The 85,662-nt window shown below is 50.7% G+C and carries 76 protein-coding genes, 6 tRNA genes and 2 rRNA genes (1 of these 84 cut by a window edge); 30 read left to right on the plus strand and 54 right to left on the minus strand.

Translation table 11 applies throughout. The annotated features are described in order from the left end of the window. A protein-coding gene (gene tamA, locus BZG80_RS00235; RefSeq protein WP_077678520.1) for an autotransporter assembly complex protein TamA crosses the window boundary here: on the minus strand, window positions 1–687 show its start. The gene continues 1,017 nt to the left of window position 1, outside the view; only the first 687 of its 1,704 coding nucleotides appear in the window; its start codon is at window positions 685–687; its stop codon lies off the left edge, out of view. 163 nt (window positions 688–850) lie between these two features. Between tamA and msrA the strand changes: the two genes are divergently transcribed. Beyond that, entirely contained in the window at window positions 851–1,483 is a 633-nt protein-coding gene (msrA, locus tag BZG80_RS00240) for a peptide-methionine (S)-S-oxide reductase MsrA (RefSeq protein WP_241824026.1), read from the plus strand. Window positions 1,484–1,554: 71 nt separating this feature from the next. On the opposite strand, the gene BZG80_RS00245 is transcribed toward msrA, so the two are convergent. Continuing rightward, entirely contained in the window at window positions 1,555–1,761 is a 207-nt protein-coding gene (locus tag BZG80_RS00245) for a DUF1107 domain-containing protein (protein ID WP_077459979.1), read from the minus strand. A gap of 371 nt (window positions 1,762–2,132) precedes the next feature. Here BZG80_RS00245 and BZG80_RS00250 point away from each other — a divergent pair, with 371 nt between their 5' ends. The 7 genes from BZG80_RS00250 to BZG80_RS00280 all read left to right on the plus strand — a co-directional run bounded on the left by BZG80_RS00250 (window position 2,133) and on the right by BZG80_RS00280 (window position 7,401). After that, window positions 2,133–2,687 (plus strand): YtfJ family protein, encoded by a 555-nt coding sequence (locus BZG80_RS00250; protein WP_077660528.1) that lies wholly within the window; start codon window positions 2,133–2,135, stop codon window positions 2,685–2,687. A 99-nt stretch (window positions 2,688–2,786) separates the two neighbouring features. Further along, window positions 2,787–3,074: a DUF2607 family protein gene (locus BZG80_RS00255; protein ID WP_077459981.1), complete on the plus strand. Its 288-nt coding sequence runs from the start codon at window positions 2,787–2,789 to the stop codon at window positions 3,072–3,074. 26 nt (window positions 3,075–3,100) lie between these two features. After that, complete coding sequence (gene zrgA, locus BZG80_RS00260; RefSeq protein ID WP_077678521.1) at window positions 3,101–3,766, plus strand: zinc uptake protein ZrgA; 666 nt, start codon at window positions 3,101–3,103, stop codon at window positions 3,764–3,766. A gap of 41 nt (window positions 3,767–3,807) precedes the next feature. Next, window positions 3,808–4,503 (plus strand): ABC transporter ATP-binding protein, encoded by a 696-nt coding sequence (locus tag BZG80_RS00265; protein WP_077669261.1) that lies wholly within the window; start codon window positions 3,808–3,810, stop codon window positions 4,501–4,503. Next, entirely contained in the window at window positions 4,500–5,759 is a 1,260-nt protein-coding gene (locus tag BZG80_RS00270; RefSeq protein ID WP_077676653.1) for an ABC transporter permease, read from the plus strand. The genes BZG80_RS00265 and BZG80_RS00270 overlap by 4 nt, the downstream gene beginning before the upstream one ends. 3 nt (window positions 5,760–5,762) lie before the next feature. Further along, the gene (locus BZG80_RS00275) at window positions 5,763–6,260 is read left to right on the plus strand and encodes a DUF3299 domain-containing protein (protein WP_021023528.1); all 498 of its coding nucleotides are present in this window, start codon (window positions 5,763–5,765) and stop codon (window positions 6,258–6,260) included. 238 nt (window positions 6,261–6,498) lie between these two features. Then, on the plus strand, window positions 6,499–7,401 hold the full coding sequence (locus BZG80_RS00280; RefSeq protein ID WP_077459986.1) for a TIGR03899 family protein: 903 nt from the start codon (window positions 6,499–6,501) through the stop codon (window positions 7,399–7,401). 5 nt (window positions 7,402–7,406) lie between these two features. On the opposite strand, the gene cysC is transcribed toward BZG80_RS00280, so the two are convergent. From cysC to cysG, 4 genes are all read right to left on the minus strand, one after another. Beyond that, window positions 7,407–8,027: an adenylyl-sulfate kinase gene (cysC, locus tag BZG80_RS00285; protein ID WP_077676652.1), complete on the minus strand. Its 621-nt coding sequence runs from the start codon at window positions 8,025–8,027 to the stop codon at window positions 7,407–7,409. 145 nt (window positions 8,028–8,172) lie between these two features. Further along, window positions 8,173–9,597 carry a sulfate adenylyltransferase subunit CysN gene (gene cysN / locus BZG80_RS00290; protein ID WP_077678522.1) on the minus strand — a complete coding sequence of 475 codons (1,425 nt, stop codon included), beginning with the start codon at window positions 9,595–9,597 and terminating at the stop codon, window positions 8,173–8,175. A gap of 9 nt (window positions 9,598–9,606) precedes the next feature. Continuing rightward, window positions 9,607–10,515, minus strand: coding sequence for a sulfate adenylyltransferase subunit CysD (gene cysD, locus BZG80_RS00295; protein ID WP_077459989.1), 909 nt, complete (start codon window positions 10,513–10,515; stop codon window positions 9,607–9,609). Window positions 10,516–10,527: 12 nt separating this feature from the next. Beyond that, the gene (gene cysG, locus BZG80_RS00300) at window positions 10,528–11,955 is read right to left on the minus strand and encodes a siroheme synthase CysG (RefSeq protein WP_077576875.1); all 1,428 of its coding nucleotides are present in this window, start codon (window positions 11,953–11,955) and stop codon (window positions 10,528–10,530) included. 288 nt (window positions 11,956–12,243) lie between these two features. Between cysG and cpdB the strand changes: the two genes are divergently transcribed. After that, a complete protein-coding gene (gene cpdB / locus BZG80_RS00305; RefSeq protein ID WP_077459991.1) occupies window positions 12,244–14,208 on the plus strand; it encodes a 2',3'-cyclic-nucleotide 2'-phosphodiesterase in 1,965 nt (654 codons plus the stop codon). Window positions 14,209–14,292: 84 nt separating this feature from the next. Further along, window positions 14,293–14,760: a GNAT family N-acetyltransferase gene (locus BZG80_RS00310; RefSeq protein WP_077678523.1), complete on the plus strand. Its 468-nt coding sequence runs from the start codon at window positions 14,293–14,295 to the stop codon at window positions 14,758–14,760. Between the two features lie 56 nt (window positions 14,761–14,816). Here the strand turns inward: BZG80_RS00310 and BZG80_RS00315 are convergent, their stop codons facing one another. Continuing rightward, window positions 14,817–16,448: a methyl-accepting chemotaxis protein gene (locus BZG80_RS00315; protein WP_077459993.1), complete on the minus strand. Its 1,632-nt coding sequence runs from the start codon at window positions 16,446–16,448 to the stop codon at window positions 14,817–14,819. Window positions 16,449–16,854: 406 nt separating this feature from the next. Next, the gene (locus BZG80_RS00320; RefSeq protein WP_198532906.1) at window positions 16,855–17,511 is read right to left on the minus strand and encodes a LysM-like peptidoglycan-binding domain-containing protein; all 657 of its coding nucleotides are present in this window, start codon (window positions 17,509–17,511) and stop codon (window positions 16,855–16,857) included. A gap of 125 nt (window positions 17,512–17,636) precedes the next feature. Here BZG80_RS00320 and BZG80_RS00325 point away from each other — a divergent pair, with 125 nt between their 5' ends. Continuing rightward, window positions 17,637–18,257, plus strand: coding sequence for an FKBP-type peptidyl-prolyl cis-trans isomerase (locus BZG80_RS00325; protein ID WP_077678525.1), 621 nt, complete (start codon window positions 17,637–17,639; stop codon window positions 18,255–18,257). A 63-nt stretch (window positions 18,258–18,320) separates the two neighbouring features. On the opposite strand, the gene alr (BZG80_RS00330) is transcribed toward BZG80_RS00325, so the two are convergent. The 11 genes from alr (BZG80_RS00330) to azu form a co-directional block, all read right to left on the minus strand. After that, a complete protein-coding gene (alr, locus tag BZG80_RS00330) occupies window positions 18,321–19,556 on the minus strand; it encodes an alanine racemase (protein ID WP_077678526.1) in 1,236 nt (411 codons plus the stop codon). A gap of 265 nt (window positions 19,557–19,821) precedes the next feature. Beyond that, complete coding sequence (locus BZG80_RS00335) at window positions 19,822–20,601, minus strand: phosphoadenylyl-sulfate reductase (protein WP_077645990.1); 780 nt, start codon at window positions 20,599–20,601, stop codon at window positions 19,822–19,824. Beyond that, entirely contained in the window at window positions 20,594–22,309 is a 1,716-nt protein-coding gene (gene cysI / locus BZG80_RS00340) for an assimilatory sulfite reductase (NADPH) hemoprotein subunit (RefSeq protein ID WP_077678527.1), read from the minus strand. The genes BZG80_RS00335 and cysI overlap by 8 nt, the downstream gene beginning before the upstream one ends. Further along, window positions 22,309–24,117 (minus strand): assimilatory sulfite reductase (NADPH) flavoprotein subunit, encoded by a 1,809-nt coding sequence (locus BZG80_RS00345; RefSeq protein ID WP_077678528.1) that lies wholly within the window; start codon window positions 24,115–24,117, stop codon window positions 22,309–22,311. The genes cysI and BZG80_RS00345 overlap by 1 nt, the downstream gene beginning before the upstream one ends. A 141-nt stretch (window positions 24,118–24,258) precedes the next feature. Next, window positions 24,259–24,486 carry a hypothetical protein gene (locus tag BZG80_RS00350; protein WP_021023512.1) on the minus strand — a complete coding sequence of 76 codons (228 nt, stop codon included), beginning with the start codon at window positions 24,484–24,486 and terminating at the stop codon, window positions 24,259–24,261. Between the two features lie 136 nt (window positions 24,487–24,622). After that, a complete protein-coding gene (gene exaC / locus BZG80_RS00355) occupies window positions 24,623–26,131 on the minus strand; it encodes an acetaldehyde dehydrogenase ExaC (RefSeq protein ID WP_077676642.1) in 1,509 nt (502 codons plus the stop codon). Between the two features lie 213 nt (window positions 26,132–26,344). After that, window positions 26,345–26,995 (minus strand): TIGR04219 family outer membrane beta-barrel protein, encoded by a 651-nt coding sequence (locus BZG80_RS00360; RefSeq protein ID WP_077678529.1) that lies wholly within the window; start codon window positions 26,993–26,995, stop codon window positions 26,345–26,347. A gap of 161 nt (window positions 26,996–27,156) precedes the next feature. Further along, window positions 27,157–27,420: an envelope stress response protein PspG gene (gene pspG, locus BZG80_RS00365; protein WP_077669275.1), complete on the minus strand. Its 264-nt coding sequence runs from the start codon at window positions 27,418–27,420 to the stop codon at window positions 27,157–27,159. A 158-nt stretch (window positions 27,421–27,578) separates the two neighbouring features. Further along, entirely contained in the window at window positions 27,579–28,607 is a 1,029-nt protein-coding gene (dusA, locus tag BZG80_RS00370) for a tRNA dihydrouridine(20/20a) synthase DusA (RefSeq protein WP_077678530.1), read from the minus strand. Between the two features lie 187 nt (window positions 28,608–28,794). Further along, window positions 28,795–29,730, minus strand: coding sequence for a glycosyl transferase family 90 (locus tag BZG80_RS00375; RefSeq protein WP_077678547.1), 936 nt, complete (start codon window positions 29,728–29,730; stop codon window positions 28,795–28,797). A 97-nt stretch (window positions 29,731–29,827) separates the two neighbouring features. Then, entirely contained in the window at window positions 29,828–30,274 is a 447-nt protein-coding gene (gene azu, locus BZG80_RS00380) for an azurin (protein ID WP_077678531.1), read from the minus strand. Between the two features lie 282 nt (window positions 30,275–30,556). On the opposite strand from azu, the gene zur reads away from it, so the two are divergent. Both zur and BZG80_RS00390 read left to right on the plus strand, forming a co-directional pair. Continuing rightward, a complete protein-coding gene (gene zur / locus BZG80_RS00385; RefSeq protein WP_021023501.1) occupies window positions 30,557–31,000 on the plus strand; it encodes a zinc uptake transcriptional repressor Zur in 444 nt (147 codons plus the stop codon). Between the two features lie 29 nt (window positions 31,001–31,029). Next, window positions 31,030–31,494, plus strand: coding sequence for a chemotaxis protein CheX (locus BZG80_RS00390; protein ID WP_021023500.1), 465 nt, complete (start codon window positions 31,030–31,032; stop codon window positions 31,492–31,494). A 100-nt stretch (window positions 31,495–31,594) separates the two neighbouring features. On the opposite strand, the gene pgi is transcribed toward BZG80_RS00390, so the two are convergent. Further along, window positions 31,595–33,250 carry a glucose-6-phosphate isomerase gene (gene pgi, locus BZG80_RS00395; protein WP_077678532.1) on the minus strand — a complete coding sequence of 552 codons (1,656 nt, stop codon included), beginning with the start codon at window positions 33,248–33,250 and terminating at the stop codon, window positions 31,595–31,597. 229 nt (window positions 33,251–33,479) lie between these two features. Here pgi and BZG80_RS00400 point away from each other — a divergent pair, with 229 nt between their 5' ends. Beyond that, window positions 33,480–33,911 carry a secondary thiamine-phosphate synthase enzyme YjbQ gene (locus tag BZG80_RS00400; RefSeq protein WP_077678533.1) on the plus strand — a complete coding sequence of 144 codons (432 nt, stop codon included), beginning with the start codon at window positions 33,480–33,482 and terminating at the stop codon, window positions 33,909–33,911. 37 nt (window positions 33,912–33,948) lie between these two features. On the opposite strand, the gene alr (BZG80_RS00405) is transcribed toward BZG80_RS00400, so the two are convergent. Next, window positions 33,949–35,103: an alanine racemase gene (gene alr, locus BZG80_RS00405; protein WP_077676639.1), complete on the minus strand. Its 1,155-nt coding sequence runs from the start codon at window positions 35,101–35,103 to the stop codon at window positions 33,949–33,951. Then, on the minus strand, window positions 35,075–36,466 hold the full coding sequence (locus BZG80_RS00410) for a replicative DNA helicase (RefSeq protein WP_021023496.1): 1,392 nt from the start codon (window positions 36,464–36,466) through the stop codon (window positions 35,075–35,077). The genes alr (BZG80_RS00405) and BZG80_RS00410 overlap by 29 nt, the downstream gene beginning before the upstream one ends. A gap of 169 nt (window positions 36,467–36,635) precedes the next feature. On the opposite strand from BZG80_RS00410, the gene BZG80_RS00415 reads away from it, so the two are divergent. Then, a complete protein-coding gene (locus BZG80_RS00415; protein ID WP_077678534.1) occupies window positions 36,636–37,406 on the plus strand; it encodes a DUF481 domain-containing protein in 771 nt (256 codons plus the stop codon). 61 nt (window positions 37,407–37,467) lie between these two features. On the opposite strand, the gene rplI is transcribed toward BZG80_RS00415, so the two are convergent. Genes rplI through BZG80_RS15845 form a run of 5 tightly spaced genes read right to left on the minus strand, consistent with a single transcriptional unit; the run spans window position 37,468 to window position 39,092 of the window. Then, window positions 37,468–37,917: a 50S ribosomal protein L9 gene (gene rplI, locus BZG80_RS00420; RefSeq protein WP_021023494.1), complete on the minus strand. Its 450-nt coding sequence runs from the start codon at window positions 37,915–37,917 to the stop codon at window positions 37,468–37,470. A 32-nt stretch (window positions 37,918–37,949) separates the two neighbouring features. Then, a complete protein-coding gene (gene rpsR, locus BZG80_RS00425; protein WP_021023493.1) occupies window positions 37,950–38,177 on the minus strand; it encodes a 30S ribosomal protein S18 in 228 nt (75 codons plus the stop codon). Window positions 38,178–38,193: 16 nt separating this feature from the next. Continuing rightward, window positions 38,194–38,496, minus strand: coding sequence for a primosomal replication protein N (priB, locus tag BZG80_RS00430; RefSeq protein WP_021023492.1), 303 nt, complete (start codon window positions 38,494–38,496; stop codon window positions 38,194–38,196). 8 nt (window positions 38,497–38,504) lie between these two features. Next, complete coding sequence (rpsF, locus tag BZG80_RS00435) at window positions 38,505–38,933, minus strand: 30S ribosomal protein S6 (RefSeq protein ID WP_077460007.1); 429 nt, start codon at window positions 38,931–38,933, stop codon at window positions 38,505–38,507. 18 nt (window positions 38,934–38,951) lie between these two features. After that, window positions 38,952–39,092 carry a hypothetical protein gene (locus tag BZG80_RS15845; RefSeq protein ID WP_158011513.1) on the minus strand — a complete coding sequence of 47 codons (141 nt, stop codon included), beginning with the start codon at window positions 39,090–39,092 and terminating at the stop codon, window positions 38,952–38,954. Window positions 39,093–39,405: 313 nt separating this feature from the next. On the opposite strand from BZG80_RS15845, the gene BZG80_RS00440 reads away from it, so the two are divergent. From BZG80_RS00440 to BZG80_RS00450, 3 genes are read left to right on the plus strand one after another with little or no spacing between them, the layout of a single operon-like run. Next, window positions 39,406–42,231 (plus strand): glycosyl hydrolase family 18 protein, encoded by a 2,826-nt coding sequence (locus tag BZG80_RS00440; protein WP_077678535.1) that lies wholly within the window; start codon window positions 39,406–39,408, stop codon window positions 42,229–42,231. 52 nt (window positions 42,232–42,283) lie between these two features. Next, the gene (locus BZG80_RS00445) at window positions 42,284–43,456 is read left to right on the plus strand and encodes a lytic polysaccharide monooxygenase (RefSeq protein WP_077678536.1); all 1,173 of its coding nucleotides are present in this window, start codon (window positions 42,284–42,286) and stop codon (window positions 43,454–43,456) included. A 9-nt stretch (window positions 43,457–43,465) separates the two neighbouring features. Continuing rightward, window positions 43,466–46,096 (plus strand): glycosyl hydrolase family 18 protein, encoded by a 2,631-nt coding sequence (locus BZG80_RS00450; RefSeq protein ID WP_077678537.1) that lies wholly within the window; start codon window positions 43,466–43,468, stop codon window positions 46,094–46,096. A 77-nt stretch (window positions 46,097–46,173) separates the two neighbouring features. Here BZG80_RS00450 and rlmB read toward each other — a convergent pair whose 3' ends face one another. The 14 genes from rlmB to BZG80_RS00525 form a co-directional block, all read right to left on the minus strand. Next, a complete protein-coding gene (rlmB, locus tag BZG80_RS00455) occupies window positions 46,174–46,908 on the minus strand; it encodes a 23S rRNA (guanosine(2251)-2'-O)-methyltransferase RlmB (RefSeq protein WP_077460011.1) in 735 nt (244 codons plus the stop codon). A 3-nt stretch (window positions 46,909–46,911) separates the two neighbouring features. Next, on the minus strand, window positions 46,912–49,407 hold the full coding sequence (gene rnr, locus BZG80_RS00460) for a ribonuclease R (RefSeq protein WP_077660554.1): 2,496 nt from the start codon (window positions 49,405–49,407) through the stop codon (window positions 46,912–46,914). Between the two features lie 218 nt (window positions 49,408–49,625). Further along, entirely contained in the window at window positions 49,626–50,261 is a 636-nt protein-coding gene (motX, locus tag BZG80_RS00465) for a flagellar protein MotX (RefSeq protein ID WP_021023486.1), read from the minus strand. 204 nt (window positions 50,262–50,465) lie between these two features. Beyond that, window positions 50,466–51,764, minus strand: coding sequence for an adenylosuccinate synthase (locus tag BZG80_RS00475; RefSeq protein WP_025744518.1), 1,299 nt, complete (start codon window positions 51,762–51,764; stop codon window positions 50,466–50,468). A 125-nt stretch (window positions 51,765–51,889) separates the two neighbouring features. Next, a complete protein-coding gene (locus BZG80_RS00480; RefSeq protein ID WP_021023483.1) occupies window positions 51,890–52,075 on the minus strand; it encodes a DUF2065 domain-containing protein in 186 nt (61 codons plus the stop codon). Window positions 52,076–52,174: 99 nt separating this feature from the next. Continuing rightward, window positions 52,175–53,065: a protease modulator HflC gene (gene hflC / locus BZG80_RS00485; protein WP_021023482.1), complete on the minus strand. Its 891-nt coding sequence runs from the start codon at window positions 53,063–53,065 to the stop codon at window positions 52,175–52,177. A gap of 2 nt (window positions 53,066–53,067) precedes the next feature. After that, the gene (gene hflK, locus BZG80_RS00490; protein WP_021023481.1) at window positions 53,068–54,228 is read right to left on the minus strand and encodes an FtsH protease activity modulator HflK; all 1,161 of its coding nucleotides are present in this window, start codon (window positions 54,226–54,228) and stop codon (window positions 53,068–53,070) included. A gap of 49 nt (window positions 54,229–54,277) precedes the next feature. Further along, complete coding sequence (gene hflX / locus BZG80_RS00495) at window positions 54,278–55,570, minus strand: ribosome rescue GTPase HflX (RefSeq protein ID WP_077460015.1); 1,293 nt, start codon at window positions 55,568–55,570, stop codon at window positions 54,278–54,280. Window positions 55,571–55,597: 27 nt separating this feature from the next. Further along, window positions 55,598–55,876, minus strand: a complete 279-nt coding sequence (hfq, locus tag BZG80_RS00500; RefSeq protein ID WP_021023479.1) for an RNA chaperone Hfq — start codon at window positions 55,874–55,876, stop codon at window positions 55,598–55,600. A gap of 76 nt (window positions 55,877–55,952) precedes the next feature. Beyond that, window positions 55,953–56,894 carry a tRNA (adenosine(37)-N6)-dimethylallyltransferase MiaA gene (gene miaA, locus BZG80_RS00505; protein ID WP_077669287.1) on the minus strand — a complete coding sequence of 314 codons (942 nt, stop codon included), beginning with the start codon at window positions 56,892–56,894 and terminating at the stop codon, window positions 55,953–55,955. Then, window positions 56,887–58,818: a DNA mismatch repair endonuclease MutL gene (gene mutL / locus BZG80_RS00510; protein ID WP_077678539.1), complete on the minus strand. Its 1,932-nt coding sequence runs from the start codon at window positions 58,816–58,818 to the stop codon at window positions 56,887–56,889. Before mutL ends, miaA begins: the two co-directional genes overlap by 8 nt. 1 nt (window position 58,819) lies before the next feature. Continuing rightward, window positions 58,820–60,505: an N-acetylmuramoyl-L-alanine amidase gene (locus BZG80_RS00515; protein WP_077660556.1), complete on the minus strand. Its 1,686-nt coding sequence runs from the start codon at window positions 60,503–60,505 to the stop codon at window positions 58,820–58,822. Between the two features lies 1 nt (window position 60,506). Further along, window positions 60,507–60,977, minus strand: coding sequence for a tRNA (adenosine(37)-N6)-threonylcarbamoyltransferase complex ATPase subunit type 1 TsaE (tsaE, locus tag BZG80_RS00520; RefSeq protein ID WP_021023475.1), 471 nt, complete (start codon window positions 60,975–60,977; stop codon window positions 60,507–60,509). A gap of 68 nt (window positions 60,978–61,045) precedes the next feature. Next, entirely contained in the window at window positions 61,046–62,518 is a 1,473-nt protein-coding gene (locus BZG80_RS00525) for a bifunctional ADP-dependent NAD(P)H-hydrate dehydratase/NAD(P)H-hydrate epimerase (protein WP_028569672.1), read from the minus strand. A gap of 80 nt (window positions 62,519–62,598) precedes the next feature. Between BZG80_RS00525 and queG the strand changes: the two genes are divergently transcribed. Next, entirely contained in the window at window positions 62,599–63,726 is a 1,128-nt protein-coding gene (queG, locus tag BZG80_RS00530) for a tRNA epoxyqueuosine(34) reductase QueG (RefSeq protein WP_158011514.1), read from the plus strand. Between the two features lie 470 nt (window positions 63,727–64,196). Here queG and BZG80_RS00535 read toward each other — a convergent pair. The 5 genes from BZG80_RS00535 to orn form a co-directional block, all read right to left on the minus strand. Beyond that, window positions 64,197–64,272 (minus strand) — tRNA-Gly (locus tag BZG80_RS00535). Between the two features lie 18 nt (window positions 64,273–64,290). Continuing rightward, window positions 64,291–64,366 (minus strand) — tRNA-Gly (locus BZG80_RS00540). Between the two features lie 30 nt (window positions 64,367–64,396). Then, window positions 64,397–64,472, minus strand: a tRNA-Gly gene (locus BZG80_RS00545). 38 nt (window positions 64,473–64,510) lie between these two features. After that, window positions 64,511–64,586 (minus strand) — tRNA-Gly (locus tag BZG80_RS00550). A gap of 132 nt (window positions 64,587–64,718) precedes the next feature. Further along, window positions 64,719–65,264 carry an oligoribonuclease gene (orn, locus tag BZG80_RS00555; RefSeq protein WP_077678541.1) on the minus strand — a complete coding sequence of 182 codons (546 nt, stop codon included), beginning with the start codon at window positions 65,262–65,264 and terminating at the stop codon, window positions 64,719–64,721. Between the two features lie 79 nt (window positions 65,265–65,343). Here orn and rsgA point away from each other — a divergent pair, with 79 nt between their 5' ends. The 5 genes from rsgA to BZG80_RS00580 all read left to right on the plus strand — a co-directional run bounded on the left by rsgA (window position 65,344) and on the right by BZG80_RS00580 (window position 73,140). Next, entirely contained in the window at window positions 65,344–66,396 is a 1,053-nt protein-coding gene (rsgA, locus tag BZG80_RS00560; protein WP_077678542.1) for a small ribosomal subunit biogenesis GTPase RsgA, read from the plus strand. A 97-nt stretch (window positions 66,397–66,493) separates the two neighbouring features. Next, window positions 66,494–67,357, plus strand: a complete 864-nt coding sequence (gene asd / locus BZG80_RS00565) for an archaetidylserine decarboxylase (protein WP_077660560.1) — start codon at window positions 66,494–66,496, stop codon at window positions 67,355–67,357. Window positions 67,358–67,539: 182 nt separating this feature from the next. Then, window positions 67,540–68,946 carry an SLC13 family permease gene (locus BZG80_RS00570; protein ID WP_077660561.1) on the plus strand — a complete coding sequence of 469 codons (1,407 nt, stop codon included), beginning with the start codon at window positions 67,540–67,542 and terminating at the stop codon, window positions 68,944–68,946. A gap of 227 nt (window positions 68,947–69,173) precedes the next feature. Next, entirely contained in the window at window positions 69,174–71,060 is a 1,887-nt protein-coding gene (locus BZG80_RS00575) for a methyl-accepting chemotaxis protein (protein ID WP_077678543.1), read from the plus strand. A gap of 202 nt (window positions 71,061–71,262) precedes the next feature. Beyond that, on the plus strand, window positions 71,263–73,140 hold the full coding sequence (locus BZG80_RS00580; RefSeq protein ID WP_077678544.1) for a methyl-accepting chemotaxis protein: 1,878 nt from the start codon (window positions 71,263–71,265) through the stop codon (window positions 73,138–73,140). A gap of 56 nt (window positions 73,141–73,196) precedes the next feature. On the opposite strand, the gene epmA is transcribed toward BZG80_RS00580, so the two are convergent. After that, window positions 73,197–74,174, minus strand: coding sequence for an elongation factor P--(R)-beta-lysine ligase (gene epmA / locus BZG80_RS00585; RefSeq protein ID WP_077678545.1), 978 nt, complete (start codon window positions 74,172–74,174; stop codon window positions 73,197–73,199). Window positions 74,175–74,488: 314 nt separating this feature from the next. Between epmA and frdA the strand changes: the two genes are divergently transcribed. Genes frdA through frdD form a run of 4 tightly spaced genes read left to right on the plus strand, consistent with a single transcriptional unit; the run spans window position 74,489 to window position 77,797 of the window. Further along, a complete protein-coding gene (gene frdA, locus BZG80_RS00590; RefSeq protein WP_077660568.1) occupies window positions 74,489–76,294 on the plus strand; it encodes a fumarate reductase (quinol) flavoprotein subunit in 1,806 nt (601 codons plus the stop codon). Continuing rightward, a complete protein-coding gene (locus BZG80_RS00595; RefSeq protein ID WP_021023465.1) occupies window positions 76,291–77,046 on the plus strand; it encodes a succinate dehydrogenase/fumarate reductase iron-sulfur subunit in 756 nt (251 codons plus the stop codon). Before frdA ends, BZG80_RS00595 begins: the two co-directional genes overlap by 4 nt. Then, window positions 77,043–77,426 carry a fumarate reductase subunit FrdC gene (gene frdC / locus BZG80_RS00600; protein ID WP_077460026.1) on the plus strand — a complete coding sequence of 128 codons (384 nt, stop codon included), beginning with the start codon at window positions 77,043–77,045 and terminating at the stop codon, window positions 77,424–77,426. The genes BZG80_RS00595 and frdC overlap by 4 nt, the downstream gene beginning before the upstream one ends. Before the next feature lie 8 nt (window positions 77,427–77,434). Next, on the plus strand, window positions 77,435–77,797 hold the full coding sequence (gene frdD, locus BZG80_RS00605) for a fumarate reductase subunit FrdD (RefSeq protein WP_077460027.1): 363 nt from the start codon (window positions 77,435–77,437) through the stop codon (window positions 77,795–77,797). 67 nt (window positions 77,798–77,864) lie between these two features. Here the strand turns inward: frdD and efp are convergent, their stop codons facing one another. Then, complete coding sequence (gene efp, locus BZG80_RS00610; protein ID WP_021023462.1) at window positions 77,865–78,431, minus strand: elongation factor P; 567 nt, start codon at window positions 78,429–78,431, stop codon at window positions 77,865–77,867. Between the two features lie 33 nt (window positions 78,432–78,464). Between efp and epmB the strand changes: the two genes are divergently transcribed. Both epmB and BZG80_RS00620 read left to right on the plus strand, forming a co-directional pair. After that, entirely contained in the window at window positions 78,465–79,487 is a 1,023-nt protein-coding gene (gene epmB / locus BZG80_RS00615) for an EF-P beta-lysylation protein EpmB (protein WP_077460028.1), read from the plus strand. Between the two features lie 88 nt (window positions 79,488–79,575). Beyond that, on the plus strand, window positions 79,576–80,064 hold the full coding sequence (locus BZG80_RS00620; RefSeq protein ID WP_077678546.1) for a GNAT family N-acetyltransferase: 489 nt from the start codon (window positions 79,576–79,578) through the stop codon (window positions 80,062–80,064). Here BZG80_RS00620 and BZG80_RS00625 read toward each other — a convergent pair. From BZG80_RS00625 to BZG80_RS00650, 6 genes are all read right to left on the minus strand, one after another. Continuing rightward, window positions 80,061–80,702, minus strand: a complete 642-nt coding sequence (locus tag BZG80_RS00625; protein WP_021023460.1) for a flavin reductase family protein — start codon at window positions 80,700–80,702, stop codon at window positions 80,061–80,063. The two genes, BZG80_RS00620 and BZG80_RS00625, sit on opposite strands and share 4 nt — an antisense overlap. Window positions 80,703–80,710: 8 nt before the next feature. After that, entirely contained in the window at window positions 80,711–81,091 is a 381-nt protein-coding gene (locus tag BZG80_RS00630) for a thiol-disulfide oxidoreductase DCC family protein (RefSeq protein WP_077460030.1), read from the minus strand. 533 nt (window positions 81,092–81,624) lie between these two features. After that, window positions 81,625–81,740, minus strand: a 5S ribosomal RNA gene (gene rrf / locus BZG80_RS00635). 116 nt (window positions 81,741–81,856) lie between these two features. Then, window positions 81,857–84,865, minus strand: a 23S ribosomal RNA gene (locus BZG80_RS00640). A gap of 599 nt (window positions 84,866–85,464) precedes the next feature. Continuing rightward, window positions 85,465–85,540: transfer RNA gene (locus tag BZG80_RS00645), tRNA-Val, on the minus strand. Between the two features lie 12 nt (window positions 85,541–85,552). Continuing rightward, window positions 85,553–85,628 (minus strand) — tRNA-Ala (locus BZG80_RS00650). Window positions 85,629–85,662 lie beyond the last annotated feature (34 nt).

Below are 85,662 nucleotides of genomic sequence, written 5' to 3' on the forward strand. Positions count from 1 at the left end.
GCCCGTATTTGCTAACGCTTGGTTAAACTCGCCTAAGTCAGTAACTTGATAGAGATCACCTGGTGAAAAATCTCGCAGTGTATCAAGTCGCTTATGCTGGATTTGCGAGCCTTGATAATCGATCGCACCAAAATGATAACGCTTGCCACTGGCAAAATGCAGACGAATAAAGGCTTGCTGGCGGTCAGGCGCAACTTCGAGCCGGGCTTGCGTAAAACGACCATCAAAATAGCCCTTTTTCACGGCTAAGCTCTGGATCTGACTTTTGAGTGACTCATAATCACTGTGATTGAGCCGATGACCAGGTTGCGGTCCTTTCGCTTTAAGCGAATGAAAGTCATCATCCATCGCAGCTTCACCGGAAAAGACGACATCGACTTGCGCCACGTTAACCGGGGGGCCTGGATTAACGGAGACAACCAGGGTATCGCCCTCTGGCGCGTTCAGCGTGATTTTTGGCTGATAGTAGCCTACTGCCTGGAGTGCTTGTCGGACATCGCGCTCGATACGCGCCTTAAACCGATACGAACCATCGCGTTCTTCGGGCGCGATCGCCGCCAAATAGGTTGCTACATTTTGTTGCGCTTCACCCTCGAGTCCTTGGAGCTCAACGTCGAGGCTCGCGCGTACCCAGCTAGGTAGCAGTAAAAAAGCGATCGCAATAAGGGAGAGTTTACGTATCTTCATGCAATGAGAACCATTACTAGGGTGCCGCTCAACAAAATTGATGATATCTTGCCATATTACGCGTTGAGCTGGGCTTGATGCTAGCGCCATTCACATCAGTCCACACCCAAAGCGGTTTCATACAACACATAACGCTTTTCATCACAGCAGTAAAAGGATGCCTATGTCGATGCAATCTTCGTTCAGCCAACCCGATAATGCGATAGCGGATCGTGCTGATGCCATCACGCCCACCGAGCCACATGCCGTATTTGGGCAACCTATCACAACGGCCCCAGCGAACGGTCAGAAACAGGTCATTTTAGGGATGGGCTGTTTTTGGGGAGCGGAACGCAAACTCTGGCAACAACCAGGTGTGGTCATGACCTCTGTTGGCTACTGCGGTGGGGTAACACAACACCCGCGCTATCAAGATGTCTGTACGGGTCAAACAGGCCACGCCGAAGTAGTTAATGTCATTTTTGACCCGAGTGTCACCAGTTTGGACGCTTTATTGACGATCTTTTGGGAAAACCACGATCCAACTCAAGGGTTGCGCCAAGGTAATGACGTGGGCCCACAGTACCGTTCAGCCATTTATTACTGTGATCCTGCCGATCGCGCGACGGTAGAAGCCAGCTTTGCCGCCTATCAAGCCGCTTTAAAAGCAGCGGGCAAGTCGGATGCCGTCACCACAGAGATCGCCCCCGCAGGTACTTATTTCTTAGCAGAAACAGACCATCAGCAGTATCTGCACAAAAACCCCCAAGGCTACTGCGGCTTGGGTGGCACCGGCGTTTGCTTCCCGCCACAATAGTCTGAAGGCACGCAAACTCAGAGATAAAAAAAACACGTCATTAGACGTGTTTTTTCTGCATCGCACGTTTTTTATGCGGTGATGGCCATCGATTTAATTTCTTTATTTACTTCGGTCATGACCGAGAGTGCACGTTTATCACTGTGTCCTGGAGGTAGCAAACGCCCACCATCAAACTCAAACGCGCCGACACCTTCAATATAAAGTCGGCCCTTAAAAAATCGTTTCACATATCGCGCAATCTGGGTTGGTCGATATTGACGAAAGATGCGAAGCATAGGGATCCCTTTATTTCTCAACCAAGTCTGATGAACAGACCGAAACAGTAACAACGCTCTTTCACCGTTTCTTGGTAAATTATGTGTTACCACCTTGGAGCACCGAATATTATCTGGCAATCTCCACGTATAAAGCTAAGCAAGCAAAGTGCCATCTTATTCTGATGACAAGCACAGAATTAGAGCCTACTTGGCACGAAAAGTTCCTACCTTAGATCAATACGCGCGCTTTGAAGTGACGATCACTGGATAAAACTCCGATCTCGCGCACGGATTAACCCTTGGCACTTGGCACAACGCACTGTCTGGCGTAACCATAGATAACTTGGCACCGAATGCCAAATAATGACCACAGACATGGATGATAAAGCATGAATAAAACCCTACTTGCTCTCACTTTTGCGTTATTCACAGGCACCAGTTGGGCGCACACGATCCAAAACGGTGCACCTTTACCGTCAGCCAAGGTCGCCGAGCACGGCGAACTAACCTTGAATGGCGACGATATCGTTTATCAAGCTTGGCAAACCGAACAGTTGCAGGAAAAAGTACGCGTGATCCAAGCCATTGCTGGACGCAGTAGCGCCAAAGAAATGAACGCCCCCCTCATGGCGGCAATTACCGCCGCGGATTTTGACGATGCACGCTATCAAACCACCACCATCATCAATCAAGATGATGCCATGTGGGGAACTGGCGGCTTTGTAAAATCGTCAGCCGAAGACAGTAAACGCGAATTTAGCTGGTCATCGATTGTGCTCGACGAAAATGGCAGTGTCGCAGAGGCATGGCGCTTAAAAGAAGAGAGCTCGTTGATTGCCGTACTGGATGACAAAGGCATGGTGCGTTTTGTAAAAGAAGGCAAGCTAAACGAGGATGAAGTGAATCAAGTTGTCAGCTTGGTGACAGAGCTGGTAAACCAATAATCATATCGCGGGCAAGGCCCGCGCTTTCATTTCAGACTTGGCGTTCAAGGCTACAATTGTTATGTTATCACATTACTTAATAACCTCATGGACGTCTGGATGACTCGGCGAGTGCTCGTCAACCTGCTATTTGTATTGGTGCTTAGCCAAGCCGGACTGTGGGCGCACCATCAAGTCGACACCTTAGCTCCGAGCCACCACAGTGAGCATTGTGGTGTCTGTCATCTCATCCCACCAGCAATACTGGCTTCCAGTATCGTGACACCGACGCCCACCTATGCTGCCAATACCCTCATCGTTTGGTCAAAACCTCAGCGAGCTTATCGTACCGCTATAGCCTTTTCGGCGCGCGCCCCACCGAGTGAAATAAATGCCTTCATTATCTAATTCATTTATTCACGAGGAGAAACCACATGAAAGCTCGTTTATTACCCAGCGTTATCACTATGGCCATCGCGACCACCTCTGCAGCAACATTAGCCGATGAAGCCAGCTATCAGTCGTTCGATGCCCACGTCCACGGGGAGGTAGCACTGAGCCTCGCCCAAGACGGTGAGCGCGTATTCATTGAGTTAACGGCCCCCGGCAATGATGTGGTCGGCTTTGAACACCAGCCTAAAAACGCCGCCGACCAGCAAGCGGTCGAAGATGCCTATGCGCTTCTGCGTGATGGTGGAAAACGCTTCCAACTTGCTGAAGCAGCGAATTGCCAGCTTGCCGAGACCAAAGTCACTAGCAGTTTTGACGACTACGATGAGCATCACGGCCATGACGAACACCACGGCCACGACGAACACCATGACCACAATGAACACCACGGTCATGACGAGCACCATAACCACGACGAGCACTACGGCCATGACGAACACCACGGCCATGACGAGCATGATCAGGGTAACCACAACACTTTATCCGTGAACTATCAATTCGTTTGCCAAACCCCACAAGCCTTCACCGAATTGAAAACGGATTGGTTTAGCCTGTTCCCTAACACAGAAGCCATCAAAATTCAGGCCGTTACCGATGATAAGGTCTGGGTTGACACCTTGATTCGTACTAAGTCGCACATCCAGTGGTAGTGAAAAAAGGAGGCGGGGCGCATCCAGTGCCCCTGTCAGGCATGATAGCCATCAAACAACTAGGTTTTACGTGGCCCGATCAGTCGCAACCGATCTTAGACATCGATAGCTTTACGGTCGGTGAAGGCGAGCATGTATTTTTACAAGGTCCCAGCGGCAGTGGTAAATCCACCCTGCTAAGCCTGATTGCGGGTATTCATATCCCCCAGACGGGTACGCTGACGGTCAATCATCAAGCGCTAACGGCACTGAATGATCGCGAGCGTGATCAATTCCGTGCTAACCACATTGGTTATATTTTTCAGCAATTTAATCTGCTGCCTTATTTATCGGTGATCGATAATGTCACCGTGCCGCTGCGCTTTTCTCACCTGCGTCGTCAGGCGTTGACACGATCGCCTCATCAAGAGGCCGCCACCTTGCTCGACCAATTGGGCTTACCCACAAACTGCCACCACCAGCCGGTCACCGCGCTGAGTATCGGCCAGCAACAACGGGTCGCGGCGGCGCGGGCGCTGATTGGTGCGCCGGCGTTAATTATCGCTGACGAGCCGACTTCTGCGCTCGACGCTGACACCCGCAACACCTTTATTCAGTTGCTTCAAGACCGCTGCCGAGAAGCCAACAGCAGCTTATTGTTTGTCAGCCATGACAGTCAATTAGCGCCCTTGTTTGACCGTGATGTCTCGCTTCCCGCGCTGAATCGCGCCATGCGTCGCAAGGAGGATCAGCAATGATTTCGCTATTGGGACTCGCAGGGAAAAGCCTGAAAAATCGCCGCGCCACCGCATTGCTTTCTTTGCTGACCGTCACCATCGCCGTGGTGCTGTTACTCGGCGTCGAAAAGGTGCGCACGCAAGCGAAGGCCAGCTTTGCCAACACCATTTCCAACACCGATTTAATTGTGGGCGCCCGTTCCGGCTCCATTAATTTGCTGCTCTATTCCGTGTTTCGAATTGGTAACGCCACCAACAATATCGGCTGGGAAAGTTATCAACGCCTTCGCGAGCACTCAGATGTGAGTTGGACCATCCCCATTTCACTCGGGGATTCTCACCGTGGCTTTCGCGTGCTCGGCACCAGCAATGATTACTTTTCCCATTATCAATATGGTCAAAAACAACCACTCGCCTTTCGCCAAGGCGGCCCATTTTCCGGTCTATTTGATACCGTGATTGGCGCCCAAGTGGCGAAAGATCTGGGATACAAAATGGGCGATAACCTAGTGATTGCTCATGGACTGGCCGATAAAAGCTTTAATCAACACGACAATTTGCCGTTTACTGTCACCGGTATTTTGGCGCCCACCGGCACGCCCGTCGACCGCAGTGTGCATGTGTCGCTCGAAGCCATAGAAGCGATTCATGTCGGCTGGGAAAGTGGCGCACGACTCGGCCAAGGCCTCACTCAAGCCCAAGCACAGCAGCGTGAATTACAGCCCGAGCAACTCACTGCAGTCATGGTGGGTCTGAACAGTAAAATCAAAACGTTTGCCGTCCAGCGTTGGGTCAATACTTATTCACGCGAGCCATTGACTGCCATCATGCCCGGCATTGCCTTGCATGAGCTATGGGACATGATGCGCGTGGGCGAGCAAGCGCTATTAGTGATCGCTGGATTTGTCGTCGTTGCTGGATTATTAGGCATGCTCTCCAGCCTGCTCACCAGCCTGAACGAGCGTCGACGAGAAATGGCAATTTTACGGGCAATGGGCGCACGTCCGGTACATATTATTCTGCTGTTGGTCAGTGAGGCGGTTGCCATCACCCTGGCGGGTATCATCTTAGGTGTGCTACTGCTTTATGGCGGTCTTGCGCTCACCCAGCCCTATATTATCAGTGAATTTGGCCTGTTCTTACCGCTCGACTGGCCCTCTTATTATGAATGTTTGTTAATGGTCGGCGTGTTTATCGCTGGTCTCGTGGTCGGCTTAATTCCCGCTTGGCGCGCGTACCGACAAACACTGTCCGACGGCATGACAATGAAGGTATAACCCATGAAAAAACGGATAACGCTCCATCTTATCGCCTTGCTTAGCGGCCTTTTGAGTTCGCTTGCTTGGGCAAGCAGTGAACCACTCATGCTCGATTGGATAGATTTGGTTCCTGAGCACGAACGGGCACAGTTTGATAGCCGCGGCATGCCAGACATTAGCCACGACGGTGATAACCCGCAAAGCTTGGTCGGATCGGTTCGCCCTGAACTCAATAATAGCCAAGTTAAAATCCCCGGCTTTGTGATCCCGTTAGAAGGTGACGATCAACGGGTGACCGAATTCTTGCTGGTCCCTTTTCTTGGCGCCTGCATCCATGTGCCACCCCCACCGCCCAATCAAATTATTTACGTAAAGTTTGCCGATGGCGCGCCGATTCAAGAACTATGGGATGTGGTTTATGTCGAAGGGACACTCAATACTGAGCATGTCAGTCATGACTTGGCAGAGGTGGGATATGTACTGCAAGGTACAACGCTAAGCGCCTACGACGACGGATAGATTTCTATCAATCAGTGAGCTTGATCGGCGCCGACACCATTGTCAGACAATATAATGAGACAATATCGCCAGTGCGCCGATATAAATGGCGATCAACAGTAAATTGATGGAGTTAGGTTTTTGCCTTCGCACACGCATCCCTACGCTTAATAGATAACACCATAATGTTAACAAATTTAATCATTAATTAACATATTTGCCAGCATAAAATTTTGCTGACAATCAGTGTGAGAACCGCATGGCAGAGCAAGACAAACCCGTGGTCGTCGACGCCCACCCAGAGAAACGGCAACACCAAGATCACAGCTATAAAGAAGATGCCGATCTACGCGGCAGTAAAGGGCGACTAAAAGCGATTGCGAGCGAGTATCAAGTTGATGCTCGCTTACAAGACGTGGAGCAAGAGGATCTCGCCCATCGCAGCGCAAACCGCCAACGCCAGGTGATGCAAAAGCAACAAGCCAACCTCGAAGCGATCATTGCTCATACCTATGAAAGTTGTCACAGTGAAACGGCACAAACCCCCGATCCGGATTGGCTGGTACGCTTTTTCGACTTAGCCCGCAATATTCACGGCTATGCGATGCAACAGCTTTGGGCCAAGATCCTTAAACAGGAAATATTGCGTCCGGGAAGCACCTCGATCAAAGCACTCACCCTTTTAGAAACCATGACCCAGCGCGAAGCGCAAGCACTGCAACGCGCCTGTGCATTGTCCAGCACCTTTGGCCAAGACAGCACCAAAAAGCTAGTCACCGGTTTTCGCCGCCGCCAAGGCTTGGTGCAACTGCTACGCCCAGAGCCGCCCCATAAGCTCTCTCTGGGTCACTATCAACTGTCTTACACCGACTTAATGCTGTTGATGGACTTGGGGCTGATCCTGCGCACTGAGCTCGAATCCGGCGTGATTGAAATGCATCCTGCCATGCCATTTACACTGCAAGACACCCAATACATGCTCACTCCGCTCCACAAAGGGATGCGCCTGTATTATTACCGCTTTAGTCCCACCGGCCACGAGCTGGCTAAACTGGTCGGCAAACGCGTGCATCCCGACTACCACCACGCGATTTGTGCGTTGCTCGCCGAAGGCTTTGAGATGCACAGCGATATTGGCGATACCGTCAACACCCATGCGTGATACCTTTAGGTGCGCAGCACCCCCCGATCGCGCAACACATCAAGGCAGACCGCCACATGCTCAGCAACACGCTGATCGCCAGTTAAATGAATCGCCGGTGCGTGCGGCGGTTCATAATCTGACGATATGCCGGTAAACGCAGGGATCTCGCCAGCGCGCGCTTTTTTGTACAGCCCTTTTGGATCGCGCTGCTCGCACACCGCCAGCGGCGTATCGACAAAGACTTCGATAAACTGCCCCTCTGGCAAACGCTCGCGCACCCTCTCTCGCTCCGCGCGGAATGGTGAGATAAAAGCACTGAGGACAATCAGACCAGCATCGGTCATCAACTTAGCCACCTCGCCAATTCGGCGAATGTTCTCGGCTCTGTCCTGATCGGAAAAACCCAGATCGCGACACAATCCATGGCGAATATTATCGCCATCCAGCAAATAGGTATGGTGCCCTTCTGCCACCAAGGCGGCCTCCAACGCACCAGCAATGGTCGATTTGCCCGAGCCAGACAAGCCAGTAAACCAAAGCACGACCGGCTGCTGCTGCTTTTGTTCACTGCGCGTTGCTTGATCAACACTATGTGTATGCCAGATCACGTTAGGATCGGAAGACGATATAAAAGATTGCGTCATAAATAGTCTCTCCGTCCGCCATGCCAAAATACGTGTGTTATCACGATTCACCTATTCTCTTATCATTGCCTTGATGAGACCTCGTATCGGGCTAGCGAATGATGTGGCTAGCCCGATATAGGGCTTATTAACACTCAGGTATTATCTATCCCAGCTGACCAAGATCCCGCGCTTGCCAATGCGGGAAGTGCTTGCGGATAAGCTGGTTTAATTCAAGCTCAAACGCTGAAAACGACGAGGTGGTTAGTGGCTGCGTCTCAGCGACATGACGAATCATGCCCGCGCCGACCGTCACATTGGTGAGACGGTCAATCAGGATAAAGCCTCCGGTATTCGGGCTATCGTGATAGGTATCTAGCGGCACCGCTTCGCTCAGGGTCAAGGTGCAACGACCTATGCCATTGAGCGGCAAGGTGTCTGCGTCATGAGTATTAAGCGTATTAACATCGACCCCATACGACAGTGCCTCAACCTGCGCTGAGGTTTTCTTGCTGGCCAACTGAATATCGTATTCGCGCCCCGGTGCCAGTGGGGTTTGCGTCATCCACACCACGTCGGCGTCAAATCGTTGACCCACCGCCACGTCATCATCCGCTCGCACCAAGAGATCGCCACGCGAGATATCAATTTCTTTATCCAAAGTGAGGGTGACCGCTTGACCGCTAAAGGCGAATTCACGATCACCGTCAAAGGTGACGATGCGCGCGATCTTCGCGGTAAGCCCAGAAGGGAGTACCTTAACCTCATCGCCCACATGCAACTCGCCACTGGCAAGGGTGCCTGCATAGCCACGGAAGTTCAGATCCGGTCGATTGACATACTGCACCGGAAAACGGAACGCGCCCGTCCCGCGTGATTTTTCAATGTCGATGGCTTCTAGCTGGCTGAGTAGCGGCTCGCCTTGATACCACGCCATCGCGTCACTGGCATTGACCACATTGTCGCCTTCCAGTGCCGACAAAGGCACCATAGACACTGACAAGCCGGGGTTGAGCTGATCGGCAAATGCCAGATACTGCTCTTGAATTTCATTAAACCGGGTTTGGCTATATGCCACCAAGTCCATCTTGTTTACCGCTACCACAAAATGCTGAATACCCAGCAAGTTAGCGATATACGAGTGACGACGAGTCTGATCCAAGATGCCGTGACGGGCGTCGATTAAGATCACCGCTACATCACAGGTCGACGCGCCGGTAGCCATATTACGGGTGTACTGCTCATGGCCTGGGGTATCGGCGATAATAAACTTACGCTTGGAGGTGGAGAAATACCGGTACGCCACATCAATGGTGATCCCCTGCTCGCGCTCGGCTTGCAGGCCGTCTACCAGTAGCGCCAGATCCGGTTTCTCCCCCGTGGTACCGACACGCTGGCTATCGGCATGGACAGCAGCCAGCTGATCTTCATAGATCTGTTGCGAGTCGTGCAGCAAGCGGCCAATCAAGGTCGATTTACCGTCATCGACCGAGCCACAGGTCAAAAAGCGCAATAAACTTTTGTGTTGGTGCTGTTGCAGATAACCCTCAATACCCAGATCGGCCACCTGTTGTTGAATTGCTGGATTCATGACTGCTCCTTAGAAATAACCCTGACGCTTTTTGCGCTCCATGGATCCGGACTGATCGTGGTCGATCGCCCGCCCTTGGCGTTCACTTGAGGTAGCGACCAACATCTCTTCGATGATCTCTGGCAAGGTGGTCGCGGTGGATTCAATCGCCCCGGTAAGCGGGTAGCAGCCCAGCGTGCGGAAACGTACCGATTTATGCATCACGGTTTCCTCGGGTCCAATCGGCATCCGCGCATCATCGACCATGTACAAGGTGCCCTCACGCTCCACCACCGGGTGTTCAGCCGCCAAGTAAAGCGGGACAATATCGATATTTTCCAGATAGATGTATTGCCAGATATCGAGCTCGGTCCAGTTAGAGAGCGGAAACACACGAATGCTCTCGCCCGGGTTCACTTGGCCGTTGTAGTTGCGCCACAGCTCTGGCCGTTGATTTTTCGGATCCCAGCGGTGGTTCTTATCGCGAAACGAATAGACGCGCTCTTTGGCGCGGGATTTTTCTTCATCTCGACGCGCGCCGCCAAACGCCGCATCAAACTTATGTTGATCCAGCGCCTGCTTCAGCGCTTGGGTTTTCATGATGTCGGTGTGCTTGTCGGAGCCGTGATCAAAAGGATTTATCCCCTGTGCTATTCCTTCTGGATTTTTGTGCACAATCAGATCTAGCCCCAGCTCTTTAGCGGTGCGATCGCGAAAGGTAATCATGTCGCGAAACTTCCAATCGGTATCGACATGCAACAGCGGAAACGGGATCTTACCGGGGTAAAAGGCTTTGCGTGCTAAATGCAGCATCACCGACGAATCTTTACCAATTGAATACAGCATCACGGGGTTATCAAACTCCGCTGCGACTTCCCGCAGTATATGAATGCTCTCGGCTTCCAACTGCTGGAGGTGAGTCAGTGTTTTTGCGTCCATCTTCATTATCCTTTAAGCGAAGTTAACCACGGCGGTTGGCGCTTGCGTGGGATCAGCATCGGTTGCCACATTATTATCACCAAACCAAGTCAGCTGACCGGCGAGGGCCGCGACTTCGCCCACTACGATTAGGGCTGGCGACGCCGCTTGCTCAGCCAGCGACGGTAAGTTGTTGAGTTGACCAGTAAAGACTTTTTGCTCTGGACGGGTGCCGTTTTCAATCACCGCCACTGGCGTCTCCGGTGAACGGCCATGAGCCAAAAGCTGGCTTTGAATGTGGGCCGACTTCATTAGCCCCATGTAGATCACCAAGGTTTGCTGCGCGCGTGCCAAGGTGGCCCATTCCAGCGTGTCTTGTTCTTTTTTCAAATGGCCGGTAATAAACAGCGCCGTTTGGGCGTGATCGCGATGGGTTAGCGGAATACCGGCATACGCCGTTGCCCCTGCAGCGGCGGTGATACCAGGCACCACTTGAAACGAGACTCCGGCGTTGGCCAGTGTTTGTAACTCCTCGCCACCACGGCCAAACATAAACGGATCGCCTCCTTTTAAGCGCACCACCCGTTTTCCCGCTTGGGCATGCTCCACCAATAGACGATTAATGTCGTCTTGGCTCACACTGTGGTAGCTCGCCCGTTTGCCCACGCAAACCAGCTCTGCATCTCGGCGACACAACTCCATAATCGGCTCAGCGACTAAATAGTCGTATAACACCACATCGGCTTGCTGCATCAATTGCAACGCGCGCAAGGTCAATAGCCCAGGATCCCCTGGCCCGGCGCCAATCAAGGCCACTTCGCCTTGGGTGGTGATTTGTCCACTAAGCTGTTCAAGCGCCTGCTCGGCTTGCTGGTGTTTGCCCGCCGCGACTAAATCAGCAAACCGGCCACTAAAAGCGGCCTCCCAGAATTTGCGCCGCCCCGTTAAAGTCGGAATGCGTGCTTTCAGTTTGTCGCGAAACGCGCCCGCCATCGCTGCCATTTTGCCGATATGTTGGGGGACCAAGGTTTCAATTTTTTCACGGAGCATCCGTGCCAATACCGGCGCTTTACCGCCCGACGAAATAGCAATGATAATGGGAGAGCGATCCACTAATGAGGGGACAATAAAGCTGCACTTGGGCGTATCATCAACCACATTGACCAAAATATTGCGGCTGTCAGCGGCAGTGGAGACCAACTCGTTGACTAAGGCATTATCGGTCGCCGCAATTGCCAGCATGTTTCCATCCAGATGATCGGGACGAAACGCCTCGCGTAACACCGTCAACTTGCCTTGCGCTTGCGCCTCTTCAATTTCACGGTCGACCTCTGGGGCCACTAAGGTGACCGCCGCCCCGACTTTGAGTAGCATGCGGGTTTTTCGCCATGCCACTTCGCCGCCGCCCACCACGAGGCAAGGACGGTGTTTGAGCTGAGCAAAAAGAGGAAGATAATCCATGATCGCGCATTTCCTTGATGACAATACCGCCACTATATCGCCCCACAACTATTACCTGAAATTCTATAAATTCATTTTTTATTCTTTTTAGTGCTTTAGGAGGGAGTGGAATGGGTAAGGCATCGGGTCAATTAAACAATGACTGCGATCGCAAAGCGCTCAATTGCCGCCTCAGAGCTTTGAAACGGTTCGATAAAGCCGATCAAGCGCACAGCTTCATGTGAATGATAAACGGCATAATTCAATTGCTTGATAACTAACGCACACTTTTCACTTGGAGATCCTGTTATGCGTTTGCTCCCTTCTGCTGTCGCCACCGCGGTGGTTGCCGGTCTGTTTGCCGCATCTGGCAGTGCCTTTGCCGATACCATCAACTTGCGTGTGATTGAAACCACCGATATTCATACTAATGTGATGGATTACGACTACTACAAAAACAAGCCGTCACAAAAAATCGGTTTGGTCCGCGCCGCGACCGTGGTCAAACAAGCTCGCGATGAAGCACAAAACGCGCTATTGGTCGATAACGGTGACCTGATCCAAGGCAGCCCAATGGGCGATTACATGGCGAGCAAAGGCATCCAACCTGGCGAAGTGCACCCAGTGTACAAAGCGATGAACTTGCTCAATTATGAAGTGGGAAACATCGGTAACCATGAATTCAACTATGGCTTGGCCTTTTTAAAAGAGTCAATCAACGACGCTAACTTCCCGTATATCAACGCCAACGTGTTTGATGCCGATAGCGGCGAGCACTACTTCGACCCGTATTTAATTAAAGAATACCAACTCAAAGATGAAGACGGTGATAGCCACACCATCAAAGTCGGTTATATCGGCTTTGTCCCGCCACAGATAATGACTTGGGATAAAGCCAACCTCGAAGGAAAGGTGATCGCCAAAGACATTAAACAAACCGCAGAAAAGTTAGTGCCGGAAATGAAAGCCAAAGGGGCCGATGTGGTCGTGGCTATTCCTCACTCAGGTATTTCACAAGCGCCTTATAAAGCGATGGCAGAAGATTCTGTGTATTACCTCACGGATGTCGACGGCATTGATGCCATTGCCTTTGGTCATTCACATGCCGTCTTCCCTGGAGAAGACTTCGCCAATATTCCCGGTGCGGATATCGATAAAGGCACGATCAATGGTGTGGCCAGTGTGATGGCCGGCCGCTGGGGCAGCCATGTCGGTGTAATAGATCTGGCGCTCGAGCAAGTCGATGGTCAATGGCAAGTTACTGACAGTCAGGCTCAGGCGCGTCCGATTTTTGATCAGGCGAATAACAAGGCCTTAGTCGAGGCCGATGAAGCTTTGCTTAAGGCTGTGGAGTCAGACCATAAAGCCACACAAGATTTCGTCAATCAGCCAATTGGTCAAGCTAATGATGTGATGTATTCCTACTTGGCCCTGCTTCAAGACGATCCGACCGTACAAATCGTTAACCTCGCACAGCAAGACTATGTCGAGCGCATGATTCAAGGGGACCCTGACTTAGCCGATCTGCCGGTGCTGTCTGCCGCCGCGCCTTTTAAAGCCGGTGGTCGCAAAAACGATCCGAGCAACTTTACCGAAGTGGAGGCGGGCCAACTGACGTTCCGTAACGCCGCCGATCTTTATCTGTACCCGAATACCTTGGTGGCACTGAAAGTCTCTGGTGCCGAGCTTACCCAATGGCTAGAGTGCAGTGCCGGCCAGTTTAACCAAATCGATCCCAACACAGAGCAGCCCCAGTCACTGGTGAACTGGGATGGATTCCGCACCTATAACTTTGATGTCATTGACGGTGTCGAGTATCAGATTGATATCACCAAGCCTGCCCGCTACGACGGAGATTGCAATGAGGTCAATCCAGACGCGTCGCGAATCATCAACCTGACCTATCAAGGTGAGCCGGTTGACCCTGAGCAAACCTTCCTGATAGCGACCAACAATTACCGTGCTTATAGTGGTAAGTTCCCAGGCACCGGCAGTGACCATATCGCCTTTGCCGCGCCGGATGAAAACCGTACCGTGGTCGCCAACTACATCAGCCGTGTGAGTCAAGAAGAAGGCCAAGTCACAGTGAGTGCGGATAACAACTGGTCCATCGCGCCTATCGAAGGCGACGCTGTGGTCAGCTTTGAAACCTCACCGAGCGAGAAAGCGGCGCAATTTATCGAGCAAAAAGGCCAATGGTCAATGCGCCGCCAAGGCACTGATGAAGTGGGATTTGGCGTTTATCATGTTGATTTAAGCCAGCCTCGTCAGTAGCTGGTTAACGACACCCAATAAATAGCTTTTGAATACCGCAGCCTGTCTGCGGTATTTTTTTACTTTCCCCTTTGGAGTTTTGGTATGGATTGGCAAATCGTGACATTTGACGCGCTTGATACGCGCACCTTATTCACACTGATGAAATTACGGGTAGATGTGTTTGTAGTGGAACAAGCCTGTGCCTACCCAGAGCTTGATGCGCTCGACACCGCGCCAGAGACGCTGCATTTAATGGGCTGGCTGAATGGCGATCTGGCGGCTTATGCCCGTGTGCTGGCACCAGGTGCAAGTTACTCAGGCGCCAGCATTGGCCGTGTGATCGTTGCGCCCGCTCACCGAAACGGTCAATGGGGGCATCAATTGGTTCGCCACGCGATTCAGGCTTGCCAGCAACATTGGCCACATGATGATATTGAGATTGGCGCACAAACACATTTACAGCGGTTTTATCAAACCCATGGCTTTTCGGCGTTTTCCGACGCCTACTTAGAAGATGGGATCCCCCATATTGATATGCGTTTATCGGTGAGTGACGCATCCGCCGTTTAAAGCAAAAAATCCCGCTGAATCAGCGGGATTTTGTTTTCATCTATTGGCGGTAAGACCTATTTGGTTAGACGGAAGCGCTGCATGGTCGTTTGCAGTGATTGCGCCAACTGGCTGAGCTCGCTACAGGCTTGTGCGGTTTGATCAGCACCGCCAGCGACTTCTTGTGACGAATCATTGATGCGCTCGATGTTACGGCTTAGCTCATCCGCTACCGAGTCTTGCTCGCCACAGGCACTGGCAATTTGCATGCCCATATCAGCGATGTTTTCAACCGAGGTTTCAATCCCACGCACCAGCTGTTGAGCCTGGTCGCCCTGCTCTACGCATTGCTCAATGCTCTCACAGCTTTGCGTGGTGGCATTGCGCGCTTGCGTGGCGTGTTGCTGCAGTTTTTCGATGATGGTGGTGATTTCGCCCGTTGAGTCTTGGGTACGGCCCGCTAAGGTACGCACTTCATCGGCCACCACCGCAAAGCCACGGCCCGATTCACCGGCACGCGCTGCTTCAATCGCCGCGTTCAACGCCAGTAAGTTGGTTTGCTCGGCAATATCACGAATAACATCCACCACCATGTTGATTTGTTTCGACTGCTGATCGAGCTCACTCACGGTATTGCCCGTTTGACGCATGTCCTCTGCTACTTTGCGAATCGATGCCACCATCCCATCAATATCTTGCGCCCCCATACGAGACTGCTCGCTCGCTTCGTTGGCTGCGGTGGATGAGCTTTCGGTATTCTGCGCCACATCCGCCACGGTGGCTTTCATTTGTGCCATCGCGGTCGCCACTTGCGACACCTCATGTTGCTGGTTTTGCATCCCAGTCGAGGTTTGGCTCGATACGGCACTGACCTCTTCGACTGCACTGCTCAATTGGGTGACCGCGGCAATCACTTCTTCAATCAGCGTGCGCAGACTGTCTTGCATCGCCATGCTCGAGTCCGCCAATTTACCCATTTCATCATTACCAATCTGGCTGCGATCCAATTGATAACTTAAATCTCCTTTGGCGATTGCAGAAGACTGCTCCATCACTAAGCGCAACGGACTGATGATCGCTCGAGTGAACACCACTGCCACCACAATCATAAAGGCGATCACTGCAAGCAGTACCCCAATAATGGTCATACTCACAGTAGAAACTTGGCTTAGCATGGAGGCGCGGTTTTTACCAATAAAGCCTTGCATCAACTCAGACATTTCCGTTAAGGACTTATCTAACTGTCCGAAGGTACCAAACGACTTAGATAAAATTTGTTGTGCTGCGGTCAGTTGCCCGTCTTCAACACGGTCAGGAAAAGCACTGAGCTCTTGATTATATTTGTCCCAATTGTTCTGGATACGACTGAAAATTGCTTTTTCATCATCGTACCAAAGGCTTTCTTGGTAGGCGTCGAGAGCACGGCTATAATCGCGCTTCATAACATCTATCTCGCCCAAGATTTCACGTCGTTCTGCCGGATCACTAAAGGTAAGAACCGCATACTGATCCTGACGAATCCGTATCATCTCTTCATTGAGTCGTTCGATCTCAAGCACCGCGGGAAGGGTATCGTCAGTAAAGTTCAGCATATTATCGCGCATGCCGCTGACTTGGGTGAAGATGTAAAACCCAAAGATCACGACAGCAATACCAATGAGGGAAAAAGCCGCGGTAAACTTTTTGCCAATAGATAGATTTTTCAACATGGAAAAGCGAGTCCTCAACAAATTAGTGATTAGCGTGTTAATGCCTAGACATCCATGTTGAGGCGGGCTTGCGTGTCTGTCCTACACAGCGGCGCAAATACTAGCACAAAAAATAACCAAAGTGTGATGAAAGACTCATTATTTTCGTAAAAAGTATGTCATACAACACTGGCTTGTTTGGCAGGCATTCACACCCTTAACCGCAATTTGTCCCTTTTCCGCCTCAATGATGCAATGTATCCAGCCGTATTGACTGATTTATAAAAAATAGCTTAAAAATCGTGCTGCAGCGACTTTAATCACAAAATTGCGCAAAAAACAGACAGAGTAAGGACTATAAAAGACAGGGAAGAGACCGAAAGCACCACCTATCAATGCCTTCGGTTAGATTGACGGTTTCAAGAAACTAACGTTGACGGGCAAAACCGCCATCAGAAAGGCGAAAATACAGTGCGGATTGACCTTTCTCCGTTTCGATCTGCAATATATCTAGCGCGCCACTGGATGTCCGTTTAAAACGAATCCATTGGCCAGGCTGAATGCGGCTGATAGGTTTGCCTTCACCTTCAATATTGGCAATCGAATACAAGTCCGTTAAGGCGAGATCGTAGCGTCGGAACAATTTGGCCAAGGTATCACCAGACTCAATTTGATGACGTGTCCAAGCGCTCTCTTCTGCGGTTGAGGACTCCTGTGACGTCGCAGAGTCAGCCACTGACGATGCGTTTTGTGACGCTGTTGACGATGGAGCTGTTGACGATGATAACGAACGGCTCGCATCTGGATTGATCGCAACCGGCTGTCGCGCCTGGCGCACAGGTTTATCCGATGACGACTCAGGCGGCGTGGGACTAGGAAGTAAGGCCAATACCACAACGACGGGAACCAGGATCATCAGCAGCCGCCGGTGGAGACGAGGCAGGTGGCGCCACGCGTGTTGTATTCGCGTTAGCATCGCACTGTGACGACTTAACGTCGCCGCTTGCTCTAAAACAGTGGTGAGTTTGTCTCCACCTTTCGCACGCAGTTTATCCCAGAGCGCTCGTATTGCTGTTAACTTCATTGCCACTCCGCGCATATATTGTTGTTTTGTCCTCATATTGGACGCCTTTTTGGCACAAAAGTTTACCCACGAAACCATCACCTGTTATCCTTTCACACTTTATTGACCCACAAAAGAGAGACGTTATGTCTGACGTACAACTGGAAACCGTCGAACAGAAGGCCAGCTATGGCATCGGCCTACAAATGGGCCAACAACTTGCGGGCAGTGGCCTTGAAAGTCTAAACGTCGATGCGATTGCCAAAGGCATCAGCACGGCCTTAGCTGGCGAAATGCCAGAGATCGAAATTGATGACATTAATAATGCATTGCGTGAGCTTCACACAAAAGCAGAAGAAGTTCGTCAAGAAGCTGCAAAAGCACAAGCCGCAGAAGGCGATACTTTCTTGGCTGATAATGCCAAACGTGATGAAGTGACGGTAACCGAATCAGGCCTACAGTACGAAGTGCTGGTACAAGGCGACGGTGACATCCCAACCAGCGATAAGCAGGTACGTGTGCACTATCATGGCCAACTGATCGATGGCAGCGTTTTTGATAGCTCAGTTACGCGTGGCGAACCGGTCGAGTTCCCAGTGACTGGCGTGATTAAAGGTTGGGTGGAAGCCCTGCAAATGATGTCGGTTGGCTCTAAGTGGAAACTGTATGTACCACAAGATCTGGCCTACGGCGAGCGTGGTGCTGGCGCAGCAATCCCGCCATTTGCTGCATTAGTATTTGAAGTAGAGTTGCTTGATATCCTGTAAAACGGATCAGCGCTTGAATAACAAGCAAAGCGATGCCAATCGGCATCGCTTTTTTTGTACTGATTACTGCACGTATTCACGTGGGTTGACCGCGCCCCACCAGCTGTATATCTCAGGGAAGATCACATCCGCACTCGATTCATATTCTTCAGCGCCAATGGTCTCCTCCCCTTGCTGACCAAAGAGCACCACTTCATCGTTTGGCATCACTTGATCCGCAATCTCGGTAATATCGACCATAATGGTGTTCATGGATGAAACACCGACCACGGGGGCTCGGTGACCTTGAATCAAGACATCAGCGTTGTTGCCCATTTTACGTGGCACACCATCCGAATACCCCACCGGCAGGTTCGCCAACACCGAATCACGCTTTAGCGTATAGGTACTGTCATAGCCCACGGTGCTGCCTTCAGGCAAGTGATGCACAGAGGCCACTTTAGTTTTAAAGCTCATGATCGGTGGCAGTTCACGGTTAGTGGGCTGATCGCCATACAAGGCGCCTCCCGGACGAACCATATCAAGATGGCCTTCAGGAACATTCAGGGTCACAAAAGAGTTCGCCGCGTGCAGCAATACGTCTTCACGTTGAAGCCCAGCTTCCTCTATTAGCCATTCGCTGTTCGCAGTAAACTGTCCTAACTTGCTACGAACATACTCCGCTTCATAGTTAGGAAAGTGAGTCATGATACCGACGACGTTAAAGCGTGGGTCGGTAGCGATATCCACCGCAACTTGTTTGCCAGATTCCTCGTTCATCTCAATACCATTACGCCCCATACCTCCGGCATTAAAGGCCATATGGACCGGAATGGTAATATCATGCTTGTCGGCTAACTCACGCATTTGCTCGGCTTGCTCTGCCGAGCCAATGAGCTCTTGCATGTTCAATGCTAATGCACTTTCCATTTCCTGCAAGGTCGCGGTCCGTACACGCATGATCTCGCCGGTAAAGCCGCCTTCGCGCAACGTCCGAGCTTCTTCATTACTGGCAATACCAACACAGTCGATACCACTTGCAATCACGGTGGGCAATAAGCCTGCAATACCATTGCCATAGGCATCCGCTTTCATTACGGCACAGATTTTCGTCCCTTCACTGACTTGCTGTTGAACACGTTGAATATTGTTAGCAAAAGTGGCCGTGTTCACTTCCAGCCAGCCGTTGCCGTGCCCCATATAACGCTGGTTAGTATCAGACGTGGAGGGAGCTGCTGATGTATAGTCAATGACAGCCGGGGCGCCAATGGCAACGACACCGGCGACGGCAAGCGCGACTAAAGATAGTTTTTTGTTCATAAGATTCACTGTTGGTCACATTAATGGCGCATCCGTGACACGTTGCGAATAAAAGTATTAGGCTCTTATTCACTGCCTCCTAGCTTTACCCGCTATTTATAGCACAAAACACGCCACGGCTGATGAGTTACTCAGTTAAAGAGTAGACAAACTCAGTGAAATTGAACAAAAAAATGCCACCACAAGGTGACACTATTTAAGGGCCGAGAGTTAGTTACATTCTTTCTCGGCGGGGCTATTCTCGACGAGGCTATTCCCGACGGGGCTATATCCCCGAACCATCATTTAAGTCGTCCTCATGCAAGCCGCACTCGCGTTTGAGACCAAAAAACCGTGTTTGCTCTTCACGCATGCCCGGTTCTAACCGCTGGGTGGTATGGACATCCCCCACCGACACATAGCCTTTTTCGCGCAATGGATGATAAGGCAAGTCGTGCTCGCGCAGATAATCATCGACCTGTTGGTTCGACCAATCAATCACAGGCAAGAACTTAAACACCCCATGCTGGACACTGAGTATCGGCAAATTGGCACGCGAGTCAGATTGACCTCGGCGGAGCCCAGAAAACCAGGTCCCGGCTTTTAGCTCTCGCAGCGCACGCTTCATCGGCTCAACTTTGTTGATTTGATTATATCGGCTGATCCCCTCCACGCCTTGCTCCCAGAGTTGGCCGTAACGCGCTTCTTGCCACGCGGGGGAAAGCTCAGCACGATAGACGCGCAAATCCAAGTTAAGCCGTGCAGTTAAGGTATCGATAAACCGGTAAGTCTCGGCAAATAAGTAGCCCGTGTCGGTTAAGATCACCGGAATGTCCGATTTAACCTGACTCACTAAATGAAGCATAAGCGCTGCCTGTACACCAAAGCTGGACGACAGAACACATTGCCCCTCGAGATGCTCAAGTGCCCAGGCCACACGCTCAGGCGCCGAAAGTGACTCCAATGTGGCATTGACCTCCGCCAATGCCAAGGCTTGCTGGCTTTTATTCATCGCGGCAATGTCAGCCAAGGCTAACGTCGCATTAGGTTGAACGGTTTCAAGCATAAAAATCCCTCTTAGATACATGCACGGGGGCAATCACCTCGCGGCGGATCAAGAAATCACCAAAGTGCTCACCCACTTCACGCTCCGTTGCCCAGCGACCAATCAACTGATCCAATTCTTCAAGGATCTGACGATCGGTGATGTTCTCTTTGTACATTTTGGGGATTCGGGTACCTTCCCAATTCCCACCTAAATGCAAGTTGTAACGACCCGGCGCTTTGCCGACCAAACCCACTTCTGCCAGCATCGCGCGGCCGCAACCATTGGGACAGCCGGTCACCCGTAAAACAATCGGATCGTTTTCTACTTGGTGTTTTTTCTGAATCGCTTCCACTTCGGTGACAAAATCGGGAAGAAAGCGCTCCGCTTCTGCCATGGCAAGTGGACAGGTTGGGAAGGAAACACACGCCATCGAATTCGTGCGCTGTACACTGTGCGCATCATCAATTAACCGATAACGACGCGCTAACGCCTCAATCTCGTCTTTTTGCTCTTCAGGGATCCCGGCAATGATCAGGTTTTGGTTGGCGGTCATTCGAAAATCGCCTTGGTGTACCTTGGCGATCTCTGCCATGCCGGTTTTGAGCGGCTTTTCTGGTGTATCACGCAAGCGGCCATTTTCGATAAATAAGGCGAGGTGGTATTTACCGTCAATCCCTTTGGTCCAGCCCAAGCGATCACCGCGACCAGTAAAGCTATAAGGCCGGCTTGGCGCAAATATTACACCAGCACGCTTTTCCACTTCCGCTTTGAATACATCCGCGCCAACACGATCAAGGGTGTACTTGGTTTTCGCATTTTTACGGTTCGAACGGTTTCCCCAATCACGTTGGGTGGTGACCACGGCCTCAGCAATCTTCAACGTATGTTCAAGCGGAATAAAACCAAAATCATCTGCGCGGCGCGGGTAGGTGTTGGTGTCACCATGGGTCATCGCCAGCCCACCCCCGACTAAGACGTTAAAGCCGATCAGCTGTCCTTGTTCGGCGATGGCGACAAAGTTAAGGTCGTTGGCGTGCACATCCACGTCGTTTTGTGGCGGGATCACCACCGTGGTTTTGAACTTACGCGGCAAGTAACGCTCACCCAAAATCGGCTCTTTATCTTGGCTGCCTTCGACTTTTTCACCATCGAGCCAAATCTCTGCGTAAGCGCGAGTTTTAGGCAGCAAGTGCTCGCTGATGCGTTTTGCCCAATCATAGGCCTGCTGATGGAGCTCGGACTCCACTGGGTTGGAGGTACACAGCACATTACGGTTCACATCCCCAGCAGTAGCAATCGAGTCAATACCATATTCATGCAAGGTCTGATGCATGAGCTTGATGTTAGGCTTTAGGACACCATGAAACTGAAAAGTTTGTCGCGTAGTCAAGCGAATGCTGCCATAGAGCGAGCTTTCGCGGGCAAACTTGTCAATCGCTAACCATTGCTCAGGGGTAATGATCCCGCCCGGCATCCGCGCGCGTAGCATCACGTTATGCAGTGGCTCCAATTTTTGTTTTTGCCGCTCCGCGCGAATATCGCGATCATCTTGCTGATACATGCCGTGAAAACGGATCAGCTGGAAATTATCATCGGTAAAACCACCCGTGATCGGATCCTGCAAGTCGTGATCAATGGTGCCACGCAAATAATCACTGTCTTTTTTTAGCCGTTCATTATCGGCCAGTGGGCCCAGTGTATCGCCCGCAAATTTCTGCTCACTCATTAGTACACATCCCTTTGATAGCGCTTATCTTTGCGCAATTCGTTAATAAAGGCTTCGGCTTGCTCACGGCTTTGCTGACCCTGTGTTTGGGCAATCTCGATTAACGCTTCATGGACATCTTTCGCCATTTGGTTGGCATCGCCACACAGATAGAGGTAGGCACCGTTTGATAGCCATTGCCATACCGCTTCAGCGCGTTCGCGTAACCGATGCTGGACATACACTTTCTCTGCCTGATCACGGCTAAAGGCCACATCCATCCGCGTGAGTAGGCCAGATTTAAGGTATTGCTGCCATTCAACCTGATAGAGAAAATCGTCAGTGAAGGTGCGATCGCCAAAAAACAGCCAATTATCGCCGCTGGCTTCTCGCTGCTCTCGCTCTTGCAAGAAGGCGCGGAAGGGCGCAATACCGGTGCCTGGGCCAATCATAATGATCGGGGTGGCATCGTTATCAGGAAGCTTAAAGTTATCGTTATGCTCAACAAATACTTTTACTGTCTCCGCTTGCGCTGCGCGGTGGGCGAGAAAGCTCGATGCGCCGCCTTGGCGTGACGCTCCACTCTCATACTGATACTCCACCAGCCCGACGGTGAGGTGCACTTCGTCTTCTACTTCTGCCTGGCTGGAAGCAATTGAGTACAAACGCGGGGTAAGCCGGCGCAATATCGATTGAAATTGCTCGACATTGAGAGTGACATCGGCCAGCGTCAATGCATCAATGAGCTGAGTGCGATTGGCAAACTCACGCAGTGCAGCTTTGTCTTTCGTCAAGGCGGTGAGTGTGTCGCTTTCCGACAACGCCGCCAGCGCAGTGATCTGCTGCGGATTAGAAGCGGTGATTTCATAGTCAGTGATCAGCGCCTCGCGCAACGAAACGGCACTGCCATCCACCGCTACCGACTCGTCACCACTCAGTCCTACTTGGGCTAAAATGGCATCGGCTAATACAGGATCGTTTTGATACCACACCCCCAAGGCATCGCCCGGTTGGTATTGAATGCCGGACTCATCCAGATCAAATTCAATGTGGTAAACAGCTTTATCTGACCCACGTCCAGTAATACGCTGACAGGTGAGTAGTTCGGCTGTGTAAGGAGACTGCTTAGTATATTTAGCGTGCGAGGTGGCTTGATGGAGTGGCACCACTTGCGCGTCCCCGCTGGCCTGAAATTGTTGCTTGACCTCGGCTAAGGTTTGCTCGCGCCAGGCACTGGCTGTGGCTTCATAATCCACATCGCAATCAAGACGGGCGACCATGGGCTGAGCGCCGAGTTTTTGTAAAAAGGCGTCAAAATCTTTACCTGTTTGGCAAAAGTACTCGTAACTCGAGTCTCCTAAGCTCAAAACGGCGTAGTGAAGATGGTCAAGCTTAGGCGCTTTTTTAGATTGTAAAAATTCATGCAGCTCAATGGCATTATCAGGCGGCTCGCCTTCACCATTGGTGGAAGCCACTATCACCAAGTGGGTTTCTTTGCCCAGCTGCTTGCCTTTATAGTTATCGGTCGCAACCAACTTGGCTGGGATCCCTGCTGCCTCGGCCTCTTGATGTAACGCCTCCGCCACGCCTTTGGCATTACCCGTTTGCGAGGCATACAGAATAGTCAGGGTGTGGTTGGGCGCGGCACTGGTTTGTGGCATGGTCTTGGGTGCCACCGCTTCACCGGCAGGTGTTTGGCTTAACCCCCAAAAATAACCACTGATCCAGGCCAGCTGCTGCGGTGACAACTCCGCCACCGCTTGTTGCAACTGGCCGATTTGCTGATCATTAAGCGGGCTGGTTAACCCGGAGAGATCCTTGAGTAACATGGTGACGACATTCCTTGCTAACATTGCGTAAATGCTAGCGTAACCTCACCAGTTAATAACAATAAAGAATAGATGTGAATGTTTTATAACTTTTTTTAAGATCCCATGTGTAGAAAGGAGTGCTTAAGCGGGGTCGCGGGATTAGTCGATAATGCGCACTTGCTGAAAACCAATCTCTAATGCATTCAAGGTCGCTTGATCGATATCGAGAAAACACTGCTCAACGCCGTCGGCATTCGTCAATGCCATCAAGCCTCCCGCAGCATGGCGGCATTCAACCACCCATCCTTCATTATCTAACGACGGCTCAACAAGCGCTTCAATCAAAAGCTGTTGGCGGTATAACGCACGGAGTTGTTCGGCTGTCATCGTCATTTGCCTATCGATAAAATCCACATCTTGAGCTTAGTATCAGATAGACGAGGGCGCCATGCATGGCCTTAACGTAAAACGGAGTTAGCGTGGTGCGGCATAGTCGCCGCACCGGATATCGAGATATGCTAGCTTAGAAAAAGCCTAAAGGATTAATGTCATAGCTCACCAATAAATTTTTTGTTTGTTGGTAATGACCCAACATCATTTTATGATTTTCACGGCCAATTCCCGATTTTTTATAGCCACCAAACGCCGCATGCGCCGGATAGAGGTGATAGCAGTTGGTCCACACACGTCCCGCCTCAATCGCGCGACCGACCCGATAGGCGCGGTTCATATCTCGCGTCCACAACCCCGCCCCTAAGCCATACTCGGTGTGGTTGGCAATCGCCAAGGCTTCGGCTTCATCTTTAAAGGTGGTCACCCCTATCACAGGACCAAAAATCTCTTCTTGGAACACACGCATGTCATTGTGCCCTTGCAGTAATGTCGGCTGCACGTAATAGCCGCCACCCAGGTCTTTATGGCTGCCCCCGATTAATACTTTGGCTCCCTCTTCCTGTCCAACTTTCAAATAATTCATGATCTTATCGAACTGCTCGTCAGACGCTTGGGCGCCCACCTGGGTCTCAGTATCGAGCGGATTTCCTTGTTTGATCATCCCGGCGCGCTCAATCACTTTTTCAATAAACGCATCGTAAATGCTCTCTTGAATCAATGCGCGTGATGGACAGGTGCAGACCTCGCCTTGGTTGAAAAAGCCTAACAACAAGCCTTCGACCGCTTTATTGATATAGGCCTCCTCTTGCTGCATCACATCTTCAAAATAGATATTGGGCGATTTACCACCAAGCTCAACGGTTGAAGGGATCAGGTTTTCTGCCGCACAGCGCAGAATATGGTGTCCCACCGGAGTGGAGCCAGTAAACGCTAACTTGGCAATCCTTGGTGACGTGGCGAGAGCTTGCCCGGCTTCAGCGCCATAACCATTGACTACGTTAACGACCCCGGCCGGTAGCAGATCACCAATCAACTCCATCAGCAGCAAGATGGTCGTCGGCGTTTGCTCCGCCGGCTTGAGCACCACACAGTTTCCCGCCGCCAGTGCTGGTGCGAGTTTCCATGACGCCATCAGCAAAGGGAAGTTCCACGGAATAATTTGCCCCACCACACCCAGTGGTTCATGAATATGATAAGCAACGGTCCCTGCATCCAGCTCCGCCGCAGTGCCTTCTTGGGCGCGAATACAACCGGCAAAGTAACGGAAGTGATCAGCACAAAGCGGAATATCAGCCGCCAAGGTCTCACGTACGGCTTTTCCGTTTTCCCATGTTTCTGCCACCGCGAGCATCTCAAGATTAGCTTCAATCCGGTCGGCAATTTTTAACAAAACATTCGCACGGTCAGTGACGGAGGTTTTTCCCCACGCATCTTTCGCGCCATGGGCAGCATCCAATGCCAGATCCACGTCTTCGGCGCTCGAGCGCGGTATCTCTGCTAGGATTTCACCGGTACAGGGCGAGGTATTAGCAAAATACTGCCCTTTCACGGGTGGAACCCATTCACCTCCAATAAAATTTTGATAGCGTGATTTAAAACTTACCACTGACCCTTCTGTTCCTGGCTTTGCGTAAATCATACTCTTTCCTTATTCCGTGTTTGAGTCGATGGCGGAGCACGTACTGCCCTCTCCTTGCCGTTATGACTCAAAAATCGTGGCAGAGTTTTTTATTGCTGGATATTAGGCGAAAGTCGCAGTGAGACATATGCAACAGAGTTGGGAAAAAACAGGAAGGCATTAAAAAACCGCGCAGACGCGCGGTTTAGGGCATAAGGCTGATAAAAAGCGAGATTAAAAGTCTAATTCTGCACCGACAAAGAAACCGGTCAGATCAAGCTCAGCTTTGTTATTAAAATAATCGAAATCGTGGTCAATCATCCGATAGCCACCACGCACATTCAGATCTGCGGCGACCAAACCTAGTTGATAAATAAGGCCCGCCTCGGCATCTAAGGTGCTGGTGCCATCAAATTCGCCTTTGCTTACGGTGGCAAACACATTTAACGGCGTGCCTACCAAACCAACGCGCGCATCGACATACAGGTTTGGCTGCCATTCGTCGAAGCTCTGCCCTTGGAACTTACCAGATTGAAAACGCTGTAAATTAACGCCAGCATCCACAGATACAAGATCGTTATCGAGAAACTCGTAATACGCCACGAAGTCGATTTGGTCAAAATCAACGTTGCCCGAGCGAGTGCCATCAACACTCACCGAGGTTTGACGGATCTTGGCATTCGGGATTAACGGAAGCGGGTGCTCGAGTGCCGCATAATAAGAACCCGCTGTGCTGGCATCATCGGCTTCTACATTGTTGACATCAGCATCCATAAACCAGGCATCGGCGCCGACTTTTCCCCCGGCAAGGGTTGCTGCTTGAGAGGGCATGGCCAGTAGCGCGGTAAACGCTGCGGCGGCAAGCGTCATTGAAGTGGTTTTCATGAAAGTCTCCACATTGTCGATAAAAAAGTGTCGTCACGCGGAGGCGGCAAAGCCATGCCTTGTCGCCGGTAACTGATAATGATAGCAAGCTTTGTGCCGAGAAGAAGCCAAAAACAACTTATGCTGTCCGTTTGCTGTGCACACGCGCAAGTTTTCACGCTCTAGCGGCGACGGAATCGTGCCCAGCGCTTTTCATTGATGATCACTTCTGACTGACCTTTACGGCTGCGACGTTGACGTTTGACTAACCAAACCACCACAGCAATGACTAAAAGCCATGGCAGTAGCTTGAGCAGCGTACCGATCATCCCGGCTAACATCATCACAGCAAAACCCGCGAGCATCGCCAATACCATGCCCATGATGCTGACTCCGGTCATGAATAACACCACCGCAAAGCCAATCAGAAAAAGTAGTTCGATCATTACGATCTCCTTGTCTTGATAGCGAGACAGACTCTGCAGGTTTTAAGCCAATTTGTCACTCTATATATTCTCATTATTTCAGTACATTAGGATTGGCTTTCCGGTCGATGTCAACGTGGTGGTTAAATGTAAACCTAAATTTAGTCATTTTCACTCAATTACGCATCAAGCCAATCGTCAGGAATGTGGCTCATCGCCGTGGTCAGTACTTCAATACTTGCTCCCGGCTTGTGCGCATTCTCGCTGATATAGCGACGCCACTGCCGCGCGCCAGGCATATTTTGGAACAGACCTAACATATGGCGACTGATATGGTTCAGTTGCGCCCCTTGAGAGAGCTGTTTTTCGATATATGGGAACATGGCTTCAACCGCTTGACGACGTGTAATGCGAGGCGTTGTCATACCAAATAAACGCTGATCGGCCTCGGCCAACATAAAAGGACTCTGATAAGCTTGGCGACCAACCATCACCCCATCAAGATGCTCAAGATGCTGCTCCGCTTCCTCAAGACTTTTCACCCCGCCATTGATAGCAAGCGTCAGGTGCGGAAAGTCTTTTTTGAGCTGATACACGCGTGGGTAATCCAGTGGCGGGATATCGCGGTTCTCTTTTGGGCTCAAACCGTTTAACCACGCTTTGCGCGCATGAATCGTGAACATATCACAGCCACCTTTTTCGCTGACTGTCTCAACAAAGTCGGTTAAAAATTCATAGCTGTCTTGCTCATCAATACCAATGCGGGTTTTCACCGTAATAGGCACATCGGTGACTTCTCGCATGGCAGCCACACACTGCGCCACCAGCTCAGGCTCCGCCATTAAACACGCACCAAAGCGACCGTTTTGCACCCGATCCGACGGGCAACCGACGTTAAGGTTAATTTCATCATAACCACGCTCAGCCGTCAGCTTAGCGCATGTTGCCAAATCGGCCGCATCCGAACCCCCCAGTTGCAACGCCACCGGATGCTCCTGCTCGTTATAGGCAAGGTAATCCGCTTTACCATGAATGATCGCCCCCGTGGTAACCATCTCGGTAAACAGCAAGGTTTGCCCAGATAATAAACGATGAAAGTAACGGCAGTGTCGGTCCGTCCAATCGAGCATGGGTGCAACAGAGAAACGCTGCATCACCGTTTTTGGCGTCATATCAGGGCTGGCGGCGGTTTGGCTAGGGGTAGTCATGGTCTCGAATCTCTGCAAATTACGTTGAACGACGGTCGTTTTCGACAGGCGGACGCGGATTATACACATTGCATCGGTAAGATTTAAGCAGAACCGGTTCACCAGCAGGCTTGGAGAAATAAATCGGTAATATAACAGTATGGAGACCGTTATGGGGATTGCTAAAAAGAAAGTTGAATGGTTAGCTTTAAGGTGACTGCTGCGATAACCGGAAATATTTTTCTGCGACAAGATAGCTAATCACACTTTCTCGTTGGTGATCAAAAAATTGACTTACCCATTGATGGGCGTTGTTAATAATCGTCTGTGCTTCGTGAGGGTGAGCAAGGTAGTGGTCCATCACCGTCTCGAGGTTAGAGAAATCCGCATTAACCTCGGCATAGTGAACACCGGGAATCAATCGGCCCTCCATAAACCAAGTTTCATACTCCATTGGTGGTGACAAACAAAGCGAGTTAGATGACATGATCCATTTTAAGTTGGTCGCGACATCTTTCCCTTCCACACTGAGGATAAACTTATGTTGAAGCTGCTCTTGATGTGTAAGCGGGGCTTTTCGATAAAACTGATCATCAGTACTCACAGGACGCGTATCCCCTACATCAATCGTGGAATGAGCGTAAAAGCGCTTAAGGAGCTGACGACGCTTATCATTAAAGCATCGTCCTCGCCACACCACACTATCCCGCTTTTGCAAAAAAGGCACAGGATCATCCATAAATTGAAAATGACGGATAGCATTGAGTTTCAGTAGGACAGCATTTTGGTTATCGCCATGAATCGGGCGACTTTTCACGAACGCAGGACATACAGGTACATTGATGACATCTCCACCTATATAGTGCAAAAATAACCCATCTGGAAAACGGCGCATGACTCGTAACATATCGAAAAAGTAGGCTGAGCCACAGTCTCGTTTCAAGTTACCTGTTTGGTGTTTAATGAGCGAAGGAACAAAGGAGAATGGTTGGGCCATGCGATTATAATACGCGACACGATCATCAATATAATCTTTGTGTTGGCGATAAAGCTCATCGAAGTCTCTGTCTACTATCTTACGATATAAAAACTTAGGGATAGTATTTATCGCAATATTATAGCCGTAGTATTGAAACTTCTTCACGTTTAATGACTTATCAGAAAGGTTACGGGTAGAATGCCAAATCACAAAGACCTTGGCAAGCGAGAGAGCCGAACGATGCGCTCTCTCGCAACAAGACTTATTTGATAGTGAATTTGCCTTTCATTACCGTCCAATGGCCGGGGAAAGAGCAGAAATAAGTTAAGTCTTTGCCTTGCAACCCATCGGTTGAGAAGGTGATGGTGGTGCTTTCGCCGCCGCCAACCAACTTGGTATGTGCCAAGATACGATCATCACCTTGTGGTAGGTAATCGTTATCGGCACCCGCACCCGCGCCTTTCATGGCGATATCTTGCAAGTTAGACGTTTCCGACAGCACCCAGTTGTGGCCCATCGAGGTCACAGGCATTGAGCCTTGATGCTCCAGCGTGAGCGTCACTTCACTACAGCTTGCTGGTACGGACAACGATGACTGGTCGTAGGCCATTTTATCGCCGGTGGTGACAGTTAACTCACACTCATTGGCAGCCGCTTGCGTAGAGACAGACGCGAACGCCAAAGCGGCGAGGGCTAACAGTTTTTTCATCGGTACATACTCCTGTTATGGATGTAAAGGTATGTTTTTTATGCCTGTGGCACACTGCCATCATACTGACATGACAGCGCAAAACAGTTAGCCGATTCAAAAATCGACTGATTATTTATTGTTTTTACTTCTATCATTACCCAAAGGTAGCTGATCGCGATCAAGTGGTCATAGACTATCTATTTACACTTGTGGCAAAGCGCATAGGATAAAGATACGCAGGGTGCGTTGGTATACAGCTATGATAAGATAACTGTCTGACTGTTAGTACTTTGAGGCGCTATGACCCAGATCACTGGTTTACTGCACCGCGCACAGCAGCTGTGTGAGCAACGTGGTGTGAGATTAACGCCGCAACGAACCCGCGTTTATGAAATTATCGCCAATAACTCACGGGCGATTACCGCGTACGAGCTGCTCGATATATTGCGTGAAACCGAGCCACAAGCGAAACCCCCAACGGTGTATCGTGCGCTAGACTTTCTATTAGCACAGGGGTTTGTGCACAAGGTAGAGTCGACCAATAGCTATATTGCCTGCTGCCACTTAGGGCATCAGGGGCACTGCTCTCAACTGCTGATTTGTGATCAATGCGGCACCGTAGAAGAGTGTCACACTGAAGAGCTATCAGAGGCATTGCGTGAGAAAGCGCGTAAAATGGGGTTTGATGTGCAACATCATGTGATTGAAACCCATGGCACTTGTGCACAATGCTTGGCTCACTAACACTGATTTGATTAGGACGGACACTCTTTATGGAAGCACAATTCGTCAACCCATTTCTTACTTCACTGATTAATGTGCTACAAACCATGGCACAGCTGGACATCCAGCCAGAGAAGCCTCATTTAAAAAAGTCAGAGATCGCAAAAGGTGACGTCTCTGGGTTGATAGGCATGGTTGGTCCACAAACCAAAGGATCATTTTCAGTCACATTTGATGAAGATATGGCACTGGAAATCATGCAACGCATGCTGGGCGAGCGTTCAGAATCCATTGATGAAGAAGTGACCGACATGGTCGGTGAGATTACTAATATGGTGACAGGCGGCGCTAAGCGGATCCTATCCGAAAAAGGCTTTGAGTTTGAAATGGCGACCCCAGTGGTTGTCTCAGGCAAAGGCCATACCATCAACCACAAAAGCGATGGCCCAGTGATTATCATGCCGTTCAAGTCCCCACATGGCACAGCGTTTATCGAGATCTGCTTCGATCATTAAACAACGATGCGCAGCTTAGTCAACCCACCTATACTAAGATAAAAACGCCGCGATAAGCATCGCGGCGTTTAGCTTTCTCAATTAATCTTAGTCGGTCAGCTTACGCTTGGCGCCACTGCTTGAATGCATTGATCAGTCCATTGGTCGAGCTATCATGGCTCTCAACCTGCTGATCATCACTCAGCTCAGGCAAAATGTTGCTTGCCAGTTGTTTACCCAGCTCAACACCCCACTGATCAAAGCTGAAAATGTTCCAAATTACACCCTGAGTGAAGATTTTATGCTCATACATCGCAATCAAAGCCCCGAGTGTATAAGGCGTGATTTTCTCAACCAAAATAGAGTTGGTTGGACGGTTACCTTCAAACACTTTAAAGGGTGCGATCACGGCCACGTCTTCGGCCGATTTGCCCGCTTTCACTAGCTCGGCTTCGACTTGCTCACGGCTCTTACCAAAGGCTAATGCTTCGGTCTGAGCAAAAAAGTTCGCCATCAGTTTAGCGTGGTGATCGCCAATCGCGTTGTGACTATGCACGGGGGCAATAAAGTCACACGGGATTAACTTAGTGCCTTGGTGGATAAGCTGATAGAAAGCATGTTGGCCGTTTGTACCAGGTTCACCCCAGATGATTGGGCCCGTTTGATAATCAACCGGATTACCGTGACGGTCGACGTATTTACCGTTTGATTCCATGTTGCCTTGCTGGAAATACGCGGCAAAGCGATGCATGTATTGATCATACGGTAAAATCGCTTCTGATTCAGCACCGTGGAAGTTGTTGTACCAGATACCAATTAACGCCAACAACACCGGCATGTTTTGCGCCATGGGTGCGGTTTTAAAGTGGTTATCCATTTGATGTGCGCCATCGAGTAAGGCGACAAAATTGTCAAAGCCGACGCCTAAGCAAATCGATAGACCAATGGCTGACCACAGTGAATAACGGCCACCAACCCAGTCCCAAAACTCGAACATGTTGGCCGTATCAATCCCAAAGTTCGCAACAGCATCGGCATTGGTTGAAAGCGCCGCAAAATGCTTCGCCACCTGGCTTTCATCTCCAGCGGCCTTCATAAACCAGTCACGCGCCGTGTGCGCATTGGTCATGGTTTCTTGGGTGGTAAAGGTTTTTGAAGCCACCAAGAACAACGTCGTTTCAGGATTCAGGGCTTTTAACGTTTCGGCCATGTGGGTGCCATCAACGTTAGAAACAAAGTGTAAATTGAGGTGGTTTTTGTAGGCTGCCAGCGCTTCAGTGACCATGTAAGGGCCAAGATCTGAGCCACCGATACCAATGTTCACCACATCGGTAATTGCTTTACCGGTATAGCCTTTCCACTCACCGCTGATCACACGCTCAGAGAATGATTGCATTTGCGCGAGTACTGCGTTGACGTGCGGCATGACATCTTCGCCATCCACCATAACAGGCTGGTTGCTACGGTTACGCAACGCAGTATGAAGCACGGCTCGGTCTTCTGTACGGTTGATTTTCTCACCATTAAACATCGACGTAATCGCGTCTGAGACGCCCGTTTCGTCTGCCAATGCCAATAACTTGGTCAGGGTTTCTTCGCTGATCAGGTTTTTGGAATAATCCAACAGAATGCTGTCTTCAAATTGCGTTGAGAAATGGGCAAATCGGTCTGGATTATCCGCAAACAGATCCGCCAGTGTATAGTCCTGTGCTTCTTCAAAGTGGGCGGTCAGTGATTGCCACGCCACGGTTTGTGTGGGGTTCGTTGTCTTTAGCATCATGTCATCCAAATCGCGTTGTGAGTGCTGCTGTGGGTATCACAGCAGGCTGGAGTCCTGTATAACGTCAGCACCACCATGCTGTACGCAGCGGTTATTGGTGTAATATTACATAATCATGGCTCGATTCTCACATGCAATCGCTGTGAGTAGGTTGCGATTAATCATAGAATAGTTGGATCGCCTTTGGGCTAACTGATTACGATAGAGATCACAACAAGGATTGCTTATGTGGTACCAAACTGAAATTCGCTTACGCCCGCGCTCTCGAGGCTTTCACCTTGTGACCGACGAGATCATCGACACACTGCCTGTGTTGCATGATATTGAGATGGGGATGATGCAGGTATTTATCAAACATACCTCAGCCAGTTTAACCCTCAATGAAAATGCGGACCCCACCGTGCGTCAAGATATGGAGTCCCATTTTAATCACTCAGTGCCCGAGCGTGCGCCCTATTACCGTCATACCTATGAGGGGGATGATGATATGCCGGCACATATTAAGGCGTCTTTACTGGGGGCCAGTGTCACTGTCCCTATCACTCAAGGACATCTCAACCTCGGTACGTGGCAAGGGATTTATCTAGGCGAACACCGTGATCAGAGCGGTTCACGTACGCTAGTCGTCACACTTCAAGGCGCGCCTACCGCGGGCTAATCAACCGAGACAAAGCAGTCCCGAGGCGTTTAGCGTATCACTGCGTTTCGCTCACCCCCCTCGGGGAGGGATTGGTTAGATATTGACGTGGGACGCGGCCTGTCACCTGGCAGACAAGTTCATAACCAATCGTATCAACCAAGCGCGCGATGCGCTCAACCGGGAGCTCGGGTCCCCACAACACCGCTTCATCACCCACCTTATCGGTCGCATCTGGACCCAGATCAACGGTGATCATATCCATTGAGACGCGCCCAGCCAGCGGAACTTCTCGACCATTGAGCCATACGGGCGTGCCGTCAGGTGCAGAACGCGGATAGCCGTCGCCATAGCCGATCGCAATCACACCAATCAAGGTATCGCGCGAACTGCGCCAACGCGCGCCATAACCTACCGGCTCGCCAGCTTTGAGACGACGCACAGCCATGACCCGCGATGTCAGGCGCATTGCCGGCTTCAAACCAAGTGCGTCGCCTGTTAATTCAATACGAGAGGAAATGCCATACAGGCAAATACCTGGGCGCACCCAATCAAAATGACTTTGCGGCCAAAATAACGTGCCGGAAGATGCAGCCAATGAGCGTTCACCGGGCAGCCCTTCCGTAACGCGCGAGAAGGTGTCAATTTGCGCTTGGGTGATCGGATTATCCATTTCGTCCGCGCAGCCAAAATGACTCAAGTAACCAATCTCAGGCGCTACATTGTCGCAAGCATGCAGGGCAAAAAGCGCACCAGGCACCTGATCCGGTTCAAAGCCGAGCCGATGCATGCCTGAGTCCACTTTTAGCCATACCGACAAAGGCGAAGATAGGGTCGCTTGTGTCAGCATTGCCACTTGCTCATCACAGTGCACCGTGGCGGTCAATTGGTGCTCAACCAATAACGGCAGCTCATCCGCTTCGTAGAAACCTTCGAGTAGCACAATGGGTAAGGTAATGCCCGCTTGACGCAGCGTCAGTGCTTCTTCTATCCGCGCCACCCCAAAGGCATCGCTATAAGGCGCCAACGTCGTCGCAACGGAGGTTAGCCCATGACCGTAACCGTCCGATTTGACCACTGTCATCACTTTGCTACCGGGGGCTTTGCGACGCATCACTTGGATGTTGTGCACCATGGCCTCGGGATCAATGAAGGCGCGAGCCGCATTGGTCATGGTAGACAGATCACTCATCATCAAACGCGGGTCCTGCATAATTATCAAAGCGTGAGTACTGGCCTTGGAAGGTCAAGCGCACACTACCAATTGGACCGTTACGCTGTTTACCAATCAGGATTTCTGCAATCCCTTTCATGGCACTTTCTGGGTTGTAGACTTCGTCACGATAAATAAACATGATCAAGTCAGCATCTTGCTCAATCGCACCCGACTCACGCAGGTCCGAGTTAACGGGGCGCTTATCAGCACGTTGCTCCAACGAACGGTTAAGCTGCGATAGCGCCACTACAGGCACATTCAGCTCTTTCGCGAGCGCTTTCAGTGAACGCGAAATTTCAGCAATTTCCAAGGTCCGGTTTTCTTGTAGCCCTGGCACGCGCATCAGTTGCAAATAGTCGACCATGATCATGCTCACGCCACCATGTTCGCGCGCCACACGGCGGGCTCGCGAGCGCACATCAGTCGGTGTTAGGCCGGAACTATCATCGATGTACATGTTCTTTTTCTGCATCAAGATCCCCATCGAGGACGAGATACGCGCCCAATCTTCATCATCTAATTGGCCGGTTCGGATCTTGGTTTGGTCAACCCGTGATAACGAGGCCAACATACGCATCATCAGCTGCTCAGCCGGCATCTCGAGCGAGAAAATCAATACAGGCTTTTCTTGATCCATGGCTGCGTTTTCACACAAGTTCATCGCAAAGGTCGTTTTACCCATCGATGGTCGTGCCGCGACGATAACGAGATCAGAAGGCTGTAAGCCTGCCGTTTTCTTATTAAGATCGGTAAAACCCGTCGATACGCCGGTAACCCCGTCTTGCGGTGACTTGAACAGCTCTTCAATGCGCTCTAGGGTGCGACTCAGTACCGAGTCAATGTGCTGTGGACCTTCGGTTTCACTAGTCCGAGACTCAGCAATCGCGAAGACTTTACTCTCCGCCATATCGAGCAAATCTTCTGAGCTTCGCCCTTGGGTATCATAGCCCGCATCGGCAATTTCATTGGCTACCCCAATCAGGTTGCGCACCATGGCGCGCTCACGCACAATGTCGGCATACGCCACAATGTTAGCGGCGCTCGGGGTGTTTTTCGCCAGCTCCGCCAAGTAAGCAAAGCCGCCCACATCGTCGAGCGTTCCCGCCTTTTCGAGATGCTCAGACAAGGTGATGAGATCAAGCGGCTTCCCCTCATCCAGTAGCGATTTGGTCGATTCATAAATCAACCGATGGGGTCGGCTATAAAAATCATGGCCGACGACTTTTTCCGCAACCGCATCCCAACGTTCATTATCCAACATTAAACCACCTAAAACCGACTGCTCGGCCTCTATCGAGTGTGGTGGCACTTTGAGGTTAGCGACTTGCTGATCTTTTGCGGGTTTACGATTGTCTGCCATAAAAACTCACCTATTGCTAATGGAGGTCATTATACCCGCTGTCCTCGTGGGACGCTGCCCCATGAGACATTTTTTTCCAAACGCTGAATGACCTCCTCGAATTCTAACCCAAATTTGACTATCACAATGCAAACAGCGCTTAGCATAGCGGCGCCTTAGATTGCGTGAGATGAAAGTAGTGAAGTCTTTTTGTCAGCCCGTGTGGTTATCAATTTGGATGGTATGCGGGGTCCCTGCCTATGCAAGTGACGATAATAAAACATCAGAATCACCTTGGTCAGCCGATATTTCGCTCGGTTATCAGCGCCTCGGTGGTAACTCAGATTCTCAAACCATCAATAATGCGCTCACAGGTCAATATCAAGTTGAGCAATACAGTTATCAAGCCAGCATTAGCCTGTTGCAAGTTGAAAAAGATGGTGAAGAGGACAAACGTAAAACAGAGCTAGAGTCGCAAGCTAATATGCTACTTGGTGACAGAAGCTATGCGCTACTCAATGCCACTTATGTCGCCGACCGTTACGGCCCTTATTATGACGATTTTATGCTGGCAACGGGTTTAGGTTATCACTGGCTTCAAAACGCTAAGGTCACATTAAGCACCGAGATAGGCCCAGGTTTTCGTTACCAACAACCGAACGTCGATGAAATTGATGATGACGATTTGATCATGCCTTACTCAGTCAGTGAATCAGTGATACGTGGACAGGCAAGAGGAGAGTGGCATATGCTCGATAATGTCAGTTTAGAAGGAAGAAGTATTATCATTTCAGGGAGCAGTAATACCAGTGTCGAAGGATCACTCACTTTGGCATCAACCATTACTGAAAAGTTATCGATAAAAATAACCAACAAACAGACTTACATGACAGATGTCCCTCCGGGACTAAAAAATCGCGACAGTATGTTCACGGTCGGTATTCGTTATCAATGGTTATAAACCGCTGAAAAAACAAAAAGCCAACCCGAAGGCTGGCTTTTTATCGAAACCTTGTTGCTAATTACATAGCAACAACGTTCACGTTGACGGTCGCGAAAACATCATAGTGCAGTTGCACGCTGATTTCGTACTCGCCAGTGTGACGCAGTGCGCCTTCTGGTAGACGAACTTCGTTTTTAGCGATTTCAACGCCCGCTGCAGTCACAGCGTCAGCGATATCACGGGTACCGATAGAACCAAACAGTTTACCTTCATCACCCGCTTTCGAAGCGATTTCAACCGCTTCTAGTGCTTCAACTTTCTCAGCACGCGCTTGAGCAGCAGCCAGTTGCTCAGCAACTTTTGCTTCTAGCTCAGCACGACGTGCTTCAAAATGTTCAATGTTGGCTTTGGTTGCCATAACAGCTTTACCCTGAGGGATAAGGAAGTTACGTGCATAACCAGATTTAACAGTTACCTGATCACCTAGGCCACCCAGGTTACCGATTTTATCAAGTAGAATAACTTGCATTCTTCAATCCTCTCTAACTTGGACAGTTCCGATTACTGATGCTTGTCAGTGTACGGCAGCAGGGCCAGGTAACGAGCGCGCTTGATAGCACGAGCCAGTTGACGCTGATACTTAGCACGAGTACCAGTGATACGGCTAGGTACGATTTTACCTGATTCGGTAATGTAATTTTTTAGAGTCGCTACATCTTTGTAATCGATCTCTGTGACGCCTTCTGCAGTGAAACGGCAGAATTTACGACGACGGAAGAAACGTGCCATGGGCTTATCTCCTGATCTAAATGTCTATAATAGTGTCGGCATGCAATACCAATTTTCCCTCGCCTTGTCGGCTGGTCTGGTAAGCAATAAAACCGCTTACCTTGATATGGCTACCTAAAGCTAAATTTTGCGTTTGTTGTGTTGACCCTTGCCCACTCACAACCACAGATAAACGACAAAAAACTTGTCGAGGGAAGTCAGCTTCAACCTGCGTGGAACGATGCTCTAACACAAAGTGACAGTGCGGAACGCCTGCAGGGCTTTGGCGACGGACCGGACCTTTACTGATAACACCAGCAAGCTCCAACCGATTGGTCATCACAGCAATTACTCAGCTGCGTTTTCGCCTTCAGCTTCAGCTTCCGCTTTTGCTTCTGGCTTCGCTTCCGCACGCTCTTCACGCTCAGGGCGATCTTCACGCTTAGCAGTACGCTCTTCTTTAGCCTTCATCATGACAGATGGCTCAGTGATAGCGTCTTTAGTACGCATGATCATGTTACGGATCACTGCGTCGTTGAAGCGGAACATGCTTTCTAGCTCGTCAATCACAGCCTGCTCGGCTTCTACGTTCATCATAACGTAGTGTGCTTTGTGCAGTTTGTTGATTGGGTAAGCCAGTTGGCGACGGCCCCAGTCTTCTAGACGGTGGATCTGACCGCCTGCATCTTTAATAGACGCAGTGTAACGCTCGATCATGCCAGCAACTTGCTCGCTCTGATCAGGGTGCACCATGAATACGATTTCGTAATGACGCATTGAGTTGCTCCTTACGGATTAATCAGCTTCCACAATTGGCTCGGTCGTCCAGCGGAAGCAAGGAACGGAAAAGAAAAGACCGAGAATCAGGCGCGAGATAGTACAGAATTGCAGCGTCATAAGCAAACGGATTTTGTCTTTATCGGTTGGTTGTTCCATGGCATCCCCGAAAAAAGCATGACCAATTTCAAAAAAAATAAGAAATCAAGCCTGCAAACTGTCAATTATGTGCGAATTACCACCAACATCACGCTATGGATGTACTTCTTTTTTGCCAATAATTAATTTCTGAATCCACACTCAAATTATGACATTCCCGCCTCCTTTTCTTGGCAGTTAATGCCCAAAATAATCTTTTTATTGCCTATGCTTGAGCGGAAAAGCCGTTTTTAGTGCAAAAAGCGTAGAGGAAGACCTCATTAATCACTGACTGTATTGATGAAATTCGTTTCAAAAATTTTTGGAGCAAAATATGAAGATAGTAACACCATCGCGTATGGTCGCACTTGGTTTGGCAGGGCTCGCATTAAGTAGCCCCAGCGTACACGCTGCAGTTGATTGCCAGCCATTATCCGATTGGCAGAATGGCAATACCTACACTAAAGGGGATCAAGTAAAAACAGATAACACCGCCTATGAAGCGAGGTGGTGGACGCAAGCCGACCCGGCCACCCAATCTGGCGAATGGAAAGCGTGGAAAATCCTCGGCCAGTGCGCGGGCAGCGTCAACCAAGCCCCTACCGCAACCTTAACCGTCTCTCCGTCTGGACCGATTGAGGTTGGTGACACACTCACCTTCACCCTCGCCGGGACAGACACTGATGGCACAGTGACCTCATTCGCGCTCTCACAAGGCGACACCCTATTGTATGAAGGTGCAGAAGCAACCGCCATTCGCTGGCAAGCCGAACAAACGGGTCGTTTTACATTTACTCTCACCGTGACCGACGACAAAGGCGCTACCGACATCCAGACATTGCAACAGGTGGTGGGTGATGACCAAACCGGCGGCGATGAGTATACCTGTCGTCCGGCTGGTTTATACACCACCCCAGATGTCGAGGTGCCGTATTGCTCTGTGTATGACGAAAACGGCCTTGAAGACATGGGCGCCGATCACCCTCGCCGTGTCATTGGCTATTTCACCAGCTGGCGAAACGGCGCCAACGGCCAGCCCGCTTATTTAGTCAGCGATATTCCTTGGGACAAGATCACCCACATTAACTACGCCTTTGCCCACATCAACGCGGACAACCAACTGTCTATCGGCGATCCCAATGCCCCCGATAACCCCGCGACCCAAATGACCTGGCCGGGCGTGGCCGGCGCAGAGATGGATCCAACCCTGCCGTACAAAGGCCACTTTAACTTACTCAACAAGTATAAAAAGCAGCACCCCGACGTGAAAACACTGATCTCCGTGGGTGGCTGGGCCGAAACCGGGGGCTACTTCGATGAAAACGGCGAGCGCGTTGATAGTGGTGGCTTCTACACCATGACCACCAATGCCGATGGCAGCGTCAACCAAGCTGGCATTAAAGCTTTCACCGACAGTGCCGTCGCCTTCTTGCGCCAGTATGGCTTTGATGGTCTAGACATTGATTATGAATACCCATCATCAATGAAAGACTCTGGCCACCCTGACGATTTCGAGTACTCCAACCTACGTCGTGCGCACTTGAATAAATCCTATCAAGTGCTGATGAAGTCACTGCGTGAAGCACTCGATAAAGCCAGTGCGCAAGATGACAAGCACTATATGCTGACCATCGCCGCACCGTCATCGGGTTACTTATTGCGCGGAATGGAAACCTTCCAAACCACCCAATACTTAGATTACGTCAACATCATGAGCTATGACCTGCACGGGGCATGGAACGATCATGTTGGCCATCAAGCGCCGCTGTACGACACCGGCGAAGACTCGGAGCTTAAACAGTGGAATGTCTACCAAACCCCTGAGTTCGAAGGGATTGGTTATTTAAATACCGACTGGGCAGCCACCTATTTTATGGGCGGTATGTCACCCGGCCGTATCAATATCGGTATCCCGTATTACACCCGCGGCTTTAAAGACGTGCAAGGTGGCGACAAAGGCCTTTGGGGACGCGCGCCATTGCCAAACCAAAGCGAGTGCCCAGCCGGCACGGGTGTCGGTGAGAAAAACAAATGCGGCAACGGTGCAGTCGGGATAGATAACCTTTGGCATGATGTGGACGAGCTAGGCAACGAAGAGCCTGCCGGCTCTAACCCTTTATGGCATGTGAAAAATTTGCTCGATGGCAAACTACCGGCCTATGCGGCAGAGTACGGGCTCGACCCTGAGCAAGATCCTAGCGACCGTCTCACCGGTAACTATCAAGCTTATTACGATGACATCGCCAAAGCGCCATGGGTTTGGAACGAAGAAAAACGCGTATTCCTGTCAATGGAAGACGAAACCTCGATGGCCGAAAAGGTCGACTACGTGGTCAATAAGGGCCTAGGCGGGGTGATGTTCTGGGAGCTGGCGGGGGATTATCGCTATGATGATCAGCGTCAAGCCTACTTTATGGGTGACACCCTGACCTCGCTGGCGTACCAAACCTTTAAGCAAGCGGGCAGCGACTACTCACTACAACGTGGCGACGCCAATTTCCAAGTGCCAAGCGAGCAAGTGGATGTCACGCTTGACGCGCTGAACTTCCCAGTGGGCGATGACAACTACCCTATTCGCCCCACGTTCCGCTTTACCAACCACTCCGATCTGGACTTATCGGGCGCCACCATCAGCTTTGATGTGCCAGTGTCTACCTCGGCCATTTTTAAATCTGACTGGAACGCCCAGAAAAAGCTGCGCATGGAAGTGGTGCGTGATAGCAGCAATGCCAGTGGTAACAACATCGGCGGGTTTGATGCCACCCATCATCGCTTTGCCATCACCTTGATTAACGAATGGGGTGGTATAGAGCAAAGCTTTAAGCCGGGTGAAACCTTGGACGCTCAGGTGATGTACTACATGCCTATCACCAACCCAACCAATATCACCATCGAAAAAGATGGCCAGCGCTATGCGGTGAAGCAGGAGTATCCAAGCCTTCCGCCTGCGCTTCCCGGTAGCACCAGCCAAAGTGGCGGAGAGTCTCAGTGTCCTGGCGTCGATATCGCCAGCCTGAGTACCTACCCCAACTGGCCTAACGGGGTCAATCATGCCAGCGGTGGCGACCAACTTATCTACCAAGAGGCGGTATGGGAAGCCAAGTGGTGGACCCAAGCGGCACCCGGAGGTCAAGCTTGGCGCCAAGTCTGCAGCCTCTAATCCATTTCTAGTCTTGAATGCGGGGGCTGCGTGCCCCCGTTAAGGAGTCGTTATGTTCAAGTCTTCGTTTACTCAACTTTCCTGCCGCACCGCCGTGGCCCTTGCGCTGGTCGCAAGCAGCACACAGGTGATGGCACATGGCTATTTAGAAAGCCCCAAAGCGCGCCAGGCGATTTGCCATGAGCAAGGAGGCTATTGGTGGCCTTCAGATGGGTCAGGTATCCCTAACGCCGCCTGTCGCGCTGCGTTCTTAGAATCGGGGCACTACCCGTTTGTGCAACACCATGAATCGGCGCAATTGGTGGCGGATTATCGCAATATGGATGCGGTGAAAGCGGCCGTTACCGATGGCAACTTATGTGGTGCCGGCGATCCTAATAAAGCCGGGATCAGTTTGCCCTCACCGGATTGGCAACGGACCGAGATCACCCCAGATGGCAATGGCCAAATTGACGTGCGCTTTCGCGCCACCACGCCTCATAACCCGAGCTTTTGGGAAATTTATCTCACCAAGCCAGATTACAACGGCGCGACCGATGCGCTGACGTGGGATGATCTCGAAAAGATCGACACCTTTGGCGATCTGCCCATTGTGATCGGCGATAACGGTAACCGGTATTATGAGATGACCGTGACCCTGCCCGCCGATCGTCAAGGTGATGCCATTATCTATAGCCGTTGGCAACGTATTGATCCGGCCGGAGAAGGCTTCTACAACTGTGCCGACATTACCATCACCCCTAGTCAGACCGCACCCGCCCAATGGCACGAGCTAGGATACTTTGTCCAACATCCACAAATGGCAGCATTGGGCGATCGCGTGCGGGCCCGCTTGCACAATCGCCAAGGCCAAGAAGTGGTGGATGTCACACTCACCCTGACGGACCAAAATGTGACGAATTGGCCACACGCGCTGGCGAGCCTTATCGAGCAACAGGCTAACGAGCCCTTACGTATCGGGGTGATGCGCCACGGCGAGATCCAGTTTAATGCCGATGACGTGGTGCAAAACCAAGTCTTTAGCCATCACGATAGCTATAGCTTCAACCTGTCGGTGATCCCGGCTACCGACGAACCCACCAGCAACCTGCCCGCATGGCGCGCATCTGAGGTCTATGTGGCCAAGGATCGCGTGCGCTACGGCGATAACATCTACCAAGCAAAATGGTGGACTAGAAACGAGCAACCCGGCGCTGCCCTTGTTTGGCAACGCGTGACACAATAAGGAGCAAACATGAAGCCAATGACCCTACTCTCTCTGGCGATTGCTGGGGCACTGGGCGCCAGCCACGCCGTGGCGGCCCCTTCAACCCCAAGTTTGGACTGGAAGCCACAAAACTATTCTTTTGTTGAAGTCGATGAATATGGCCGCGGATCGTACAAAGATCTAGTGCAGCGCGTGGATGAAGTCCAAATTGAAATTAAATGGAATGCCTGGTCCGGTGATGGCGGTGACAGCTACAAGGTGTACTTTGACGATCAGGTGGTCAATCAAGGCACTTTACCGGCAGGCACCCAATCCGGCACAGTCACTTTCCCCTATGACAAAGGCGGTCGTCACCAGCTTAAACTCGCCTTGTGTGAAGGCGGCGTGGATGGTCAGTGTGCGACCAGTGCCGCCAAACCCATCGTCATCGCAGACACCGACGGCGTCCATCTTGACCCACTGCCGATGAATGTCGACCCGAACAACAATGACTATCCCAAACAGCCTGATACCGTGGTGGGGGCATACTTTGTCGAATGGGGCATTTATGGTCGTAACTTCGATGTCAGTCAGGTGCCCGCGGGGAATCTCACCCACATCTTGTATGGCTTTATCCCCATTTGTGGCCCCAATGAGTCATTGGGCGACATCGAAAATGGCAACAGCTTGCGCGCACTTGAGCTCGCCTGCCAAGGCTCAGCAGACTATGAAGTGGCAATCCATGACCCATGGGCGGCGATTCAGAAAAAACTGCCCGGCACACCAGCTAAAGATCCGATTGGTGGCACCTACGCGCAAATGATGGCGCTCAAACAGCGTTACCCGGATCTGAAAATTCTCCCCTCCGTGGGCGGCTGGACCCTATCAGACCCCTTCTATGATTTCACCGACAAAGCCAACCGTGATGTCTTTGTTGCGTCGATGAAAGAGTTCCTACAAACCTGGAAATTCTATGATGGGGTCGACATTGACTGGGAGTACCCAGGCGGTGGCGGTGCCAACCCAGATTTGGGCAATCCAGATAAAGACAGCCAAGCCTATGCGGCCTTAATGCGTGAGCTGCGCGCGATGTTGGATGAGCTCGAGGCCGACACGGGCCGTGAGTACCAACTCACCTCGGCCGTGGGGGCCGGTTATGACAAAATCGCCAATGTCGATTACAGCGCCAGCGCGCCGTACATGGATTACATTTTTGCCATGACCTACGACTTTTTCGGCGCGTGGAATAATGTCACCGGTCACCAAACCGCCATTTACTGTGGCAGCCATATGAGCGCCGATGAATGTGATGGCACTGGCGTCGATGATAACAGCGAGCCCCGTAAAGGTCCTGCCTACACGCTCGATAATGGTGTGCAATTACTGCTCGAAAGCGGCGTGCCACCGGAAAAAATGGTGATCGGTACCGCGATGTACGGTCGTGGTTGGGAAGGCGTTTTCCCTGCCAATGCAACCGATCCTAGCAACCCGATGACCGCGCCCGGTAACGGCCCGATCAAAGGCAGCACCGCTGATGGTATTTGGGAAGCGGGCGTAATTGACTACAAAGGCGTCGTCACATCAATGCTCGGCAGCGCGGGTAACGGCATCAATGGATTTCAAACCGGTTATGATGAGCAAGCTGAAGCGGCCTACATTTGGAACCCTGACAACGGCAAGCTGGTCACTTACGACAACCCACGATCGGTCAAAGCCAAAGGCCAGTATGTTCGCAATCACAACTTCGCCGGTTTGTTTGCCTGGGAAATAGATGCCGACAATGGCGATATCCTCAATGCGATGCACGAGGGCTTAGCACAGGATGGTCAGCCGCCAGTCAACAACGCCCCAACTGTGAGTATCGCACAACAAAGCTATACGCTGGCGCCCGGATCGACGTTAACCATTGCCGCCAATGGGCGTGATCGGGATGGCGATACCCTGACCTATCGCTGGCAAGGCGATACGGCGCTGACCCTGACTAATAGCGACACGGATTCGGTCACGGTGACCGCCCCCGATGTGAGCACCAGCACCGACTATTCCCTGTCGGTGACGATATCGGATGGTCAAGCCAATGCCGAGACCAGCACTACTATTAAGGTAGTGGTACCGGGTGAAAACCAAGCCCCTACCGTGGCGCCTATCGCCCCAGTGAGCCTGAAAAGCGGTGAGCAAACCCGCGTGACGATTGAGGCGAACGATCCAGATGGCGATACACTCAGCTACACCTACCGTGCATCCGGCGATCTGGCCGTCTCTGGCAGCGGTGATCAGGTGACGCTGACCGCGCCCACCGTGACGGAGAATCGCGACTATGTGGTTACAGTAGAGGTCAGCGATGGCGACAAAACCACGCAAGCGCAATTTACAGTGACCGTGACGCCGACCAGTGGCTTGCCAATATGGGATGAAAACACCGTGTATGTCGGCGGCGATCGCGTCCTGTATCAAGGGGTTGAGTATCGCGCCAAGTGGTGGACCAAGGGGCAGCGCCCAGACCAAGGCGGGCCATGGGAGCGTGTCGGGGATAGCCAAGCCAACCAAAGCAGTGAATGGCAAGCGACCGTCGCTTATTCCGGCGGCGATGAGGTTGAATATAACAACCAACGCTACCAAGCCAAGTGGTGGACGCAAGGCGAAAAGCCGGGCAGCGCCGCGGTCTGGCAATTGCTGTAACGGTATCTCACTTCCCTAAATGACAAAACGCCCCAACAGGGGCGTTTTTCTTCAACGGTGGACAAGAGACAAGGCACTTAACGACGCTGACGCACCGCTTCATACAAACAGACGCCAGTTGCCACGGATACGTTCAAGCTCGATACGCTTCCTGACATGGGAATACGAATTAGCTCATCACAGGTTTCACGGGTCAAACGGCGCATGCCGTCTCCTTCCGCGCCCATCACTAAGGCTAGCGGCCCCACCAATTTGGTGTCGTAGACATCATGATCGGCTTCACCGGCGGTGCCCACAAACCACACGCCCTGCTCTTTGAGCGTCCGCATTGAACGCGCCAAGTTAGTAACACGCACCAAAGGCACCACTTCAGCTGCGCCACAGGCCACTTTGCGGGCCGTCGCGTTAAGCTGAGCAGATTTATCTTTCGGAACGATGACCGCACTCACTCCGGCTGCATCGGCAGTGCGCAGGCAAGCCCCCAAATTATGCGGGTCGGTGACACCGTCAAGTACCAGCAACAAAGGGTTCTCGGTATTAGCGAGGATCGCCTCCAAGTCATTCTCGTTGTACTGACGACCCGGTTTGACACGGGCAACAATCCCCTGATGCGACGCACCTTGAGTTTTGTCGTCTAACGCTTTGCGGCCCACTTGCTGAATACTCACGCCCAGCATCGCAATGTCATTGAGCACGGGGACCAAACGCTCGTCTTGACGCCCTTTTAATACCATCACTTCAATAAAGCGGGAAGGATCGGTTGCTAAAATCGCTTGGACGGCATGAATGCCGTAAATAACTTCACTACTCATGATTTACTTCTTTTTCTTACCCGCTTCGGCTTTTTGTTTTTTCGCCTTTTTCTTGCGTGCTTTTTGCGCAGGCGACTTTACTTTACTCTTTTTGCTTGGCTTATCCGCCGGCGCCTTATCGCCTTCAACACTTGGCACTGCGCCACGTTTAAGCTGTTGGCGTACCGAGGTTCGCTCACGGCGCGCTTGCGGATCTTTATTCGACTCCGCACGACCTTTTTTGCGCTTATCGCGTTCGGTTTTACCCGGGCGACGGGCTTTGCGCTCAGAGCCTACCAGTTCAAAGTCAATTTGTCGCTCATCAAGATTCACTGACAGCACTTTAACCGTTACCTGATCGCCAAGTCGGAACACGCGGCCAGAGCCTTCGCCCACCAGACGCTGACCTACCATATCAAAACGGTAATAGTCGTTATCTAGGTTGGAGATATGAACCAAACCATCGATATGCAGCTCATTGAGGCGAACAAAGAAGCCAAAACCGGTGACATTGGCAATCACGCCTTCCAGTTCATCGCCAACGTGATCTTGCATATATTCGCATTTAAGCCAATCCGACACATCACGGGTGGCATCATCGGCGCGACGCTCGGTTTTTGAACACTGCTCGCCGAGCACATCCATATCGTCAAATGAGTAGTGGTAGCCACCGGTCGGGGTCCAACGGTCTTGGTTTTTACCCGCTTGTTTGGCAATCAAGTATTTGAGTGCACGGTGCAACAGTAAATCCGGATAACGACGGATGGGCGAGGTAAAGTGGGCGTATTGTTTTAGCGCCAAACCAAAGTGACCTTGGTTATCCGCTTGATACACCGCTTGCTTCATCGAGCGGAGCAACATGGTCTGGATAAGCTCACTGTCCGCGCGACCATGGACCACGTGCATCAGTGCCGCGTAATCTTTCGGCGTCGGCTCTAGGCCGCCACTCAGGCTTAAGCCTAACTCGCCTAAGAAATCTTTAAAGCCACTAAGACGTTCTTCACCCGGTGCTTCGTGAACACGATATAATGCTGGCTCTTTGTGCTTCTCGACAAAACGCGCAGAGGCGACGTTGGCAAGAATCATACATTCTTCGATGATCTTGTGCGCATCGTTGCGCTCCACCGGCACAATACGGTCGATTTTGCGCTGTGCGTTGAAAATAAATTGGGTTTCCACCGTCTCAAACTCAATGGCGCCGCGTTGTTGGCGAGCCCCACTGAGCACCTTGTACATATCGTGCAAGGTTTCTAGATGTGGAACCAAGGTGTGATAACGCTCTCGCAAGGTCTCATCACCCTCTAAGATGTTAGACACCTTGGTGTAGGTTAAACGCGCATGTGAGTTCATCACCGCTTCATAGTGCTTGTAACCGGATAGTGCGCCTGACTCAGAAATTGTCATTTCACAGACCATACATAGACGATCAACCTGTGGATTGAGCGAGCATAGGCCGTTGGAAAGCACTTCTGGTAACATGGGCACCACTTGGTTGGGGAAGTACACCGAGTTACCGCGGTTTTGCGCTTCTTTATCCAGCGCAGAATCAGGCCGCACATAGTAACTAACATCGGCAATTGCCACCCACAAACGCCAGCCACCAGAACGTTTACGTTCACAGTAAACCGCATCATCAAAGTCACGGGCATCTTCACCGTCGATGGTCACCAGCGGCAGATCGCGTAGATCAACGCGGCCTTCTTTCGCTTTTTCCGGCACTTCCTCGTTCAAACTTTTAACTTGCTTGAGCACGGCATCCGGCCATTGATGAGGAATATCATGGGTGCGCATCGCGATTTCAATTTCCATGCCCGGCGCCATGTTTTCGCCCAGCACGTCAACAATCTTACCCATTGGGTTGGTTTGGCGAGTAGGACGTTGCATGATCTCAACCACCACTACATTGCCCATACGCGCGCCCTGAGTGTGATCTTTATCAATCACGATATCTTGGCCCAGGCGACTATCGTCTGGCACGACAAAGCCCATACCGTCTTCGACAAAATAACGCCCAACGATTTGGCCTTGACGTGCTTCCAACACTCGCACGACACGGGCTTCTTGGCGACCGCGCTTATCGGTGCCAACACCTTGCGCCAAAATGACATCGCCATGCATCACGCTACGCATTTGATGATACGGTAACGTCCAATCGTCATGATTGCCTTTCCCTTCAGGGCGCAAGAAGCCAAAACCATCACGGTGACCAATGACGGTCCCTTTAATCAGATCCAGACGCTCGGGCAAGGCATAGCACTTACGCCGAGTAAACACGAGTTGACCATCTCGCTCCATCGCACGCAGGCGTCGACGTAAACCTTCATACTGATCATCGCCGTCTAAACCGAGATGGGTAAACAGATTGTCGCGGCTCACTGGCGCCTTAAAGCTGCGGATCACTTCCAGCAAGTGCTCTCGGCTGGGAACCGGATTTTCATATTTTTCAGCTTCACGGGCCTGGTGTGGATCCGCAGCGATGTTGTTTGGCGTATTATTTGTCGAACCTGTGTCTTGCGACATAGACCTTTTCCTATTGGCGTATGTTGATTTCATTATATCTGTTAACTGTCGCGATTGCGCCGCGATGATCGCAGTTTGACGTTTTGTTTCAGCGCTTTGCTTGTAGGCAACGAGAGGAACATGGCGAACTGGCCATATCAAATCAGATTGGGAACAGATGAGTAAAGGGAGTATAGCGGATTTTGACGATAAAATCGCCTACAGTCAGAGGCTGGTAGTTACCAGTAACTGGTGCGTCTTTTAGCGCGAGCGATAATATTCTGAGGCATTCGCGCTTCAAGCGCTGAGCGTAATTCGGCAATACGATCACGCGTGCCAGAGTCTGCGGTAATGGTCTGATATAACCAGCGATAAGCATCCTCATAATCAAGCGGTGAACCGACGTCATCCACCAGCAACTCGGCCAGTTGAATTCGCGCGCGGGTATCCCCCAATGAAGCGGCTTCGCGCAGGTAAGGAATCGCGCGTCGTTGATCTTGCTGCACCAAGGTCCCATTCGCATAGTATCGCCCTAGCTGCTCCAATGCCGCAGGTAACCCTTGCTGCGCAGCCTGTTTCATGTAATACACACCGAGCTCGGCATCTTGATCAACGCATACGCCCCACGCCAACATATCGCCGTACAAGAACTCATAGGCGGGAGATCCCACACGTGTTGCCCGTACTTCGATGTCTTGTACGAGTTGGCATTCATCTTGTTCCACACGCTCAAGGTGTGAGTTGGTCTCGAATAAGGCGATCAGTTCACTTTCTTCATACAAGGGCACCGCTGGCCCCACATCCGCTCTAGCGGTTGCTGTTGCCAACGTCGTTACCGTTAGTAAAAGTGAAAAACTCAGCGTTCGAAACTTCATGCCTACTCGCTATTCAACCAAGAAACCCAACAGCAACGCGCGCGCTAACCGTGTGCTTTTTTGTATCGGCACCCTGCTTAATGACTTTAGCAAAGGCGGCAAGTTTTTTCCGCTTTCCACGCGATCTGGGTTCCAACCTCATCCAATAGCGATAAAAAAAGCCAGCGTTAAACGCTGGCTTCATGGTTTGTCTTCGCGCAAGCATTAGCTCTCGAAAGGATGAACCTTAATGATGGTTTCATTACGGTCTGGGCCAGTTGAAATCAGATCAATCGGCACGCCAGTCAAGGTTTCAATGCGCTTGATGTAATCAAGTGCAGCTTGTGGTAACTCGTCGAGTGACTTCACCCCAAAGGTGTTTTCGCTCCAACCCGGCATAGTCTCATAAACAGGCTCGATGTTTGCGTACGCATCCGCAGCCAATGGTGATACCTCTACCATGGTGCCGTCAGCCATCTTGTAACCGGTACAAATTTTGATTTCTTCCAAGCCGTCCATCACGTCCAGTTTGGTCAAACAAAAACCCGAGACCGAGTTAATCTGCACGGCACGGCGCATAGCCACCGCGTCAAACCAACCACAACGACGCTTACGACCCGTGGTTGCACCAAATTCCGCACCCTTAGTGCCTAGATGCATACCAATGTCGTCATCAAGTTCTGTTGGGAACGGACCTGCCCCTACTCGCGTGCAATAGGCTTTGGCGATACCTAGCACATAACCAAGATGACGAGGACCAAAACCAGAGCCTGCAGCCACACCGCCAGCGGTAGTGTTTGAGGAGGTGACATACGGATAAGTGCCGTGATCAATATCTAGCAAGGTGCCTTGTGCGCCTTCGAACATGATTTTGTCATCACGTTTGCGCGCATCATCGAGCTCTTGGGTGACATCAATCACCATACCGGTGAGGATGTCTGCTTGCTCCATGACCTTGGCTAAGGTGTCTTCATAGCTTACAGGTTCGACTTTATAGAAGTGCTCTAGCTGGAAGTTATGGAGTTCCATCACTTCTTTCAGCTTTTCAGCGAAGGCTTCTTTATCGAATAGGTCACCCACACGCAAACCACGGCGCGCCGCTTTGTCTTCGTACGCTGGGCCAATACCACGGCCTGTGGTGCCAATGGCTTTCTTGCCACGCGCTTTTTCACGCGCTGCATCCAACGCAATGTGATAAGGCAGGATCAAAGGACACGCTTCTGATAGGAATAGGCGCTCACGCACGGGCACGCCGCGTGCTTCCAGCTCACCCATTTCTTTCAGTAAAGCGTCTGGCGACAGCACCACACCATTACCGATAATGCATTTAACGTTGTTGCGGAGGATACCAGAAGGAATCAAGTGTAGGACGGTCTTTTCACCGTCAATGACAAGAGTATGACCTGCGTTGTGACCGCCTTGATAGCGAACCACGTATTTTGCATCTTCAGTCAAAAGATCAACGATCTTTCCCTTACCTTCGTCACCCCATTGGGTGCCGAGAACGACTACGTTATTACCCATCTTCTTCGATATGCAGCTAGTTAAAAAAGAATTCTAGCACCTTAAAAACTCGGTTGCAGTTATTTTTTAACCGTATTGTCGTTTTCTTTCCATGGGTTTGTCACGTCAAGCTGACAGCCGCGTTGTTAACCTAAGATGGAATAGGCGAATACGGCGCCAATCACCACTAAACATCCTCCGATACGTCGCAACTGATTATCCGGCTGCTGACTCAGCTCGGTCACCATTTGTCGCCATTGCTTGGGGAATAACATAGGCCCCAGCCCCTCGACAATTAATACCAGCGCGAGCGCCCCCCAGAATGTCATCATGATTCCTTCTCCTTTATTGAACTCTACTGTGCGCAATCATTACCCTATAAAAAAAAAGACAAGGCACGATGCCTTGTCTTTTCTGTCGGTGATAACGATTTATTGATCGATCACATCTGGCTGCTTCATGTATTTGAAGAAGTCACTTTTCGGATCAACAATCAACATATCGCCCTTGCTGTCAAAGCTCTCGCGATAGGCCTGTAGCGAACGTACAAAACTATAGAACTCAGGCTCTTTCTTGAACGCACGGGCAAAAAGCTGCGCCACTTCAGCGTCTGCTTCACCGCGTGTGATTCGCGCCTGACGCTCTGCTTGAGAAAGAATCGTGGCTACCTCAAGTTCTGCTTGTGCGCGAATAATTTCAGCCTGCTCACGACCTTGAGCACGATGACGACGCGCCACTGCTTCACGCTCTGCACGCATACGGGCATAGATGGATTCACTGATCTCGCTTGGAAGATTGATACGCTTGATACGCAAATCAATCAGCTCAATCCCTAAATCACGTATCCCCTCACCCGCGGCACGCTCCAACACACCTTCCATGACTTGGTCGCGCTTTTCAGACACTATCTCTTTGATGGTCTTGTTACCAATTTCGGCACGCAGACCGTCAGAAATACGACGTTGCAGCAGCGACTCAGCCGTGATCTTATTACCGCCCCCTGTGGCAAGGTAGTATTGACCAAAGTCTTTAATTCGCCACTTCAGATAAGAGTCGATAATGACATCTTTTTTCTCTGCAGTAACAAAGCGATCGGCACGGTCATCCATGGTTTGAATGCGCGCGTCGAGGGTCTTCACTCGGTCAAACAACGGCAACTTAAAGTGCAAACCTGGCTGATAGATTTTCGCGATCTCGTTATCCACTTTCAGGACACGTCCAAAGCGAATCACAATACTGCGTTCACCTTCACTCACCACGAAGATCGACATCAAAAATATCACGACCGCTAAGACTATAACCGGGATCATCATCTTACGCATGCTTAGTATCTCCCTTCACGTGATGAACCAGAACGCGGCGCCGATTCAGGCTGTTTTGGCTGAGAGCTTTGCTCCAGCTCAATGCCATACTGGCTGCTCGACGTTTCTTTACGCTGGTTAGGCCCAACGGCTGCCCCTCCCATCAACTTATCCAGCGGGAGATACAAGAGGTTGCTGTTTCCGCTTTGCGAATCCACCATCACCTTACTTGTACTGCTGTACACCTGTTCCATGGTTTGGATATACAGACGATTACGTGTCACGCGTGGCGCATCAATGTACTCTGGCAACAGCTTTTCGAATTGAGAGACTTCACCTTCTGCTTCATTGACCGTACGAGCTTTGTAACCCAATGCGGCTTTTTTCAGCGTTTCGGCTCGACCCGTTGCCTTTGGCAAGACGTCATTACGATACGCTTCTGCTTCACGAATAAAGCGCGCTTCATCCTCACGTGCTGCAATGGCGTCATCAAAGGCATCTTTTACCTGCTCTGGTGGTCGTGCGTACTGGAAGTTTACGTCGACAACAATCAAGCCCATGTTGTATTTATCAATGATCTGATTCAACTCAACTTGGGTGCGCTCACGCACTGCTTGACGACCTCGAGTGATAATATCATCCATCACAGAATCACCCACGACCGCACGAAGCGCTGAATCCGTTGCTTGACGCAAGCTGTCATCAGCATTGGTGACACTGTAGAGATACTGCTGAGCATCCATCACGCGATATTGGACATCCATTTCGACGTTGACCACGTTTTCATCTTTGGTCAGCATCAAACCTGAACTGTTTAGCGAGCGGATTGATTCCATATCAACCGTTCTCACGGTATCAACAAACGTCGGTTTCCAGTTAAGGCCAGGTTGCACGACACGATCATACTGACCGAACCGAAGCACCACACCACGCTGCGCTTCGCCAATGGTATAGAAACCGGAAATACCCCATACGATAATACCGATGAGTGCGAGGACACCTAGCCCCGCCATTCCGCCACCGAAAGAAGGTCCTTTGCCTTTCCGGCCACCAAAGCCACCCAGTTTGCGGCTTAGTTTATTAAACAATTCATCAAGATCGGGTGGTCCTTGATTACGGCCACCACGATTCCCCCAGGGGTCTTTGTCGGGACCGCCATTGTTTCCTGGCTCATTCCACGCCATTCGCGCACTCCATCAAATTGATCTGACGATAATTTTTTACTCTAGCAGCCTATTCACTGACGATAAAGTCGCCAAGCTGGTTGCCTTCTCTTTTTTCTAACCGATGCCAGTCTGTTTGCGGCAGCCTAACATCGACTAATAGATGCCCATCGTCTTGGTATTCTTCACTGACAATGCATCGCATCTGGTGAAATTTACTTTGCATCCGACCCGCTAGATTTGGCGGTAGTCGTAATCGATGCCGCACCATGGTACCGGCCAAACGCTCGGTCAGCGCGTCAAAGATGAGCGCAATACCTTGCCCCGACAAGGCTGAAACCCATACGGCTTTCGGCACGCCCTCGTCGTCTCGTTCAATACGAGGCTCAGCCTGATCCAGACTATCTATTTTATTCATGATAAGTAGACGTGGCACATCATCGGCTTCAATCTCTTCGAGCACGCTGTCAACAGCCTCAATGTTGCCACTCAATCGCTCATCACTGGCGTCAACCACATGCAACAATAAGCTCGCTTCTTGCGTTTCTTGCAATGTCGCTTTAAACGCCGCCACCAAATCATGTGGCAAATGGCGAATGAAACCGACGGTATCGGCTAAAATCGCGGTGCCGACATCTTCGACTTCAATCCGACGTAAGGTCGGATCCAAAGTAGCAAACAGTTGATCGGCTGCATAAACGCCAGCTTCGGTAATCCGATTAAACAGCGTCGACTTACCCGCATTGGTATACCCCACCAGCGATACCGTTGGTACCTCGGCACGCGCTCGCGCACGTCGTCCTTGCTCGCGCTGCTTGGCCACTTTGTCTAACCGACGCAAAATCGCTTTTACCCGATCACGCAATAAGCGACGATCCGTTTCTAACTGGGTTTCCCCTGGGCCACGTAAACCGATCCCCCCTTTCTGACGTTCAAGGTGGGTCCAGCCACGCACGAGTCGGGTAGAAAGATGCCGTAACTGCGCTAATTCAACCTGCAATTTACCCTCATGCGTACGTGCACGCTGCGCGAAAATATCGAGAATGAGGCCTGTTCGGTCCAATACTCGACATTTAAATCTCTGCTCCAGATTACGCTCTTGGGCGGCAGACAAGGTATGATTGAAGATCACCACATCGGCCCCGACATGCTGCACGGTCTCTGCAATTTCTTGGGCTTTTCCCTCGCCGACAAAATATTTCGGGTGAGGAGACTGACGGCTGCCGACAACAACTTGCAAGGCGTCGACACCCGAGGACGAAACCAGCATTTGAAACTCACTGAGATCATCCCACTCGCCATCATGGGTAAAATTAATATGAACGAGTACAGCCTGTTCACCGGCCTCGTAACGGTCAAACAAGCGAAAGACTCCTTAGCAATTGAATACTCACTCCTCAGGTTTTTCTTGCTGACGATCGCCCTGTGGACGCTCTCCAGCCCCTTGGTTATTATTGTGATGGCTCACGGCACGTGCCGGCACCACAGTAGAAATGGCATGCTTGTACACCATTTGATTCACGGTGTTTTTCAGCAAGATCACAAACTGATCAAACGATTCGATTTGCCCTTGTAACTTAATGCCATTCACAAGGTAAATGGAAACAGGAATACGCTCACGACGTAACGCATTTAGGAATGGGTCTTGTAATGATTGCCCCTTAGCCATTAGTTCTTTTCCTTATTTGTTTGTAATTGTAGTCAATGTCGCGGTTAAGCAGCGTCCTTGTCAGTGACAGTATACATCAAGTTTCCGTCCCTGCCGTCAACGCTTTTGTCACCGTTTGTAAAGACAGTGACGGCGCGTCACTGTCAAGCCACGTCACATTTTCCCAGCCTCGCAGCCAAGTTATCTGACGTTTGGCTAACTGGCGCGTCGCGCAAATCCCACGGTAAACGGCTTCATCATGGGTGCTACGTCCGGCCAAATAATCCCACATTTGGCGATATCCAACACAGCGGATCGAGGGCAGATCGGGATGCAGATCCTCTCGCTCAAACAGTGTACGTACCTCCTTTTCAAAGCCCGCTTCAACCATTTTGTCAAATCTGAGCTCAATGCGGCGATGCAACTCACCTCGTTCCTGAGGCGCTATTGCAAATTGGTGTACCTGATACGGCAAAGGTTCACCTTTTTTTTCCGTCAATGCGGTCAGGGTTTGTCCACTGATACGGTACACCTCAAGTGCCCGCATAATCCGCTGCGGATCGTTGCGATGGATCCGCGCACCAGAAACAGGATCAACATCACATAACTGTGCATGAAGCGCTTCCCAGCCATGCTGCTGCGCTTCTTTTTCTAATGCGTCACGCACACTAGGATCCGCACTGGGTAATGGCGATAACCCTTCTAATAACGCTTTAAAATACAACATGGTGCCCCCAACCAACAGAGGGATCTTGCCATTCGACACGATCTTCTTCATTTCTGTGAGGGCGTCTTCACGAAAGTCGGCTGCGGAATAAGCCTGAGCGGGATCTCGAATGTCGATGAGGCGATGCGGCGCCTGTGCTAATTCGTCAGCGGTTGGCTTGGCGGTACCAATATCCATCCCTCGATAAATTAAGGCCGAATCAACACTAATAATTTCAACCGGCATGGTATTGCGTAATGCAATGGCCAGATCCGTTTTTCCCGAGGCGGTTGGCCCCATCAAAAAAATGGCCTTAGGCAGCGGATTAGTCATGTTGTAATGCTTCTATTGCTGAGGTTAGGTCGAGGCGCGTAAACAAGCGTTGTCGCCCTTTTTCCAACGCCTCACCCTGCCAATACTGTTCAATTTCCGATACGGTCTGTACCGCTTGCGCAAGGCTGACTGGATCCGATGCAACTGTCAACTGCTTTGCCAGCCAACCCAACAGGTTCGCACGGTGATCCGGATTAGATTGGCTGGGGTCTAAGCCGCCTAAAAAGTTCAGCAGGGCTGGAACAAAGGCTTGCAGATTCTGTTGCCGCAGTGGTTGGCACACAGACATCACCATTAACTGCTGGCCTTTTACCCGAATATGAATACCAAATTGCCCCAGTAACGTTTGATAGTGGCTAATCGCATCACATTCGGATGCAGACGCGGATAAACGTTGTGGAATTAATAAAGGCTGAGTCACTAATCCCTCCGCCAAGGCTGGTTGTAACGCTCCTTGATGACGCCAGCTTTCTAACCGATGATGATCAGCTAACCATAAATCCTCACCCCACGACATCAGCACATAATGCTGATCAATCACCGCGAGTACCTTTCCCAAACCAGGTTGACCACTTACTATCTTAGCTGGTGCCATACACGTGCTTACGCTAACCGGCGAAGGCGACTGCTCACTCGATGTCGCCTCATCCTTCGCATCGTCAGTGTGAACGGCGGCTCGCGGCGTCATTAACCTTTGATAGGCTTGGGTCGCGTGCTTGGAAGGCGTACTCGAACGGTCAGCGCGCGAAGCTTGCCCTTTTGCTGGCCATGACGACTCGGTTGACTGCTTCCCCGGATAAGCGGGGAAGGCATTCACCGCTTGCTGATAGGGATGGTCGGTTGCCACGGCCGATGCTCGAGGCTGATAAGACACTGTCTCTCTGACCTCGCCGGTCTCTGGATTGACCGTCTCGTCGATGGGTAACGATGATTGTTGCAGCCCGTCATAAATCGCTTGATAAATAAAGTCATGCACCAGCCGTGCTTGATGAAAGCGGACTTCATGCTTCGCCGGATGAACGTTAACGTCTACCTGATGCGGATCCACATCGATATAAAGCACATAAGCGGCATACTGATCGGGCGCCAAGCTTTGCTCATACCCTTGGCGGATAGCATGGTTGATCAATTTATCTTTCATCATGCGCTGATTCACAAAACAATGCTGCATATCGTTTTGCTGCCGCGCGCCATCAGGGGTACATATCCAACCGCGCAGCGCCATATCATGATGGGTCAAGTCAATCCGCAGCGCATGATCAATAAATTTTTGCCCGCAGATGGCTTTTAGACGACGTAGAGGATCCCCCTTTTCAGGGATACGCCGATATTGGCGAACCTGCGTGCCGTTGTGGCGCAGGTTAATGGTAATATCAAATCGGCTCAAAGCGATACGTCGCAGCAACTCATCAATATGGCTGAACTCGGTTTTATCGGTACGCAAGAACTTACGTCGGGCTGGCGTGTTAAAAAATAAATCCACCACTTCCACGGTACAACCCACCGGATGCGCTGCCGGTTTCACGCTAACGACCATATCGCGTCCTTCAGCAAAGGCTGACCACGCTTCTTGCTGTTCCGCGGGGCGAGAGGTAATGGTAAGGCGCGAAACGGCGCTCACACTCGCTAACGCCTCTCCCCGAAAGCCCAAGCTCATGATCGCTTCTAAATCATCCAGGCTGTGGATTTTGGAGGTCGCATGGCGACTTAATGCCAGCTGTAAATCTGTTTTGCTGATCCCAACACCATTATCACGGACACGAATGAGCTTACTGCCGCCTTTTTCAATATCGACGTCAATACGGGTTGCGCCGGCATCAATACTGTTTTCCACCAGCTCTTTAACCACCGATGCTGGCCGCTCGACCACTTCGCCCGCGGCGATTTGGTTGGCGAGTCGAGCGGGTAATATCTCAATCGCCATATCAGCTTCCTGGAATAATTAAGGTTTGTCCGACCGCCAGGGTATCTGAGCCGAGTTCATTGGCACGACGTAAGCTTTCGATCGTCACCCCATAATTACTGGCAATTTTACCGAGGTATTCACCGCGTTTCACTTTGTGCTTGATGGCCGGTGATGTCGCACCAGGGACCTTCAGTTTTTGCCCGACCCAAAGGGTATCGGACTTGAGATTGTTCGCTTGGCGAAGCGTGCTCAGTGAGACTTGATACTGCTCGGCGATTTTACCGAGAAATTCGCCTCGGCTCACGGTATGAGTCAGGGTTTGTGTGGATGCCCGCTCGGCTTTACCGGCTAACTTAGCCACATCGACATTTGGAATTGATAGCACTTGTCCCACCTGCAGCGTGCTTGAGGTTAAGCCGTTCGCCGATTTTATCGCAGCTATTGAGCTTTGATACTGTTTGGCGATAACTGAGAGGGACTGTCCCGGGCTGACTTTGTGTTTTACCCCGTTTTTGCGCGCGGCAAACAAGGTGCCGTCAGGAGGAAAGCGTTCAAAATAATTACGAATACCGTGATAAATGGCATTCGCCAAACCACGTTGATGCCCTCGTTGGAACAACAAACGCTCTTCTTGCGGATTAGAAATAAATCCGGTCTCTACCAACAAAGACGGGATATCCGGCGATTTGAGCACGGCCAAACTCGCATGCTCAGGGCTCGATTTATGCAGCTTGGTCACTTTACCCAGCTCTTTAAGCACCCGAGTCGCGACGTTGTAGCCTTCTTTTTGCGAGTTACTAAACTGCAAGTCCAACACCGCACGGCTTAAATATTCGTCCTCGTTATTTTGTGCGAGCAAAGAGCCACCACCTAACAAGTTGGATTGCTCTTCATGTTTTTCAATCCAGCGACCAATTTCGCTGTTCGCTCGACGGCGTGAGAGCACCCACACCGAGGCACCACGAGGTTGTGGCTGATGAAAACCGTCGGCATGCACTGAGACGAGTAAATGGGCTTTGTGTTTGCGTGCGATTTCAGAACGCTGATTCAAATCAACAAAATAGTCACCGGTACGGGTCAAGACGGCCCGCATTCCCGGCACCGCATTGATGCGTGCAGCCGCTTGTTTAGCAATGGCAAGATTGACATCTTTTTCCTGCTTGCGACGCGGCCCAATGGCGCCGGGATCGTTACCGCCGTGCCCGGGGTCAATCGCGACGACAATGTCTTCAGTGCCAAAGGGTAAAGCCGCGACCGTCTCACGCCGCTTCTTTTCCGCTACCGAGAGTGTCGGTTTGTTCTTATCCACTTTTTGCGCGTGCGGTAAATCAACCACTAAACGGTGGCCATACTCGCCTCCCGGTGCGAGAGAAAATATCGTCGGCTTAGCGTCATTTTTTAACTCAAAAACCAGTCGATACGTGCTGGCATCAGGGGGACTGCTCTTGCGGATTTTAGTCAGAATATCGCTGCCTTTAACCTGCTTTGGCAAGCCGGTGGCGAGCTGACTTTGTTTCAAGTCGACCACAAGTCGGTCCGGACGTGTTAAAGAAAAATAACTAAAATCCGCCTTTTCAGCGAGATCAACCACCACCCGGGTTTCATTCGGTGCCGGCCACACCCGAATATTTTCGATTTTGTTGGCCCAACTTGTTGCACTCAACAAACTGGCGATCATCAAGATGCAAAGCCGCTGCCACATCATGCTAGTCTTCCCATTCTAGGCGGTCGATAATAGCCAGGCCTGCCGCGCTATTGGCATCAATAATAAGGTTGCGCTGCTCACCGTCGTAACGCAGAGTGATATCCAGATCGGCATGCGGTAACCAGCCTTCTCCCTTTTCTGGCCATTCAATTAAGCACAGCGCTTGTTGATTAAAATAATCTCGGATCCCCATAAACTCTAACTCTTCTGGATCCGCCAAACGGTAGAGATCGAAATGATACACTTGCCAAGGTGTTAGCTCATAAGGTTCAACCAAGGTATAGGTTGGACTTTTGACATTACCGGTATGCCCCATCGCCTGGATAAAACCGCGGCAAAACGTGGTCTTTCCCGCACCAAGATCGCCATGTAGATAGCAGGTTGTACTTTGCGTACAAGCACGCGCCAGTGCCGCGCCGAAAGCCACCGTGCGATCCGCATCGGTCAACTGAGTGATAAAAGTCTGGGTCATACTACTTTGGGATCTCGTCTGTTATTTATGTCATAAACGGCTCTGATTACTGAACCAGGCGCGTTTCTCTAATCCACTAACTGCTGCAAATAGGGAAACAAATCGCTGGCGAGCAATCCTCTTTCACCGGCCTGAGCGGCGTAATCACCCGCTTTACCATGAAGGTAGCAACCCAATGTTGCCGCCGAGAATAAATCAACGCCTTGCGCCAACAAACTACCGATTACCCCCGAGAGAACATCGCCCATACCCCCAGACGCCATGCCAGGATTGCCCACATTTGCAACAGCATAATCTGTGCCATCATATACGATCGTTCCTGCCCCTTTAAGCAAAACGACACCACCATACCGTGTTTGTATCGCTTTGACGGCGGCAAAACGATCGAGTTCCACCTCTTTTACTTCACAGCCCAATAAGCGAGCGGCCTCGCCTGGATGAGGCGTGAGAATCCAATCGTCGCGGTGTTGGGGTTGCCGCGCTAATTTATTTAATCCATCCGCATCAACAACCTTAGGCAACCGTGCCGAGAGGGCAATGGTCCAGAGTGCATCCGACCACGCACTCTGGCCAAGTCCAGGGCCGATAACAATATGGGTGGCCCAAGACAAGGCATCACCTAATGATTGGCCCGGCGCCCAGCTTTGCGTCATTAGCTCAGGCTGACGCGTGACGAGCATCAAGGTATGGTCTTTTTGCGTCACAACTTTGACGAGGCCGGCGCCAGTGCGTAACGCAGCTTGGGCACAAAGCGTCACGGCACCGGCCATACCATGGTCACCGCCTAAACAAAGAACGCGACCAAATTGCCCTTTATGTGCGCTGCGCGCTCGGGGCGGGAGGCATTGCGTTTTGATATCGTCACTGATCAGCTGCCCAGCCGGTTCCGCTTGACGTGCAAAGGCTGTTGCTACATTGAGACCAGCAAAAATAAGTTCACCGCGATGCGTGACCGCTTGCCCGGTTAATAAGCCTTGTTTTAATGCAATCAAGGTAACCGTTATATCCGCTGCGATTGCCACACCTTTTACACAGCCACTGTTGGCACATAAGCCAGACGGAATATCAACCGCCACCACTGGCACGTGGCAATGATTAATCACCCTGACCGCTTGGGCAAAATCGCCTTCAACCGCGCGCGATAAACCGGTGCCCAACATGGCATCGACAATAACATCAAACTGCGTGACGGTAGGCTGGGTCTTAATAACGCTTCCACCACAATCTTGCCACTCTTGCCAAGCGGTTGCCGCGTCGCCACTAAGTTTTTCTGGCGCGACCAATGACCATATGGTGACATTTAATCCCGCTGATTTCGCCAACCGAGCAATCACATAACCATCGCCGGCGTTGTTGCCCGCACCACAGACGATCAATAACCGTGCCGCGTTAGGGTAATACTGATTGATACTATCAAAGACGGCTTGGCCCGCTCTTAACATCAGCTGATACATAGGAATATCCAACGCACGCGCGACAGCCTGTTCGCCTTCACGAACTTGCTCTGCACGATAGAAACTCTGTGGTAAACTTGTCGCCATCAACTGCCTCCATTGATTGTACTGCACCACTTAAGGCCTCAGGATCTACCGCTATGTCGCAACCCACGCCCGATGCATCGATTAATTTCGACCAATTAGCCCAACGTATCAAGCAATGGGGACAAGCGCTAGGCTTCCAGCATGTCGGGATCACGGATGTTGATCTCAAGCAACATGAGGCGCAACTGCAACGTTGGCTCGACAATGGCTATCACGGTGAGATGGCGTGGATGGCGCGACATGGCATGATGCGTGCGCGCCCAGAGGAGTTGGTGCCTGGTACGGTACGCGTGATCAGTGTACGCATGAATTATTTACCACCAGAAGCGGGATTTGCCACCACATTGGCCAATCCACGTTTAGGTTATGTGAGTCGCTATTCTTTAGGGCGCGACTATCACAAACTCATCCGCAACCGATTGAAAAAGCTGGGGCAGCAAATCGAAGCCGAGGTTGGTCCCTATGGCTATCGTCCTTTTGTCGACTCGGCACCTATTTTAGAACGTCCGTTGGCAGAAAAAGCAGGGTTAGGATGGACAGGTAAACACTCATTGATCCTTAACGAAGAAACGGGATCCTGGTTTTTCCTCGGCGAGCTATTGGTTGATCTCCCTTTACCGACGGATACTCCCGTTGATAATCAGTGTGGCAAGTGCGTTGCTTGTATGACGAGCTGCCCAACCCAAGCGATTGTTGCGGAAGGCGTGGTCGATGCCCGGCGCTGTATTTCCTACCTCACCATTGAATATGATGGTGTGATCCCTATGGAGTTTCGCCACGCGATAGGTAACCGCATTTACGGTTGCGATGACTGCCAGCTCGTTTGTCCATTCAACCGCGAGGCTGAACTCACCTTAGAAGCCGACTTTCACTGTCGCCCTAGCCTTGATCAACAGCCGCTCACCACACTTTTTAATTGGGATGAGGACACTTTTTTATCCTTAACGCAAGGGTCGGCTATTCGTCGTATTGGGATTAAAAAGTGGCGACGCAATCTTGCTATCGCGATGGGCAACGCGCCTTATGATCCAGAGATCGTTGCGAGCTTACGAGCCCGACATGGAGAGGATGCATTGGTTGATGCACATATAGAGTGGGCGCTCGGTGAGCAAGAAAGCAAACGACAGCGCATTGATGTGGCCGTACTCCCCACCGGCACTCGCCGCCTGGTGCGCATCATTGAAAAAGGGTTACCGCGAGACGCTTAGCACTGTTAAATAGCAGAAAGATGACGCCATTCACATTATGTGGAAAACTAATAAGCAATGTGTGTTTATGGTGCACTTTTTGATAGTTAAACACATAGGCAGGGCATTAAGCGAGCAAGATCACGATAGTGAATAACACTGTGGAAAAGCATTAGTTAACCTGGAAAAAAATACACTATTCCCCTTTATTTTCAGCTAAATAGAGAAAAATGGTGTTTATTACAGGTGTACAACATCATCCTCGTGCTTGCTGACAAGATCACCAGCGTGGCGGGCTTTATAGAATTCATCAACCAAGTTATCCACAAAACGAATCTTGTGGATAAAGCTGTGCATTAGTAATTAAAAGCACACCAATACGCCGTTTCCAGAGGAAGTACGTAAGGTGTGAATTTGATGCTTGAGATGATGCTTCACAGCATTAAAGACGGCGCTATATGTAACGCCACACTTGCGGTTAACCAAGTGATTGGAGCGACACACGGGGTTCGAACCCGTGACCTCAACCTTGGCAAGGTTGCGCTCTACCAGCTGAGCTAGTGTCGCTTATACCGAATTGTTATTTGGAGCGACATACGAGGTTCGAACTCGTGACCTCAACCTTGGCAAGGTTGCGCTCTACCAGCTGAGCTAATGTCGCATTGCCGATGCGTAACATCGAATTTTAAATTGGAGCGACACACGAGGTTCGAACTCGTGACCTCAACCTTGGCAAGGTTGCGCTCTACCAGCTGAGCTAGTGTCGCTTAGATCGACCTGATCACTATCAGATCGATATTTAATTTGGAGCGACATACGAGGTTCGAACTCGTGACCTCAACCTTGGCAAGGTTGCGCTCTACCAGCTGAGCTAATGTCGCTTTCAACAGACGATTCACGTCGTTAGGGCTGCGAATTATACGAAGAAAAAACCGGGTTGCAAGTGCTGATAAGCAAAATTATGATTTTTTCTTTTGATCGCTCAAAAGAGCAACAGATCGACGAAAAGAAAATCAGATCGTCAGGATCCTTTCGCGATAGAACTGCAATTCTGCAATTGATTCCCGAATGTCGTCAAGGGCTAAATGGGTGCCTTTTTTAGAAAACGCATTCAGTATTTCGGGCTGCCAACGGCGCGTAAGCTCTTTCAGCGTACTGACGTCCACGGTGCGATAGTGAAAATAACGCTCCAGCTCTGGCATATGACGATAGAGAAAACGACGATCTTGGCCCACACTGTTACCACAAATCGGGGAGGCCCCCGCGGGTACCCATTGAGATAAAAATGCGATCGTTTTCTCAATAGCCGCTTGCTCACTGACTTGGCTTTGTTGCACACGCGCAACCAAACCAGACTGGGTATGCGTTTGCGTACACCAATCGTCCATTTTATCGAGTTCGCTTTGCGGCTGATGGATCGCTAATACCGGCCCTTCTGCCAGGATATTAAGCTGTGCATCGGTCACAATCGTTGCGATCTCAATGATCTTGTGGGTGTCCGGATCGAGCCCGGTCATTTCCAGATCGATCCAGATTAAATTGTTTTCACTGAACGCCATTGAACTTGCCTTTTTTATGGGTAAACCATGTATCATACTGTGCTTGATATGAAAGCCAACTTAACTGATAAGAGTCAACGTGGCAAAAAAGAAAAAGCTTACTAAAGGCCAATTGCGGCGGGTTCGATCGAACCAGCAACGTCGGATCAAACAGCATGATAACGACATCCAATGGGAAGATGCTGCCCTTGAGTCTTCTCGTGAAGGCCGAGTGATCACGCGATTTGGGCAACATGCCGACATTGAAGATCCGCAAACAGGGAAAATACACCGGTGCAATCTTCGTCGTTCCGTCGGTAGCCTGGTAACAGGTGATCGCGTCATTTGGCGCCCAGGCAAAGAAGCACTCGAGGGATTTGCCGGCGTGGTTGAAGCGGTACATGATCGCATGTCGGTTCTAACACGGCCAGATTACTATGACGGCGTTAAACCCGTTGCCGCCAATATCGATCAAGTGGTGATCGTGGCCGCGATCTTACCCGAGCTGTCGCTCAATATTATCGACCGTTACTTAATTGCGTGTGAAGTACTCAATATCGCCCCGCTCATTGTGGTCAATAAAGTCGACCTGCTGGATGATGACGGCCGAGAAATGGTCGAGACGCTGCTCGATATCTATCGAGATATTGGCTATCCCTTGGTGATGGTGAGCGCCGATTCTGGTGAGGGCATGTCGACACTGGTTGAACAATTGGATCAACATGTCAGTGTGTTCGTGGGACAATCAGGCGTGGGTAAATCAAGCTTGGTCAATACCTTGTTACCCGATGTGCATGCGCAAACGCATCAGGTATCAGAAAACTCAGGTCTGGGGCAGCACACCACGACCGCGGCACGCTTGTATCATTTCGCCCAAGGGGGCGATCTCATTGACTCGCCTGGCGTGCGCGAGTTCGGTTTATGGCACCTTGAGCCGGAACAAATCGCCCATGGGTTTGTCGAATTTCGTGAGTATTTAGGTGGGTGCAAATTCCGCGACTGCAAACATGGCGACGACCCAGGTTGCCTGCTTCGTCAGGCGGTCAAAGATGGCCATATTAGTGTCGAACGCTTTGACAGCTACCACCGCATTATTGAAAGCATGAAAGAAGCAAAAGATAACCGACAGTTCTCACGAAATAAGCAACTGTGAGCCGCTGTCACTACACGTATTGATTCGCTACACTGCGTGCCAATCCATAGCACGCATTGAGCGTAATTAACATTCAATAACTTGTCAGGACGAAACTGTGCGAGACGATTTAAAAGTCGGGCTGCAATACCTTGCGCCGAAACACGCTCTTACCCGAGTCATGGGCAAATTGGCTAGCTTAAAAGGCGGCTGGTTCACAACCTCGGTGATTAAGTGGTTTATTAAGCAGTATCACGTCGATATGGGCGAAGCAAAGGTCAGTGATCCTGGCTACTATCGTACCTTTAATGATTTTTTTGTCCGTGAACTAAAACCTGCGTTACGTCCCATCGAAGGCGATAATGATACCTTGGTTTTTCCTGCCGATGCCTGCGTCAGTCAAGCGGGACGCATCGAGCAGGGGCAATTAATCCAAGCCAAAGGCCACTACTTTTCATTAACCGAATTAATCGGCGGCGATGCAGCACTCGCCAGCCAATTTGATGAGGGAGCGTTCGCCACCTTATATCTCTCACCGCGTGATTATCACCGCGTCCATATGCCATGCGACGGGGTACTGCGCGAGATGATCTATATTCCTGGCGATCTCTTTTCAGTCAACCCGGTAACAGCAGAAAACGTTCCCAACCTGTTCGCGCGCAATGAGCGTGTTGTCTGTCTCTTTGAAACAGATTTCGGCCCCATGGCGCAAATTTTAGTGGGGGCGACCATTGTCGGTAGCATTGAAACCACGTGGGCGGGCACGGTGACACCGCCAACTGGCGGCAGCATTCGTCGTTGGCAATACCCGACCGAGGGCGAGCAAGCGATTCACTTTGTCCAAGGTGATGAGATGGGCCGATTCAAGCTGGGCTCAACCGTGATTAACCTCTTTCCAAACGGTGCCCTGCACTTCGACGACCAAGTTACCCCTGGCGCACCTACGCAAATGGGGCAGCCCTACGCGCATCGGCAGGCGTAATCGAAAAAATTGTGAGATAAGGGGCATTTATGCCCCTTTTTTGTGTCGAAATTCGGAGATTTTTCCCGTTAATCAACAGGCAAGGTCCGTATTATTGGAGGTATTCTGTTAGCAATAAAGCGCTTGCCAATCCAACTGTAAGGCATGACGCGGTCGCCCACCAATGACGAAGGAGCGTATTTGTGGTTAATGCTCGTTTTATCAAGCTACTTGTCGCACTCGGCTTCCCCTTATTATTACTGCTCATCCCCACTGATTGGTTGCCTATTGCCGATCTTACGATTATTCAGCACCGCTTATTAGCCATCTTTTTAATGGCCGCGTTATTGTGGGTGCTTGAGCCCGTTCCCGTTTTTTCTACGTCTTTGCTCATCATCACCCTGCAACTGATCATGATTTCAGACAAAGGCTTGCACTGGTTTCGTGGCATAACGCCTCATCATCCGCGTGGCGAGTTAATTCCTTACACCGATATATTAAGTGCCTTTTCATCGCCTATTATCATCCTGTTTATGGGTGGGTTTTCGTTGGCTATCGCGGCGTCTAAATATCAGCTCGACATTAACCTTGCCCGCGTGTTACTCAAACCTTTCGGCCAACACCCCAAGTTCATTATGCTGGGGCTGATGTTGATCACGGCGGTATTTTCAATGTTTATGTCCAATACCGCGACAACTGTCATGATGTTGGCCCTATTAGCGCCCATTATCAGTGTGCTACCCAAAGGCGATCCGTTAATTAAAGCGATGGTGCTTTGCATTCCGGTCGCCGCGAATACCGGAGGAATCGCTACCCCTATCGGCACACCGCCAAACGCGATCGCGCTACAGTATTTAACCGGCGAATATCAAGTCTCCTTTTTAGACTGGATGAAGATGGGGCTCCCCTTCGTGATCGTCCAACTCAGTTTTGCTTGGTGGCTGTTACAACGCCTCTTTCGCAGTCAACACACTCGAGTGGAGCTTGCGTTAGAAGGCCGTTTTTTACAAAGCTGGCAAGCCTATACCGTTTATATTACCTTTGCGCTGACCATTGTTCTGTGGCTCACCACAGGCGCTCATGGCATGAATACGTATGTCGTCGCGGTGATCCCTCTGGCTATTTTTACCCTGACAGGGATCATTGGTAAGCCAGAGCTTAAGCAAATTAACTGGGATGTGCTTTGGCTGGTCGCCGGCGGGATTGCAATGGGGATCGCACTGGATCAAACCGGTCTCGCCGCAGCCCTCGCCCATGCAGTGGATTACAGCTTGCTCACTGCCATGACCGTTTTAATTACCTTATCGGTGATTTGCTGGCTGATGGCTAATTTTATGTCCAATACAGCGACCGCAAACTTGTTAATGCCGATTGCGGCGGCGATTGCCTCTTCCATGCCAGCGTTAGCAAGCATTGGCGGCATGCAAGGCTTGCTCATTGTTGTCGCTTTTTCCGCCTCTCTCGGCATGATTTTACCGGTATCGACCCCTCCCAACTCGCTCGCTTACTCCACGGGGTTTATCAGTAGTCAAGATCTGGTCAAAGTCGGCCTTATTCTCGGGGTTAGTGGTTTGATGCTGGTTTATGGCGGGGTTGTCTTATTAACCTGACAGGCGTTTCATCGATGAGACAAAAAACCGATAAGTCGTTTCCATTTTACATAAGTGTCTATTTTTTATTGGTTAAAAATGGGATAACACGAGTGATGCAGGCGTTAGCGAGCTTGAGAGGAAAACTTTTTTTTAATTCTATCCCCTCCCAGGCTCAAGCTTTCTACAATTAAGCAGATACTCAATAAGAAAGTGTCGTCATAGTGTGGTAGTACGAGGGATCTTTAATGAAATTTACCATCAAGACCAAAATATTACTTGCGGTTGCTTTGGTCGTCGCCTTAGTCAGTGCAGTACAGGCATGGTTTTCAGTCAATCAACTTGAAGCAGAAACCGAACAAAGCGTCACCGCTCAAATGAGAGATGTGGGGCTATCAACGAGCAACTTTATCGAAGAATGGCTCGACATCCGCAGCAAAATGCTCGTCGCGAATGTGCCTTTGATTGCTAGCCAACCGAATGTTGATCGCGAATTATTACTGACCAAACGCCAGGGTGATTTTCTTACCGTCTATGCCGGCTTTGCTGATGGAACCATCGCCTATGGTGATAAAACCGAAAGCTGGCCAACCGACTATGACCCTCGTTCACGTCCTTGGTATAAGCAAGCCAATGCGGCAAACGATTTAATTATTACGCCTCCTTATGTCGATGCCAATGGCGCTGGCATGGTCATCAGCTTTGCTAAAGCATTTAATCAACAGTTCGAAGGGGTTATTGCTGCTGACTTATCTGTCGACGCCATTGTCAAAGAGGTGCTTAACGTACGCCTACCCAACGAAGGCTTCGCGTTTTTGGTTGATAGCAACAATAAGGTGGTCGCCTATCGCGATACCGCGCTGAGTGGAAAAGCTTTAACGCAGGTCGACGATGAGCTCACACCAGCCTTCATCCAAAATGCACGAAACAGCCAAGCACTGGGCACCGTGACGTTCGATGGCGATGGCCGCGAAAAACTCATTGCGGTCACAAAAGTGGAAGGCGCTAACTGGAGTCTAGGGGTGGTTCAAGACAAACAACTGGCGTTTGCCTCCGTTTCCGAGCAAATAGTCTCCACGTTGGTCACGTCGGTGATTTTGTTTGTCGTTATCGCTTTTATTGCCGGCTTCCTCATTCACCGTATGCTGGCCCCGCTGACTCAGCTGACGCACGCAGTAAGTTCCTTATCGCAAGGCAATGGCGATCTTACTCAGCGTCTTGATATTGTGCGCCACGATGAAATCGGTGAGTTAGCCGGACACGTCAATGCGTTTTTAGCGCAATTGCAAGCCATGATTGGTCGAAGCGTCACCCAAAGTGTGGGATTGTCTGAACGCGCGGACCAATGTCGAAATCTTGCGCATCAGTCGACCGGTTTGGTCGGACAACAGCAAGGTGATGTCGATCAAATCGCGACCGCCATTCACCAAATGTCAGCCACTGCCAATGAAGTGGCCAGCAATGCCGAACAAACCGCTCGTTCAGCCCAAGAAGCAGAAAGTTCATGCCGAGATGGCTTAGAGGTCGTGGAAAGTAACCGTGACGCGATCACACAGTTGGCAGAACAGGTCGAACAAGCCACCAATGTGATTCGAGAGCTAGACACAAACTCGCAAAGCATTAATCAAATCATTTCCACCATCCAAGGGATTGCCGAGCAAACGAACCTACTGGCGCTTAACGCCGCGATCGAGGCTGCGCGTGCTGGTGAGCAAGGCCGAGGGTTTGCGGTGGTCGCTGACGAGGTACGTGTACTGAGTCAACGCACGCACGACTCCACCGAAGAAATCCGCAATATGATAGAAACGCTGCAGAACACGACACAACGTGCGGTGGATGGCATGACCCAAAGTAACGAAATGGCAACCTCCAGTGTCGATCGCGCCGCCTCAGCCAGTGATAAACTCAATCAAATCACACGCGCGATTGGCGATATCTCCGAAATGGCGGCACAAATTGCCAGCGCGGCTGAAGAGCAACGTGCCGTCACTGAAGATATCAATCGCAATACCCAAGCGGTGCGCGATTTATCACTGGAGCTTCATCAAAAATCGAACGAAACGGGGGAGCAAGGCGAGCAAATGGCGCAAGACGCGCAGGCGATGCACAGTGACTTGTCTAAATTTAAAGTCTAACGCGTCAACGATATGAACACGGCGATGCAACCAGGCTGCCTATACCAGTAGGCAGCCTCTCTATTGGCAGAAAGATCACAAATTCTGCGTTCAACGATTCCTTGTCCTCACTTATCAACGCGATTTGCCTCATTGATCTAACTTTGCTGTAAGCCTTGCGTATACACTCAAAGATATTTTTTAATGAGATGGAAATGTGTCTATGCCCAAGCCGACAATTAAGCTGAAAATTATTGTGGCTATTGCCTTTATCGTCGCGCTGGTCAGTGCGGTGCTTGCCAGCATTTCTGTGCGTCAGCTCCAAACTGAAACCACCACCAGCATTACCAAACAAATGCATGATGTCGGTGATGCTACCACTCAGTTCATTGATAGCTGGTTAAGTACGCGTGCCGATATGCTTCTGGCCAATGAGACGCTGATTGCGAATAACGTCAATGTCGATCGTGAACTGCTAGTGACGAAGCGTGCGGGACACTTTTTATCCGTTTATGCTGGGTTTAGCGATGGACGCATTGCTTATGGTGATAAAAGTGAAGACTGGCCAGCGGATTACGATCCGCGCACACGGCCCTGGTACCAGAGTGCGAGTGGAGTCAATGAACTTATTATTACTGAGCCCTATCAGGATTTTGACGGTAGCCTAGTGGTCAGTTTAGCCAAGGCCTTTAATGGCCAATACCAAGGTGTGATCGCCGCCGATGTCACCGTGACTGATATCGTCGAGCAGGTGCTCAATTTGAAGCTCAGTAATGGCTTTGCCTTTTTGGTCGACGGTGAAAATCGCCTCGTCGCGTATCGTGATACGGACTTAAGTCGCCAACCGCTCACCGATCTGGATGACGAGCTGACTCGCAACTTTATGGCCAATGCCAGTGCGCAACGCCAACTCACCACCTTTGAGCTCAACGGCAAAGAAAAACTGCTTGCTGCAATAACCGTCCCCAACACCGATTGGACGCTGGGTATTGTCGAAGATAAAGCGCAAGCTTACGCCTCCGTATCAGAGCAAATTACTTTTGTGGTGATCGCCTCTGTCATTCTTTTTGTCGTGATTGCCTTTATCGCCGGGGCCCTGATTAAACAATTACTCAAGCCGTTGGGTGAATTAACCGCGGCGGTGCGGACGCTCTCTGCCGGTGAAGGTGATCTGACCCAAAGGATCAACATAGCCCGTCGCGATGAAATTGGTGAATTGGCCGAGTACGTTAACGCCTTCCTTGCACAACTTCAGCAAATGGTCGGTAAAGCGGTCAATCAAAGTATGACATTGTCGCAAAGCGCCGAGGAATGCCGAACCCATGCGTTACAATCGAGTCAATTAGTCGACAAGCAGCAAAACGATGTCGACCAAATTGCTACCGCGATCCATGAGATGTCAACCACCGCCAACGAAGTGGCCAGCCATGCCGAGGATACCGCCACTTCGGCGCAACAAGCGGAGCAATCATGCCAAGAAGGGTTAAGTGTGGTGGGTGACAACCGCGACGCCATCACCCAATTGGCTCAGCAAGTCGAGCGCGCCACCAATGTGATCCGTGAACTGGATGAAAACGCGCAGAGTATTAACCAAATTATTGCGACCATACAAGGGGTGGCGGAACAAACCAACCTGTTGGCATTGAATGCGGCGATAGAAGCGGCACGCGCGGGTGAACAAGGGCGCGGCTTTGCGGTAGTCGCCGATGAAGTACGGGTATTAAGCCAACGGACACACGACTCTACCGAAGAAATTCGCAATATGATTGAGACTCTACAGCACACGACGCAACGGGCCGTGGATGATATGACCCAAAGTAATGAGATGGCGACATCAAGCGTTGATCGTGCTGAAGCTGCGAGTGAGCGTCTCAACCAAATCACCACTGCGATTGGGCGGATTTCAGAAATGGCGATTCAAATTGCCAGCGCCGCAGAAGAGCAGCGCGCGGTCACCGACGATATTAATCGCAATACCCAAGCGGTAAAAGATCTCTCCTACGAGATCCATCAACAAGCGAGCGCCACAGGCGACCAAGGTGACAGCATGGCGCAGGCGGCTCAAGACATGCATCAAGACTTATCTAAATTTAAAGTCTAAACCGGTCCCTGCCCTAAACGCCGTCTTCGGGCGGCGTTTTTATCGGTGCGGCCTTGTTAAGCGCGCGAAACAGGAAACGCGGTCACCGCATCAATATGGTCACACCCCAAAGCCAGCATGACTAAGCGGTCAACACCCAGCGCCACGCCCGCACAATCGGGTAAGCCTGCCTCTAATGCGGCGAGCAAGTGCGTATCGATAGGTTGTGGCACTAATCCTCGTGCAATCCGCGCTTGGTTATCCGCCTCAAACCGCCGACGCTGTTCGCAAGCGTCTTGCAACTCATAAAAACCATTTGCCAGCTCAATCCCTTGGTAATACACCTCAAACCGATGTGCGACGCGCGCGTCTGCTTCGCTGATTTTTGCCAGCGCGGCTTGTGATGCAGGAAAGTCATAAACAAAAACAGGCGCCTGTAAGCCAATATTGGGCTCCACCATCACCGAGAAAAGCAGTTGCAACAAGGTATCTTTATCTGTCTCATCTTGGGTGATATCGGCCAATCCCTGGGTGGCCGCAAGTGCGCGCAGCTGAGGAATATCCGCGCGTAATGGACAAAGTCCAGTGCATGATTGAAAAGCCGCTTGATAGCTCATTCGCGTCGCACCTTGGCACCTGAGTACCACTTGCAACAGCGCATCCATTTCATCCATCAACTGGTGGTGATCAAAACCAGGGCGATACCATTCGAGCATGGTAAATTCCGGATTGTGGTAACGGCCAGCTTCTTCGTTACGAAACGCTTTACTGATTTGGTAAATCGGTCCGCTCCCCGCGGCCAATAACCGCTTCATATGAAACTCAGGGCTGGTCATTAAGTGCAACGACACGCCGTCAGCGAAACCAGGCCCAACCAAAGACGTTGTAAAGCTATGTAGGTGCACATCGGTGACCGCCGCTTGGCTAAGTGCTGGCGTATCCACTTCCCATACGCCACGGTCAGCAAAAAATTGCCGAAGACGTGCCATGATATCGGCTCGCTTTTTCAGTTGCTCTAGCGACGCAGTTGGTGGCCATTGCGTGGTTAAGGTCATAAAAAATTCTCTGTTCGCACCATGGCGCCAGTCTATCGCCAGCGAGCAAAATAACAAGCGCCTTCCTGCTTGCTTGTTACGCAATATTGGCGTGTCACATGGCGCATTTCTATTGCAAGTCTTGCGCGCTTTTTCAACGCTATCGCACACTTACCGATTCATCTCACACTTTTATGCAATTTAACACCCATGCCCGCAAAATCGCGGCAATTCCCCGACTGAGTCAATTTTTACGCAGACGAGATTGCCTACTATGACAGCACAACAATAAACAAGCCAAGCACTGGCTTTCCCTATAACACTGGAGGATGAACGTGCGGACTCTCACTACAGATATTGCAGTTATCGGCGCCGGTGGCGCTGGACTGCGCACCGCTATTGCGGCTGCAGAGGCCGATCCCTCTCTTAATATTGCATTGGTGTCTAAGGTCTACCCGATGCGCTCACACACTGTGGCAGCCGAAGGTGGCTCAGCGGCCGTCATCAAGGACGAGGACAGCTTAGACAATCATTTTAATGATACCGTCAGCGGCGGCGATTGGTTATGTGAGCAAGACGTTGTCGACTACTTTGTTAAAAATTGCGCCCATGAAATGGTGCAATTGGAGCAATGGGGGTGCCCTTGGAGCCGTAAAGACGACGGCAGCATTAATGTGCGTCGATTCGGCGGTATGAAAGTGGAGCGGACGTGGTTCGCTGCCGATAAAACCGGCTTTCACATGTTGCATACTTTATTCCAAACCTCGGTCAAATACCCACAAATCCAGCGCCTAGACGAATATTTTGTTGTCGATTTGATTATCGATGAGGGGCAGGTACAGGGGTTGATTGCCTTACACATGGCAGAAGGCGAGCTGGTCTGTATCAAAGCCAAGTCGGTCGTATTGGCAACCGGGGGGGCCGGCCGAGTATATAGCTGTAACACCAATGGTGGCATTGTCACCGGTGATGGCATGGCCATGGCGTATCGTCACGGGATTCCACTACGCGATATGGAATTTGTGCAATATCATCCAACCGGATTGCCGGGGACAGGTATCTTAATGACCGAAGGCTGCCGAGGTGAAGGCGGCATTATTGTCAACAAAGACGGTTATCGTTACTTGCAAGATTACGGTATGGGCCCAGAAACGCCGGTCGGTCAACCGAAGAATAAATACATGGAGCTTGGCCCGCGCGATAAAGTCTCTCAGGCTTTTTGGCACGAGCAACAAAAAGGCAACACCATCAAGCACACACTCGGTGATGTGGTGCATCTCGACTTGCGCCACCTGGGTGAAGACTATATTCAAGAGCGCCTACCCTTTATCTGTGAGCTGGCGAAAGCCTATGTCAATGTTGACCCAGCCAAAGAGCCGATCCCTATCCGCCCAACGGTGCATTACACCATGGGAGGGATCGAAACCGACGCGCAAACGGAAACACGTGTTAAAGGCCTATTTGCAGTCGGTGAGTGCTCTTCTGTTGGCTTACACGGCGCCAATCGTCTTGGTTCAAACTCGCTCGCCGAGCTTGCTGTCTTCGGTCGTTTAGCCGGTGAGGGCGCTGCCAAGCGTGCTAGCAGTTTCACAGATTGGAACCAAGCGGCCATCGACGCTCAAATTCAAGACGTGAAAGCGCACATTGATCAGTTGCTCTCTAATCAAGGAGAAGAAAACTGGGCGGATATTCGTCGCGAGCTCGGTGAAACCATGGAAGCGGGTTGTGGTATTTATCGTCGAGAAGACTTAATGCAGGCCACGATTGATAAAATTGCCGAACTGAAAGCTCGCTACCAAAATATCAGCATTCAAGATAAAGGCAGTGTGTTTAATACCGACCTGCTGTACGCCATTGAAGTAGGCTATGGCCTAGAAGTCGCCGAAGCCATGGCACATTCCGCGATACAGCGTAAAGAGTCACGCGGCGCACACCAACGTCTTGATGAAGGCTGCACCAGCCGTGATGATGAAAACTATCTCAAGCATACTTTGGCGTTCTATCAAGCAGAGCATGGCCCTCGCATCGACTATGGCGATGTCAAAATAACCAAGTCACAACCTCAAGCACGACTGTATGGTGATGCGGCAGAGCAAGCGAATCGTGACAGCGCCGACCAACAAGAGGAGCACGCAAAATGACGCAAGCTACCTATCAGGTCTCAGTGCTCAGGTATGATCCCGCAACGGATGAGGCCCCCTACACGCAAGACTTCGTGGTCACCGGTGACGAAACCATGTCGGTTCTGGATGCGCTGGGTTATATCAAGGATAACCTGGATAAGTCACTGTCTTATCGCTGGTCTTGTCGCATGGCCATTTGTGGCTCGTGTGGCATGATGGTTGATGGCGTGCCAAAGCTAGCCTGTAAAGCGTTTTTACGTGATTACCCCAAAGGGGTACTGATTGAGCCTTTGGCTAACTTTGCGATCGAAAAAGATCTGGTGGTGGATATGACACCATTTATTGAACGTCTTGAAGCGATCAAACCGTATATTTTAGGTAATGACCGCCGCCCCGAAGACGGGCCTAATACGCAAACGCCTGAACAAATGGCGCGCTACAAGCAGTTCGCAGCCTGTATTAATTGCGGTCTTTGTTACGCGGCGTGTCCGCAATTTGGCCTCAACCCTGACTTTTTAGGTCCCGCCGCCATTACACTTGCGCATCGTTATAACCTGGACAGTCGCGACGGTGGTCAACACGAGCGTATGCCACTGATTAATAGTGATAACGGCGCCTGGGGGTGTACGTTTGTTGGCTATTGCTCACAAGTGTGCCCTAAAGGGGTCGATCCTGCTGGTGCGGTTAACCAAGGAAAAGTGGCCTCCACGCAAGATATGGTGATCGCCATGTTTAATCCCAATAAAGAAGGGAAGGAGGTAACAGGATGAGTAACCGTAAACCTTATGTACGGCCTATGCCTCGTACTTGGTGGCTGCACCACCCGTTTTATCGCTTCTACATGCTACGAGAAGCAACTGTGCTGCCTTTAGTCTTCTTTACTCTCAGCCTAACCGCGGGATTAATTTGCTTGGTACAAGGCCCACAGGCTTGGCAGGGATGGCTTGACTATATGGCCCATCCAGTTGTGGTGTTACTCAATCTGGTCGCGTTAATCGCCAGCTTGTTCCACGCCACGACGTTTTTCAGCATGATGCCACAAGTCATGCCAATTCGAATCAAAGGGAAGCTATTGGATAGTAAATGGGTGATTGGCGCACAATGGGGCGCTGTGGCTGTAGTATCACTGATCGCCTTGGTGCTCATTTAGGAGGTGTTATGATCGATCCCAAACCAAAACGTTCCGATGAGCCAATTTGGTGGAGTTTATTTGGTGCTGGGGGGACTTGGTTCGCCATGTTCACCCCTATTACCGTGCTGATTTTAGGGATCTTAGTGCCGCTTGGTATTATTGATCCCAGCGCACTCAGCTATGACCGTGTCATGATGTTTGCCGAACATTGGCTGGGCAAGTTACTTATCCTCGCCACCTTAGCACTACCCATGTGGCATGCGATGCACCGCATTCACCATGGCCTGCACGACCTTAAGCTGCATATCGGCTTGGCAGGCAAAGTTGTCTGTTATGCGATTGCATTTACGGTCAGTGTCGTCGCCGCGCTTTTAGTATTGATGATCTAGCGTGTGCTAAAAGCAATAAAACAAAAAGCCCTGGTGAATCACACTCAGGGCTTTTTATTGTCGGTCATTATTTTACGCGTCCAACATACTCGCCAGAGCGCGTATCGACTTTGAGTACTTCACCGATTTGAATAAATAAAGGCACTCGTACAACCGCACCTGTGGTCAATGTTGCCGGCTTACCGCCTGTGCCTTGGGTATCCCCTTTTAGGCCAGGATCCGTTTCCGTCACTTCTAGTTCAACGAAATTAGGCGGTGTGACCACAATCGGATCGCCATTCCAAAGGGTAAGCGTACAGCTGTTGTTTTCAACCAACCATTTAACATTCTCACCGACGGCACTTTCATTGGCCGCAATTTGTTCAAAGGTTTCGTTGTTCATAAAGTGGAAGAATTCACCATCGGTATAAAGGTAATCCATATCCACTTCAATCACATCGGCCGCTTCAACTGTATCACCGGATTTAAAAGTCTTTTCCAAGACTTTGCCAGAGATCAGCTTACGCAGTTTGACCCGGTTAAAGGCTTGGCCTTTACCTGGTTTCACAAATTCATTTTCGGTAATGACACACGGCTCATTATCGAGCATAATTTTCATGCCGCCGCGGAATTCATTGGTGCTGAAAGACGCCATCTTGATCCTCTTAACATCTTCGAGTTTTCACAAATGTCGCACATCATAACCCGAATCCAGCCTGCTGTTGAGCGAAACTGGATCAAAGAACTCGCAGAGGCGATCACAGATCCCAGTGAATTGCTGCAACTGCTTGAAATTTCACCTGAGGAATGGACGTCCGGTTTTGCCGCGCGCCGCTTGTTTTCACAACGCGTTCCTCGCAGTTTTGTTGCCCGAATGGAAAAAGGCAATCCGAACGACCCGCTGCTTAAGCAAGTGTTACCTATCGCGCAGGAGTTTAATGAGGTAGAGGGCTTCAGCGCTGATCCGCTTGAAGAGCAAGATAATGCGATTCCTGGGTTATTGCATAAATACCACAACCGCGTATTACTGATCGTTAAAGGAGGCTGCGCGATAAATTGCCGCTATTGCTTCCGTCGCCATTTTCCTTATCAGGATAACAAGGGCAGCAAACGCGTATGGCAAGGTGCATTGGATTATATCGCTGCACATCATGAAATTGACGAAGTGATCTTATCCGGCGGCGATCCCCTGATGGCCAAAGATGAGGAGCTCGATTGGCTTATCAGCGCCATTGAGCCGATGAATCATGTGAAACGGCTACGCATTCACTCTCGTCTGCCGGTGGTGATCCCTGCGCGTATCACCTCTGCGCTTACTGAACGTTTGTCTCGCTCACGCCTGCAAGTGGTGATGGTTACTCACATCAATCATGCCAATGAGATAGATACCGAGTTAAGCGATAAGCTCCACACATTGCGACAAGCGGGAATTACGCTGCTCAATCAAAGCGTGCTGCTAAAAGGGGTGAATGACAGTGCGGATGCGTTGGTGGCACTGAGTCAACGACTATTTGATGCCGGCGTTTTACCTTACTACCTGCATGTATTGGATAAAGTCCAAGGCGCCGCTCACTTTTTAGTCTCAGACGATGAAGCGCGCGCCTTAATGCAGGAGATTATCGAGCAGCTCTCCGGCTATTTAGTCCCTCGACTGACTCGGGAAACCGGTGGCCGAGCAAGTAAAACGCCGCTGGATCTACATTTAGAGTGAATAATCAGTAACCCATTCAATATAAGCTGTTGATTTATTTTTAATTCCATGGCTTATTAGAAAGGCAAGCTCACCATAAGGATGTGTTATGTCTCTGATTATTCGTCAATACCACGCCGACGACATTCCGGCGATACGTGATATCTATGCGCAACCCAAAACCCAAGCGGGCACCTTGCAATTGCCGATGCCGAGCCTTGCCATGTGGGAAAAGCGACTTAATCAGGTACCTGATGGCGTATACCCATTGGTTGCCGAACTAGAGGGAAAAGTGGTCGGTAATCTCGGCTTCGTCATTGCCGCGAATCCTCGCCGTCGCCACGTTGCAGATATTGGCATGGGCGTTCATGATGCCTATCAAGGCCGCGGCATAGGCAGTGCGCTCATGGAAAAAGCGATCGATTTAGCCGAAAACTGGCTGAACGTATCACGGATAGAGCTAACCGTTTACACGGATAACGCGGCTGCGATCCACCTCTATCAAAAATTTGGCTTTGAAATTGAAGGCACCGCCAAACAGTTTGCGTTCCGTAACGGCGAGTTTGTTAATGCCTATTATATGGCTCGTACCCGCTAATCAAGCCACTCTGGCTGGCAGTCAGGTTTAGCATAACTCAGACGACCAACACGGCTGGAGGTGTGGTAGCAATCTAATCCGCTCAAGGCAACGGTGCCTGCTTGCTCGATGTCGACAAAACCATCCTCACTGACACAACTGTCTGGCACGTGCGCTTCGATTATTTCCCCCACTAACAAGTGAGTACCATTGATCGCCATCGTATGCTCTTCACGGAGAACAAGACCAAGGCGGATCGCGGCTTCTTGTACAAAAGGCGCACCAAACTTTTCACGCCATAAAGGCGTCAAACCAACCTGATCAAATTCAGAGATATCGTGAGGGTAACGCGCTGACGTTTGATGAGCCGCCACAATCATCTCTTTTTGTACGTGATTAAGTGTATAAAACCCCGTCGCTCTAATGTTTTCCAACGTATCACGCGGCACAGTATCAGGGCGGATTATCACCCCCATTAACGCAGGGTTTGCTCCGAGATGAAACACTGAGCTCACAATACATAAATTGGTTTGTTGGTTTGTATCGCTGGTGCCCAACAAGTTGGCTGATTTAAATCCTGATAAGCTGTTCACAAAAGTCGCACGGTAGCGTTTTTCCATCGCAACGATGGCTTCTTTCTCATACACGCTCAGTGACATGGGTTTCCTTATTTAATCTGACATTGTTGGCAGCGTGCTTGGCCCGTCAAAATCGCCGAGATCCGATAACGGTGCTGGGCAAAGAAAAGATAGGCTTTGTCTGCAAACCACGCAATAACCGGCCAGCGTAACCAACTCACCCAAGCGCCTTTTCCAACCGCATCCCACGCTACATAGGTTGCATCTAAACCATACACCATTTGCCCGTCACTATCTTGTGCATGCAAAATACGATTCGCCGAGCTGGGATCAACGTTGGGAAAATCAATGGAAAAATCCGCTTGGTGGATATCAACCAATCGCAGCGCATCGTCGCCATCCCAACGCGAGAGCTTACGCATTTCTTTCACACACAAAGGACACATGCTGTCATAGAATACAGTTACCATAATGGTACCTCCCGGGGCATTAATACGCGCCGGCGGGGACACTCGATCAAAAAAAGAAAGCCCTGACCGTCAGGCCAGGGCTCTATTGGTTTTTCATCAAAGATTAAAGATACAAAAAAGCCCCGACCGTTAGGTCAGGGCTTTGTATTTCTACTTATCAAAGTCTTACACATATCTGCTTTGATGCTTAAATTTTTGCTAACTAAAGCCCAACATTAAGCTCTAATTAGATTATCTTGTTTGATGCGATGAGGATTTTGAATCGAGACGCGCAGTGTATGCCAATACATGAGCATCGCAGATATCAAAAGCATCGAGCTATCAACAAGATAAGCAATGAGAGCCTGGCGATGTCCTACTCTCACATGGGGAGACCCCACACTACCATCGGCGCTGCTTCGTTTCACTACTGNCTAATTAGATTATCTTGTTTGATGCGATGAGGATTTTGAATCGAGACGCGCAGTGTATGCCAATACATGAGCATCGCAGATATCAAAAGCATCGAGCTATCAACAAGATAAGCAATGAGAGCCTGGCGATGTCCTACTCTCACATGGGGAGACCCCACACTACCATCGGCGCTGCTTCGTTTCACTACTGAGTTCGGCATGGRRTCAGGTGGGTCCAAAGCGCTATGGTCGCCAAGCAAAATTTGGTGTGTCTTCACTTTTCAGTCAAAACACGTATCTAGAAAGCTGTTTCGTTCTCGCCACAATCAACTGGCTTTATTTYAAGTCCAACCCAAAACCTCTTGGGTGTTGTATGGTTAAGCCKCACGGGCAATTAGTACAGGTTAGCTCAACGCCTCACAGCGCTTACACACCCTGCCTATCAACGTTCTAGTCTAGAACAACCCTTTAGAGAGCTCGAAGCTCTAGGGATGACTCATCTCGGGGCCAGCTTCGCGCTTAGATGCTTTCAGCGCTTATCTGTGCCGAACTTAGCTACCGGGCAATGCGTCTGGCGACACAAGCCCTTTAGAGAGCTCGAAGCTCTAGGGATGACTCATCTCGGGGCCAGCTTCGCGCTTAGATGCTTTCAGCGCTTATCTGTGCCGAACTTAGCTACCGGGCAATGCGTCTGGCGACACAACCCGAACACCAGCGGTTCGTCCACTCCGGTCCTCTCGTACTAGGAGCAGCTCCCCTCAATCATCCAACGCCCACGGCAGATAGGGACCGAACTGTCTCACGACGTTCTAAACCCAGCTCGCGTACCACTTTAAATGGCGAACAGCCATACCCTTGGGACCGACTTCAGCCCCAGGATGTGATGAGCCGACATCGAGGTGCCAAACACCGCCGTCGATATGAACTCTTGGGCGGTATCAGCCTGTTATCCCCGGAGTACCTTTTATCCGTTGAGCGATGGCCCTTCCATTCAGAACCACCGGATCACTATGACCTACTTTCGTACCTGCTCGAGCCGTCACTCTCGCAGTTAAGCGGGCTTATGCCATTGCACTAACCTCACGATGTCCGACCGTGATTAGCCCACCTTCGTGCTCCTCCGTTACRCTTTGGGAGGAGACCGCCCCAGTCAAACTACCCACCAGGCACTGTCCTCACCCCSGATAASGGGGCTAAGTTAGAACATCAAACATACAAGGGTGGTATTTCAAGGATGGCTCCACGACAACTGGCGTCGCCGTTTCAAAGCCTCCCACCTATCCTACACATGTAGGCTCAATGTTCAGTGCCAAGCTGTAGTAAAGGTTCACGGGGTCTTTCCGTCTAGCCGCGGGTACACAGCATCTTCACTGCGATTTCAATTTCACTGAGTCTCGGGTGGAGACAGCGTGGCCATCATTACGCCATTCGTGCAGGTCGGAACTTACCCGACAAGGAATTTCGCTACCTTAGGACCGTTATAGTTACGGCCGCCGTTTACCGGGGCTTCGATCAATGGCTTCTCTTGCGATAACCACATCAATTAACCTTCCGGCACCGGGCAGGCGTCACACCGTATACGTCATCTTTCGATTTTGCACAGTGCTGTGTTTTTAATAAACAGTTGCAGCCACCTGGTATCTGCGACTGCCCATAGCTCCATCCGCAAGGGACTTCACCGTGGGCAGCGTACCTTCTCCCGAAGTTACGGTACCATTTTGCCTAGTTCCTTCACCCGAGTTCTCTCAAGCGCCTTGGTATTCTCTACCCGACCACCTGTGTCGGTTTGGAGTACGGTTCCTACTTACCTGAAGCTTAGAGGCTTTTCCCGGAAGCATGGCATCAATGACTTCACCACCTTGGTGGCTCGACATCGGGTCTCGACCGTRYGTAATCCCGGATTTGCCTAAGATTACAGCCTACACCCTTGAACCTGGACAACCATCGCCAGGCCCACCTAGCCTTCTCCGTCCCCCCATCGCAGTAAGYAGCAGTACGGGAATATTAACCCGTTTCCCATCGACTACGCCTTTCGGCCTCGCCTTAGGGGCCGACTTACCCTGCCCCGATTAACGTTGGACAGGAACCCTTGGTCTTCCGGCGAGGAGGTTTTTCACCCCCTTTATCGTTACTCATGTCAGCATTCGCACTTGTGATACCTCCAGCATGCCTCTCAGCACACCTTCAACRGCTTACACAACGCTCCCCTACCCAATATCCATAAGGACATTGCCGCAGCTTCGGTGTATCGCTTAGCCCCGTTACATCTTCCGCGCAGGCCGACTCGACCAGTGAGCTATTACGCTTTCTTTAAATGATGGCTGCTTCTAAGCCAACATCCTGGCTGTCTGAGCCTTCCCACATCGTTTCCCACTTAGCGATAACTTTGGGACCTTAGCTGGCGGTCTGGGTTGTTTCCCTCTCCACGACGGACGTTAGCACCCGCCGTGTGTCTCCCGGATAGCACTTACTGGTATTCGGAGTTTGCAAAGGGTTGGTAAGTCGGGATGACCCCCTAGCCTTAACAGTGCTCTACCCCCAGTAGTGTTCGTCCGAGGCGCTACCTAAATAGCTTTCGGGGAGAACCAGCTATCTCCGAGTTTGATTGGCCTTTCACCCCTAGCCACAGGTCATCTCCTAACTTTTCAACGTTAGTGAGTTCGGTCCTCCAGTTGATGTTACTCAACCTTCAACCTGCCCATGGCTAGATCACTCGGTTTCGGGTCTAATGCTAGCAACTAYACGCCCAGTTAAGACTCGGTTTCCCTACGGCTCCCCTATGCGGTTAACCTTGCTACTAACATTAAGTCGCTGACCCATTATACAAAAGGTACGCGGTCACCCCACWAGGAGGCTCCCACTGCTTGTACGTAGACGGTTTCAGGTTCTATTTCACTCCCCTCACAGGGGTTCTTTTCGCCTTTCCCTCACGGTACTGGTTCACTATCGGTCAGTCAGGAGTATTTAGCCTTGGAGGATGGTCCCCCCATGTTCAGACAAGATATCACGTGTCCCGTCCTACTCGTTTTCACAAATATGGCGCCGTCGGTTACGGGGCTATCACCCTTTATTGCCAGGTTTTCCAACCTGTTCACCTAACGCCAAGTCTGCTTAAGGGCTAATCCGGGGTCGCTCGCCGCTACTGCCGGAATCTCAATTGATTTCTTTTCCTTCGGGTACTTAGATGTTTCAGTTCCCCGAGTTCGCCTCTTAGCGCTATGTATTCACGCTAAGATACCTGCTTATGCAGGTGGGTTTCCCCATTCGGAYATCCCAGATTCAAATGGCTTTTACTGCCTTATCTGGGCTTTTCGCAAGTTAATACGTCCTTCATCGCCTCTGACTGCCAAGGCATCCACCGTCTACGCTTARTYACTTAACCATACAACCCCAARAGGTCTTTTTTGCTCGATCTTTCTCTTTTATGCTGCCTCTTGCTTAACTTTTGCTTGGTCACGTAACACGTTACGCTCCCGGCGNAAATGGCTTTTACTGCCTTATCTGGGCTTTTCGCAAGTTAATACGTCCTTCATCGCCTCTGACTGCCAAGGCATCCACCGTCTACGCTTAATTACTTAACCATACAACCCCAAGAGGTCTTTTTTGCTCGATCTTTCTCTTTTATGCTGCCTCTTGCTTAACTTTTGCTTGGTCACGTAACACGTTACGCTCCCGGCGRCAAAAGTCTCGCGCGCGTTGCCTAAAAAAGAAATCTACGTCGCAAAACCACTGAGWGTTGAATCATCAACCAATTAAGGTTTTGTTTTTGCCGGACTCAAATAGAAGCTTTGTCGTTATTGATTTAATAAGACAAAGTCCAAGCACACTTGATTGTGTGAGTGACATGATATGTCACTGATTGAGAACTTTACTGTCATTCTTAAAGAATGACTTGTCAGCTTTCCAGATTGTTAAAGAGCATGTCGTTTATTGCTAAATAAACCACGTTCTAAAGATTCTCAAACAAAAACCTTTAAAGCGTGGTGGGCGATACCGGGCTCGAACCAGTGACCCCCTCCTTGTAAGGGAGGTGCTCTCCCAACTGAGCTAATCGCCCATCTTTCAGACTTGGTGGAGCTAGGCGGGATCGAACCGCCGACCTCTTGCATGCCATGCAAGCGCTCTCCCAGCTGAGCTATAGCCCCGCGTCTGAGAAATGGTGGGTTGTACAGGATTCGA

This window comes from Salinivibrio sp. MA440 (genome assembly GCF_001996265.1).
GTDB classification, from domain to species: domain Bacteria; phylum Pseudomonadota; class Gammaproteobacteria; order Enterobacterales; family Vibrionaceae; genus Salinivibrio; species Salinivibrio costicola.

What these genes read in the sequence shown, in the direction of transcription:
- BZG80_RS00450 (WP_077678537.1), top strand. Translation starts at nt 43,466, where the DNA reads ATGAAGCCAATGACCCTACTCTCTCTGGCGATTGCTGGGGCACTGGGC.
- BZG80_RS15845 (WP_158011513.1), bottom strand. Translation starts at nt 39,092, where the DNA reads ATGGAACAACCAACCGATAAAGACAAAATCCGTTTGCTTATGACGCTG.
- BZG80_RS00245 (WP_077459979.1), bottom strand. Translation starts at nt 1,761, where the DNA reads ATGCTTCGCATCTTTCGTCAATATCGACCAACCCAGATTGCGCGATAT.
- BZG80_RS00445 (WP_077678536.1), top strand. Translation starts at nt 42,284, where the DNA reads ATGTTCAAGTCTTCGTTTACTCAACTTTCCTGCCGCACCGCCGTGGCC.
- pgi (WP_077678532.1), bottom strand. Translation starts at nt 33,250, where the DNA reads ATGCTAAAGACAACGAACCCCACACAAACCGTGGCGTGGCAATCACTG.
- rnr (WP_077660554.1), bottom strand. Translation starts at nt 49,407, where the DNA reads ATGTCGCAAGACACAGGTTCGACAAATAATACGCCAAACAACATCGCT.
- alr (WP_077678526.1), bottom strand. Translation starts at nt 19,556, where the DNA reads ATGAACAAAAAACTATCTTTAGTCGCGCTTGCCGTCGCCGGTGTCGTT.
- BZG80_RS00390 (WP_021023500.1), top strand. Translation starts at nt 31,030, where the DNA reads ATGGAAGCACAATTCGTCAACCCATTTCTTACTTCACTGATTAATGTG.
- tsaE (WP_021023475.1), bottom strand. Translation starts at nt 60,977, where the DNA reads ATGACCCAGACTTTTATCACTCAGTTGACCGATGCGGATCGCACGGTG.
- BZG80_RS00440 (WP_077678535.1), top strand. Translation starts at nt 39,406, where the DNA reads ATGAAGATAGTAACACCATCGCGTATGGTCGCACTTGGTTTGGCAGGG.
- BZG80_RS00620 (WP_077678546.1), top strand. Translation starts at nt 79,576, where the DNA reads ATGTCTCTGATTATTCGTCAATACCACGCCGACGACATTCCGGCGATA.
- BZG80_RS00580 (WP_077678544.1), top strand. Translation starts at nt 71,263, where the DNA reads ATGCCCAAGCCGACAATTAAGCTGAAAATTATTGTGGCTATTGCCTTT.
- BZG80_RS00575 (WP_077678543.1), top strand. Translation starts at nt 69,174, where the DNA reads ATGAAATTTACCATCAAGACCAAAATATTACTTGCGGTTGCTTTGGTC.
- zur (WP_021023501.1), top strand. Translation starts at nt 30,557, where the DNA reads ATGACCCAGATCACTGGTTTACTGCACCGCGCACAGCAGCTGTGTGAG.
- BZG80_RS00630 (WP_077460030.1), bottom strand. Translation starts at nt 81,091, where the DNA reads ATGGTAACTGTATTCTATGACAGCATGTGTCCTTTGTGTGTGAAAGAA.
- cysD (WP_077459989.1), bottom strand. Translation starts at nt 10,515, where the DNA reads ATGGACGCAAAAACACTGACTCACCTCCAGCAGTTGGAAGCCGAGAGC.
- exaC (WP_077676642.1), bottom strand. Translation starts at nt 26,131, where the DNA reads ATGATTTACGCAAAGCCAGGAACAGAAGGGTCAGTGGTAAGTTTTAAA.
- BZG80_RS00315 (WP_077459993.1), bottom strand. Translation starts at nt 16,448, where the DNA reads ATGTTGAAAAATCTATCTATTGGCAAAAAGTTTACCGCGGCTTTTTCC.
- BZG80_RS00515 (WP_077660556.1), bottom strand. Translation starts at nt 60,505, where the DNA reads ATGATGTGGCAGCGGCTTTGCATCTTGATGATCGCCAGTTTGTTGAGT.
- cpdB (WP_077459991.1), top strand. Translation starts at nt 12,244, where the DNA reads ATGCGTTTGCTCCCTTCTGCTGTCGCCACCGCGGTGGTTGCCGGTCTG.
- pspG (WP_077669275.1), bottom strand. Translation starts at nt 27,420, where the DNA reads ATGATCGAACTACTTTTTCTGATTGGCTTTGCGGTGGTGTTATTCATG.
- epmB (WP_077460028.1), top strand. Translation starts at nt 78,465, where the DNA reads ATGTCGCACATCATAACCCGAATCCAGCCTGCTGTTGAGCGAAACTGG.
- BZG80_RS00415 (WP_077678534.1), top strand. Translation starts at nt 36,636, where the DNA reads ATGAAAGTAGTGAAGTCTTTTTGTCAGCCCGTGTGGTTATCAATTTGG.
- mutL (WP_077678539.1), bottom strand. Translation starts at nt 58,818, where the DNA reads ATGGCGATTGAGATATTACCCGCTCGACTCGCCAACCAAATCGCCGCG.
- frdD (WP_077460027.1), top strand. Translation starts at nt 77,435, where the DNA reads ATGATCGATCCCAAACCAAAACGTTCCGATGAGCCAATTTGGTGGAGT.
- dusA (WP_077678530.1), bottom strand. Translation starts at nt 28,607, where the DNA reads ATGACTACCCCTAGCCAAACCGCCGCCAGCCCTGATATGACGCCAAAA.
- azu (WP_077678531.1), bottom strand. Translation starts at nt 30,274, where the DNA reads ATGAAAAAACTGTTAGCCCTCGCCGCTTTGGCGTTCGCGTCTGTCTCT.
- msrA (WP_241824026.1), top strand. Translation starts at nt 851, where the DNA reads ATGTCGATGCAATCTTCGTTCAGCCAACCCGATAATGCGATAGCGGAT.
- frdC (WP_077460026.1), top strand. Translation starts at nt 77,043, where the DNA reads ATGAGTAACCGTAAACCTTATGTACGGCCTATGCCTCGTACTTGGTGG.
- hfq (WP_021023479.1), bottom strand. Translation starts at nt 55,876, where the DNA reads ATGGCTAAGGGGCAATCATTACAAGACCCATTCCTAAATGCGTTACGT.
- BZG80_RS00350 (WP_021023512.1), bottom strand. Translation starts at nt 24,486, where the DNA reads ATGACAGCCGAACAACTCCGTGCGTTATACCGCCAACAGCTTTTGATT.
- BZG80_RS00595 (WP_021023465.1), top strand. Translation starts at nt 76,291, where the DNA reads ATGACGCAAGCTACCTATCAGGTCTCAGTGCTCAGGTATGATCCCGCA.
- BZG80_RS00280 (WP_077459986.1), top strand. Translation starts at nt 6,499, where the DNA reads ATGGCAGAGCAAGACAAACCCGTGGTCGTCGACGCCCACCCAGAGAAA.
- priB (WP_021023492.1), bottom strand. Translation starts at nt 38,496, where the DNA reads ATGACCAATCGGTTGGAGCTTGCTGGTGTTATCAGTAAAGGTCCGGTC.
- cysG (WP_077576875.1), bottom strand. Translation starts at nt 11,955, where the DNA reads ATGGATTATCTTCCTCTTTTTGCTCAGCTCAAACACCGTCCTTGCCTC.
- BZG80_RS00410 (WP_021023496.1), bottom strand. Translation starts at nt 36,466, where the DNA reads ATGGCAGACAATCGTAAACCCGCAAAAGATCAGCAAGTCGCTAACCTC.
- zrgA (WP_077678521.1), top strand. Translation starts at nt 3,101, where the DNA reads ATGAAAGCTCGTTTATTACCCAGCGTTATCACTATGGCCATCGCGACC.
- orn (WP_077678541.1), bottom strand. Translation starts at nt 65,264, where the DNA reads ATGGCGTTCAGTGAAAACAATTTAATCTGGATCGATCTGGAAATGACC.
- BZG80_RS00270 (WP_077676653.1), top strand. Translation starts at nt 4,500, where the DNA reads ATGATTTCGCTATTGGGACTCGCAGGGAAAAGCCTGAAAAATCGCCGC.
- motX (WP_021023486.1), bottom strand. Translation starts at nt 50,261, where the DNA reads ATGAAGTTTCGAACGCTGAGTTTTTCACTTTTACTAACGGTAACGACG.
- BZG80_RS00625 (WP_021023460.1), bottom strand. Translation starts at nt 80,702, where the DNA reads ATGTCACTGAGCGTGTATGAGAAAGAAGCCATCGTTGCGATGGAAAAA.
- BZG80_RS00525 (WP_028569672.1), bottom strand. Translation starts at nt 62,518, where the DNA reads ATGGCGACAAGTTTACCACAGAGTTTCTATCGTGCAGAGCAAGTTCGT.
- BZG80_RS00325 (WP_077678525.1), top strand. Translation starts at nt 17,637, where the DNA reads ATGTCTGACGTACAACTGGAAACCGTCGAACAGAAGGCCAGCTATGGC.
- miaA (WP_077669287.1), bottom strand. Translation starts at nt 56,894, where the DNA reads ATGACTAATCCGCTGCCTAAGGCCATTTTTTTGATGGGGCCAACCGCC.
- rpsR (WP_021023493.1), bottom strand. Translation starts at nt 38,177, where the DNA reads ATGGCACGTTTCTTCCGTCGTCGTAAATTCTGCCGTTTCACTGCAGAA.
- cysN (WP_077678522.1), bottom strand. Translation starts at nt 9,597, where the DNA reads ATGAATCCAGCAATTCAACAACAGGTGGCCGATCTGGGTATTGAGGGT.
- BZG80_RS00400 (WP_077678533.1), top strand. Translation starts at nt 33,480, where the DNA reads ATGTGGTACCAAACTGAAATTCGCTTACGCCCGCGCTCTCGAGGCTTT.
- BZG80_RS00345 (WP_077678528.1), bottom strand. Translation starts at nt 24,117, where the DNA reads ATGTTACTCAAGGATCTCTCCGGGTTAACCAGCCCGCTTAATGATCAG.
- BZG80_RS00475 (WP_025744518.1), bottom strand. Translation starts at nt 51,764, where the DNA reads ATGGGTAATAACGTAGTCGTTCTCGGCACCCAATGGGGTGACGAAGGT.
- rlmB (WP_077460011.1), bottom strand. Translation starts at nt 46,908, where the DNA reads ATGAGTAGTGAAGTTATTTACGGCATTCATGCCGTCCAAGCGATTTTA.
- BZG80_RS00360 (WP_077678529.1), bottom strand. Translation starts at nt 26,995, where the DNA reads ATGAAAACCACTTCAATGACGCTTGCCGCCGCAGCGTTTACCGCGCTA.
- BZG80_RS00310 (WP_077678523.1), top strand. Translation starts at nt 14,293, where the DNA reads ATGGATTGGCAAATCGTGACATTTGACGCGCTTGATACGCGCACCTTA.
- BZG80_RS00255 (WP_077459981.1), top strand. Translation starts at nt 2,787, where the DNA reads ATGACTCGGCGAGTGCTCGTCAACCTGCTATTTGTATTGGTGCTTAGC.
- BZG80_RS00335 (WP_077645990.1), bottom strand. Translation starts at nt 20,601, where the DNA reads ATGCTTGAAACCGTTCAACCTAATGCGACGTTAGCCTTGGCTGACATT.
- rplI (WP_021023494.1), bottom strand. Translation starts at nt 37,917, where the DNA reads ATGCAAGTTATTCTACTTGATAAAATCGGTAACCTGGGTGGCCTAGGT.
- BZG80_RS00250 (WP_077660528.1), top strand. Translation starts at nt 2,133, where the DNA reads ATGAATAAAACCCTACTTGCTCTCACTTTTGCGTTATTCACAGGCACC.
- epmA (WP_077678545.1), bottom strand. Translation starts at nt 74,174, where the DNA reads ATGACCTTAACCACGCAATGGCCACCAACTGCGTCGCTAGAGCAACTG.
- rpsF (WP_077460007.1), bottom strand. Translation starts at nt 38,933, where the DNA reads ATGCGTCATTACGAAATCGTATTCATGGTGCACCCTGATCAGAGCGAG.
- cysC (WP_077676652.1), bottom strand. Translation starts at nt 8,027, where the DNA reads ATGACGCAATCTTTTATATCGTCTTCCGATCCTAACGTGATCTGGCAT.
- hflC (WP_021023482.1), bottom strand. Translation starts at nt 53,065, where the DNA reads ATGCGTAAGATGATGATCCCGGTTATAGTCTTAGCGGTCGTGATATTT.
- BZG80_RS00320 (WP_198532906.1), bottom strand. Translation starts at nt 17,511, where the DNA reads ATGAAGTTAACAGCAATACGAGCGCTCTGGGATAAACTGCGTGCGAAA.
- alr (WP_077676639.1), bottom strand. Translation starts at nt 35,103, where the DNA reads ATGCAGGACCCGCGTTTGATGATGAGTGATCTGTCTACCATGACCAAT.
- BZG80_RS00480 (WP_021023483.1), bottom strand. Translation starts at nt 52,075, where the DNA reads ATGATGACATTCTGGGGGGCGCTCGCGCTGGTATTAATTGTCGAGGGG.
- efp (WP_021023462.1), bottom strand. Translation starts at nt 78,431, where the DNA reads ATGGCGTCTTTCAGCACCAATGAATTCCGCGGCGGCATGAAAATTATG.
- hflK (WP_021023481.1), bottom strand. Translation starts at nt 54,228, where the DNA reads ATGGCGTGGAATGAGCCAGGAAACAATGGCGGTCCCGACAAAGACCCC.
- BZG80_RS00275 (WP_021023528.1), top strand. Translation starts at nt 5,763, where the DNA reads ATGAAAAAACGGATAACGCTCCATCTTATCGCCTTGCTTAGCGGCCTT.
- cysI (WP_077678527.1), bottom strand. Translation starts at nt 22,309, where the DNA reads ATGAGTGAGCAGAAATTTGCGGGCGATACACTGGGCCCACTGGCCGAT.
- BZG80_RS00265 (WP_077669261.1), top strand. Translation starts at nt 3,808, where the DNA reads ATGATAGCCATCAAACAACTAGGTTTTACGTGGCCCGATCAGTCGCAA.